The 111,384-nt window shown below is 70.6% G+C and carries 113 protein-coding genes, 2 tRNA genes and 1 other RNA gene (2 of these 116 only partly in view); 56 read left to right on the forward strand and 60 right to left on the reverse strand.

The genetic code is table 11. From position 1 onward, the window contains the following. The 6 genes from HHX35_RS28080 to HHX35_RS28105 all read right to left on the reverse strand — a co-directional run. Positions 1–301, reverse strand: the 5' portion of a protein-coding gene (locus HHX35_RS28080; protein ID WP_182901711.1) for a glycosyl hydrolase 2 galactose-binding domain-containing protein. The gene continues 2,096 nt to the left of window position 1, outside the view; 301 of the gene's 2,397 nt are visible here — the first part of the coding sequence; the start codon lies at positions 299–301; its stop codon lies beyond the left edge, outside the window. Then, positions 298–1,239, reverse strand: a complete 942-nt coding sequence (locus tag HHX35_RS28085; protein WP_182901712.1) for an ABC transporter ATP-binding protein — start codon at positions 1,237–1,239, stop codon at positions 298–300. Before HHX35_RS28085 ends, HHX35_RS28080 begins: the two co-directional genes overlap by 4 nt. Further along, positions 1,240–2,184, reverse strand: a complete 945-nt coding sequence (locus HHX35_RS28090; protein ID WP_182901713.1) for an ABC transporter ATP-binding protein — start codon at positions 2,182–2,184, stop codon at positions 1,240–1,242. A 1-nt stretch (position 2,185) separates the two neighbouring features. After that, positions 2,186–3,046 carry an ABC transporter permease gene (locus HHX35_RS28095; RefSeq protein ID WP_182901714.1) on the reverse strand — a complete coding sequence of 287 codons (861 nt, stop codon included), beginning with the start codon at positions 3,044–3,046 and terminating at the stop codon, positions 2,186–2,188. Continuing rightward, a complete protein-coding gene (locus HHX35_RS28100) occupies positions 3,043–4,035 on the reverse strand; it encodes an ABC transporter permease (protein WP_182901715.1) in 993 nt (330 codons plus the stop codon). The genes HHX35_RS28095 and HHX35_RS28100 overlap by 4 nt, the downstream gene beginning before the upstream one ends. A gap of 68 nt (positions 4,036–4,103) precedes the next feature. Continuing rightward, positions 4,104–5,843 carry an ABC transporter substrate-binding protein gene (locus HHX35_RS28105; RefSeq protein WP_310739352.1) on the reverse strand — a complete coding sequence of 580 codons (1,740 nt, stop codon included), beginning with the start codon at positions 5,841–5,843 and terminating at the stop codon, positions 4,104–4,106. Between the two features lie 253 nt (positions 5,844–6,096). Between HHX35_RS28105 and HHX35_RS28110 the strand changes: the two genes are divergently transcribed. Further along, positions 6,097–7,110, forward strand: a complete 1,014-nt coding sequence (locus HHX35_RS28110) for a LacI family DNA-binding transcriptional regulator (RefSeq protein WP_182901717.1) — start codon at positions 6,097–6,099, stop codon at positions 7,108–7,110. Between the two features lie 4 nt (positions 7,111–7,114). On the opposite strand, the gene HHX35_RS28115 is transcribed toward HHX35_RS28110, so the two are convergent. Further along, complete coding sequence (locus HHX35_RS28115) at positions 7,115–7,615, reverse strand: hypothetical protein (RefSeq protein ID WP_139575543.1); 501 nt, start codon at positions 7,613–7,615, stop codon at positions 7,115–7,117. A 257-nt stretch (positions 7,616–7,872) separates the two neighbouring features. Here HHX35_RS28115 and HHX35_RS28120 point away from each other — a divergent pair, with 257 nt between their 5' ends. Continuing rightward, positions 7,873–9,288 (forward strand): LCP family protein, encoded by a 1,416-nt coding sequence (locus HHX35_RS28120; RefSeq protein WP_182901718.1) that lies wholly within the window; start codon positions 7,873–7,875, stop codon positions 9,286–9,288. 10 nt (positions 9,289–9,298) lie between these two features. Here HHX35_RS28120 and HHX35_RS28125 read toward each other — a convergent pair whose 3' ends face one another. After that, the gene (locus HHX35_RS28125; RefSeq protein WP_182901719.1) at positions 9,299–10,303 is read right to left on the reverse strand and encodes a hypothetical protein; all 1,005 of its coding nucleotides are present in this window, start codon (positions 10,301–10,303) and stop codon (positions 9,299–9,301) included. A gap of 224 nt (positions 10,304–10,527) precedes the next feature. On the opposite strand from HHX35_RS28125, the gene HHX35_RS28130 reads away from it, so the two are divergent. From HHX35_RS28130 to HHX35_RS28165, 8 genes are all read left to right on the forward strand, one after another. Further along, on the forward strand, positions 10,528–11,559 hold the full coding sequence (locus HHX35_RS28130; RefSeq protein ID WP_182901720.1) for a sulfate ABC transporter substrate-binding protein: 1,032 nt from the start codon (positions 10,528–10,530) through the stop codon (positions 11,557–11,559). Next, entirely contained in the window at positions 11,556–12,380 is an 825-nt protein-coding gene (gene cysT, locus HHX35_RS28135; RefSeq protein WP_182901721.1) for a sulfate ABC transporter permease subunit CysT, read from the forward strand. The genes HHX35_RS28130 and cysT overlap by 4 nt, the downstream gene beginning before the upstream one ends. After that, positions 12,373–13,170, forward strand: a complete 798-nt coding sequence (locus HHX35_RS28140) for a sulfate ABC transporter permease (RefSeq protein ID WP_182901722.1) — start codon at positions 12,373–12,375, stop codon at positions 13,168–13,170. Before cysT ends, HHX35_RS28140 begins: the two co-directional genes overlap by 8 nt. After that, on the forward strand, positions 13,160–14,125 hold the full coding sequence (locus HHX35_RS28145) for a sulfate/molybdate ABC transporter ATP-binding protein (RefSeq protein WP_182901723.1): 966 nt from the start codon (positions 13,160–13,162) through the stop codon (positions 14,123–14,125). The genes HHX35_RS28140 and HHX35_RS28145 overlap by 11 nt, the downstream gene beginning before the upstream one ends. Positions 14,126–14,130: 5 nt before the next feature. Further along, the gene (locus HHX35_RS28150; protein ID WP_182901724.1) at positions 14,131–14,523 is read left to right on the forward strand and encodes an Rrf2 family transcriptional regulator; all 393 of its coding nucleotides are present in this window, start codon (positions 14,131–14,133) and stop codon (positions 14,521–14,523) included. Between the two features lie 63 nt (positions 14,524–14,586). Then, positions 14,587–16,107: a serine/threonine-protein kinase gene (locus HHX35_RS28155; RefSeq protein WP_182901725.1), complete on the forward strand. Its 1,521-nt coding sequence runs from the start codon at positions 14,587–14,589 to the stop codon at positions 16,105–16,107. Between the two features lie 84 nt (positions 16,108–16,191). Then, positions 16,192–17,136: an ATP-binding protein gene (locus HHX35_RS28160; RefSeq protein WP_182901726.1), complete on the forward strand. Its 945-nt coding sequence runs from the start codon at positions 16,192–16,194 to the stop codon at positions 17,134–17,136. Between the two features lie 96 nt (positions 17,137–17,232). Next, positions 17,233–17,619, forward strand: a complete 387-nt coding sequence (locus HHX35_RS28165) for an SCO5389 family protein (RefSeq protein ID WP_182901727.1) — start codon at positions 17,233–17,235, stop codon at positions 17,617–17,619. A gap of 76 nt (positions 17,620–17,695) precedes the next feature. On the opposite strand, the gene HHX35_RS28170 is transcribed toward HHX35_RS28165, so the two are convergent. From HHX35_RS28170 to HHX35_RS28185, 4 genes are all read right to left on the reverse strand, one after another. Beyond that, on the reverse strand, positions 17,696–18,694 hold the full coding sequence (locus tag HHX35_RS28170) for an LLM class flavin-dependent oxidoreductase (RefSeq protein ID WP_182901728.1): 999 nt from the start codon (positions 18,692–18,694) through the stop codon (positions 17,696–17,698). 18 nt (positions 18,695–18,712) lie between these two features. Next, positions 18,713–19,471, reverse strand: coding sequence for a glucose 1-dehydrogenase (locus HHX35_RS28175; RefSeq protein ID WP_182901729.1), 759 nt, complete (start codon positions 19,469–19,471; stop codon positions 18,713–18,715). A gap of 93 nt (positions 19,472–19,564) precedes the next feature. Continuing rightward, positions 19,565–21,838 carry a DUF222 domain-containing protein gene (locus HHX35_RS28180; protein ID WP_310739354.1) on the reverse strand — a complete coding sequence of 758 codons (2,274 nt, stop codon included), beginning with the start codon at positions 21,836–21,838 and terminating at the stop codon, positions 19,565–19,567. Positions 21,839–21,949: 111 nt separating this feature from the next. After that, on the reverse strand, positions 21,950–22,588 hold the full coding sequence (locus HHX35_RS28185; protein WP_182901731.1) for a TetR/AcrR family transcriptional regulator: 639 nt from the start codon (positions 22,586–22,588) through the stop codon (positions 21,950–21,952). A gap of 72 nt (positions 22,589–22,660) precedes the next feature. On the opposite strand from HHX35_RS28185, the gene HHX35_RS28190 reads away from it, so the two are divergent. Together HHX35_RS28190 and HHX35_RS28195 are read left to right on the forward strand one after the other, a co-directional pair. Next, entirely contained in the window at positions 22,661–24,226 is a 1,566-nt protein-coding gene (locus HHX35_RS28190) for an FAD-dependent oxidoreductase (protein ID WP_182901732.1), read from the forward strand. Positions 24,227–24,408: 182 nt separating this feature from the next. Then, entirely contained in the window at positions 24,409–25,065 is a 657-nt protein-coding gene (locus HHX35_RS28195; RefSeq protein ID WP_182901733.1) for a GNAT family N-acetyltransferase, read from the forward strand. Between the two features lie 77 nt (positions 25,066–25,142). Here the strand turns inward: HHX35_RS28195 and HHX35_RS28200 are convergent, their stop codons facing one another. Continuing rightward, positions 25,143–25,688: a hypothetical protein gene (locus HHX35_RS28200; RefSeq protein WP_182901734.1), complete on the reverse strand. Its 546-nt coding sequence runs from the start codon at positions 25,686–25,688 to the stop codon at positions 25,143–25,145. A gap of 226 nt (positions 25,689–25,914) precedes the next feature. On the opposite strand from HHX35_RS28200, the gene HHX35_RS28205 reads away from it, so the two are divergent. Then, positions 25,915–28,941: an AfsR/SARP family transcriptional regulator gene (locus HHX35_RS28205; protein WP_182901735.1), complete on the forward strand. Its 3,027-nt coding sequence runs from the start codon at positions 25,915–25,917 to the stop codon at positions 28,939–28,941. A 257-nt stretch (positions 28,942–29,198) separates the two neighbouring features. On the opposite strand, the gene HHX35_RS28210 is transcribed toward HHX35_RS28205, so the two are convergent. The 3 genes from HHX35_RS28210 to HHX35_RS28220 are packed head-to-tail and all read right to left on the reverse strand — an operon-like array spanning position 29,199 to position 31,767. Next, a complete protein-coding gene (locus HHX35_RS28210) occupies positions 29,199–30,677 on the reverse strand; it encodes a methyltransferase (RefSeq protein ID WP_396781040.1) in 1,479 nt (492 codons plus the stop codon). Between the two features lie 11 nt (positions 30,678–30,688). Beyond that, a complete protein-coding gene (locus HHX35_RS28215; protein WP_182901736.1) occupies positions 30,689–31,279 on the reverse strand; it encodes a TetR/AcrR family transcriptional regulator in 591 nt (196 codons plus the stop codon). After that, the gene (locus HHX35_RS28220) at positions 31,276–31,767 is read right to left on the reverse strand and encodes a GNAT family N-acetyltransferase (protein WP_310739356.1); all 492 of its coding nucleotides are present in this window, start codon (positions 31,765–31,767) and stop codon (positions 31,276–31,278) included. The genes HHX35_RS28215 and HHX35_RS28220 overlap by 4 nt, the downstream gene beginning before the upstream one ends. Before the next feature lie 107 nt (positions 31,768–31,874). Here HHX35_RS28220 and HHX35_RS28225 point away from each other — a divergent pair, with 107 nt between their 5' ends. From HHX35_RS28225 to HHX35_RS28235, 3 genes are all read left to right on the forward strand, one after another. Continuing rightward, positions 31,875–32,342 (forward strand): helix-turn-helix domain-containing protein, encoded by a 468-nt coding sequence (locus tag HHX35_RS28225; protein ID WP_220505979.1) that lies wholly within the window; start codon positions 31,875–31,877, stop codon positions 32,340–32,342. A 61-nt stretch (positions 32,343–32,403) separates the two neighbouring features. Further along, on the forward strand, positions 32,404–33,189 hold the full coding sequence (locus HHX35_RS28230; RefSeq protein ID WP_182901738.1) for an SURF1 family protein: 786 nt from the start codon (positions 32,404–32,406) through the stop codon (positions 33,187–33,189). A gap of 69 nt (positions 33,190–33,258) precedes the next feature. Then, positions 33,259–34,455, forward strand: a complete 1,197-nt coding sequence (locus tag HHX35_RS28235) for an amidohydrolase family protein (RefSeq protein ID WP_182901739.1) — start codon at positions 33,259–33,261, stop codon at positions 34,453–34,455. Here the strand turns inward: HHX35_RS28235 and HHX35_RS28240 are convergent. The 3 genes from HHX35_RS28240 to HHX35_RS28250 form a co-directional block, all read right to left on the reverse strand. Next, positions 34,452–34,802: a YkvA family protein gene (locus tag HHX35_RS28240; RefSeq protein ID WP_182901740.1), complete on the reverse strand. Its 351-nt coding sequence runs from the start codon at positions 34,800–34,802 to the stop codon at positions 34,452–34,454. The two genes, HHX35_RS28235 and HHX35_RS28240, sit on opposite strands and share 4 nt — an antisense overlap. Before the next feature lie 74 nt (positions 34,803–34,876). Beyond that, positions 34,877–35,818 (reverse strand): LLM class F420-dependent oxidoreductase, encoded by a 942-nt coding sequence (locus tag HHX35_RS28245; protein WP_220506011.1) that lies wholly within the window; start codon positions 35,816–35,818, stop codon positions 34,877–34,879. A gap of 75 nt (positions 35,819–35,893) precedes the next feature. Then, positions 35,894–36,541: a TetR/AcrR family transcriptional regulator gene (locus HHX35_RS28250; RefSeq protein ID WP_231513926.1), complete on the reverse strand. Its 648-nt coding sequence runs from the start codon at positions 36,539–36,541 to the stop codon at positions 35,894–35,896. A 165-nt stretch (positions 36,542–36,706) separates the two neighbouring features. Between HHX35_RS28250 and HHX35_RS28255 the strand changes: the two genes are divergently transcribed. Continuing rightward, on the forward strand, positions 36,707–37,354 hold the full coding sequence (locus HHX35_RS28255; protein ID WP_182901742.1) for a hypothetical protein: 648 nt from the start codon (positions 36,707–36,709) through the stop codon (positions 37,352–37,354). Positions 37,355–37,357: 3 nt separating this feature from the next. On the opposite strand, the gene HHX35_RS28260 is transcribed toward HHX35_RS28255, so the two are convergent. The 7 genes from HHX35_RS28260 to ffs form a co-directional block, all read right to left on the reverse strand. Further along, complete coding sequence (locus HHX35_RS28260; protein WP_182901743.1) at positions 37,358–38,425, reverse strand: aspartate-semialdehyde dehydrogenase; 1,068 nt, start codon at positions 38,423–38,425, stop codon at positions 37,358–37,360. After that, the gene (locus HHX35_RS28265) at positions 38,422–39,696 is read right to left on the reverse strand and encodes an aspartate kinase (protein ID WP_030508661.1); all 1,275 of its coding nucleotides are present in this window, start codon (positions 39,694–39,696) and stop codon (positions 38,422–38,424) included. Before HHX35_RS28265 ends, HHX35_RS28260 begins: the two co-directional genes overlap by 4 nt. 98 nt (positions 39,697–39,794) lie before the next feature. Further along, positions 39,795–40,325, reverse strand: a complete 531-nt coding sequence (locus HHX35_RS28270; RefSeq protein WP_079320095.1) for a DUF5063 domain-containing protein — start codon at positions 40,323–40,325, stop codon at positions 39,795–39,797. Beyond that, positions 40,318–40,917: a recombination mediator RecR gene (gene recR / locus HHX35_RS28275; RefSeq protein ID WP_142564086.1), complete on the reverse strand. Its 600-nt coding sequence runs from the start codon at positions 40,915–40,917 to the stop codon at positions 40,318–40,320. The genes HHX35_RS28270 and recR overlap by 8 nt, the downstream gene beginning before the upstream one ends. A gap of 3 nt (positions 40,918–40,920) precedes the next feature. Further along, positions 40,921–41,271, reverse strand: a complete 351-nt coding sequence (locus tag HHX35_RS28280; RefSeq protein WP_139575517.1) for a YbaB/EbfC family nucleoid-associated protein — start codon at positions 41,269–41,271, stop codon at positions 40,921–40,923. A 177-nt stretch (positions 41,272–41,448) separates the two neighbouring features. Next, entirely contained in the window at positions 41,449–43,680 is a 2,232-nt protein-coding gene (locus tag HHX35_RS28285; RefSeq protein WP_182901744.1) for a DNA polymerase III subunit gamma and tau, read from the reverse strand. Between the two features lie 42 nt (positions 43,681–43,722). Further along, positions 43,723–43,818: signal recognition particle sRNA small type (ffs, locus tag HHX35_RS28290), an RNA gene on the reverse strand. Positions 43,819–43,904: 86 nt separating this feature from the next. Between ffs and HHX35_RS28295 the strand changes: the two genes are divergently transcribed. Beyond that, a tRNA-Ser gene (locus HHX35_RS28295) sits at positions 43,905–43,990 on the forward strand. 245 nt (positions 43,991–44,235) lie between these two features. On the opposite strand, the gene HHX35_RS28300 is transcribed toward HHX35_RS28295, so the two are convergent. Next, positions 44,236–44,724 carry a MarR family winged helix-turn-helix transcriptional regulator gene (locus HHX35_RS28300; protein ID WP_182901745.1) on the reverse strand — a complete coding sequence of 163 codons (489 nt, stop codon included), beginning with the start codon at positions 44,722–44,724 and terminating at the stop codon, positions 44,236–44,238. A gap of 86 nt (positions 44,725–44,810) precedes the next feature. Here HHX35_RS28300 and HHX35_RS28305 point away from each other — a divergent pair, with 86 nt between their 5' ends. Further along, a complete protein-coding gene (locus HHX35_RS28305) occupies positions 44,811–45,398 on the forward strand; it encodes an NADPH-dependent FMN reductase (protein ID WP_182901746.1) in 588 nt (195 codons plus the stop codon). A gap of 452 nt (positions 45,399–45,850) precedes the next feature. Beyond that, on the forward strand, positions 45,851–46,333 hold the full coding sequence (locus tag HHX35_RS28315) for a nuclear transport factor 2 family protein (RefSeq protein WP_182901894.1): 483 nt from the start codon (positions 45,851–45,853) through the stop codon (positions 46,331–46,333). A gap of 266 nt (positions 46,334–46,599) precedes the next feature. On the opposite strand, the gene HHX35_RS28320 is transcribed toward HHX35_RS28315, so the two are convergent. Beyond that, positions 46,600–47,325, reverse strand: coding sequence for an SDR family oxidoreductase (locus tag HHX35_RS28320; protein ID WP_182901747.1), 726 nt, complete (start codon positions 47,323–47,325; stop codon positions 46,600–46,602). 104 nt (positions 47,326–47,429) lie between these two features. Between HHX35_RS28320 and HHX35_RS28325 the strand changes: the two genes are divergently transcribed. Both HHX35_RS28325 and HHX35_RS28330 read left to right on the forward strand, forming a co-directional pair. Then, positions 47,430–48,278: a LysR family transcriptional regulator gene (locus tag HHX35_RS28325; RefSeq protein ID WP_182901748.1), complete on the forward strand. Its 849-nt coding sequence runs from the start codon at positions 47,430–47,432 to the stop codon at positions 48,276–48,278. A gap of 83 nt (positions 48,279–48,361) precedes the next feature. Then, complete coding sequence (locus HHX35_RS28330; RefSeq protein ID WP_182901749.1) at positions 48,362–49,219, forward strand: MBL fold metallo-hydrolase; 858 nt, start codon at positions 48,362–48,364, stop codon at positions 49,217–49,219. Positions 49,220–49,227: 8 nt separating this feature from the next. On the opposite strand, the gene HHX35_RS28335 is transcribed toward HHX35_RS28330, so the two are convergent. After that, on the reverse strand, positions 49,228–50,766 hold the full coding sequence (locus tag HHX35_RS28335; protein WP_310739357.1) for a phospholipid carrier-dependent glycosyltransferase: 1,539 nt from the start codon (positions 50,764–50,766) through the stop codon (positions 49,228–49,230). Positions 50,767–50,901: 135 nt separating this feature from the next. Between HHX35_RS28335 and HHX35_RS28340 the strand changes: the two genes are divergently transcribed. Then, positions 50,902–51,762 carry a neutral zinc metallopeptidase gene (locus HHX35_RS28340; RefSeq protein ID WP_139575512.1) on the forward strand — a complete coding sequence of 287 codons (861 nt, stop codon included), beginning with the start codon at positions 50,902–50,904 and terminating at the stop codon, positions 51,760–51,762. A 56-nt stretch (positions 51,763–51,818) separates the two neighbouring features. Next, the gene (locus HHX35_RS28345; protein ID WP_079320148.1) at positions 51,819–52,115 is read left to right on the forward strand and encodes a type II toxin-antitoxin system VapB family antitoxin; all 297 of its coding nucleotides are present in this window, start codon (positions 51,819–51,821) and stop codon (positions 52,113–52,115) included. Between the two features lie 194 nt (positions 52,116–52,309). Here HHX35_RS28345 and HHX35_RS28350 read toward each other — a convergent pair. The 4 genes from HHX35_RS28350 to HHX35_RS28365 all read right to left on the reverse strand — a co-directional run bounded on the left by HHX35_RS28350 (position 52,310) and on the right by HHX35_RS28365 (position 53,945). Then, positions 52,310–52,394, reverse strand: a tRNA-Ser gene (locus tag HHX35_RS28350). Between the two features lie 61 nt (positions 52,395–52,455). After that, entirely contained in the window at positions 52,456–52,926 is a 471-nt protein-coding gene (locus tag HHX35_RS28355) for a nucleoside deaminase (RefSeq protein ID WP_182901896.1), read from the reverse strand. A 32-nt stretch (positions 52,927–52,958) separates the two neighbouring features. Next, a complete protein-coding gene (locus tag HHX35_RS28360; protein WP_182901750.1) occupies positions 52,959–53,441 on the reverse strand; it encodes a tRNA adenosine deaminase-associated protein in 483 nt (160 codons plus the stop codon). A 15-nt stretch (positions 53,442–53,456) separates the two neighbouring features. Continuing rightward, positions 53,457–53,945, reverse strand: a complete 489-nt coding sequence (locus HHX35_RS28365) for a tRNA adenosine deaminase-associated protein (protein WP_030508646.1) — start codon at positions 53,943–53,945, stop codon at positions 53,457–53,459. Positions 53,946–54,083: 138 nt separating this feature from the next. Here HHX35_RS28365 and upp point away from each other — a divergent pair, with 138 nt between their 5' ends. The 6 genes from upp (at position 54,084) to HHX35_RS28395 (ending at position 58,156) form a co-directional block, all read left to right on the forward strand. Then, positions 54,084–54,722: a uracil phosphoribosyltransferase gene (upp, locus tag HHX35_RS28370; protein ID WP_182901751.1), complete on the forward strand. Its 639-nt coding sequence runs from the start codon at positions 54,084–54,086 to the stop codon at positions 54,720–54,722. Between the two features lie 189 nt (positions 54,723–54,911). Continuing rightward, the gene (locus HHX35_RS28375) at positions 54,912–55,130 is read left to right on the forward strand and encodes a hypothetical protein (RefSeq protein WP_079314255.1); all 219 of its coding nucleotides are present in this window, start codon (positions 54,912–54,914) and stop codon (positions 55,128–55,130) included. 74 nt (positions 55,131–55,204) lie between these two features. Further along, on the forward strand, positions 55,205–55,381 hold the full coding sequence (locus HHX35_RS28380; RefSeq protein ID WP_161628024.1) for a hypothetical protein: 177 nt from the start codon (positions 55,205–55,207) through the stop codon (positions 55,379–55,381). Then, positions 55,378–55,908 carry a PH domain-containing protein gene (locus tag HHX35_RS28385; RefSeq protein ID WP_139575509.1) on the forward strand — a complete coding sequence of 177 codons (531 nt, stop codon included), beginning with the start codon at positions 55,378–55,380 and terminating at the stop codon, positions 55,906–55,908. Before HHX35_RS28380 ends, HHX35_RS28385 begins: the two co-directional genes overlap by 4 nt. Before the next feature lie 138 nt (positions 55,909–56,046). Next, a complete protein-coding gene (locus HHX35_RS28390; protein ID WP_182901752.1) occupies positions 56,047–57,369 on the forward strand; it encodes a helix-turn-helix transcriptional regulator in 1,323 nt (440 codons plus the stop codon). Between the two features lie 97 nt (positions 57,370–57,466). After that, entirely contained in the window at positions 57,467–58,156 is a 690-nt protein-coding gene (locus tag HHX35_RS28395; RefSeq protein WP_182901753.1) for a FadR/GntR family transcriptional regulator, read from the forward strand. Positions 58,157–58,244: 88 nt separating this feature from the next. Here the strand turns inward: HHX35_RS28395 and dnaN are convergent, their stop codons facing one another. The 3 genes from dnaN to HHX35_RS28410 all read right to left on the reverse strand — a co-directional run bounded on the left by dnaN (position 58,245) and on the right by HHX35_RS28410 (position 61,540). Then, entirely contained in the window at positions 58,245–59,336 is a 1,092-nt protein-coding gene (gene dnaN / locus HHX35_RS28400) for a DNA polymerase III subunit beta (protein WP_182901754.1), read from the reverse strand. A 66-nt stretch (positions 59,337–59,402) separates the two neighbouring features. Continuing rightward, positions 59,403–60,050 (reverse strand): response regulator transcription factor, encoded by a 648-nt coding sequence (locus HHX35_RS28405; protein WP_079314250.1) that lies wholly within the window; start codon positions 60,048–60,050, stop codon positions 59,403–59,405. Then, positions 60,041–61,540 carry a sensor histidine kinase gene (locus tag HHX35_RS28410; RefSeq protein WP_182901755.1) on the reverse strand — a complete coding sequence of 500 codons (1,500 nt, stop codon included), beginning with the start codon at positions 61,538–61,540 and terminating at the stop codon, positions 60,041–60,043. Before HHX35_RS28410 ends, HHX35_RS28405 begins: the two co-directional genes overlap by 10 nt. Before the next feature lie 132 nt (positions 61,541–61,672). On the opposite strand from HHX35_RS28410, the gene HHX35_RS28415 reads away from it, so the two are divergent. The 4 genes from HHX35_RS28415 (at position 61,673) to HHX35_RS28430 (ending at position 64,673) form a co-directional block, all read left to right on the forward strand. Then, the gene (locus tag HHX35_RS28415; protein ID WP_182901756.1) at positions 61,673–62,536 is read left to right on the forward strand and encodes an ABC transporter ATP-binding protein; all 864 of its coding nucleotides are present in this window, start codon (positions 61,673–61,675) and stop codon (positions 62,534–62,536) included. After that, positions 62,533–63,282, forward strand: a complete 750-nt coding sequence (locus HHX35_RS28420) for an ABC transporter permease (RefSeq protein ID WP_182901757.1) — start codon at positions 62,533–62,535, stop codon at positions 63,280–63,282. Before HHX35_RS28415 ends, HHX35_RS28420 begins: the two co-directional genes overlap by 4 nt. Before the next feature lie 78 nt (positions 63,283–63,360). Further along, positions 63,361–64,152, forward strand: a complete 792-nt coding sequence (locus HHX35_RS28425) for a helix-turn-helix domain-containing protein (protein ID WP_240809024.1) — start codon at positions 63,361–63,363, stop codon at positions 64,150–64,152. Positions 64,153–64,220: 68 nt separating this feature from the next. After that, positions 64,221–64,673 (forward strand): SRPBCC family protein, encoded by a 453-nt coding sequence (locus HHX35_RS28430; protein ID WP_182901759.1) that lies wholly within the window; start codon positions 64,221–64,223, stop codon positions 64,671–64,673. Here HHX35_RS28430 and HHX35_RS28435 read toward each other — a convergent pair. Then, entirely contained in the window at positions 64,657–64,914 is a 258-nt protein-coding gene (locus HHX35_RS28435; protein WP_182901760.1) for a hypothetical protein, read from the reverse strand. The two genes, HHX35_RS28430 and HHX35_RS28435, sit on opposite strands and share 17 nt — an antisense overlap. Here HHX35_RS28435 and HHX35_RS28440 point away from each other — a divergent pair. Next, positions 64,897–65,631: a metallophosphoesterase gene (locus HHX35_RS28440; RefSeq protein WP_182901761.1), complete on the forward strand. Its 735-nt coding sequence runs from the start codon at positions 64,897–64,899 to the stop codon at positions 65,629–65,631. The two genes, HHX35_RS28435 and HHX35_RS28440, sit on opposite strands and share 18 nt — an antisense overlap. A 71-nt stretch (positions 65,632–65,702) precedes the next feature. Here HHX35_RS28440 and HHX35_RS28445 read toward each other — a convergent pair whose 3' ends face one another. Then, positions 65,703–66,260: a TetR/AcrR family transcriptional regulator gene (locus HHX35_RS28445; protein ID WP_182901762.1), complete on the reverse strand. Its 558-nt coding sequence runs from the start codon at positions 66,258–66,260 to the stop codon at positions 65,703–65,705. Positions 66,261–66,328: 68 nt separating this feature from the next. On the opposite strand from HHX35_RS28445, the gene HHX35_RS28450 reads away from it, so the two are divergent. Beyond that, the gene (locus HHX35_RS28450; protein WP_182901763.1) at positions 66,329–66,700 is read left to right on the forward strand and encodes a nuclear transport factor 2 family protein; all 372 of its coding nucleotides are present in this window, start codon (positions 66,329–66,331) and stop codon (positions 66,698–66,700) included. An 88-nt stretch (positions 66,701–66,788) separates the two neighbouring features. Here HHX35_RS28450 and HHX35_RS28455 read toward each other — a convergent pair whose 3' ends face one another. Both HHX35_RS28455 and HHX35_RS28460 read right to left on the reverse strand, forming a co-directional pair. Then, complete coding sequence (locus tag HHX35_RS28455) at positions 66,789–68,108, reverse strand: carotenoid oxygenase family protein (protein ID WP_182901764.1); 1,320 nt, start codon at positions 68,106–68,108, stop codon at positions 66,789–66,791. A gap of 14 nt (positions 68,109–68,122) precedes the next feature. Continuing rightward, the gene (locus tag HHX35_RS28460; protein ID WP_182901765.1) at positions 68,123–68,680 is read right to left on the reverse strand and encodes a hypothetical protein; all 558 of its coding nucleotides are present in this window, start codon (positions 68,678–68,680) and stop codon (positions 68,123–68,125) included. Positions 68,681–68,774: 94 nt separating this feature from the next. Between HHX35_RS28460 and HHX35_RS28465 the strand changes: the two genes are divergently transcribed. The 3 genes from HHX35_RS28465 (at position 68,775) to HHX35_RS28475 (ending at position 72,441) form a co-directional block, all read left to right on the forward strand. Further along, positions 68,775–69,323: a PadR family transcriptional regulator gene (locus HHX35_RS28465; RefSeq protein ID WP_182901766.1), complete on the forward strand. Its 549-nt coding sequence runs from the start codon at positions 68,775–68,777 to the stop codon at positions 69,321–69,323. Positions 69,324–69,535: 212 nt separating this feature from the next. Continuing rightward, positions 69,536–70,831, forward strand: coding sequence for a TULIP family P47-like protein (locus tag HHX35_RS28470; protein ID WP_182901767.1), 1,296 nt, complete (start codon positions 69,536–69,538; stop codon positions 70,829–70,831). A gap of 38 nt (positions 70,832–70,869) precedes the next feature. Beyond that, entirely contained in the window at positions 70,870–72,441 is a 1,572-nt protein-coding gene (locus HHX35_RS28475) for a TULIP family P47-like protein (protein WP_182901768.1), read from the forward strand. 29 nt (positions 72,442–72,470) lie between these two features. Here HHX35_RS28475 and HHX35_RS28480 read toward each other — a convergent pair whose 3' ends face one another. After that, positions 72,471–73,100: a TetR/AcrR family transcriptional regulator C-terminal domain-containing protein gene (locus HHX35_RS28480; protein WP_182901769.1), complete on the reverse strand. Its 630-nt coding sequence runs from the start codon at positions 73,098–73,100 to the stop codon at positions 72,471–72,473. Between the two features lie 75 nt (positions 73,101–73,175). Here HHX35_RS28480 and HHX35_RS28485 point away from each other — a divergent pair, with 75 nt between their 5' ends. Further along, entirely contained in the window at positions 73,176–73,601 is a 426-nt protein-coding gene (locus HHX35_RS28485; RefSeq protein WP_182901770.1) for an ester cyclase, read from the forward strand. Positions 73,602–73,613: 12 nt separating this feature from the next. Here the strand turns inward: HHX35_RS28485 and dnaB are convergent, their stop codons facing one another. Continuing rightward, entirely contained in the window at positions 73,614–74,936 is a 1,323-nt protein-coding gene (dnaB, locus tag HHX35_RS28490) for a replicative DNA helicase (protein ID WP_139575704.1), read from the reverse strand. A 336-nt stretch (positions 74,937–75,272) separates the two neighbouring features. Between dnaB and HHX35_RS28495 the strand changes: the two genes are divergently transcribed. Continuing rightward, positions 75,273–76,601: an MATE family efflux transporter gene (locus HHX35_RS28495; protein WP_182901771.1), complete on the forward strand. Its 1,329-nt coding sequence runs from the start codon at positions 75,273–75,275 to the stop codon at positions 76,599–76,601. A gap of 1 nt (position 76,602) precedes the next feature. Here the strand turns inward: HHX35_RS28495 and HHX35_RS28500 are convergent, their stop codons facing one another. From HHX35_RS28500 to rpsF, 7 genes are all read right to left on the reverse strand, one after another. Further along, positions 76,603–77,346 (reverse strand): amino acid ABC transporter ATP-binding protein, encoded by a 744-nt coding sequence (locus tag HHX35_RS28500; RefSeq protein WP_220505983.1) that lies wholly within the window; start codon positions 77,344–77,346, stop codon positions 76,603–76,605. Then, positions 77,343–78,245: an amino acid ABC transporter permease gene (locus tag HHX35_RS28505; RefSeq protein WP_310739359.1), complete on the reverse strand. Its 903-nt coding sequence runs from the start codon at positions 78,243–78,245 to the stop codon at positions 77,343–77,345. The genes HHX35_RS28500 and HHX35_RS28505 overlap by 4 nt, the downstream gene beginning before the upstream one ends. Then, a complete protein-coding gene (locus tag HHX35_RS28510; protein WP_182901772.1) occupies positions 78,242–79,120 on the reverse strand; it encodes an ABC transporter substrate-binding protein in 879 nt (292 codons plus the stop codon). The genes HHX35_RS28505 and HHX35_RS28510 overlap by 4 nt, the downstream gene beginning before the upstream one ends. A 180-nt stretch (positions 79,121–79,300) precedes the next feature. Next, positions 79,301–79,747, reverse strand: coding sequence for a 50S ribosomal protein L9 (gene rplI, locus HHX35_RS28515; protein ID WP_139575488.1), 447 nt, complete (start codon positions 79,745–79,747; stop codon positions 79,301–79,303). 19 nt (positions 79,748–79,766) lie between these two features. After that, on the reverse strand, positions 79,767–80,003 hold the full coding sequence (gene rpsR / locus HHX35_RS28520) for a 30S ribosomal protein S18 (protein WP_030508621.1): 237 nt from the start codon (positions 80,001–80,003) through the stop codon (positions 79,767–79,769). An 86-nt stretch (positions 80,004–80,089) separates the two neighbouring features. After that, the gene (locus tag HHX35_RS28525) at positions 80,090–80,632 is read right to left on the reverse strand and encodes a single-stranded DNA-binding protein (protein ID WP_182901773.1); all 543 of its coding nucleotides are present in this window, start codon (positions 80,630–80,632) and stop codon (positions 80,090–80,092) included. 102 nt (positions 80,633–80,734) lie between these two features. Further along, a complete protein-coding gene (gene rpsF / locus HHX35_RS28530; protein ID WP_030508619.1) occupies positions 80,735–81,025 on the reverse strand; it encodes a 30S ribosomal protein S6 in 291 nt (96 codons plus the stop codon). Between the two features lie 185 nt (positions 81,026–81,210). Between rpsF and HHX35_RS28535 the strand changes: the two genes are divergently transcribed. Further along, complete coding sequence (locus HHX35_RS28535) at positions 81,211–81,543, forward strand: hypothetical protein (protein WP_139575486.1); 333 nt, start codon at positions 81,211–81,213, stop codon at positions 81,541–81,543. A gap of 71 nt (positions 81,544–81,614) precedes the next feature. Here the strand turns inward: HHX35_RS28535 and HHX35_RS28540 are convergent, their stop codons facing one another. After that, on the reverse strand, positions 81,615–81,791 hold the full coding sequence (locus HHX35_RS28540; protein ID WP_167530482.1) for a hypothetical protein: 177 nt from the start codon (positions 81,789–81,791) through the stop codon (positions 81,615–81,617). A gap of 180 nt (positions 81,792–81,971) precedes the next feature. On the opposite strand from HHX35_RS28540, the gene HHX35_RS28545 reads away from it, so the two are divergent. Then, positions 81,972–82,763, forward strand: coding sequence for a deoxyribonuclease IV (locus tag HHX35_RS28545; RefSeq protein WP_182901774.1), 792 nt, complete (start codon positions 81,972–81,974; stop codon positions 82,761–82,763). 43 nt (positions 82,764–82,806) lie between these two features. Here the strand turns inward: HHX35_RS28545 and HHX35_RS28550 are convergent, their stop codons facing one another. From HHX35_RS28550 to HHX35_RS28565, 4 genes are all read right to left on the reverse strand, one after another. Next, entirely contained in the window at positions 82,807–84,042 is a 1,236-nt protein-coding gene (locus HHX35_RS28550) for a glycosyltransferase 87 family protein (protein ID WP_182901775.1), read from the reverse strand. Between the two features lie 114 nt (positions 84,043–84,156). Then, on the reverse strand, positions 84,157–85,524 hold the full coding sequence (locus HHX35_RS28555) for a glycosyltransferase family 87 protein (RefSeq protein ID WP_182901776.1): 1,368 nt from the start codon (positions 85,522–85,524) through the stop codon (positions 84,157–84,159). Between the two features lie 102 nt (positions 85,525–85,626). Then, the gene (locus tag HHX35_RS28560) at positions 85,627–88,125 is read right to left on the reverse strand and encodes a transglycosylase domain-containing protein (RefSeq protein ID WP_182901777.1); all 2,499 of its coding nucleotides are present in this window, start codon (positions 88,123–88,125) and stop codon (positions 85,627–85,629) included. 568 nt (positions 88,126–88,693) lie between these two features. Beyond that, positions 88,694–89,077: a DUF5318 family protein gene (locus HHX35_RS28565; RefSeq protein ID WP_182901778.1), complete on the reverse strand. Its 384-nt coding sequence runs from the start codon at positions 89,075–89,077 to the stop codon at positions 88,694–88,696. 126 nt (positions 89,078–89,203) lie between these two features. Here HHX35_RS28565 and HHX35_RS28570 point away from each other — a divergent pair, with 126 nt between their 5' ends. Both HHX35_RS28570 and HHX35_RS28575 read left to right on the forward strand, forming a co-directional pair. Next, the gene (locus HHX35_RS28570) at positions 89,204–89,842 is read left to right on the forward strand and encodes a helix-turn-helix transcriptional regulator (RefSeq protein WP_182901779.1); all 639 of its coding nucleotides are present in this window, start codon (positions 89,204–89,206) and stop codon (positions 89,840–89,842) included. A 13-nt stretch (positions 89,843–89,855) separates the two neighbouring features. Then, positions 89,856–90,935, forward strand: coding sequence for an inositol-3-phosphate synthase (locus tag HHX35_RS28575; RefSeq protein WP_139575481.1), 1,080 nt, complete (start codon positions 89,856–89,858; stop codon positions 90,933–90,935). A gap of 79 nt (positions 90,936–91,014) precedes the next feature. Here HHX35_RS28575 and idi read toward each other — a convergent pair whose 3' ends face one another. Next, a complete protein-coding gene (idi, locus tag HHX35_RS28580; RefSeq protein WP_182901780.1) occupies positions 91,015–91,614 on the reverse strand; it encodes an isopentenyl-diphosphate Delta-isomerase in 600 nt (199 codons plus the stop codon). Between the two features lie 101 nt (positions 91,615–91,715). On the opposite strand from idi, the gene HHX35_RS28585 reads away from it, so the two are divergent. Further along, complete coding sequence (locus HHX35_RS28585) at positions 91,716–93,014, forward strand: MFS transporter (protein ID WP_182901781.1); 1,299 nt, start codon at positions 91,716–91,718, stop codon at positions 93,012–93,014. A 15-nt stretch (positions 93,015–93,029) separates the two neighbouring features. On the opposite strand, the gene HHX35_RS28590 is transcribed toward HHX35_RS28585, so the two are convergent. Together HHX35_RS28590 and HHX35_RS28595 are read right to left on the reverse strand one after the other, a co-directional pair. Then, the gene (locus HHX35_RS28590; protein ID WP_182901782.1) at positions 93,030–94,313 is read right to left on the reverse strand and encodes an adenosylmethionine--8-amino-7-oxononanoate transaminase; all 1,284 of its coding nucleotides are present in this window, start codon (positions 94,311–94,313) and stop codon (positions 93,030–93,032) included. Continuing rightward, positions 94,314–95,750, reverse strand: a complete 1,437-nt coding sequence (locus HHX35_RS28595) for a CCA tRNA nucleotidyltransferase (protein WP_182901783.1) — start codon at positions 95,748–95,750, stop codon at positions 94,314–94,316. Between the two features lie 142 nt (positions 95,751–95,892). Between HHX35_RS28595 and HHX35_RS28600 the strand changes: the two genes are divergently transcribed. The 8 genes from HHX35_RS28600 to trxA all read left to right on the forward strand — a co-directional run bounded on the left by HHX35_RS28600 (position 95,893) and on the right by trxA (position 105,454). Beyond that, positions 95,893–96,429 (forward strand): aminoacyl-tRNA deacylase, encoded by a 537-nt coding sequence (locus HHX35_RS28600; RefSeq protein WP_182901784.1) that lies wholly within the window; start codon positions 95,893–95,895, stop codon positions 96,427–96,429. Positions 96,430–96,475: 46 nt separating this feature from the next. Continuing rightward, positions 96,476–98,707, forward strand: coding sequence for a hypothetical protein (locus HHX35_RS28605; protein WP_182901785.1), 2,232 nt, complete (start codon positions 96,476–96,478; stop codon positions 98,705–98,707). A 93-nt stretch (positions 98,708–98,800) separates the two neighbouring features. Further along, positions 98,801–100,399 carry a murein biosynthesis integral membrane protein MurJ gene (gene murJ / locus HHX35_RS28610; protein ID WP_182901786.1) on the forward strand — a complete coding sequence of 533 codons (1,599 nt, stop codon included), beginning with the start codon at positions 98,801–98,803 and terminating at the stop codon, positions 100,397–100,399. Between the two features lie 417 nt (positions 100,400–100,816). Next, entirely contained in the window at positions 100,817–102,340 is a 1,524-nt protein-coding gene (locus HHX35_RS28615) for a protein kinase family protein (RefSeq protein WP_182901787.1), read from the forward strand. Between the two features lie 60 nt (positions 102,341–102,400). Beyond that, a complete protein-coding gene (gene sigM / locus HHX35_RS28620; RefSeq protein WP_139575471.1) occupies positions 102,401–102,991 on the forward strand; it encodes an RNA polymerase sigma factor SigM in 591 nt (196 codons plus the stop codon). Further along, a complete protein-coding gene (locus HHX35_RS28625) occupies positions 102,981–103,970 on the forward strand; it encodes an anti-sigma factor (protein WP_182901788.1) in 990 nt (329 codons plus the stop codon). Before sigM ends, HHX35_RS28625 begins: the two co-directional genes overlap by 11 nt. A gap of 152 nt (positions 103,971–104,122) precedes the next feature. Beyond that, on the forward strand, positions 104,123–105,052 hold the full coding sequence (gene trxB, locus HHX35_RS28630; protein WP_139575469.1) for a thioredoxin-disulfide reductase: 930 nt from the start codon (positions 104,123–104,125) through the stop codon (positions 105,050–105,052). A 78-nt stretch (positions 105,053–105,130) separates the two neighbouring features. Beyond that, the gene (gene trxA, locus HHX35_RS28635; RefSeq protein ID WP_030508599.1) at positions 105,131–105,454 is read left to right on the forward strand and encodes a thioredoxin; all 324 of its coding nucleotides are present in this window, start codon (positions 105,131–105,133) and stop codon (positions 105,452–105,454) included. A 97-nt stretch (positions 105,455–105,551) separates the two neighbouring features. Here the strand turns inward: trxA and HHX35_RS28640 are convergent, their stop codons facing one another. Beyond that, positions 105,552–106,172: a GNAT family N-acetyltransferase gene (locus HHX35_RS28640; RefSeq protein WP_139575468.1), complete on the reverse strand. Its 621-nt coding sequence runs from the start codon at positions 106,170–106,172 to the stop codon at positions 105,552–105,554. 352 nt (positions 106,173–106,524) lie between these two features. Here HHX35_RS28640 and HHX35_RS28645 point away from each other — a divergent pair, with 352 nt between their 5' ends. Continuing rightward, positions 106,525–107,757: a PLP-dependent aminotransferase family protein gene (locus HHX35_RS28645; protein WP_182901789.1), complete on the forward strand. Its 1,233-nt coding sequence runs from the start codon at positions 106,525–106,527 to the stop codon at positions 107,755–107,757. A gap of 312 nt (positions 107,758–108,069) precedes the next feature. Then, positions 108,070–109,020, forward strand: coding sequence for a D-alanine--D-alanine ligase (locus HHX35_RS28650; RefSeq protein ID WP_182901790.1), 951 nt, complete (start codon positions 108,070–108,072; stop codon positions 109,018–109,020). 750 nt (positions 109,021–109,770) lie between these two features. On the opposite strand, the gene HHX35_RS28655 is transcribed toward HHX35_RS28650, so the two are convergent. Together HHX35_RS28655 and HHX35_RS28660 are read right to left on the reverse strand one after the other, a co-directional pair. Beyond that, entirely contained in the window at positions 109,771–110,754 is a 984-nt protein-coding gene (locus HHX35_RS28655; RefSeq protein WP_182901791.1) for a ParB/RepB/Spo0J family partition protein, read from the reverse strand. A gap of 470 nt (positions 110,755–111,224) precedes the next feature. Continuing rightward, positions 111,225–111,384: the final stretch of a ParA family protein gene (locus tag HHX35_RS28660; RefSeq protein ID WP_205825859.1), read on the reverse strand. The gene runs 614 nt beyond the window's last position; 160 of the gene's 774 nt are visible here — the last part of the coding sequence; the start codon falls outside the window, past its right edge — the gene reads right to left on this strand; it ends in the stop codon at positions 111,225–111,227.

Raw genomic sequence — 111,384 nt, forward strand, 5'->3', positions numbered from 1 at the left:
CGAGCGTGGCGGCCGTGTCGAGTCCCTCGCAGACCAGGTCTGCCCGGTCGTCGTCGGTGCCGTCCTGCGCGAACTCCCACGTGAAGGTGGTCTCGTACGACCACGCCGTACGCCCGATCCAGGTCAGCCGGTCCTCGTTGTCGTCCAGGTACGGGTCCTCGATCAGCCCGGCGGCGAGGAGGTCGGTGTGGACGCAACCGGGAACGGCCGCGGGTAGTCCCGCGACCACCGGCCGGAGCTGCCCGGTCGACGACACGGCGGTGACGGTCCACCCGTCGTGCAGGGGACGGTGAGAGCTCACGCTTTCTCCTTAATCTTCGATGCCCCGCAGCCGGAGCAGGCCACGAAGTGGTCGCCTTCCACCTCGGCCAGCCCGGGACGGGTCCGGCTCTCCTGCGGCGCCTCGTGGTACGCACACGGCACGTCCTCGGCCATGTCCTCGGGCATGTCCTCGGGCACGGCGTCCGTCCACTTGGCGTGCAGCCGGGGGACCGAGGCCAGCAGCGAGCGCGTGTAGGGATGCGCCGGTTCGCCGAAGACGAGGTCCGTCCGGCCCATCTCCACGATCTTCCCGTGCCGCAGCACCACGGTCCGGTCGCTGACGTAGTTGCCGAGCGACAGGTCGTGTGTGACGAACAGGATGCCGAGGCCGCGCGCCCGCAGGTCGGCGAGCAGGTTGAGCACGTCGATGCGGGTGGACGCGTCGAGCATGCTGATGATCTCGTCGGCGACCAGCAGCCGGATGTCGAGGAGCACGGCCCTGGCGATCAGCATGCGCTGGAGCTGGCCGCCGCTGAGCTGGTGGGGATACTTGCCGAGCACGTTGCCGGGGTCGAGCCGGACGCTCTCCAGCGCGCCCTCCACGCGCTTGCGCCACTCGTCCGCGCCGGCCTGGGGGAAGTACTGCTCCTTGATCATTGCGAAGACGCGGTCGGCCCGGAAGACGGGGTTGTAGCAGCTGAAGGGGTCCTGGAAGACGCCCTGCACCTGCCGGTAGTACTCCTTGCGGTCCTTGAGCGAGGTGATGTCCCTGCCGTCCAGCGTGATCGTGCCGCCGCTGATTGAGGCGAGACGCAGGATCATCCGGCCGAGCGTGCTCTTGCCGCTGCCGCTCTCGCCGATGAGCGAGACCACCTCCCCCTCGCCGACCTCGAAGCTGACGTCGGAGACGGCCTTCAGCTCCCGCCCGCCGAACGCGCCGACGCGGTAGATCTTGGACACACCGTCCAGCTTGAGCATCTATTCGGCCTTCCAGCAGGCGACGAAGTGTCCGGGGGCCACCTCGGCGAACGGCGGCTGCTCGGCGCACTGGTCGAACGCGAGCGGGCAGCGGTCCCTGAACCGGCATCCCCCGGGCGGCTTGAGCAGGGACGGCGGATTGCCGGGTATCCCCGTCAGCCGGCGGTCCTCGTAGCGCACCCCCACCTCGGGCAGCGCGGAGATGAGCTGCTTGGTGTACGGATGCCTCGGGGCGGTGACGAGCACGTCGGCCGGGGCCTTCTCGGCCAGCCGCCCGGCGTACATCACCATGATCGTGTCGGCGATCTGGTAGACGAGCGAGATGTCGTGGGTGACCACCATCATGCTCGTGACCAGGCCGCGGTCGCGGAATCCGAGCAGCGTCGTGGCCACGGCCTTCTGGCTGGACACGTCGAGCGCGGAGGTGACCTCGTCGGCGATCAGCAGCGAGGGGTTCAGCAGCGTGGAGACGACCATGACCACCCGCTGCTTCATGCCGCCGGACAGCTCGATCGGGTAGCGGTCGAGCACGTCCTTCGACAGGCCGACCAGCTCCAGCCGCCGCTCCAGCTCGGCCGTCTCCGGCCGCTCGCCGCGCGATTCCAGCAGCTCGCCGACCATCCTGCCGATCTTCCTGGTCGGGTTGAGCGCACTCATCGAGTACTGCGGGATGAGCGACACCTCGCGGAAGCGGAACCGGTCCATCCCGGTGTCGTCCGACAGGGGCATCGTCTTGCCGTCCAGCTCCACCGTGCCGCCGACGTGCCGCATGCGGCCGTCCAGGCGGATCAGGCTCTTGGCGAGCGTGGACTTGCCCGAGCCGGACTCCCCGGCCAGGCCCATGATCTCGCCGTCCGCGACGGAGAACGTGACGCCGTCGAGCGCCTTCACCTCGCCGCGCAGCGTCCGGTAGTAGACCCGGAGGTCGGTGACATTCAGCGCCACGTCACATCTCCCTCAGCTTCGGGTTGAACACCTCGTCCAGCCCGACGTTCATGACGTAGAGCGCGCCGACGATCGCCGTGATGCCGGCGCCCGGAGGGATGAACCACCACCACAGGCCGAGCTGGAGCGCGCTCCACCGCGCGGCGTTGTTGAGCATCAGGCCGAGGGAGACCCCCTCGGTGGGTCCGAGGCCGATGAAGTCGAGCGAGGCGGCGATCAGGATCGCGCTGCCGAACAGCAGGATGAACGTCAGGAACAGGTACGAGCTCATGTTCGGCGCGATCTCCCGAAGGATGATCTTCGGAGTGCGCACGCCGCTCAGCCGGGCGAGGTCGACGAACTCGCGCGAGCGCAGCGAGAACGTCTGCGCCCTGATCGCCCGCGCCGCCCACGGCCACGAGGTCAGCCCGATGAACAGCGCCTGCACGCCGATGCTGCGCACGCCCAGGTAGGCGTTGATGATCAGCAGCACCACCAGCGCGGGCAGCACGAGCACGATGTTGGTGAGCATGTTGAGCAGTTCGTCGACCCACCCGCCGCGGTAGCCCGCGACGAACCCCACGACCATGCCGACGACCGCCGCCAGCACGCCGCCGAGCACACCCACGAGGAACGTCGAGCGCAGGCCGTACACGAACTGGGCGAAGACGTCCTGGCCGAACGTCGTGGTGCCGAACCAGAACTCCCCTGACGGCGACGCCATGGGCGGCCCGACGTAGTCGTTCGGCCCGTGGTCGAACAGCAGCGGCCCGGCCAGACCGGCCACGAGGAAAACGGCGACGATGACCGTGCCGACGACCAGCTTGCGGTTGCGCAGCGCGAAGTGCAGCGCCTCACGCCGCACGGTGGGCACGGCCGTCATGCCGCTCCTCCCATCCCGGTCCTGGTGCGCGGGTCCACCAGGACGTACGCGATGTCGATGATGAAATTGGCGATCAGCACGCCGATGACGATGAACAGGAAGGTGCCCTGCAGCAGGAAGAAGTCCTGGTTCTGGATGGCCTGGAGGATCAGGTGCCCCAGCCCGGGATAGCTGAAGACGATTTCGGTGACCAGCGCGCCGGCCACGAGCACACCGAGTTGCAGGGCCAGGCCGGTCACCTGGGGCAGGATCGCGTTCCTGAAGGCGTAGCGCCGCACCAGCCGCATGGGCGCGCCGAGCGCCCGCAGGTAGTTGACGTAGTCCGCCTCCAGCTCATAGATGATCATGTTGCGCATGCCGATGGCCCAGCCGCCGAACGCGACCAGGAACAGCGAGGCGAACGGGAGGAACCAGTGCTGGGCGAGGCTGCCGAGGAAATCCCACGACAGGGACGGCTGCATGTCGAAGCCGTAGGCCCCGGCGACCGGGAACACGCCCGCGACGATGCCCAGCGCCCAGGCCAGCAGGATCGCCAGCCACATGTACGGCGTGGCGGTCAGCACGTAGCCGACGGGGAGCACGCTGTTGTCGAGCCACTTGCGCCGCGCGGCGAAGGCGCCGAACCGGTTGCCCGCGAACCAGCTCAGCAGGATGGACGGAATCAGCAGGCCCAGCGTGTACGGGACCGCCCGGATGATCACGTCGGACACCGGCGTGGGGAACAGCCAGATGCTGATGCCGAGGTCGCCCTTCAGCAGCGAGCCCCAGAAGTTGAGGTACTGCTGCCACAGCGGCAGGTCGAAGCCGAACATCGCGGTGTAGTGCGCTCGCATGGCCTCGACGGCCGCCGGCTGTGCGACGTTGGCCCGCGACAGCATGCTCTGCACGGGGTCGCCCGGCATGAACCGCGGAATCATCCAGTTGATGGTCACGGCCACGAAGAACGTCAGGCCGTAGATGAGAAGCTTTCTGCCGAAATAGCGGCGCAATTCGACCTCCCGGTCGCGGAACGGCGCCCCCCTCCCCGTACGCAGGATGGAAGGGGGGCGCGAGAAGATCAGCCTCCGGAGGCCGGCTGGAGTTCGGTGAGCATGAGCGTGCCGCCCATCTCCAGCCAGTTGCGCCACACCGTCGGCGGGTACTTCGGCGTGTTCGGCGCGCTGCTGGGCCAGTTCTTCCAGACCGAGTTGGTGGTCTGGGACCACAGGCCGTTGTACCAGAGCGGGACGACCGGCATGTCCTCGAGCTGGATCTTCTGCAGCTCCGAGGTGACCTTCTTCATGCCCTCCACGTCCTCGGGCTTGACCTGGTCGAGCTGCTGCGTGAGCTCCCAGGCCCGCTTGTTCTCGTACCGGCCGAAGTTCGTCGTGGTCTGCAGCTTCTGCACCGGCAGGCGGAACAGGTAGTCGTAGTACAGCCAGGGGGTGTTCGCGAGCTGCTTGTCGTTGTTGAGGACGATGTCGTACTTGCCCTGGTTACGCACGTCGACGAGCGCGTTGTAGTCGGGGAAGTCGGCCTCGATGTCGATGCCGGCGGCCTTGGCGCTGGAGCTGATGACTCGGGCCGCCTCCATCCAGTCGGTCCACCCGGCGGGCACGATCAGCTTCAGCGAGATCTTGCCGCCGCTCGGCGACTCCACCAGCCCGTCGCCGTTGCGGTCCTTGTAGCCGGCGTCGGCGAGCAGCTGCTTGGCCTTGTCGGGGTTGTAGGAGAAGCCGAGCGTGGAGGTGACGTTCTTGTCGACGTACTTGTCCCACTGCGGCAGCAGGCCGGACGGGTCGGACGCCTTGACCAGGTTGCCGTAGACGCCCTCGACGATCTTCTTGGTGTCGATGGAGTAGGCGACCGCCTTGCGGAACTCCTTGTCGTCCAACGGCTTCTTGGCCGTGTTGAACCACATCCAGGTGGTGTTCGCCGACAGCATGTACGGCGGCTGGTCGTAGTAGGTCTTGATGCCGAAGTTGCCCTTGACCAGGTTGGCGATGCCCGGCAGGAAGTTCACGCTGAGGTCGAGGCCCTTCTGCAGCAGCAGGCCCATCGCGACCTCGTTGCTGGAGTTGACGATGTCGACGATGTACTTGGGCTTGACGTCCTTGTTCAGCGCCTTCGTCGCCCACCAGCCGTCGCGCTTGACCCAGACCATGCGGTCCTGGTCGTGCGACTGGTAGGCGTACGGGCCGGTGCCGACGGGCTTCTCGTTGACCCCGTTCATCACCTCGTCCTCGGACCGCCCCTCCCACAGGTGCTTGGGGACGATGGCCCGGCTGTAGAGGTGGTTGGCCCACTCCTGGTAGTTGGCCGTGGTGAAGGTGAACTTGACCGTGTAGTCGTCGACCTTCTCGGCGCTCTTCATCCAGTCCCACAGCGGGTGGTAGGGGACGGTCTCCATCTTGCCGAGCTCGAAGGTGAAGATCACATCGTCGGCCGTGAACGGCTTGCCGTCCGCCCAGGTGATGCCCTTGCGCAGCTTGAGCGTGTACTCCAGGTCACCGGTCCAGTCGCCGCTCTCGGCCAGCCACGGCGTGAATTTGTCGGTGTTCGGGTCGTACATGAACAGCGTCTCGTAGACCAGGCCCTTGGTCCCGGTGGCGAAGTCCCACTCGCGCAGCGGGTTCCAGTTCGCGGGCGGTCCCCACTGGGTGCCGCTGGTGTAGAGGGTCTCGTTGCGGGGGAACGCCCCGCTGCCACCCGCGGGGGCGGCCGCGCCGCCTCCCTCACCGCCTCCCGCCGGGCCGGTCGGCGTGGACGAACCCCCGCCTCCCGAGCAGGCCGCGCTTAACAGGCCGACTGCCAGCACCGGTATAAGAAACCGCGTTCGGTTTCGCATGGTGACTCTCCTTCCCCCACGCGACACCGCGCGGGGTCCGCACTCCCTGCCAAGCCCCGATGATCAGCGGTCCGCACCGCTCGCCTCGCCGCGCCGTAGGTGCTGAACCGGATAAGTACCGAGACCGTAAAATCCGGATGTCGCCGGTGTCAATAGGGGAAGATGTAGGCAAAGTAACGGTAGTAAGGTGAGGGTCACTGGACCGGTTCAGTCGAGGGGACACGTGAGAAGACCGACCATCGCGGACATCGCACGCCAGGCGGGGGTCTCCAAGGGCGCGGTCTCGTACGCCCTGAACGGCCAGCCGGGGGTGTCCGAAGCCACCAGGGCCCGCATTCTGGCCATCGCGAACGAGATCGGCTGGCGCCCGAACATCGCGGCCAGGGCGCTCAACGGCGCCCGCGCGCACGCCGTGGGCCTCGCCCTGTGCCGGCCCGCCCGGTTCCTCGGCGTCGAGCCGTTCTTCATGGAGCTGATCAGCGGCATCGAGGCGGAGCTTTCCGCCCGCTCCTACGCGCTGCTGCTCCAGGTGGTCGGCGACCACGAGGCCGAAATGGGCGTCTACCGCCGCTGGTGGGGGGAGGGCCGGGTGGACGGCGCGATCCTCGTCGACCTCCACCTCGACGACCCCCGCGTGCCGCAGGTGGAGGAGATGGGCATGCCCGTCGTCGTCCTCGGGCATCCCTCGGCCGCCGGATCGCTCGTGCCGGTCTGGGCCGACGACAGCGCGGCGGTACGCGAGACGGTGGAGTATCTCGTCGCGCTGGGGCACCGGCGGATCGCCCGCGTCGCCGGGCTGCCCCGGCTGTCGCACACCTCGATCCGCGACCGGGCGTTCGGCGACGTCTGCGCGGGCCTCGGGCTGGACGCCTGCCCGATCGTGCACACCGACTACACGGGCGAGGAGGGCGCGCGGGCCACGCGGCGGCTGCTCAGCTCACCCGAGCGGCCCACGGCGATCGTCTTCGACAACGACATCATGGCCGTGGCCGGCCTGTCGGTCGCCCAGGAGATGCGGCTCGACGTGCCGGCCGACCTGTCCGTCGTCGCCTGGGACGACTCCCCGCTCTGCCAGGTCGTCCGCCCGCCGCTGACCGTGCTCACCCGCGACATCCCGGCGTACGGCGCGCACGCGGCGCAGCGGCTGCTCGCGCTGATCGACGGCGTGGAGACCAGGCCGCTGGAGGACGAGGCCCCGCGCCTGACCACCCGCGGCAGCACGGCGCCGCCCGCGTAGCCGCTCAGACCTGCGTGGGGAGCGCGGACCAGTCGATCACCAGGCGCTGCGGGTCCGCGGGGTCGGTCCACACCTGGACCGTCCGGCCCGGCAGGACGGCGCCCATCAGCAGCCGGGGGAGGATCTGCCGGTGCGCGACCACGTACGGCGCACCGGAGGCGGGCTGCACCCGCAGGTCGAAGGCGACGACGAGCTGGTCGTTCACCATCGTGCCCGTGTCCCGCATGCTCGCGACCAGGGCGGTGGCCGGCATGCCGGTGCCGACGAGGTCCTGGTTGCCGGTGCCCAGGAAGCTCTTCATCTGGCCGAAGACGCCGCCGGACGGGCCGCCTCCGCCGACCAGCCTGCCTGCCAGGATGACGACGTCGCCGACCAGCAGGAACATCCCGACGATGAAGGCGGGCAACCCCCACGACATCGTGGAGATCGAGCCCATCCCGTAGATCCCGGCGAACAACAGGACGATGCCGGCGCCGGCGCCGGCGACGAAGACGTTACGTGACATTGGTCTCAACCCTTCCGATTCCTCGTACGTCACAGGGATAGGCGGACGGGCTTGATCGACGCTTGCACTGGGCTTACTTGGGCGTTGGGAACGACACTTACCGGGCGTCGGGAACGACACTTACTCGCACCTCTGGCGCGGTGGTTACCGCGTTTGAAAGGTGACGTTCAGGGGAGATCGCTACACTTGGCCCCGTTTGCCGCTACTGGCTTTCGACCTGGTGAGAAACGCCTGGTCCGACCCTCAGGAGCACGACAGTGGGTCACGTCGACGTCCGTCCCGCGCCCCCGGCGGAGGACCTCCCGGCGCCGCCGCCCCGGACGCCGCCCAAATGGCGGCCATGGCTGTGGGTGACGTTATCGGGCGCGCTGGGCGTGCTCGCCGGTGCCGCCACGTTCGCCGTCGGCGGCTACGTCAAGCTGAGCGGCAACGTCAAGCACGAGGCGGTGACCCAGAAGGATCTCGGCGGCGAGGCACGCCCGCAGAAGATCAGCAAGGCGCTCAACGTGCTGATCGTGGGCTCGGACCAGCGCAACGGCGCCAACGCCAGATACGGCAAGTTCCCCGGCGAGCGCACCGACACGATCATCGTGGCGCACATCTCCCCGAACCGGGACGGCGCGGTGCTCATCAGCTTCCCGCGCGACTCGCTCGTCCGCCTCCCCGCCTGCCCGGCCAAGGGCAACCTGCCGGGCCAGCGGCCGCACGTCGGAATGATCAACGAGTCGTTCAACTCCGGCGGCATCGGCTGCACCTGGAAGACGATCGAGGGCCTCACCGACATCCACATCGACCACTTCGTGAAGGTCGACTTCACCGGCTTCAAGGCGATGGTGAACGCGCTGGGCGGCGTGCAGGTCTGCCTGCCGCAGGCCGTCCACGACAAGAAGGCGCTGCTCAACCTGCCCGCCGGCAAGCAGATCCTCAAGGGCGAGCAGGCACTCGGATACGTCCGCGCCCGCTACTCGCTCGGCGACGGCTCCGACATCGGCCGGATCCAGCGCCAGCAGATGTTCCTCGCCTCGATGGCCAAGAAGGCCATGAGCGGCGAGACGCTGACCAACCCCGCGACGCTGTTCGGGTTCCTCGACGCGGTGACCAAGTCGATCACCACCGACCCCGACCTCACGATCGGCGTGATGAAGGACCTCGCGACGAGCGCGCAGGGCCTGACCGCGGGGCAGATCCGCTTCGTCACCACCCCCTGGCGCTACTCGATCACCAGCCCCGGCCGGGTCGAGTGGGTGCAGCCGCAGGCCCAGCGGTTGTTCAGGATGGTCGCCGCCGACCAGATCGCCAAGAACGTCAAGAGCGGCGAGCAGAAGATCCCCAAGTCGCAGATCCACATCCTGGTGCGCAACGGCAGCGGGCAGCAGGGGCTCGGCACCCAGGTGGCCGCCGAACTGGAGCAGCGCGGCTACCACATCGTCAAGGTCGAGCAGGCGCCCAAGCCGTACGCCAAGACCGTCGTCGCGTACTCGGAGAACGGCGAGAGCCGGGCGTCCCGGCTGTTCCGCGAGCTCAAGAAGTCGCGGTCCCACCTGGTGCACACGGCCACCACGCAGACCCTCGTGCTGGGGATCGGGGCCGACTGGCAGGGGATGAAGCCCCCCAGGACGCTCGACGACGTGGAGGGCTTCGACGCCACCCAGGACAGCTGCACGGCCTCCTAGGAGAAGAGTTCTAGCCGAAGAGCCAGCCGAACAGGCCGCCGCCGTGGCCCGACGATTCCTGGGTGGGGGCGGGCGCGCTGGTCGGCTGCTCGGTGGCCGGCCCGGAGGTGGGGGCCGTGGCCGCCTGCTCCTCGGACGCCGCGGTGTCCGTCCCCGAGGTCTGCCCGTCTGACCGCTCGTCGGCGGACGACCGCTGCTGCGTGTTGACCGACACGCGGGACCGTGCCGGGCGTGGCGTGGCGTCCGGCCGGGAGCCGGGGTCCTGCGCGCGAGACCGGGACGGGTGTGTGGGCGCGGACGACGCGGTCGGCGCCGAGGTCCCGGACGTGCCGGGCCGGGTCCGTGTGGGTTCGGCCGTGGGGGCGTCGCTGGGGGCGTCACTGGGCACCGCGTCGGTGGGCCCGTCGGTAGGCGTCGCGTCGGACTCCCCGGCCGTGGCGTCGCCGTCGGGGGCCGGCGAGACCGGCGCCGTCGCGGCCGTCCCCGCCTTGGCGGCGCAGCCCGCCCCGTCCTCGCACTCCGCTCCGGAGGGCTGCCCGACCCACAGCGCCAGCGCCCAGATGGCGCCCAGGACGCCGACGGCGATCAGACCGGTCCGCAGCAGCATCCCGCCGCGCCGTGAACGCTCGTCGTCGTCCTCGTCCGTGTCGGGGGCGTTGCGCCAGCCCGAGCCGAGGAAACCGCGCGGATCGGTGTCGCCGTCGCTCACCAGGTCCCCGTCGTCCACCAGGTGCTCATCGCTCACCGGATTCTCCGAGCGGAGCCGAGCGGTGCGTCCAGCGGCGTAGTCATCCTGGTCGGCGTGGTCGGCGGGCGTCTGCGCGGGCTGGTCCGGCCGCCAGTCCTCCGACAACACGTCGCCGCGGTCGTCCGGCCCGCCGCCGAGAGCGTGTTCGTCCTGCTCCTCGGACCAGAACCGGTCTCCCTCTCCGCCATGCTGGCCTTCGCCCGTGATGTACGGACGGATTAACGAGCCGTCCTGCTCGTAGGCGTCCTCGGTGACCGGGTCGCGCATGAAGGTCCTTCCTCAGTGAGCTTTTAGGTCGTGTCCCAATAGCGAACGTTCCTAGCACTTGTCGACACGTCCTGTCTGGAAATTTCACAACAATCACTGGAAGCCGGTTTGTCACCGCCATCACAAACCCTGCAAACCAATCGGACTTGACGGGATTCCTGGAACGGTCTTTAATATCGACTAAACCGACTGACTTGGTAGGAATCTCGGAATAGAGGACAGGCATGACAGTGCGCAGGCTCGGGGCCATCGCAGCCGCCGTCATGGCGACGACCACCCTGGTCACCGCCTGCGGGGGAGACGACAACGCCGGCGGGGGCAGCGGCGGCGGAGGCAAGGTCCAGTTGGCGCTGGTCGCCTACTCCACCCCCCAGGCGGCGTTCGAGGACATCATCAAGGCGTTCCAGAAGACGCCCGAGGGCAAGAACATCACCTTCACCCAGTCGTTCGGCGCGTCCGGCGACCAGAGCCGCGCCGTGGCGAACGGGCTCAAGGCGGACATCGTCGAGTTCTCCCTGGAGACCGACATCACCCGGCTCGTGAAGGCCGGCATCGTCGCGCCGGACTGGAACTCCGCTCCCACCGCCGGGCCCAGCAAGGGGATCCTCACCAAGTCCGTCGTCGTCATCGGCACCCGCAAGGGCAACCCGAAGGGCATCAAGACCTGGGACGACCTCGTCAAGCCCGGAGTCGAGGTCATCACGCCGAACCCCTTCACCTCCGGCGGCGCCCGCTGGAACCTGCTCGCGGGCTACGGCGCCAAGTCGAACAAGGGCGCCGACCAGGCCGCCGGGCTCGCCTACCTGGACGCGCTGCTCAAGAACGTGCCGGTCCAGGACGACAGCGGCCGCAAGTCGCTGCAGACCTTCATCGGCGGCAAGGGCGACGCCATCCTCACGTACGAGAACGAGGCGATCTTCGCCCAGCAGAACAACCAGGAGATCGACTACACGGTACCGGACTCGACGCTCCTCATCGAGAACCCGGTGGCCGTGACGAAGAACAGCACCCACCCCAAGGAGGCCGCGGCCTTCCTCAAGTACCTCTACTCGGTCGAGGCCCAGACGATCTTCGCCAAGAACGGCTACCGCCCGGTCGCCGACGGCGTGACCGGCTTCGACTGGCCCGCCCCGCCGCAGCTGTTCACGATCCAGGACCTCGGCGGCTGGGACAAGATCACGACTGACTTCTTCGACTCGAAGACCGGCAAGGTCGCGGAGATCGAACGCAAGCTCGGCGTGGCGACGGAGAAATGACGCGTGCAGTGACCGCGATCACCGTACGCCCTGTCCGACGCCTGGCCGGCGGCACCGCCGCCGGCCTCGGCACCGCGGTGCTGTACCTGAGCCTGATCGTGCTGATCCCGCTGGCCGCCGTCGTCTGGCGCTCGGCCGGCGAGGGGCCCGGGTACTTCTGGCGCTCGGTCACCACCCCCGACGCCTGGGCGGCGCTCACCCTGACCGTCGGCGCCTCGGCGCTCGTCGCCCTGGTCAACCTGGTCGTGGGCACGGTCATCGCCTGGGTGCTGGTCCGCGACCGCTTCCCCGGCAGGGCCGTGCTCGACACGATCATCGACCTGCCGTTCGCGCTGCCGACCATCGTCGCCGGTCTCGTCCTGCTCGCGTTGTACGGCCCGCAGTCCCCACTCGGGGTCAACCTGGCCTACAGCAGGGCCGGAGTCGTGCTGGCGCTGCTGTTCGTCACGCTGCCGTTCGTCGTCCGTACGGTGCAGCCGGTCCTGCTGGAACTCGACACGGAGATGGAGCAGGCGGCGGCCTCCCTCGGCGCGAGCCCGTTCCAGACCTTCCGCCGGGTCATCCTGCCGAACCTGATTCCCGCGATGCTGTCCGGCACCGCCCTCGCCTTCACCCGGGCGATCGCCGAGTTCGGCTCGACCGTGCTCATCTCGGGCAACCTGCCGTTCAAGACGCAGGTCGCGGCGGTGAACATCTTCAGCCAGATCGAGGGCGACAACACCACCGGTGCGGCCGCGATCTCGACGGTCCTGCTCGTGGTGGCCCTGGTCGCGCTGATCACGCTCGACGTCCTGCAGCGCTGGGGGAGCCGCCGTGGCTAAGCACGTCCTGCGCGCGGTCGCCGTCGTCTACGTCGTGTTCCTGCTGGTGCTGCCCGTGGCGCTGATCGTCTGGCGAACCTTCGGAGACGGGCTCGCTCCGTTCGCCGAGGCCCTGACCTCCCCGTCGGCCCTGCACGCCTTCATGGTCACGCTGACGGTCGCCGGCTGGGCGGTCCTGGCCAACACGGTCTTCGGGGTCGGCACCGCGCTCCTGCTCGTCCGCCACGAGTTTCCCGGCAAACGGCTGCTGGGGGCGTTCATCGACCTGCCGATGGCCGTATCTCCGGTCGTCGTCGGGCTCGCGCTCATCCTCGTGTACGGCCGGTTCTCCCCCCTCGGCGGCCTGCTGGAGAGCTGGGGAGTCCAGGTGATCTTCTCCACCCCCGGCATGGTGCTGGCCACGGTGTTCGTGTCCCTGCCGCTCGTCGTGCGGGCCGTCGTGCCGGTCCTGGAGGAGCTCGGCGACGAGCAGGAGCAGGCCGCGCACACGCTGGGCGCGAGCCGCCTCCAGTCGTTCGTCCGCATCACGCTCCCCGGCATCCGCTGGGCCCTCGGCTACGGCGTCGTGCTCTGCCTGGCCCGTTCGCTCGGCGAGTACGGCGCGGTCGCGGTGGTCTCGGGCCGCCTCGTGGACCAGACCCAGACGCTGACGCTGTTCGTGGAGGAGCGGTTCCAGAACTTCGACCAGCCGGCCGCGTTCGCCGCCGCGACGGCCCTCGCCCTGATCGCCGTGGTCACCCTGCTGCTCACCAAGCTCCTGCGCCCGAAGGATCGGTCCGATGGCAATTGAGGTACGCGACGTGAACAAGTCGTTCGGGACGACCCCCGTCCTGCACGACGTGTCGCTGGACGTCGCCGCGGGGTCGCTCACCGCACTGCTCGGCCCGAGCGGCGGGGGGAAGTCGACGCTGCTGCGGGTGATCGCCGGGCTGGAGCGGCCCGACACCGGCACGGTGCGGATCTCCGGCGTCGACGCCACCCGGCTGTCCCCGCAGCGGCGCAACGTCGGCTTCGTGTTCCAGCACTACGCCGCCTTCAAGCACCTCACGGTCTTCCGCAACGTGGCCTTCGGGTTGGAGATCCGCAAGCGGCCCAAGGACGAGATCCGCAAACGCGTCATGGAACTGCTGGAACTGGTCCACCTGGAGAAACTGGCCGACCGCTACCCTTCGCAGCTGTCGGGCGGCCAGCGCCAGCGCATGGCCCTGGCCCGGGCCCTCGCGGTGGAACCCCAGGTGCTGCTGCTGGACGAACCGTTCGGCGCCCTCGACGCGCAGGTGCGCAAGGAGCTGCGCACGTGGCTGCGCCGGCTGCACGACGAGGTCCACGTCACCACCGTGTTCGTCACCCACGACCAGGAGGAGGCCATCGAGGTCGCCGACACGATCGTGGTGCTGGCCGGGGGCGAGGTCGTGCAGGCCGGCAGCCCCGGCGAGGTGTACGACAACCCGGCCAACCCGTTCGTGATGCGCTTCCTGGGCCCGGTCACCGAGATCGGCGGCAGCCTGGTCCGCCCGCACGACATCGAGATCAGCCCAGATCCCGTGGAGGGCGGCTCGCCCGCCGTGGTCTCCCGCGTCGTACGGCTCGGCTTCGAGGTGCGCGTGGAGGTGGAGATCGGCGGGCACGAGGCGTGGGTCCAGGTGACGCGGGAGCAGGCCGACCGGCTCGGTCTCGGGCCGGGCGACACCGTGCACCTCAGGCCCGCGCCCGGCGCCCGGTCGCTGGCCCTCAGCGCCGTTTGACCGAGATGCGGCTCTCCGTCAGGACCCAGTACGCCCTGCGCGCCGCCGCCGAACTGGCCGCGGCCGCGCCGGGGCCGGTCCCGGCCGAGCGGATCGCGGCCGCCCAGCGCATTCCCCGGCGGTTCCTCGACAACATCCTGCTGCAGATGCGGCGGGCCGGCCTCATCCACAGCCAACGCGGGCCTGACGGCGGATACTGGCTCGCCCGGCCCGCCGAGCGGATCACGCTCGCCGACGTCGTCCTCATCATGGAGGGGGCGCCGCAGGACAGCGAGGGGTTCCACGGCGTCGCTGAGCCTCTCGGCGACGTCTGGACGGCGCTGCGCGACCACGAGCAGGCGACGCTCACCGAGGTCACGCTCGCCCACATCGCGACCGGTTCCCTTCCACCCCTCTGATCCCGGTAGTTGTGGAAGACTCCACATTCAAGTGGAACGTGCCGTGGCGTAGAGGCAGGCGGGATGGGTACTGCTGGGCAGCTCATCGTCAGGCGATACCGGCTGGTCCGCGCCCTCGGCCACGGCCGCAGCGGGCTGGTGTGGGAGGGCCGCGACACGCTGCTCGACAGGCCCGTCGCGATCCGCGAGGTCCTGCTGCCCCCGAACCTGAGCGAGACCGCGCGGCTGCGGCTCGTCCAGCGGATCTCCCGCGAGGCCCGCCAGGCCGAGCGGCTGAGCCACCCTCACATCGTCGCCGTCTACGACGTCGCCGAGGAGGGCGACACCCCGTTCGTCGTGACGGAACTGGTCCCCTCTCGCTCGCTCGACGGGGTGGTCTCCGGCGACGGACCGATGCCCCCGGCCGAGGCCGCGCGGATCGCCCGCACCGTGCTGTCCGCGCTCACGCACGCCCACGCCGCCGGCGTACGGCACGGCGACGTCCGGCCCGCCAACGTGCTCCTCGCGCACGACGGCCGGGTGCTGCTCGCCGACTTCGGCGTGACGGTGCCGGCCACCGATCCGGCGTTCACCCGCGATCCTGCACCAGGCAGCCCTCCCGTCGGCCGTGGCACCGAGACGTACCTCGCCCCCGAACGGGCCGCCGGCGGGCCGCGCACGGTAGCCGCCGACCTGTGGTCGCTGGGCGCCACCCTCCATCTGGCCGTCACCGGCAGCCCGCCCACGGGCCAGGGGCCGCTGGAAGAGGTGCCCGGGGAACTGCGCGCGGTGCTCACCGGGCTGCTGGCCCGGGAGCCCAGGCGGCGGATCGACACGGAGACCGCCGACCGCCTGCTCGCCGAGATCGAGCCGCCCGCCCCGCCTCGGCCCGTACGCCGCCGCCCCGGCCGTGCTCGTCGTATCACGGGGATCGCGGCGGCCGTGCTCGTCGCGTGTGTTGTGGGGGGCTGGGCTGTCGGAGGGTGGGCGGTGCTGCGGCCCGGCGGGGAAAGCCGGGCCGGAGAGGTCTCCCCACCGGCGTCCGTGTCCTCCCCCGCGTCCTCCCCTGCGTCGGCTCCCGCGTCGGCCTCGGCGTCGGCGTCCGGGCAGCCCGCGCGGCGGCTGAAGCTGAAGTGGCACACGTCCGACGCCGGCTGGCGGGCCGGTGTGCCCCGCGGCTGGACCCGCGAGGACCGGCCGTACTCGACCTCGTGGCGCTCGCGGGACGGCGGGGCGGCGTTCACGGTCGAGGTGACCGCGCAGCGCGGAACCGACCCCCTGGCGGCGCTCGGCGAGGCGGAGGACATTCTCCGTCCGGACGCCACGGCCTATCACAAGTTGCGGCTCAGGGCCGTGACCGGTGAGCAGGGCCTTTCGGCCGACTGGGAGTTCACCTGGACCCCGCGCAAGGCGTCGGCGCGGGACCATCTGGCCAAGGACGTGGAGTATCACCAGTACCGCCGGGTGATCTCCACGGACACGACGACGAGCGTGCTCACCTGGACCGCCCCCGCCGCCGACTGGGACGCCCTGCGGCCCACGCTCGTCAGGGTGCTCTCGCTCTTCCAGCCGCCGCCGCTCGTTCCGACGCCTTCCGCGGCCTGAAATCCACCCGCGCTCACCTCGCCTGTGTCATGATGGCGCACAAGTGAAACTGACAACGGTTTTCATTTCTGATCGGGGGTCAGGATGCGCGTGGCGTTCGTCGGCAAGGGCGGAAGCGGCAAGACCACGCTGTCGTCGCTGTTCGCGAGGTACGCGACGAGAAGGGGGCCGGTCGTCGCGATCGACGCCGACATCAACCAGCACCTCGGCCTGGCCCTGGGCCTGGCTGTGGACGCGGCCGAGCACCCGCCGCCGCTGGGCGGGATGCTGGCGGAGATCAAGGACTACCTGCGCGGCGACAATCCGCTGATCCGCGACGCGGCGTCCATGGTCAAGACGACCCCGCCCGGGCGCGGCTCGCGGCTGGTCCGGCTGGACGACCCGTTCTTCCCGTCGTGCTCCGTCGAGGGCGTCTCGCTCATGGTCACCGGCCCGTTCGAGGAGGACGACCTCGGCGTCGCCTGCTACCACTCCAAGCTGGGCGCGGTGGAGCTCTATCTCAACCACCTGGTCGACGGCCCCGGCGAGTACGTCGTCGTGGACATGACCGCGGGGGCGGACTCCTTCGCCTCCGGGTTGTTCACCCGCTTCGATCTCACCTTCCTGGTCGCCGAGCCGACCCGTCAGGGCGTGAGCGTTTACCGGCAGTACCGCGACCACGCCGCCGGGTTCGACGTCGAGATCGCCGTCGTGGGCAACAAGGTCCACGCGCCGGAGGACGTCGACTTCCTCCGCGAGCACGTCGGCGACGACCTGCTGACCTGGTTCGGCCACTCCCCCGCCATCCGCGGCATGGAGCAGGGCCGGCCGTTCACGCTCGACGATCTGGAGCCCGCCGGCCACCTGGCCCTCGCCGCCATGCTCGACCGGCTCGACGCGCAGCCCAAGGACTGGCCGAAGTTCGGCAGGCAGGCGGCCGAGTTCCACATCAGGAACGCCCACGCGTGGGCCAACCGGGCGACGGGAGAGGACCTGGTCGCGCAGATCGACCCCGGCTTCGTGTACGGCCCCGCCGTCGCCGCCTCATGAACGTGTCGCCTCCGCGCCAGATGGAGGCCCGCGGCGTTCGATCTACCGTCAACTGCGTCCCCGCTCTGTGAGCAGACGCCGAGAGGAGAACAGCTCATGTCGCTGTCCGTGTCCAACGACCTGCTCGACCAGGCCCGCGCCGGTGAGGTGGACGACGCGGCCTTCGTCGCCTGCGTCCGCGACTCACTGCCGTACGCCTGGGCGACGATCATCGCGCTGGTCGAGCGGCGGGACCGGTCCGGCGCCGACTTCGCCGACAACCAGGTGCCGCCGCCCGACGAGGCCGCTCGCGGTCAGTTGCTGCGCTGCCTGGCCAGCGACGCGATGCGCGGCGCCCTCGAAAGGCATTTCGGCGTACGGCTGGCCTTCCAGAACTGCCACCGTGTCGCGGTGTTCCGCCCGGAGGCCACCGAGGCCTACCGGGAGTTCGTCACCCCCCGCGCGCAGATCCTGAACCAGAGCCCCGAACTGGTCGACTGCTGACCATGCCGGCTTGATCGGGCCAGCCTGATCGGGCCGGCTTGATCGGGCCGGCTTCGGCCGGGGGCGGCGCTCCGGTTCACGCCGCCCCCGGCCCTCGCCGTCTCACGGCCGGAAGCACCTCCGCGCCGAGGCGTGCGATGTTCTCCAGCGTCCGTGCAGGGTCTCCGGCGCCCTCGACCATCAGGATGAGATGCCGCAGCCCGGTCCGCGCCGCCGTGGTGGTGATCTTCTCCACGCAGTGCTCCGCCGAGCCCACCGGATGGATCCGGCACAGCAGGTCCACGTACTCCGGAATGTTCCGTCGTGGCGGCGGCCGGCCGTCCACGGGGACGTACCCGGCCAGTCCCGGCGCGAGCCAGCGCGGCAGCGACTCCCGCATCTCTCGTATGGCCTGCTCGGTGGTGTCCGCCACGTGACCGAGCGCGGCGCCGATGTGCGCCGCCGGGCCTGTCGCGTACGCCTCGTAGGCGGCGACCATCTCCGCCTTCTCCTCGTCGCCGATGTGCATGCCGAGAAGCATGGGCAGTCCCCGTTCGGCGGCGATCCGGACCGTGCCGTCCGACGTGCAGGCGACGACCGGCGACATCCGGGCCTGCGGGACCATCGTGACCTCCCGGAAGCGGAAGAACTCGCCGTCCCCCGCCACCGGACCGCCGTCCAGTGCCGTGCACAGCAGGTCGAGCGATTCGGGGAAGCCCCGCTCGAACCTCGCCGTCCCGGTGCCGAAGACCTCCAGCTCCAGCCACGGACCCCCACGCCCCACGCCGAGCCGGAACCTGCCGTCCGACACGTGGTGGAGGATCGCCGCCTGCTCCGCCAACGCGACCGGATGCTGGGCGGACAGCACGCTGACCGCCGTTCCCACCGTGATCCGCGAGGTCCGGCCCAGCGCCACGGCCGCCAGCGTCACCGCCGACGGGCAGACGCCGTACGACATGAAGTGGTGCTCGGCGATCCAGGCGTCGTCGAACCCGGCCCGTTCGGCGGCCTCGATCGCCTCCACCGTGCTGCGCAGCACGTCCCCGGGCGCCATGCCCGGGAAGCCCGCCGCGACGAGGAAGACGCCGATCCTCATACTCGCGGGCGCGCCCCCCTACCGGGGGCCGCCGTTGACGTAAAGCGTCTGGCCGGTGACATACGACGCGTCGTCGGAGGCGAAGAACGCCACCACTGCCGCGACCTCGGTCGGCTGGCCGACCCGCCGCAACGGCACGGCCTGCGCCATGGTGACCTGGTGCTCCTCCGGCGTCACCCCCAGTCGCACGGCCGTCGCCTCGGTCATCGGCGTCGCGACGTAGCCCGGCGCGACCGCGTTCACCCGGACGCCGAACGGGCCCAGCTCGATCGCCATGGTCGCGGTGAGCCCCTGGATGCCCGCCTTGGCCGCCGCGTAGTTGGCCTGTCCCCGGTTGCCCAGCGCCGACCGGCTCGACAGGTTGACGATCGCTCCCGACCGCTGCTCCACCATGTGCTTCTGGACGGCCCGGCTCATGAGGAAGACGCTCTTGAGGTTCACATCGACGACCTTGTCCCAGTCTTCCTCCGACATACGGAACAGCAGGTTGTCGCGGGTCAGCCCGGCGTTGTTCACCAGCACGTCGATCCGCCCGAACTCGTTCAACACCTCCGGCACGAGCGCCTCGACCTGAGCGCTGTCGGAGACGTCACAGCCGAACGCGACCGCCCTGCCTCCGGTGACGGTGATCTCGTCCACGATCGAGGCGCACCGGTCCGCTGTCAGGTCCACGCAGGCCACCGCCGCACCCTCCGCAGCCAACCGACGCGCGATCGCCGCACCGATCCCCCGCGCCGCGCCGGTGACCACCGCGAACTTCCCGATGAACCGTGACATCGCCAGCCTCCTCACCTCGATTCGATCACAGCAACTTACTCCGAGTCATCCTCCCGGCCGTGTCACAGGACAGCCAGGCGCGGCGATGCTCGCCTAGATCCGTAGCCGCCGGGCTCTGGTGGGGTTGCGGTAGGTGAAGGCCCAGCGGTCGGTGCCGGCTTTGCGGCGGGTGTAGCGGTCGGGGTGCTGGTAGCGGTCGCGGTTGTGGAACTGGCAGGCGGGGCCGAGGAGTTTGAGGTCGGTGTGGCCGCCGTTGCTCCAGTTGTCGGCGTGGTCGATCTGGCACAGGGTGGCGGGGAGTGGGCAGCCGTCGATCCAGCAGGTGGCGTAGCGGGCGAACACGGCCCTGCGTTGGGCGGGGGTGGCCAGGCGGACCTTGCGGCCCATGTCCAGCACCTGCCCCTCGGCGTCCATGACCAGGCGGACCAGGGTGCTGGTGCGGGCAAGGCGGTGCACGCTGGAGACCGGCAGCATCTGCCCGGTCGCCAGCAACACCCCCGGCGCCGCCCCCAGCACCGCCCCCGGCAGCGTCCCTGGGATTGTTCCCGGTGGCCTGCCCGGCTCCGATCCCGGCACGCCCGGCGGCGTCCCTGGCGCTGTTCCCGGCGGTGTTCCCGGCGGTGTTCCCGGCGGTGTTCCCGGTGGCCTCCCTGGCACGCCCCACTCCGATCTCGGTGTCCCCGGCGCACACGAGCACCGTGCCTCGCCGCCGCACCCGCACCCGCCCGCGCCCGGCCGCCGATGGCCGTGGCCGTGCCTCCGATGCTCGTGGCCGTGGCCGTGGCGTTGGCTCTCAGGCGTGCTCTGCCCATGCCGGCAGTCCCCCGCAGGCCGATGCCCGGCGTGGGCGACATGCGCAGCGGCCTCCTCGGGAGGAGGATCCGGCCGCGCTATCTGCGAAGGTGAACCGGCATCTGCGTCCGCATCGCCACCTGCACCGGCTGCTGCCTCGGCCTCGGCAGTGCCGGGGCCAATTGGCTGGCAGGGGCCCTCATCCTGGGCAGGTGCGGCAGCGCCGGTGCTGCCCACGTCGCCGGGGCCGCCCATCTCGCCGGGGGCATTGGTGTTGTCGACGTCGCCGGGTTCGTCAGCGCTTCCGGTGTCGCCGGTGGCGCCGGTGTCCTCGCTATCCCGGCCGCCCTCCGCGCCCTCGGCGCCCTCCGCGTCCTGGGCACGCTCGGCTTCCTGGGCACGCTCGGCATCCTGGGCATCCTGGGCATCCAGGGCGTCTTCGGCGTCGGCGGGGTGGTCGGTGCCGGGGGCGGCGGGTTCGGAGTCGGTGGGGAGGGATTCGGCGGTGACCAGGACCAGGAGCTCGGCGGCGATCTTCTCCTCCAGCAACGCGATGAACGCATCCGCGTTACGCACCCGCAACGGCCGGTCATCACCCTCCGCGCGCGGCTTGGCGTAGGCGTCCAACAGGGCCCGCAGCCGGGCGGCCGCCTCACGGGGCAGGTAGAACTCCCCCTCCACGCCCCCGCCTTTGGTGGGGCGGACCCTCAGGAACCGCCGCCCGAAGTCGGCCCGCTCGTCGCGTTCTTCCCCGTCGGGGTCCAGCACCGCCCGCAGATAGCGCCCGGCTTTGGCCACCTCCGCCGCCCCCGCCCTACCCGCCAACTCCAGCAAAATCGGCTCGGCCAGGCCGGTGTGCTCATCACTCAACTGGGCGGTGGCCATGCAGATCGCCTCCACCACCCCCGCCGCCAACCCACCCGCGGCGAACTTCTCCCGCACCCGAGGCAGACGCGCCAACTCCACCGCCAGCGTGAGCAGACGGCCGGCACCGGGCACGCTCATCCCCCCAGCGGTACGCAACCAGCTGCGGGTGGAGGCATGCCCATGCCGCCTGGCCTGCCCCGCACCATGCACCCGCCCCACCCGATCCGCCAACGCGCACGTGATCCGATCTCGCGCGAACAGCAACTCCTCAGCCTCGGCAAGACAGACATCCACATCGTCCGGCACCGCCGCCAACGCCAACGCCTGCGCCGACTCACGCAGAGAACCCACCAACATCCACGACGACCGGCCCTTGTCCCGACCGGCACCGGCCCCACGACCACCGGCACTATCGGCGCTCGCCTCATCGCCGGCGTCCTCACCGTCTGTGAGCCCGCTGTCGGTGCTGCTGTCGATACTGCTGTCAGCCTTGGTGTGGCTCGCGTGCCGCGGAAGCTCGGAGTCGATGATCGGAAAGTGCTCGCGGGCGAGTGAACCTTCGGACGACCACAGAGGGGAATCGGCGGTCAGCCGATCCCACCAGTCCCCCACGGCATCATTCAAACGACGAGGGTGATCAGAATCCTGATCAAGCAGATCCATCGCACCCCCCTCAGTGAATTCGAAAACCTGTATGAATTCTTTCATCGCTCATCACTCTCAGCAACCGCCGGAAGCGAATAGTTGGAGCAGCAGGTCAACCCGAAAAAGGGGCAATAACACCGAAGGCGCTGCGTAGAAAAACGCCGAAGGCGCTGCTCAGAAAGCGGCGACGGCGCGCTCGACGGCTTGCAGGGCGCGGTCGAGCAGGGTGATGCGGTCGGCGAGCACGTCCTGCATGGGATCACCGGCACGGATCCTGTCGATGCTGGTGACGTACACGGCGCGGTAGGCGGCGACCACCAGGGCGGCCGCGAGCCTCGGGGCCGGGTCGGCAGGGTCGGCCGGGTCGCGTCCGGCCGCCTCGGCGAACAGGTGGGCGAGCACGCCCTCGAACTCCTCGACCAGTTCCCTCGCCCGGGCCCTGAGCGCGGGCGAGTCCTGGACCACCTGCCAGAACACCTCATATCCGGGAGCGATCCCGCCGAGCGGGTGGCCTTCCCTGAGCATGCCGAGGAACAGCCGGCGCAGGGCGGCGAGAGGCGTCTCCCCCTCGGCGCGCTCCCGTACGGCCCGTGTGACCAGCTCCACCGCCTCGGGATAGCGGTCGAGGAACAGGTCCTCCTTGCGGGGGAAGTAGTTGAAGACGGTCTTGGTCGAGACTCCGGCCGCCTCGGCGACCTCGGCGACCGTGACGTTGTCGAACCCGCGCTGCATGAACAGGCCCGAGGCCACGTCCGAGATGAGCTGGCGAGTCTGCCGCTTCTTCCGCTCCCGCAGCCCCAAGGTCTCCGTCACCTGCCTCACTCTAGTTGCTAAAAACTTTTAGTGACAGTAAGTTTATAGCAACGGTAACTACGGGGAGGACGAATGTCATACGACGTCGTTGTGGCCGGCGGAGGGCCGGTCGGCCTGATGCTGGCCTGCGAGCTGCGGCTGGGCGGGGCGTCAGTCGTGGTACTCGAACGGCTGACCGAGATCGATCCGACGCTCAAAGCGGGCTCGCTCAACACGCCCAGCGTGGAGGCGCTCTACAGGCGGGGCCTGCTGCCGGCGCTGAAGGAGGTGCAGGAGCGGGCGATGGAACTCGTGGAGGCCTTCATGCGCAAACAGGCCTCCACGGAAGGGCCGCGCCGGACGCCGCCCAGGTTCGCCGGCCACTTCGCCGGGATGATGCTGAGCGCCGAACGGCTGGACGCCGACGACCCTGAGCTGTCCGGCCGTGGACCGGCCGCCGAGATCGGCCTCGTGCCCCAGCAGCAGCTCGAACAGATCCTCGCCGTACGCGCTGCCGAGCTGGGAGTCGAGGTGCGGCGCGGTGTGGAGGTGACCGGCTTCACCGACGACGGCGAGCAGGTGACGATCACCACGACCGGCGGCCCGGTGCACGGCCGCTGGCTGGTGGGCTGCGACGGCGGCAGGAGCACGGTGCGCAAGCTGGCCGGCTTCGAGTTCCCCGGGACGGACCCGGAGATCACCGCCTACCAGGCGGTCGCGGAGATGGAGGGCACCGAACACCTCGGCGTGGGCTGGCAGGCCACTCCCACCGGGGTCTACTCCCACGGGCCGGTGCCGGGGCGCATCCTCGTCGCGCGCTTCGACGGCGGCGCGCCCGGCAGGGCCGACAAGACCACACCGGTGACGACGGAGGAACTGCAGGAGGCGGTCAGGTACGTCACGGGCTCCGACGTGGTCGTCAAGAAGATCACATCGGTCACCCGGTTCACGGACAACGCGCGGCAGGCGGCGACCTACCGGCTCGGCCGGGTGCTGCTGGCCGGCGACGCCGCGCACGTCCACTCGCCCTTCGGCGGCCAGGGGCTGAACCTGGGGCTGGGCGACGCCGTGAACCTCGGCTGGAAGCTCGCGGCGGTCGTACGCGGACAGGCGCCGGAAGGGCTCCTCGACACCTATACGCGAGAGCGGCATCCGATCGGCGCCTGGGTGCTCGACTGGACGCGTGCCCAGATCGCCGTGATGCGTCCCGACCCCCACGCGCGGGCGGCGCGGGCGGTGGTCGCCGACCTGATCGGGACGGTCACCGGCACCACCTACTTCGTGAAGAAGATCTCCGGCGTCTGGCAGCGGTACGACATGCCCGGCGAAAGCGGGCACCCGTTGGCGGGACGCAGCGTGCCCGACTACGAGTTCGAGGACGGCTCACGGCTCGCCGACCACCTCCACGACGGTCGTGGCCTGCTCGTCCGCCAGAGCGGATCCGGACTCGACGGCACGGCGGTGGACGGTTACGGAGACCGGATCGCCACCGTCACTACGGCGATAGGCGACCCGCACGCTCCCGGCGCGCTGCTCGTCCGCCCGGACGGCGTCGTCGCGTGGGCGGAGGACCCTGACGCCACCGATGCCGAGGGGCTCGCGAACGCGCTGGAGACCTGGTTCGGCACGCCCGCGGACGTCCCCGCCGCCCTCCGCTGAACCGTTCCCCGGACATCGTGGATCTTTGGCCAAATCTTTACCCTGGCCGCCCGCCACACGGGACCCGAATCAAGGCTCTGACCTGCTGTTTCTCGCCCGGGCACACCCCTTAACCAATACCCCGCCAAGATGTCTCGTGTCATTTGGTATCAGCCGTGGTCAGCAGCCCCCATCATGTGCTCATGCCCGCTTTTGTCACCCTGTCCGGGCGCTCCGTGCGCCTGGAACCGCTCAGCCTCGCGGTGCTCGACGACCTCGTCGCCGCGGCGAGTGAAGACCGTTCTACATACGCCTTCACTCGCGTTCCCGCTGGCCGGGATGAGATGGCCTCCTACGTGGAGGCCGCCTTGGCTGAGCAGGCGGAGGGCCGCACGCTGCCCTTCGCCATCCGGTGGCTGCACACCGACCGCGTGGTCGGTGCCACCCGTCTGATGAACCTGGAGTACTGGCAGGGCCCGATGCCCTGGCCGCCGGGGACGAAGGGCGCGGTGGGCGAGGTCCCGTCCGTCGCGGACATCGGGTACACCTGGCTCGCCGCGTCGGCCCAGGGCACCGGTGTCAACCGGGAGAGCAAGTATCTGATGCTCTCCCTGGCCTTCGAGACCTGGCAGGTTCACCGGATCACCCTCAAGGCAGACGTACGCAACACTCGATCCCGGGTCGCCATCGAGGCCCTCGGCGCGCACCTCGACGGTGTGCGACGAGCGGACAGCCGAGGCGCCGACGACACGGTCCGAGATACGGCGTACTACTCGATCCTGAGTCCTGAGTGGCCCGCTGTACGCGATCGTCTCCGCGTACGGCTGGGCCTCCTGGAAACGGCATCGGAAGCAGCGTGATCACCCAATAGAAAGAGCGGCCCGTCCCGGAAGGGACGGGCCGCGTCATGCGGGGGGTGCCGGGAGGCGGACGGCCATCAGGCGTCGTAGCCGAAGTCGTCCTCGTAGGCGTTGTAGATGTCGTGCCAGGAGCCGCAGTTGACGGGGAAGCTGCTGTGCAGACCGATCTGGCAGACCTTCGCCTGGACCTGGGCGACGTCGTAGCGCCAGAAGTTGATCTGCTTGTAGCCGCCGGCGCCGCAGTACTTGTACGACTTGATGCTGGAGGACCAGTCGTCCTCCTCGTCGTCCCAGGACGACACGCGGAACTTGATGTACGCGCACTTGCCGCCCTGGTTGTAGGTGCGGTGGTCGTTGTCGTACAGCTTGCCGGTGACGTGGACCCGGTTCGACTCCTCGTCGTCGTAGTTCACGTCGACGTAGCCCTTGGCCTTGGCGAGGTGGTTGTTCGACCAGTAGGTGCCCCACCAGCCGTCGTAGTCCCAGTCGTCGTGGTGGTGGGACGCGGAGGCGGCGGAGGCGGCGGAGGCGGGGGCGGCGGAGGCGGCGGTCGCGAGGGCCGGCAGCCCGAGGGCGGCGACGGCGGTGGCTGCGGCGAGACCGAGGGTGATGGAGCGTCGCATTTCGGTTCTCCTGTTCGAGGACGATCCCCCGATGCGGGGTGCTGTCGGGGTTGCATCTCAGTGATAGGCCCGCCCGCCTGCAAGCTGCTTTCAGTGCTCTCACCGTGGTTTGCAGGCCGCTTTCAAGCACCTGAACGAACACTGAACCGGCGCGCTCGGTCCTACTGCCGCCGCGCCACACGATCTATCATTTGGTCGGAAATCTTGCCATTGGGAGACAGGTGCCATGCCTGATCACGCCGCCGCGGACGGCCTGCGCTTCGCCGTGCTCGGACCCGTCCTGGCCTGGCGTGACGGCGTCGAGCTCGACCTCGGCACGCCCTTGCAACGCTCCATTCTCGCGATGCTCCTGCTGCGGGAGGGGCACGCGGTCACGCCGGACGAGATGATCGACGGCGTGTGGGGCGGGGACGCGCCGCCGCGCGCGCTCGGCGCGTTGCGCACCTACGTCTCCCGCCTGCGCACCGTCCTGGAACCGGACCGTTCCCCGAGGACCCCGCCGCGGCTGCTGACCTCCGTGGGCCGGGGATACGCGCTGCGGCTCGGCTCCGCTCACTCCGGCCCCGCCCGCTTCGACCTCGCCGTCTTCGAGCGCGAGTGCGCCGCCGCCGAGTCCGACCGCCGTACGGGCCGGGCCGGGGAGGCCGCCCGGCGGCTGCGCGGGGCCCTGCGCCTGTGGGCGGGCGAGCCGCTGGCCGGCGCGGTCGGCCCGTACGCCGAGCACCAGCGCGACCGGCTGGCCGAGCGCCGGATGAGCGCGGTCGAGACGCTCATGGAGCTCGACCTGGAGCTGGGCCGGCACGCGGAGATCGTCTCGGAGCTGGTCGCGCTCGCCGCCGAACACCCGCTGCGCGAGCGGTTACGCGCCCAGCTCATGCTGGCCTACTACCGCTGCGGCAGGCAGGCCGAGGCGCTGTCGGTCTTCACCGAGACCCGGCAGGCGCTCGTGGAGGAGCTCGGCATCGAACCCGGGGCCGAGCTGGCCGACCTGCACCGGCGGATCCTCGCCGCCGACCCCTCCCTCGCCCCCGCACCCCCTCCCGTACGGCTCTCGCCGCAGGATGTCCACGATGACGCCGCGACGGCCGAGACCGGCCCGTCGATCGAGATGCCGAGACCGGCGCAGCTCCCGGCGGCCGTGCCCGACTTCACCGGACGTACCGGCCTGGTGCAGAGGCTGCTCGCGCTGCTCCGCGGGGAAGGGGCGGGAGAGGGCGTGCCGATCGCGGCGATGTCGGGCATCGGCGGCGTGGGCAAGACGACCCTGGCCGTCCATGTGGCCCACCTCGCCGATGACCTGTTCCCCGACGGTCAGCTCTACGCCGACCTGCGCGGATACGGCGCCGAGCCCACCGCGCCCGAGACGGCGCTGGTCGCGTTCCTGCGCGCCCTCGGCATCCCGATGGACGTCATCCCCGACGGCCTGGCCGAGCGCTCCGCGCTGTTCCGTTCGCTGCTCGCCGACCGCAGGATGCTGGTGCTGCTCGACAACGCCCGCGACGCCGAGCAGGTCGAGCACCTGCTGCCCGGTTCGGCCGGCTGTGCCGCGATCATCACCAGCCGGGGCAAACTGGCCGACCTGCCCGCGGCCCGGCTCATCGACCTCGACGTGATGGAGCCCGAGGAGGCGCTGTCTCTGCTCTCGGCGGTCGCGGGACCCGAGAGGGTGGCGGCGGAACGGGCCGCCGCCATGGACGTGGTCGCCGCCTGCGGCTTCCTGCCGCTGGCCGTGCGGATCGTCGCGGCCAGGCTCGCCTCCCGCCCGTCGTGGACGGTGGCCTCGCTCGTCCCCCGGCTCGCCGACGAGCGCCGCCGCCTCGACGAGATGAAGATCGGCAACCTGGCGGTCTCGGCCACGTTCGCGCTCGGGTACGGCCAGCTCGACGCCCGGCAGGCGCGGGCGTTCCGGCTGCTGGCGCTGCCGGCGGGCTCGGGCATCTCGGTCTTCGCGGCGGCGGCCGTGCTCGACCTCACCCCGGCCGAGGCCGAGGACGTGATCGAGTCGCTGGTCGACGCCAGCCTGCTGGAGGCGCCCGCCCCGGGCCGCTACCGCTTCCACGACCTGCTCAAGCTGTTCGCCCGGCGGCAGGCGGAGGACGCCGAGGAGCCCGCGGCCCGCGCCCTCGCCCTGCGGCGGCTGCTGGGCTTCTACCTGGCGTCGGCCGGCGCGGCCCACCGGCTGGCGTACGAGGGCAGCGCGATCGCCGACAACCTCACCGGCCTGGGCGTGCGCGGCCATTCCTTCTCCTCGGCCGACGAGGCCGTGGCCTGGTTGTCGGCGGAGTCCGAGGACATGTTCGGAGCCGTGGCCCAGGCAGCCGTGGCCCAGGCGGCCGTGGTTCAGGACGCGTCGGGCGAGGACCTGCTCGCGGCGGCCGACCTGCTGCTGGCGATGGAGCCGCTGCTGGAGTCGGGCACCAACCAGCGAGACTTCGAGCAGCGCACCTCGGCCCTGCTGACGGCGACCCGCGGGGCCGGCGAGCGGCGCGGCGAGTTGCGCTGCCGCTACGTGCTGGGCCGGGTGCTGTTCGGCGCGAACCGGCTGGCCGAGGCCGAGGCCCATTTCCTCGCCGCGCGGACGCTCGGCGAGGAGACCGGCGACCGGATCGTGCTGGGCGAGACGTGCAACGCGCTGGCGGTCGTCGCCGGCCGGCGGCGGCGCCACACCGAGGCGCTCGAATGGTTCGACCGGGCGACGGCGGTCCACCGGGAGACGGGCAACCCCGCGGGCGAGGCGCTGGCGTCGTGCTACTCCGCCCGCGACCACCTGGGCCTCGGGCGGCCGGACGACGCCATCGCCGCGGCCGAGCGCGGGCTGGCGGTCTTCTCAGAGATCGGCAGCGGCGCGGGAGTGGCCCGCGCCCGCTACCACCTCGGCAACGTGCTGTCCTATGTCGGGCGGCTCAACGAGGCCGTCGTCCACCACGCCGAGTGCCTGGCCTTCTTCCGTGCGAGCAACCAGCGGGTCTGGGAGCAGCGGGTCTGCTACCGGCTCGCCGCCACCTTCATCGCCGCCGGACGGTTCGCCGAGGCCGCCCGGCACGCCGAACAGGCGCTGACCGTGAGCCGCGAGATCACCCACCCGTACGGCGAGGCGCAGTCACTGGCCGCCCTCGGCAAGGCTCTCGCGGGCCTCGGGGAGACCGGCCGGGGCAGGCAGGCCCTGGTCAAGGCCCTCGACATCTTCACCCGGCTCGGCTCGCCCGAGGCCGACGACATCCGCACGCTCCTGCGCGAACAGGTCGAGACCTGAGTCGAGTCGCAGGTCGTCGTCGAGCCGGCTCATCCGGACGTGGTTGATCACATCGACCACCGTTCTTCGCTTGCGGGGGCTGGAACCGCCCGGCCGGCCGCCCGTCGCCACTGGGGCGCGCAGGGGCCCGGATCCTTCCGGTGCGCCCCGTGGCGACTCGCCGCCTCACGTTGACGACCGGCCGGGCTTTCGCGCGGGCCCCGAACCCCCCCGAAGCCCACGCAGGACCACTGTCGCCCGGGCCGTTCAAACTCCGATCAACGGAGGCTTGCAACCGTCAGGAAACCGTCCGCGATCAGGGGGCGCAGCGCAGCGGGAGCGTCGCGGAGCACCGCGGCGGGGTCCTCGTCGGTCAGCTCGGCGATCGCGGCGAGCAGCGGGCGCGTGGGCAGATCACCGTCGCACACCCCCGCCAGGGCCGCCTCCACCGTCCCCACGGCGGCCGTACGGCGCGCGCCCCGGGTCTGCCGCAGGGCGATGCGGGAGGGGTCGTCGGCGCCGGGCGGGCCGACGCGCTCCTCCACGACGCCCTCGGCCACCTTCAGCCGCGCGTCGAGCAGGTCCTCGTCGGACAGCTCGTGGGCCGCGCGCACCGCGCGCAGGACCTCCTCGACCAGCGCGCCGGACGGGGGCTCGACCGGCTGCGTCATCTCCTCCACCCGCACAAGCGGGCTCAGCGAGCCGGAGTCGTGCAGGGCGATCCAGCCGAAGCCGACGCCGGTCACGTCCATCGACTCGAACCAGCCGAGCCACTCGTCGTAACGCTCCCGGTAGGCCGAGGTGCCGTGCTCCGCGGAGTCCCGCAGCCACAGCTCGACGTACTCGGCCGGGTCCTGCACGTCGCGCTGCACGGCCCAGCCGTCGCAGCCGGTCTCGGTGAGCCAGCCGCCCACCCTGTCCTGCCAGTCCTCGCCCTTGACGTGCAGCCAGTTGGCGAGGAAGCGCGCCTGGCCGCCCTGGGCGAGGTGCCGGGGCGTGCGCCGTACGAGGTCGCGGCAGAACTCGTCGCCGCGCCGCCCGGCCTCCCGGTAGGTGTACCTGGCCTCTGGCGCGATGACGAACGGCGGATTGGACACCACGAGGTCGAAGCGCTCGCCGTCCACCGGGTCGTACATCGAGCCCTCGCGCGCCTCGACGCCGGTCATGCCGGACAGACCCCAGCTGAGGCGGGCCAGCCGCAGGGCCCTGCGGTTCACGTCGGTCGCGACGACGTGCTCCGCCCTGGGCGCCAGGTGCAGCACCTGCACGCCGCAGCCGGTGCCGAGGTCGAGCGCCCGGCCGACCGGGGCGGTCCAGCCGAGCTGGGCGAGGTTGGCCGAGGCGCCGCCCGCTCCGACCACGTGGTCGGGCCGCAGGGAGGGGTCGCCGGGGCGCACCTTGCGGTCGGACACCACGTACGCCGGGTCGCCGGTTCCGGTGTCCCAGGGCTGGAGGTGCACGGTGGCCTGCACGGAGTCGCCCAGGCGCACCAGCAGCCCGGCCTCGATGAGGTCCTGCAGCGGGAGGTCGGCGGCGGCCATGCTGGCCGGGGCGCCCAGCCACCACAGTCGGATCAGCGTGGCGAGGGGGTCGGCGTCCCTGGTGGCGCGCAGCGCGGGCACGATCTCCTCACGGGCCAGGGCGGAGGCGGCCATGTCGCCCAGCCGCTCACGCACGCCGTCGATCGTGTAACCGGCCTCCACGAATCTGTCGCGAAGCCGCCGGACCAGGTCAGAAGGGGCGTCCACGCCTCGAATCTATCGCGGGGCTACGGCATCTTGAGGCTGTTCCAGGCGGCCTCGCCCAGCTCGCGGATCTCCTCCTCGGTGGGCTGGTGGGCGCCGCTGAACCACAGCCGGCACATCTCCTGCGCGGGGCCGAGCCACAGCACGTAGCACATGGTGGCGGGGACGGGGCGGAGCACGCCGTCCTTCATGTGCGGCCGCCACCAGTCGGCGACCTGCCGGAAGAACTCGCGCCTCGAGTCGGCGACCTCCGGCCCGCCGGGCTCGTTGCGCCGGGGCGGGCGCTCGCTGATCAGCAGGCGGGCGCGCTCGGGGTGCTCGCCGCACCAGGCCATGTGCATCGCGACGATGGCCTCGATGCCGGCGCGGGCGTCCTCGTGGCGGACGAGCTCGCCGACGAAGGCGTCCTGGTACATGTCCAGGATCTCGGCGTAGAGCACGCCGAAGACGTGTTCCTTGCTCGTGAAGTGGTGATAGAAGCTGCCGACGCTGACGCCGCTCTCCTGCCGGAGGCTGGCCAGGGTGGTGGCCGACACCCCGCTCTGGCTGAACCTGCGCAGGGCGCCCTCGATGATCCTGGCCCTGCCGTCTCGCCCGCTCTTCGCGTTCTTCACATAGTCAATGGTGAACCAACAGAACCTTGTTCTGCAAATGCGAGGTCGGCTTTGATCTCGGCGGATGTGCCCTGTGTGTCGATTGTGGCAGAGGGCCAGGCCCTGCGCACCATGGACAGAACCCGCCGGTTCTCGGTCATGACGTCCATGCCGACGACGGCCGCACCGCGTACGGACGCCCGCCGCAGGAGGGTGCGCACGAGCCGCGAGCCCACACCGAGGCTCTGCCACCGGTCGTCCACCACGACCGCGATCTCCGCCTCACCCTCGGCCAGGTGGCTCATGGCGTGCCCGATCACGGCGTCGCCGTGCAGCGCGAGCAGCGCGTCCCGCCTGTCGTCGCGCGCGACCATCGCGCGGATCAGGCTCGCGCTCGGCCGACCCAGGCCGACGAAGAAGCGGTTCGTCAGCGTGGCCCGCGACAGGCCCTCCACGAAGTGCCGCACCCGCTCCTCGTCGTCGCCAGGACGCGCCGCACGGATGTCCACAAGGGGCCTCGCCTGAGTTCCCAACATGGACTCAGACTCTCCCGGGCACGCTGAGTCTGTCAAGTAGACTTAGATGCGGGGAGGATGTTGTGGTTACGATGCGCGACATGCGGCGTTATCGGGTGGACAACTGCTCCATCGAGCGAACCCTCGCCGTGCTCGGCGAGAAGTGGACGTTCCTGGTCCTGCGGGAGGCGTTCAACGGCGTCCGGCGGTTCGCCGACCTTCAGACGCGCACCGGCGCGCCCCGGCAGGTGCTGAGCGCGCGGCTGTCCCGGCTCGTGGACGAGGGCCTGCTGCGCAAGGTGCCCTACCAGGAGCCCGGCCAGCGCCAGCGCGACGAGTACCGGCTCACCCAGAAGGGCCTCGACCTCTACCCGATCATGATCGCGCTCATGCACTGGGGCGACCGCTATGTGGCCGATCCCGAGGGACCGCCGGTCGTGGTGACCCACCGCGAGTGCGGCGCGCCCGTCGCGCTGCACCTGGTGTGCGAGGACGGCCACGAAATCGGCGGCCCGCGCGAGGTGACCCCCCGCCCCGGCCCCGGCGCCCGCCTCAGCACCCCTGCCTGAGACACGGCCTGAGACACGGCCTGAAATCCATACCACCCCGGTGGCTGCCTAGGCTGGTCACGTGTACCGGTTCCTCCTCTCGCGCCGCTGGGTCGGGCTGCACCTGCTCGTGCTCGTGCTGATCCCTGCCTTCTTCTTCCTGGGAAGGTGGCAGTGGGGGCGGTTCGAGGAGCGGTCGGCCGACAGCGCGCGGATCACCGCCAACCTCGCCGCCGCGCCCGTGCCGCTCGACCGGCTGGACCGGACCGCAGTGCCGGTGCCGGAGAAGGACAGGTATCGCCTCGTCACCGTCACCGGACGGTACGACCCCGCCCACGAGCTCGTGGTGCGCAGGCGCACCCTCAACAGCCGCGTCGGGTTCTACGTGGTCACTCCGCTCGTCACGCCGCAGGGCGCCGTGCTGGTGAACCGGGGCTGGGTCCCGGCCGGAGCGACCGCCGAGACTCCGCCGCAGGTGCCCGCCCCGCCCACGGGAGAGGTGACGGTCACCGGACGGCTCCGCCCGGCGGAGACGCAGGACAACACCGGCATCAGGAACCGGTCCGGCCTGCCGTCCGGCCAGATCCTGCTGATCGACACGCCCCGGATCGCCGAGGGCCTGCCGTACGCGGTCTTCGGCGGGTTCGTGGAGCTCACCGCGCAGCAGCCGCAGGGCGCTCCCGCGCCCGAACTCCTGCCCCCGCCCGACGTCGGCGCCGGAGGCGGGCTCAACCTGGCGTACGCCGTGCAGTGGTGGCTGTTCATCGGGATCGCGGTGGGCGGCTGGGTGCTTCTGGTGCGCCGGGAGGCCCGCGATCTCCGTACGGAGCAGGTGTCACAAACCGTGACCGTACGCGCCGCAAGGTGAGCGAACGGATACCAACCGGAGACCTCGCAGCTTGTACGGTGTTATCCCTTGGCCCTACCGTTTACTACCGTGACTACGCCGCTGCATCCCGACCCAGAGCCGAGGCGGCGGGACTACGTGATCATCTCGGTCGATGATCACTTGATCGAGCCGGCCGACCTCTTCGAGGACCGCCTCCCGGAGAAGTACAAGGACCTGGCGCCCAAGGTCGTGGAGACCGACTCGGGTCACCAGGTGTGGCGGTACAGCGGCGCCACCTATCCCTGCGCGGGGCTGGACGTGGGCGCGGGCCTGCCCAAGGAGCAGTGGACGCTCGATCCCGTCCGCTTCGAGGACATGCGGCCGGGCTGCTACGACATCGAGGCCCGGATCGGCGACATGGACCGGGCCGGGATCTGGGCGGCCCTGTGCTTCCCCGGCATGCTGGCGAGCCAGGCCGGGGTGGCGTTCGGCCGCACCCGCGACCAGGACCTCGGGCTCGCGCTCGTACGCGCCTGGAACGACTGGCACGTCGACGTGTGGGCCGGCACCTACCCCGAGCGCATGATCGCGCTCCAGCTTCCCTGGCTCCCCGACCCCGAGATCGCGGCGAAGGAGATCAGGGCCAACGCGTCACGCGGTTTCAAGGCCGTCGTGTTCCCCGAGTTCCCCACCCGGCTGCGGCTGCCGTCCATCCACAGCCGCCACTGGGACCCGTTCTTCGCCGCCTGCGAGGAGACCGGGACGGTCGTGTGCCTGCACACCGGGGCGTCCTCCTGGGCGCCGGTGCCCTCACCCGACACCCCGGTCGAGGCGATCACCACGCTGATCCCGGCGAGCGCGATGTTCGCCTGCGCCGACTGGCTGTGGTCGGGGGTGGCGCTGCGCTTCCCCAAGCTGCGCGTCCTCATCGTGGAGGGCGGCGTCGGGTGGCTGCCGATGCTCGCCGAGCGGGCCGACTACGCGCTCGATCACCCCGTGGCAGGCGAGCCGAGCTGGGAGGGCGGCCTCAAGCCCAGCGAGGTGCTGCGGCGCAACTTCTTCTTCGGCACGCTCGACGACAGCGCGCTGAGCTCGGTGCGGCTCGCCGTGGGCATGGAGCGCGTGCTGCTTGAGGCCGGTTACCCGCGCGCGGAGTCCACCTGGCCCGACACCCAGCGCGCCGTGGCCCGCAACCTCGGCAGCCTGCCCCCCGCCGACATCGCCAGGGTCTCGTACGGCAACGCCGCCCGCCTGTTCGGCCACCCGCTGCCCTCGCGGGCCTGGCTGCGGCAGGAGCAGCTCTAACGCCGGACCTTGCCGGTCCGGGCGGGCCGGCCGCCGTGCTCCCACTCGACGAACTGGCCGCTCTCGCCGAGCAGCGCGGTCGCCAGCCACAGGAACACGCCGAAGTCGTCGACCACGCCGATACCGAGGAGGAAGTCGGGGACCACGTCGATGGGCGACACGATGTACGCCACGGCCATGCCGAGCATGGCGATCTTGCCCTTGGTCAGGCCGGGGTAGTCGCCCTTCACCGCGGCGCGGAGCATCCGGGGCACGGCCCGCAGCCGGGCCCCGAATCCCGGCGAACCGGGCTTGGAGACCTCGCGGTAGGCACGCCAGGTGGCCGCCGCACGTCCTGCCTTCACCATGAGGACACCTCCAGGGGAACGCCTCTGCCCGCTTTGCCCTCTGGTTAACGTACGGCGGCGCCCCGCCGGTTCCTTCAGGCGCCGGGCGCGAGCGCCCGCACGGTGTCGGCGAGCGGCAGGTCCCCACCCGGCAGCGGGGCCAGCACGGGCGTGTCCAGCCCGGCGGCCACGTACTCCCGCACCCGGGCCCGGCAGGTCGCCGCGTCGCCGTGCACGACGAGGTCGTCCACCACCTCGTCGGGGATCGCCTTCAGCGCGGCCTTGCGGTCCCCGGCCGCCCACGCCTCCCGCATGGGCCGCAGCAGCTCTCCCCGGCCCAGCCACTCGTGGAACGCCGCGTACACCGGCACGGTGAGGTAGGCGGCCAGCAGCCGGCGGCCGATCTCGCGCGCCTTCGCCGCGTCCTCGGTCACCACGACGAAAAGGCGCGCGATCAGCTCGGTCTCCGGCCCCAGCTCGCCCCGCACCTTCCGTACGTCCCCGGGCGACAGCCAGTTGGTGATGGCGCCGTCGGCCTCGCGGGCGGCCAGGCGGAGCATCCCGGGCCGCAGCGCGGCGAGCACGATCTTCGGCGGCGTCGCCGGGGCCTTCTCCAGCCGGAAACCCTTCACGGCGAAGGTCTCGTAGCTCTCGGTGACCTTCTCCCCGGCCAGCGCCGCCCGCAGGAAACGCAGGGTGTCGCGGACCCGCGCGTACGGCTTGTCGAACTCACCGGCGTTCCAGTTGCCCACGATGACCGGGGACGACGCGCCGATGCCCAGCACGAACCTGCCGGGCGCGAGGTCGGCCAGCGTGGCCGCCGACATGGCCAGCAGGGCCGGGCCGCGGGTGTAGACGGGGACGATCGCGGTGCCCAGGCGCAGGGACGGCGCCCACTCGGCCGCCAGGGCCAGCGGGACGAACCCGTCCGTGCCGCCCACCTCGGCCGACCACGCGTCGGTGTAGCCGAGCGCGGGCAGCTCGGTGACGAGCTCCTTCGACTCGACCGGCGTCTGCCCGAAGAACGGAATCGTCATGCCCCAGCGGTCCACGGCCACCCCTTCCAAGGTCTCGGACCCTGACCATACCAACCGGACGGTATGGAGTCGCGGTCACGCCCGAAGTTCGTGGACCACCTCGATGACCTCCCTGGCCACGCCCTTGATGCCGGGCAGATGCGACAGGCCGACCAGCCGGTCGACGAGCGGGACGACCCGGTCGATCAGCCGGTAGGTGCGCGCGCAGCCGGGCGAGCTGTCGTGCACCCAGAACAACACGACCCCCATCCACAGCAGCCACAGCAGCTCGGGAAGCTCCTCGCGCAACTCGTCGTCCATCCGCCCGGCCGATCCCTCGACCACCTCCCGGTAGAGCGCGATGGCCGACTCGCGGGCGGGCGCCGACTCGGCGCTGAACGGGCTCAGGGGGTTGCTGGGCTCCGCCGCGTGCTTGAAGAACTTCACCGCGAACTCGTGGTAGGGCTCGGAGATCCGCACCCATTCCCGCAGCACACCCCCGAGCCGTCCGGCGAACGACCGCTCGGCGGCGAACACCTCATGGCAGGCCGCCTCGTGCGTCTCCTGCGCCCGGTCGTAGTACGCCTGGATCAGCTGTTCTTTGGACCTGAAGTAGTAGTAGGCGTTGCCCACCGACACGCCCGCCTCCGCGGCGATGGCACGCATCGTGGTCGCCTCGTACCCCCGATCCCTGAACAACCGGAGGGCCGTCTCGACGATCTGCTCCCGTGTACTCTCGGCCACGCTCGTCACTGTACGGCTCGGGCCCGCGTCCGGTCATGAACCGACAAGATGATCCACGGGTCGCGGCAAATCGCCTCGTGGCAGCGGGCCGGCCGGCCCCCGCGTGTGGCATTGAAGACCTCAGCCCCCGTCGTCGACCGTGGAAACACCGAGGAAACGAGGCACGTGGACGTCCGCCCGTCATGGCGGGGGCTGGCCGGCATCGGCACCGCCGTACTGATCTCCCTGCCCATGCAGCACGACAGGAACCCCGTCCCACCGCCGTCCCCGCCGCCCGCGGCCGATCCCGGCGTCGGCGTCGAGGTGAGGGGGGAGGTCTCCCTTCCTCCGCTGCTGGCCGGCACGTTCACCGCCACGGTGAAGACCTGGGACACCACGGCGGCGGACGAGCGGATCGGCCACGCGCGGGCGGCCGGCCTGCTGCTCGACGCCGGGGTGCGCTGGAAGTCCACCGGAGCCTGCGCCGACCGCCGCCGTCCGTACTGCACGTCGCTGGAGGCCATCCGGTATGGCACCCTGATGCGCACCGTCGACCTGCGGCGGGACAGCGGCTGCCCGGTGACGGTCACCGGCGGCACCGAGACCGGGCACGCCGACGGCCGCTACAGCCACGGCACCGGCTACAAGGTGGACCTCGCGCACAACCGGTGCCTCGACGAGTACGTCACCCGGACCTACCGCTACTGGCGCACGCGCGGGGACGGAGCCGCCCTGTATCGCCCGCCGACGCCGGACCCGCAGACCAGGTCCGACGTGCCGGGTGACGACGTGTGGGCGGACGAGCCCACCCACTGGGACGTGCTGTTCAGGTGACTCTTACGCGAACTCGGTGGCGACCAGCGCGGCGATCTCTGCGGTGTTGAGCGCGGCGCCCTTGCGCAGGTTGTCGCCGCACACGAACAGGTCGAGCGTGTTCGGGAAGTCGAGCGCCTGGCGGATCCGGCCGACGTAGGTCGGGTCGGTGCCCACGACGTCCGCCGGCGTGGGGAACACGCCGTTCGCGGGGTCGTCGAGCACCACGACGGTCGGCGCGGCGTCCAGGATCGCCCGGGCGCCCTCGACCGTGACCTCCCGCTCGAACGTCGCGTGGACGGCCAGCGAGTGGGTGGTCACCACCGGGACGCGGACGCAGGTCGCCGAGACCTTCAGGTCGGGGATGCCGAGGATCTTGCGCGACTCGTTGCGGACCTTCAGCTCCTCCGACGTCCAGCCGCCGTCCTTGAGCGAGCCCGCCAGCGGCACCACGTTGAGCGCCAGCGGAGCCGGGAACGGCGAGTCGGCCAGGTCGGGCACGGCCTTGCGCACGTCACCCGCCACGGTGCCCATCGTCCGGTCGCCGGCGACGGCCTCGATCTCGGCGTACAGCCGCTCGGGGCCGGCCACCCCGGCGCCGGACACCGCCTGGTAGGAGGAGACGACCAGCTCGCGCAGGCCCCACTCGCGGTGCAGGGCGCCCATCGCGGCCATCATCGACAGCGTGGTGCAGTTGGGGTTCGAGATGATCCCCTTGGGCCGGTTGCGGGCCTGCTCGGGGTTGCACTCGGGCACCACGAGCGGCACGTCCGGGTCCATCCGGAAGGCGCCGGAGTTGTCCACGGCCACCGCGCCGCGCGAGGCGGCGATCGGCGCCCACTCGGCGGAGACCTCGTCCGGCACGTCGAACATCGCGACGTCGACGCCGTCGAACGCCTCCGGCGACAGCGCCTGGACGACGACGTCCTCGCCACGCACGCTCAGCACCTTGCCCGCCGAGCGCGGCGAGGCGATCAGCCGGATCTCGCCGTACGCGTCGGACAGGTCGGTGCGGTTGGTCAGGATCTCGAGCATGACGGTGCCGACGGCACCGGTCGCGCCGACGACGGCGAGGGTGGGCTTGCGGCTCATCGTCCGGTACCTCCGTACACAACGGCCTCGACCTGGTCGGCGTCGAGGTCGAACGCGCGGTGGGCGGCGGCGACCGCGGTGTCCACCTCGTTCTGTCCCACGACGACGGAGATGCGGATCTCCGAGGTCGAGATCATCTCGATGTTCACCCCGGCGTCGGCCAGCGCGCCGAAGAACTTGGCGGTGACGCCCGGGTGCGAGCGCATGCCCGCGCCGATCAGGGAGACCTTGCCGATCTGGTCGTCGTACAGCAGCGACTCGAAGGCGACCTGGTTCTGGATCTTCTTCAGCGCCGTGAGGGCCGTCTGGCTGTCGTTGGCCGGGAGCGTGAAGGAGATGTCGGTGCGACCGGTCGCCGCGGCCGACACGTTCTGCACGATCATGTCGATGTTGATCTCCGCGTCCGCCAGCGTGCGGAAGATGGCGGCGGCCTCGCCGACCTTGTCGGGCACCCCGACCACAGTGATCTTGGCCTCGCTCCGGTCGTGCGCGACCCCGGAGATGATGGGCTGCTCCACTTCGGTTCCTTCGCTGTAGGGGTCGGAGACGACCCAGGTGCCTTCCCTCGTGCTGAACGAGCTTCTGACGTGGATGGGCAGGTCGAACCTGCGGGCGTACTCCACGCAGCGCAGGTGCAGGATCTTCGCCCCGCACGCCGCCATCTCCATGGCCTCGTCGTAGGAGATCCGCGGGATCTGCCGCGCCGTACGGACGATGCGGGGATCGGCGGTGTAGATGCCGTCCACGTCGGTGTAGATCTCGCAGACGTCCGCGCCGAGCGCCGCCGCGAGGGCGACGGCCGTGGTGTCCGAACCACCGCGACCCAGCGTCGTGATGTCCTTGCTGTCCTGGGAGACGCCCTGGAACCCGGCCACGATCGCGATCTGACCGGCGTCGACGGCCTCCTGGATGCGGCTGGGCGTCACGTCGATGATGCGCGCCTTGCCGTGCGTCGAGTCGGTGATGACACCGGCCTGCGAGCCGGTGAAGCTGCGCGCCTCGTGACCGAGGTTGGCGATCGCCATCGCGAGCAGCGCCATCGAGATCCGCTCACCCGAGGTCAGCAGCATGTCGAGCTCACGGCCGGGCGGCAGCGGCGACACCTGCTGGGCCAGGTCGAGCAGCTCGTCGGTGGTGTCGCCCATCGCGGAGACCACCACGACGACGTCGTTGCCCGCTTTTTTCGTCGCGACGATCCGCTGGGCGACCCGCTTGATGCAGGACGCGTCGGCTACGGAGGAACCACCGTACTTCTGCACAACGAGCGCCACTGGAATCTCCAACGAATCAGGACGTGGAGCTCACAGTGTACTTGGACGTCCCAAACCGAGACCGGCACTGACCAGCATGTGGACGCTCAGCCCCCGGATCAGACCGTGGTGCCCTCTTCCACGACGTCCAGCCGGGTGTGCGCGACCAGTGCCTGCAGGGCACGCAACGCCGCGCCCGCGTGGTTGCCCCAGGTGTTGAAGTAGGAGTACTGCCACCACCACAGCGCCTCGAGCGGACGGCCCGCCTGGTAGTGCCGCAGTCCGTGGATGAGGTCGGCCGCCACCGCCGTGAGGTCGTCCGACAGCCGGTAGGGGGTGACCACGGTGTCCTTGTAGGGGTCGAACACCTCGGCGTAGTCGTCCACCGGGCCGAGGCGGGCGGCGAGAGCCGTACGGAGGGGGTCGATGTCGGGGTCCTCGCTCAGCGCGGGCTCGACGTTGCCCTGCAGGATCACGTCCTGGGCGGCCCCGAGCTGGGTGCCCGCGAGGCTGACCTGGGCCACCTCCACCAGGAGAAGCGGCAGCGTCGCGTCGCCGCCCTCACCGCCGGCAAGGCGGGTGAGGCCGTCGATGAAGTTCTGCGCGTGTCCGGCGACGCGTGCGGCCAGGTCGTTCCACTCGTCAGACATCCAGCAGCCTCCGTCCTTCGAAAGCGCGGCCCAAAGTGACCTCGTCGGCGTACTCGAGATCACCGCCCACAGGCAGACCGCTGGCCAGTCGGGTCACTTTCAATCCCAGGGGCTTGACGAGCCTGGCCAGGTAGGTGGCCGTCGCCTCGCCCTCGAGGTTCGGGTCGGTCGCGAGGATCAGCTCCGTCACCTGGCCGTCGGCCAGCCGGGTCATCAGCTCGCGGATCTTCAGGTCGTCCGGGCCGATGCCGTCGATCGGGCTGATCGCCCCGCCGAGCACGTGGTAGCGACCGCGGAACTCACGGGTCCGCTCGATCGCCACCACGTCCTTCGACTCCTCGACCACGCAGATGACGTGCGGATCACGCCGCTGGTCCCGGCAGATCCGGCACTGGTCCTCTTCGGCCACGTTTCCGCAGACGCGGCAGAAGCGCACCTTCTCCTTCACTTCGAGCAGCGCGTGCGCGAGCCGCTTGACGTCGGCCGGGTCGGCCGCGAGGAGGTGGAACGCGATCCGCTGCGCGCTTTTGGGACCGACGCCGGGCAGCAGCCCGAGCTCGTCGATCAGGTTCTGGACGACCCCTTCGTACATGCTCTAGAACCCCGGCAGCTGGCCGCCGAGGCCGCCCCCGAGTCCCTGCGCGAGCGGGCCCAGCTTCTCCTGCTGCAGCTCCCCCGCGGCGCGTACGGCGTCCCGCACGGCGGCGAGCACGAGGTCCGCGATCGTCTGCGCGGTCTCCTCCGGGTCGCTCGCGTCGATGGCCAGCGGGCTGATCTCGAGCTCGAGAAGCTCGCCGCTGCCGTTCACGGTGGCGACGACCAGGCCGCCTCCGGAACTGCCCTCGACCTCGGCGTCGCTGAGCTCCTGCTGCGCGGTGACGAGCTGCTGCTGCATCAGCTGAGCCTGCTCCAGCAACTGCTGGAGGTTGACATCCCCTGGATTCACGATGGTTGCGCTCCTCAGCGTCCAGCGACATGTTCGTCGCGACGAGCCTACGGCGTCCGCCCCGGTTTCCGCACCGGCGCGGCGTGCGTGTTCCGCGCCGGGTCGCGGCCGGACGGACACCGGTTACCCCACCAGTCTCCGTCCATGCGGCGGCCGTCCCTCAGGCGGGGAAGTCGCTCAGGAGTGATCGATTTCCTCGATGATGCGGCCGCCCAGCTCACGCTGGATCAGGGCCATGCCGGACAGCTCGCTGACGTCCGCGTCGTCGTCGTTGAGCGGGTCCACGTCGTCGTCCGGACGGGAGGCCCCGCCCGTACGGCCGGGCACCGTCTCCGGCCAGGCCTGCCGGGGGCCGGTCTGGGCGGCGGCCCTGGCCGCCGAGCGGGCGGCGGCCAGGCCGGGGCTCGGCGTGGATCGCGGGGCCGGGGACGGCGCGTCGTAGTCGTCGGACGGCGCGTCGGGCCACGACTCGTCGGTCGTCCCACCGGACGACACCGCGGGCGACACCGTAGACGACACCGCGGACGACACCGCGGACGACGCCGTGGGCGACGCCGCGGGTGCGGCGGCCTTCCGCTCCGGTGCCGGGGCGGCCTGGGGAGCGGCCGGCGCCGGCGCGGGCGAGGCCCCTGTGGGCGGCATGGCCGCAGGAGCCGGTGTGGCGGGCGCGGCCGGCGGAGCCGGGGGCGCGGGCGGCGGCGTGGGCGTCTGCGGACCGGACGGCCCGCGGGTGGCGGGGCCGGCCGGGCCGGGGCCCGAGCCGCCGACGACGACATCGACGCGCCAGTTGCCGCCGAGCACGTCGCCGAGCGCGGCGGCCACCACCTCGTCGCGTTTGCCCTTGAGGAACCCCTGGACGTCGCCCGGCTTCTCGAAGCCGACGGTCACGACGTTGCCCTCGACGCCGAGCAGCCTGCCCTGGGCGTTGAGGATCATCCAGGCCACCCGCTGGCGGTTCTTGATCGCTTCGAGCACCTGCGGCCAGGCGTGCTGCACCGGCCCCCCGCCCGCGGCGGGCGCCTGGGCCTGCTGCGCCTGCGGAGGCGGCGGCGCCGCCCCGGAGCCGGGCCGCACGGGAGTGGGCCAGTCGTCGGCGCTCCGCTCGGCCGCCGGGGCGGCCTGAACCTGCGGAGCCGGAGCCGGAGCCGGGGCCGAAGCGGCGGGTGCGGGTGCGGAGTGCTGCGCGGGCTGCGGAGCTGCTTGAGCCTGAGGAACAGTGGGAGCCTGAGGCGCGGCGGCGTACGTCCCGGCCGCGACGCCGCGCTCCAGCCGTTCGAGCCGGGTCAGCAGCGCGGCCTCGCCCTGGTCGGCCCCGGGCAGCAGCACGCGGGCGCACATCAGCTCCAGCAGCAGGCGGGGGGAGGTCGCACCGCGCATCTCGGTCAGCCCGGCGTTGAACACCTCGGCCGCCCGGGTCAGCTCGGCGGGGCCCATCGACGCCGCCTGCGCCTGCAGACGCTCCAGTTCGTCGGCCGGCCGGTCGAGCAGGCCGCTGCCCGCGGCCTCGGGAACGTTGGACAGGATCACCAGGTCGCGGAAGCGTTCGAGCAGGTCCGTGGCGAAGCGGCGCGGGTCGTGACCGCCCTCGATCACCCGGTGCACGGCCTGGAACACGGCCGCGCCGTCCCGCTTGGCGAACGCGTCGACCACCTCGTCCAGCAGATCGCCGTCGGTGTAGCCGAGCAGGGACACCGCCCGCTGGTAGGTGATGCCGGACTCGTCGGCGCCCGCCAGGAGCTGGTCGAGGATCGACAGCGTGTCCCGGGCCGATCCCGCGCCCGCCCGTACGACCAGCGGTAACGCCGCCGGTTCGTACGACACGGACTCGGAGTCGAGGATCTCCTCCATGAGCCGGCGCAGGGTCGCGGGCGGCATGAGCCGGAAGGGGTAGTGGTGGGTGCGGGACTTGATCGTCCCGATGACCTTCTCCGGCTCGGTGGTGGCGAAGACGAACTTGAGGTGCGGCGGCGGCTCCTCCACCAGCTTCAGCAGCGCGTTGAAGCCCTCACGGGTGACCATGTGGGCCTCGTCGATGATGTAGATCTTGTAGCGCGCCGAGACGGGGGCGAAGAAGGCCCGCTCACGCAGGTCGCGGGCGTCGTCCACGCCGCCGTGCGACGCCGCGTCGATCTCGATGACGTCGAGGTGCCCCGGGCCGGTGGGGGCCAGCGCGACGCAGGACTCGCACTCCCCGCAGGGGTCGGGCGTCGGGCCCTTCTCGCAGTTGAGGGACCGGGCGAGGATGCGGGCGCTGGAGGTCTTGCCGCAGCCGCGCGGGCCGCTGAAGAGATAGGCGTGGTGGATGCGGCCACTGCGCAACGCCTGGCGCAGCGGGTCGGTGACGTGCTCCTGCCCCTTGACCTCGGCGAATGTCCCGGGCCTGTACTTGCGGTACAGCGCAAGACTCATGCCGCCTCCTTGGAGGGTCGACCCGGCCGGCGTACCCGCTAACTGAGAGACCCCTCGCACACCCGCCAGAGCCCGCTTATCCTTGCTGCCTTCCGGCCCTGGGGAGGTTCACAGGATGACGCCGCGCGAGGGGTCCGTTGGACAGTCTAGCCACTCGACGGGTGTGCGCGGGCCGTCGAGACAACAGTCGAAACCACGCCGGAAAGTGGGCTAAGCTGTCCGACGGAGGATTCGCCTAGTTGGCCTAGGGCGCACGCTTGGAAAGCGTGTTGGGGGCAACCCCTCAGGAGTTCGAATCTCCTATCCTCCGCGCTTGGTTGAGCAGCAAGAACGCGAAAGGCCCGGTCCATCCAACCGGGCCTTTCGCGCGTCCAGGGTCTCAGTTTTGGTCTCAGTTGACCTCTGGAGAGGCTTCCCCGGGGCCGTCCGTGGACTCCCACAGCAGCCCGTCAACCTGCTTCGCCACGATGTGCCGGATGGTGTTGCAGCCCTAGGGCCTGTCTGAGAATGCCGAGGGCCGTATCGGCGGTGTCTGTGAGGGCGGTGGGACGCGGTCTAGGACGCGCCGTCGCTGGCAGCCTCGCTGCGGTGCGGCTCCAGGCGATCGACTGCTTGCTCGCTCCATGCCCGGATGACTGATGCCTGCTCGGGGGTCAGTGAGTCGAGGAAGTGGCGGCGGATGTTGCCGCCGTGCACGAGGATGGCACTTTGGGCGGCGCGGCGCCCCTCGGCGGTCAGCCCGATCCCCGCGCGGCGACCATCGGCCCCGTACTGGCTGCGCTTGACGAAGCCGCGTTTTTCCATGCGCGTCAGCTGATGTGAGACACGGCTCTTGTCCCAGTCGAGCGACTCGGAGAGCTCACCGACACGCATCTCGCGGCCAGCGGCCTGCCACAGCGTCACCAGCACGCTGAACTCGGCCTTCGAGATGTCGCAGTCATGCTGTAGACCACGCTCCAGCTCCCTGGTGAGCAGGCGCTGCGCGCGCATCCAGGTATCCCAGAACTCCCACTCCTCCGGTTCCAGCGATCGAGTCTCCGTCATGTGGCTGAGGATACCGCGACCAGCAGAGTTGTCACTTCAACTCCGCCCAATCTAGAGTTGACGTGACAACTCTCGGAAGGAAGACCATGCCGCTTCGCATCGCAGTCATCCTCGGAAGCACCCGCCCCGGACGCCGCGGCGACAAGATCGCCGCCTGGGCACTGGAGGCCGCCCGTGCCCACGGCGGAGCCGACTACGAACTCGTCGACCTCGCCGACCACGACCTCGGCAACCTCGACGAGCCCGGCAACCCGAACTTCCAGCAGTACCAGCACGACCACACCCGCGCCTGGGGCGCACTCATCGACAGCTTCGACGGCTATGTCTTCCTCGTCCCCGAGTACAACCACTCCTTCCCCGGAGCCCTGAAGAACGCCCTGGACTACGTCTACCGGGAATGGAACGACAAGGCCGCCGGGATTATCAGCTACGGCGGCTGGGTCGCCGGGGCCCGGGCCGCCGAAGCGCTGCGGCTCGTCCTCGCCGAACTCCAGGTGGCCACGGTCCGCGCCCAGCCCACCATCTCGACACACCCCTCGTTCCACACCGGGACCTTCGTCCCCCAGGAGGGCCTCCACACCGCCGTAGGCGACATGCTCGACCAGCTGATCGCCTGGTCCGGCGCCCTACGCGGGGTGCGCCAGGCCAAGACGCAGACGCCCACGGCTGCATGAGGTCCAGTTCGTGACCGATCACGTGACACGACGCGGCGAGCTGACGGACGCAGCATGGGAGGCGCTGAAGCCCCTGCTGCCGGCTACCGATGGACCAGGCCGTCCGTGGCGCGACCACCGGCAGGTAATCAACGGCGTGTTTTTCGGCGCCGGGGCATCCGCGCAGTCATCCCGGAGCGGACCGGCCAAAGGGCCAATCGCCAGCGCCGCGGCAGAGCCGGTGGCAGACCCCCGGCCTTCGACCCCGAGCTCTACAAAGCCCGCAACGTGGTCGAGCGCTGCTTCAACCGCCTCAAGCAATTCCGAGCCATCGCAACGCGCTTCTACAAGCCGGCAGCCCGCTACCGGGCCGGACTCCACATCGCCTCACTCATCCTTTGGCTCCGCAAACCCGCTCACAAACGTCCGATTTCCGCCAGATGCATCCTGTCCGGGGCGGACATGATGAGCGCATGGTGGCAGAAGCAACGACGAATGACGGTCCGGCTTCGGGAGGCGACGAGGGCAGGAGCTCACTGGCGGTGCTGGAGAGGTTCTACCGGGCGGAAGTTGCCTATATCGCCGCAGGGGGCCTCGGCAAGGCCGACTTCGGCGAGCTTGCCGAGTGCCTGGACCCAGAGGTCGTGATGTACCAGGCGGACTCCCTGCCCTACGGGGGCACCTGGCGCGGACCGAGCGGCATCGAGCAGTTCATGGCCGCCATGAGCGAGGCATGGCAGTCCCTGGAGTTCCTGGAGCAGAAGTATGTGGTCGACGGCGGCAGTGTCGTGGTCTGGAACCGCGGCATCCTGCGCGCCCGCGCCACCGGCCGGGCCTTGGAGACCTCGGTGATGCAGCTGATGACGATCAAGAATGATCGCATCACCGAGATACACCCGTTCTACCTGGACACTTCTGCGGTCCTGCACGCCCTACGCCCGGACGACGACGTCTAGCCCGGCTGCGGAGCGAGCAGCACGACCGGTCAGCATGAGAGCCGACGCCATAGCTGGAGACCCCGACGACCTGCGGTGAACGACGGTCCGCAGACTTGGAAAGCGTGTTGGGGGCAACCCCTCAGGAGTTCGAATCTCCTATCCTCCGCGCTTGGTTGAGCAGCGAGAACACGAAAGGCCCGGTCCATCCAGCCGGGCCTTTCGTGTGTCCGGACCTCACGCGTCGCCCTCGTGGAACCCAGGCCGGACGCGTGCGATGCCGTGGGTCACCAGGGCACCGGCCCGGCGTCGTCGAAGAACTGACCGGTCGGGCCGTCGTCGGGCAGGGTCGCGAGCCGGATCGCGATCGCCGCGCCCTGTTCGGGCGTACGGACACCGCGGAAGCCGTTGAGGTCGGTCGCGCAGAAACCGGGGCAGCCGGCGTTGATCAGGATGTTCGTGTCGCGCAACTCCTTGGCGTACTGCACGGTGACGGCGTTGAGGAACGTCTTCGACGGCGCGTACGCGGCGGAGATCGGGCCCGTTTCTGCGCCGGGAGTGGTCTGCCGGGTGAGAGAGCCCACGGTGCTGGACATGTTCACGATCCGCGGCGACGCCGAGCGGCGCAGCAACGGCAGCATCGCGTTGGTGACGCGGATGACGCCGATCACGTTGGTCTCCACGGCCGCCCGCATCGTGGCGGGGTCCACCGTGGTGGGCGTCTGCGGCACGCCGCCGGTTATCCCGGCGTTGTTGACGAGCACGTCGAGGCGGCCCGCGCGCTCCTCGATCAGCTCGGCGGCGGCGGCCACGCTCGCGTCGTCCGTCACGTCGAGCGGCACGCCGAACGCGTCGACGCCCGCCGCGCGCAGCTTCTCCACCGAGCCCTCCCGGCGCCCCTCGTCCCGGACACCGACTCCGACGCTCCAGCCGAGGGCGCCCAGGCCGGCCGCGATCTCATATCCGATGCCCTTGTTCGCGCCGGTGACCAGCGCGATCGTCTCTTCGCTCATGGTCTCATCCTGTCCGCGCCCAGTGCGGAACCTCCAACACCGTTTGGGTGGGCATCGATACCTCCCGGGTATCGATCACTCGCTTCCGGCGATACCGTGGCGACATGGAGACGCGTGAGCTGCGGTACTTCGTCGCCGTCGCCGAAGAGCTGCACTTCGGGCGGGCCGCGCAGCGGCTCGGGATCGCGCAGCCGCCGCTGTCGCGGGCGATCGGGCAGCTCGAACGGCGGCTCGGGGTGACGCTGCTGGACCGCACGAGCCGCACCGTCACGCTGACCGAGGCCGGGTCGGTGCTGCTGCGCGAGGGCCAGGCGGCCCTCGACGCGGTCGAGGCCGCCGAGCGCCGCACCCGCCGCGCCGCCCTCGCCGCGACCGGCCGGCCCGGCCTGGTCCTCGTCACGAAGGCCGGGGCCTCCGGCGAGCTGCTGCCGAAGCTGCTCGAGGCGTACGCCGCCGAGCCCGGCGCGGTCGCGGTCGACGTGCTCCTGTGCGGGATCGGCGAGCAGGAGCGGCTGCTGCGCGACGGCCGGGCCGACGTGGCGCTGCTGCACCTGCCGTTCGACTCGACGGCCGGGTTCGACACCGAGGAGCTGCGCGCGGAGGGGCAGGTCGCGGTCCTGCCCGCCGGGCATCCCCTCACCGGCCGGGCCCACCTGCGGATGGCCGACGTCACCGCGCTGTCCGACCTGCCCACGCCGCGCTGGCCCCGCACCGACGGCACATACCCGGACGGCCCCGGTCCGGAGGCCCGGGACCATGCGCAGCTCTGCCAGCTCATCGCGCTCGGCCGGGCCTCGGCGGTGCTGCCGGAGTCGTGCCGGGCCTATCTGCGCCCCGATCTCGCCGCGGTGCCGGTGCTGGACGCGCCGACGGTGACGACGGTGATCGCATGGCCGCCGCACAGCCGGTCGCACGCCGTCGCCGGGCTGGTCCGGGCCGCGACCCGCCTCTAGCCGTCCTTGCCTCCCGGCTTCCGCGGCGGGCCAGGCCCATATCGGCTGGACATCCGCCGGACGGAGAGAGGAGGGTGGGCCGAATGGAACAGATCGACTTCCCTGCGATTCCGCGAGCGGGGGACCTCGACGTCCGGTGGATTCACGGCTCTGAGTCGGCCAAGCACAACACCGACCCCGACATCCAGGTGCACCGGTACGACGAGCACACGTTCGTCCTGCGCCAGAACATGGCGATCAACTACGAGGCGCCCTTCATGTTCCTGATGTTCGGGAACACCCGGGCCCTGCTGCTCGACACAGGCGCGACGGCATCACCCGCGTACTTCCCGCTGCGCCGGACGGTGGACGAGATCGTGGACCGCTGGCTGGCCGATCACCCCCGCGAGGGCTACGGGCTCCTCGTCGCCCACACGCACGGCCACGGCGACCACATCGCGGGCGACGGTCAGTTCCGCCACCGCCCGGACACGGTCGTCGTCGATCCCGCCGTGGAGCACGTGCGCGAGTTCTTCGGGCTCGGCGACGATCTCGACGTTCCCGGGAGCGTCGACCTGGGCGGCCGCGTTCTGGACGTGCTGGCGAGCCCCGGGCACCACGGGTCGGCGGTGACGTTCTACGACCCACCCACCGGCCTGCTCCTGACCGGTGACACCGTTTACCCCGGGCGGCTGTACGTCGCGGACCGGCCGGCGTTCGAGCAGACCGTCGACCGCCTGGTGAAGTTCGCCGAGGCCCGGCCCGTCACCCACGTTCTCGGCTGCCACATCGAGATGACCAACGTGCCGGGCGAGGACTACCCGATCCGCACCACCTACCAGCCGGACGAGCCGCCGCTCCAGATGACGGTCGAGCACCTGCGCCGGATCCGCGACGCGGTGGCGGAGATCGGGGGCCGGCCCGGCGTCCACGTCTATCCCGAGTTCATCGTCTACAACTAGCGATCGGATCAGATCCAGCTGCGCAGCAGCATGCGGCTCAGCCAGACGTCGTACGGCACCGGCACGGCGGTGAGCACGGGCGACAGCCACCAGAAGTCGACCAGTGCGAGCAGCGTGAACGCGCCCACCACCGTCGCCCCCGTGGAGCGCCGCGCGGCCGGCGCGCCCGGCGGCCCGAGGACGAGCCCGCATGCCAGCACGATCGCGAGGACCATGAACGGCACCGCCGGGATCGCGTAGAACAGGTACATCGTGCGGTCGTCGGCCAGCGCGAAGTAGAACCACGGCAGCCATCCCGCCGCGTAGGCGAGCAGGACGGCGCCCGCCCGCCAGTCGCGGGTCCTCGCGTACCAGCCCACCATCGCGAGCAGCGCGAGCAGCGCGCCGTACCAGATCACCGGAGTGCCGGTCCCGAGGATCGCCTGCGAGCAGGAGGCGGCGCCGCAGGTGCCGTGGGGCGCCTGGTAGAAGAACGCGACCGGCCGCAGCAGCAGCGGCCAGGTCCACGGGTCCGACTGGTAGTCGTGGTGCGCGCTCAGCCCCTGGTGGAAGCCGAACACCTGGCTCTGGTAGTCCACCAGCGAGCGAAGCGAGTCGAAGACGAAGTAGGCCCAGCCGTTCGAGGTCGCGCGGTCCCAGTTGCGGCCCCACCCGCCGGCCGAGGCGAACCATCCGGCGAACGACGCGACGTACACGACGGCCGGTACGGCGCCGAGCCAGGCGAGCCCCAGCGGCCAGTCGAGACGGACCGCCTGCCGGTACGGCCGGCGCAGGCCGACGGCGCGCCTGGCCCCGCAGTCCCAGACGAGCGTCATGATCCCGAACGCCACGACGAACAGCAGGCCGGTCCACTTGGTCGCCGTCGCCGCGCCCAGGCACAGCCCGGCCGCCAGCCGCCAGGGCCGCGGGCCGAGCCGGGGAGCGGGCCCGTGCAGGGCGGAGGTGCGATACCACTCCGTCAGGCGCATGCGGGCCGCGTCGCGGTCGGCGACCAGGCAGGCGAAGCCCGCGAGCACCCAGAACATGAGGAAGACATCGAGCAGCGCGGATCGCGACAGCACGAGGTGCAGGCCATCCAGGGCCAGCAGCAGACCGGCGAGGCAGCCGAGGAGGGTCGAGCGGGTCATCCGGCGGGCGGTCCGCGCCAGGACCAGCACGCTGAGCGTGCCCGCGAGCGCGGCGACGCACCGCCACCCGAAGGGCGTGATGCCGAAGAGCCACTCCCCCGCGCCGATCAGCCATTTGCCGAGCGGGGGATGGGCGACGTAGGCGGCGCACTCCTCGAACGTCCCGCACGCCTTGAACACGTCCGTGCCGCCGCGTACGAACACCTGGTCGGCGCCGTCGGCGAACTGCCGCTCGACGCCGAACGTGATCAGCGAGTAGGCGTCCTTGGCGTAGTAGAGCTCGTCGAAGACGAGCGCGTGCGGGACGTCGAGACGGTAGAACCGGAGGAACCCCCCGAGAGCGGCCACGGCCAGCGGGCCGAGCCACCCCCGCCTGCCCGGCATCGGCGGCACCAGCCGGGGTAAGGCGGTCAGAGGCACGCGGTGATCCTAACCCGGCAAAACGCGAAGATCAGAGCAAGACGGATCCGGCATGGCGGACCGTCAGGCATGATCACCGCCCCCCGGGGCAGTAGCCCCGGCAAGCAACCGGCAACGCCATCGGGAGCGTCGCAGATGGATTTCGATGACCGAGCGCAACTCGACACCTCGCAGGTCGAGGACGTCGGCGGTGGGGGCGGGTTCCGCGGCGGAGGTCTGGCCATCGGCGGCGGAGCCGCCGGCATCATCGCCCTCATCGTGGCCCTGATCTTCGGGGTCAACCCCGGCAACATCACCGGCGGCGGCGACGAGCCCGCCGGCCTGCAGCCGACCAGCGACCTGAGCGCGCAGTGCAAGACCGGCGCCGACGCCGACCAGTCGGAGAAGTGCCGGGTCGTGGGCGTCGTCAACAGCATCCAGAAGTACTGGGGCGAGCAGATCCAGGGGTACACGGGCGCGAAGACCACGCTGTTCTCCGGCGGGGTGCAGACCGGCTGCGGCGCCGCGGACTCCTCCGTCGGTCCCTTCTACTGCCCCAACGACAAGCACGTCTACCTGGACCTGTCGTTCTTCGACGAGCTGCAGTCGCGGTTCGGGGCCAAGGGCGGCCCGTTCGCCCAGGCGTACGTGATCGCCCACGAGTACGGCCACCACGCGCAGGACCTGCTCGGCACCATGAACCGCGTCGGCCAGGACCAGGGCGCGGAGAGCGGCTCGGTGCGGCTCGAACTTCAGGCCGACTGCTACGCGGGCGTGTGGGCCAAGAACGCGGTGGACACCGGCTTCTACGCCAAGCCGTTCACCGACGCCGACATCCAGGAGGCGCTCGACGCCGCCGCCGCGGTCGGCGACGACCACATCCAGGAGCAGGCCCAGGGCAGGGTCAACCCGGACGCGTTCACCCACGGCACCTCCGCCCAGCGGCAGAAGTGGTTCACGAACGGCTACTCGTCGGGCGACCCGGCACGCTGCGACACCTTCTCAGGGAGCGTCTGAGACCCCCGGCGGAGCCTCGGGCGCGAACCTTTGCGTCGTCTCCTAAACTACATACCGTGATCTTTAAGTTGGTCGGTGACGGACGGCCCTATCCCGAGCACGGACTGTCGTCCCGCGAGTGGGCGCAGATCCCGCCCCGGCAGGTCCGGCTCGACACACTGATCACCACGAAGGCGGTGCTGGACCTGCACTCGTTGCTCGCCAAAGACTCGACCTTCTACGGCGACCTGTTCCCGCACGTGGTGCAGTGGAAGGGCGAGCTGTACCTGGAGGACGGCCTGCATCGCGCCCTGCGCGCCGCCCTCCACCAGCGCTCGGTGCTGCACGCCCGCGTGCTGGAGCTGCAGGACTAGACGCTCTCCGGCGATGCTCGCCGCCTATGCCGGGCCGACCGGCATCCGGGTGGCGGCGGGCGGCGGCCGGCCGGCACCCGGGTGGCGAACGCGCTCTGACCGGCCGTGCCGGGCCGATGCCTCCGGACGCTGGACGCTGGACGCGAAAAGAGCCGCCGACCCCTGTGATCAGGATCGGCGGCTCTTGCGTCGAGCGGTGGAGGTGGGATTTGAACCCACGGTAGGTTGCCCTACACACGCTTTCGAGGCGTGCGCCCTCGGCCACTAGGCGACTCCACCGCGCAGCAGCTTACCGGACGAACACCACTGCGCGTGCATCCGTTTTCTTCCGCCCGCCGAGTCAGGCGCGGCGGCCCGAGAAGAACTCGGTCAGCACGGCCGCGCACTCACCGGCCAGCACGCCCATGACCACCTCGGGCCGGTGGTTGAGCCGACGGTCCCGCAGGACGTCCCACAGCGATCCGGCGGCCCCGGCCTTCTCGTCCACCGCGCCGTACACGACGCGGTCCACCCGGGAGAGGACCGCGGCGCCGGCGCACATCGTGCAGGGTTCCAACGTTACGACGAGCGTGCAGCCCGTCAGCCGCCAGTCGCCGATCCGCGCCGCCGCGGCGCGCAGGGCGAGCACCTCGGCGTGGGCCGTGGGGTCGGCGCTCGCCTCACGGTCGTTGCCCGCCGCCGCCAGCACCCTTCCCGGCCCAGGCGAGCCGGGCGGCGACACTCCGGATTCGGGCGGGCCGAGTACGACGGCGCCGACCGGCACCTCGCCGCGTCCGCCCGCCCGGACGGCCTCCGCCAGCGCCAGCCGCATGGCGGCCTCGTACGTGTCCGGCGGCGAGCCGGTCACCGCAGGCGGTCGAGCTCGTCGGCGAAGCCGAGCCGTTCGGCGATGAGGGAGAGGATGTCGGCGGGCAGCACACCCTCCTCCATGCTGAGCTCCACGAGCTCCTCCGCGCTCAGCGAGAAGTCGCCGAGCAGCTCCAGGTCGCCGACCGGACGGATGCCGAGGTCGGGCGCGTCCTTGTCCACGACGACGCCGGCCAGCTCGGCGAAGATCTCGCCCAGGGGGTCGTTCTGCACGGCGTGCGCGTCGGAGATGAACACGCGGGGGTCGAGATCGTCCTCATAGCGGATGATCGCGAACCACTCGTCCTCGACCTCCACGCACAGCAGCGCGAGCTCGTCGCCGCTGAGCCCGAGGGCCTCCTGCAGGGCGTCGCTCAGGTCGTCGGCGATCTCGGCCTCGCCGAGGTCGACCTCGGCGCCGGCCCAGCGGCCGTCGATGCGGGCGAAACCGGCGGAGAAAAGGTTGGATCTGGAGGGCATTGCCGTCTCCCCAGGTCAGCCGATGGCGGCGTCGACGGCGCGTTCGAATGGCTGGGAGAAACCCAGCCGCGCGGCGATGCTGGACAGGACCTCGTCGGGCAGCAGATCGAGGTCGCCGGACAGCGCGCCCAGCTCCATCTCGTCGAGCCCCAGGTCGGCGAAGATGGACAGGTCCCCGGCGGGAAGCACGCTGTCGAGCTCCTCCTCCTCGGGCACCGGCACGTCGAGGTATTCGAGGACCTGCTGCGCCAGCGGCCACTCCCAGGCGGCCGTGATGTCCGAGAGGAAGACGTCCACCTGCTCGCCGAAGACCCGTAACGCCACGAAGAAGTCATCCCCTACGGCGACCATGCCAATCGTGGTTCCCATGCTGGGGGTCTGGCGGAGGGCGTGAATGAGTCCGTCCAGGTCGGAGGTCAGCGCCACCGGGAGCATCTCCGCCTCCCAGCGGTCCTCCTCGCGATAGACGACGATGGCGAAGTCAAGAGTGTCCACGTCTGTCATCGTCTTCCCCACCGCACGGTCTTCACGCAGGCAATGGTCGCAGAATCGGAGTCGTACCGTACGGTGCTCACTCCAAATCGTGATCAAAGACTCAGCCGACGTCGAGGGTTTGCCCAGGAGACGGTAACTTCTCTTCCCATGGAGACCCTCGTCGTCGACCACCCGCTCGTCGCCCACAAGCTCACCACTCTCCGCGACGTGCGGACCGACTCGCCGACGTTCCGCCGCCTGGCCGACGAGCTGGTCACGCTGCTCGCCTACGAGGCCACCAGGGACGTCCGGGTCACCGACGTGACGGTCGACACGCCGCTCGCCCCCGCCCACGGCGTACGGCTGGCGCGCCCCGTGCCGCTCGTGGTGCCGATCCTGCGCGCGGGGCTGGGGATGCTCGACGGGATGACCCGGCTCCTGCCGACCGCCGAGGTGGGATTCCTCGGAATGATCCGCGACGAGTCCACGCTCAAGGCCCAGACCTACGCCACGCGGCTGCCGGAGGACCTGTCCGGCCGCCAGTGCTACGTGCTCGACCCGATGCTCGCCACGGGCGGGACCCTCGCCGCGGCGATCCACTTCCTGTTCGACCGCGGCGCCCGGGACGTCACCGCGATCTGCCTGCTGGCCGCGCCCGAGGGCATCGCGTACCTGGATGAGGCGTTCCGCGGTGGCGACCGGCCGATCCGGGTGGTGACGGCCGCCCTCGACGAACGGCTGAACGAGAACGGCTACATCGTGCCCGGCCTCGGCGACGCCGGCGACCGCCTGTACGGCGTCGTCTGATCTCCCCCGCCGTCCGATTGCCCCGGCTTGATTTCCCGGGGTCTGATTTCCCGGGGGTCTGATTTCCCTTCCTTTCCGCGCGGTCCGTCCGCATCTCGCCTCTGGTTACACTGCGCGCCCAGTAGGGTACGCAGTGTGATGACGACGTCACCTCGCGCTCTCGCGAGCGGCGCGCCACCAGGGAGAGCGATGATCCAGCATCCGGCCGGCGAGCACTACGAACAGCTCGAGGCCCTGCTCAGGGACGAGTTCGCGGGGGTGCATCCTCCCGCGACGGTGACCCGGTGCGTTCAGGCCGCCCACCACGGCGCCATCGAGGTCACCGGACACGCGCACCCCGCACTGGTCGAGCGCATCGCCCGCAAGCATCTGCGGGTCCTGGCGACCGCCGCGGCGGAGCGGGGCTGACCGTCGTCACGATCATGAAACCCGTTGGCGGTTAGCCGCTTTACCAAACGGGGCGTCTGGGTAATGTATTGGTCATGGGAGTGGTGACGGCGTTGCAGGCGAAGAAAGTCATCAAGTGGACGCTCATCGTGTCGGCGGGCTTCTACCTGCTCACGAGACCGACTGACGCGGCCCACACGGTCCACGGGGCCTTTACCGGAATCGTCAGCGCGGCCGACTCGATGGCGCAGTTCTTCGCCACCCTGACATGAGACTTGTGACCCACGGGGACTCGGCCCCGTCGTCGGTCAACCGTTACCTCCTCCCCCACGAACACCAAGTCATCATGGTCCGGCGCCATCCCGCCGTCCTCCTGCGCCCGGTCGCCGAGATCTTCGGTGGGCTCATCCTCGCCGGAATCCTCAGCAAGTTCCTGAGCGACAACGGTGCGAGCCAGGCCCTCGCCCTCGTCTGGTGGGCCTGGCTCCTCCTGCTGGTTCGATTCGTCTGGAAGGTCGCGGAGTGGTCGGTCGACTACTTCGTGGTCACCTCCCAGCGCATGCTCCTCACCACCGGCCTCATCACGCGCAAGGTCGCGATGATGCCCCTGAGCAAGGTCACCGACATGAGCTTCCAACGCTCGCTCCTCGGCCGCATGCTCGGCTATGGCGAGTTCGTGATGGAGTCGGCCGGCCAGGATCAGGCCCTGCGCACCGTCCCCCACATCCCCTATCCGGAGACCTTGTACCTCGAGGTCTGCCAGATGATCTTCCCCAGCAAGGACGGGGACGACGACTGACCGACGGTCACCCGTCCGATATCTCGACACCGTGATCGAACCTTCATCGTCGTGATTCTTGACGGAGGGTTACACGATTCGGTCGCTTCGTGCCATTATGGCGACACTATTGACCCTTCCCCCGCCCTGAGAGACCAGATGCCGAGTCAGGGAACCATCGGCGACCGCGTCCGCGGATTGCGGTTGAGCAGGCGCATGTCACAGGCCCAGTTGGCCGGACCCGACCTGTCCGACAGTTACGTCTCACTCATTGAGTCCGGAAAGCGGACGCCTACACCGGTGGTCGCCCGGCTGCTCGCCGAGCGGCTCGGTTGCACCACCGAGTTCCTGCTCCACGGGATAGAACCCCGGCAGCGCATCGACACCGAGCTCGGCTTGCGACATGCCGAGCTCGAGCTGTATCACGGCGATCCCGCCGTGGCGGCCGACCGCTTCGGCGAGATCGTCAAGGCGGCGGGTGAGGACAACGCGATGCTGGCCGCCCACGCGCGCCTCGGTGTGGCGCGGGCGCTGGAGGCCCAGGGTCGCGTCGGCCGGGCCGTCGAGGCGTACGAGCGGCTGCGCCGCGAGGCCTCCGCGCATCCCGAGCGCCTCGCCGACCTGCCGCTGACGGTCGCGCTGTGCCGCTGCTACCAGCGGGCCGGCGACCGGCTGCGGGCGCGCGACCTCGGCGCCCACGCGCTCGGCCAGATCGACCGGCTCGGCGTGATCGAGGGCCAGCTGGCCGTCGAGCTGGCGCTCGCGCTGGTGGAGGCCGAGACCGGCCTGCCGTACGTCGAGCGGGTGCTGTCGACCGCGGGCCCGGCGCGCGCGAGCGACCGCAGCGCGGAGATCCTCGCGTTGTGGCAGGCCAGCGTCACGGCGGCCGAAGGCGAGGACTCGGCGCTGGCCGTGCAGCTCGCCGAGGACGCCCTCGCGGCCGGCCGTCCGGCCCGGATCGCCGTGCGCCGCGCCCGCATCGCGATGCACTGGGCTCAGATCACCGCGGCGAATCCCGAAGGCGCGGATTTGGACCGAGCCAATGATCTCGCGGAGTCCGCGGCGGACGTCTTCGCGCGGTTCCCGGCCGAGCGGCAGGAGCACGCGCGGAGCCTCGTGGTGCTGAGTTTCGTACGGTTCCGGACCGGAGACGCGGAATCCGCAGCCGAACTCGCCGGTCAGGCACTGGATCTATTGGACAGCGCCAAGGGGACCACCGCGGCGACCGCGAACATGGTCTTGGCCGAGATCGCGTTGGCACGGTCCGAAGATCCGGCTGTCACGCTCGACCGGGCGCACGACCTGCTGGACGGCGAGGCGCCCGACCGGGAGACCGCCCGGGCCTGGCGCATGCTCGGCGACCTGTGGGGCCAGGCCGGTGCCCTCGACCGGCAGTCAGGGGCATATCGTAGAGCCCTGGAAGCGGTCGGAATCCGCGTGAACATACCGGGCTCCATGACCACGACGGTGCTCGCTCGATAGCCTCCTGGGGCTCCGGACTTGTTCTGGAGGCTCTGGAATAATGAGGGTCTACCACTCATTCCATCATCGGATGATTGGCAACCCAAAGGAGGCTGACGTGAGCCTGCGGACGGCGCAGCGGGCGTCTCTCGTGGACCAGGTGATCGACCAGCTCAAGGAGCAGATCACCTCCGGCTCCTGGCAGATGAATGCCAAGATTCCCACCGAGACGGTGCTCGCCGAGCACCTCGGAGTCGGCAGGAACACGGTCCGTGAGGCGGTCCGCGCGCTGACCCACGCCGGGCTGCTGGAGTGTCGCCAGGGCGACGGCACGTACGTGCGGGCCACCAGCGAGCTGTCGGGTGCGATGGCCAGGCGGCTGCGCGCGGCCGAGCAGCTGGAGATCCTGGAGGTCCGGCGCGCCCTGGAGGTCGAGGCGGCCCGCCTCGCGGCGACGCGGCGGACCGACGAGGACGTCGCGTCGGTCGAGGCCGCGCTGGCCGCGCGCGAGAAGGCGTGGTCGGACGGCGACCCCGAGGCGTTCGTCGAGGCCGACCTCGCCTTCCACGTGGCGGTCGTCGAGGCCACGCACAACAGGGTGCTGATCGACCTCTATGTCGACTTCTCCGCGGCGCTGCGGGCGAGCATCGCGGCGGCCGGCGGCTCCCTGGAGCAGAACTACATCCCCCACGACGCGATCGTGCGCGCGATCGCCGCCGGTGACGCCACCGCGGCCGAGCGGGCCGGTCACGCGTGCATGGAGCACATCCTCATCGCCCTCACCGACTCCGCCACCCTCACCTCCTGAGCCCCCGCCCGGCGGGTCCGTACGAACGGCACCCGCGGGGCCCCATCAGGTGAGCATGGTCAGGCGAGGCCGGTCGAACGAGCACGGCTCAGCCGAGCCGCAGGGACATGACGAGGTAGCGGAAGCCGGGGTCCTCGCCCTCGTCGCTGATCAGCGCGGGACGGGTCGGCGAGTCCATGTGGATGCGCGCCCGCCCGGTCTCGACCCCCGCCAGCCCGTCGAGCAGGAAGTGGGGCTGGAAGGCGATCTGGATGTCCGGCCCCTCCAGCTCGGCGTCGACGACCTCCGTGCCCCTGCCGATGTCACCGCCCCCGGCCTGGATCAGCACCTGTCCCTGGGAGAACGACAGCCGGACCGCGGCGTTGCGCTCGGCGACCAGCACGACGCGCTTGACGGCCTCAACGAACGGTCCCACCTCCACGTCCGCGTGGATCGTCCACTGCGCGGTCAGCCGGGACCGGTAGTCGATGAACTGGTCGTCCAGCAGTCGCACGGTCGTCGTGCGCCCCTGACTCTCGAAGCCCGCCACGTTGTCGCCCAGGCCGATCGCCACCTCACCACCGCGCAGCGATCGGGCCACCTCGACCAGCACCCGCGCCGGCACGACCACGCCGTGCCCCACGTCCTGCCGCTCGGGATGCCACAGGAACTCGGCGGCGGCGATGCGGTAGCGGTCGGTGGCGGCCATCGACATCCGCACGCCCTCGATGTCCACGCGGATGCCCGTCAGCATGGGGAGCGTGTCGTCGCGGCTCGCGGCGGCGGCCACCTGCCCGACCGCGGTGGCGAAGGCGCCCCCGCCCACGGCGCCGACCTTCGGCGGCATCTGCGGCATCGCGGGGAAGTCCTCGTCCGGCATCGTGATCAGCCCGAACTCCGTGCTGCCGCAGGTGAGCACCGCCTCCGAGCCGCTTCTGACGATCTCGACGGGCCGGGCCGGCAGGCTCCGGGTGATCTCGGCCAGGACCTTCCCGGGGATCAGCACCCGCCCCGGCTCGGCGACGTCGGCCTCGACGTCGGCGCGGGCCGAGACGTCGTAGTCGAAGGCGGACACCCGCAGGTCGTCTCCCGCCTCCAACAGCAGGCCCGCGAGAACGGGCACGGCGGGCCGGGCGGGCAGCACCCGGGCCGCCCACGCCACCGCGTCGGCCAGAACGTCGCGGTTAACCTGGAATTTCATCCCGACCTCCTGCTGTGCCACGACTCGCTCCAAAGTAGCGCCCGGCACCGACATTCCCGGCCGGCCCTACTTGCTGTTGAGGAAGGCGAGCACGGCGAGGACGCGCCGGTTGTCGTCGTCGGAGGGCGCCAGGCCGAGCTTGGTGAAGATGCTCGCCGTGTGCTTGCCCACTGCGCTGTCGCTGAGGAACAGCCGTTGCCCGATCGCGGCGTTCGACCTGCCCTCGGCCATCAGTTCCAGCACCTCGCGCTCCCGGGGGGTGAGGCGGCCGAGCGGTTCGTTGCGCGCGTTGCTCGCCAGGAGCCGGGCGATCACCTCGGGGTCCATGGCCGTCCCGCCGGCCGCGACCCGGCGTACGGCGTCCACGAACTGCTCGCCGTTGAACACCCGGTCCTTCAGCAGGTAGCCCACGCCGCCGGACCCGTCGGCCAGCAACTCCCTGGCGTACAGCTGCTCGACGTGCTGGGAGAGCACGAGGACCGGCAGGCCGGGCACCTGCCGCCGCGCGGCCAGGGCGGCCTGCAGCCCCTCGTCGGTGAAGGTCGGCGGGAGCCGCACGTCCACGACGGCCACGTCGGGACGCTCGCCGACCAGGGCGGCGAGCAGCTCCGGGCCGGACTCGACCGCCGCGACCACCTCGAAGCCGTGCGCGCGCAGGAGGGCGACCAGGCCCTCCCGCAGCAGGTGCAGGTCCTCCGCCAGCACTACCCGCACGTGCCGCCCTCCGCTTCCCTGGTCCGCACCGTCGTCGCCAGCGCGACGGCCAGCAGACCGCCGCCGAGCAGCATCATGCCCACGATGACCGGCCACTGGAAGGGCCCGGGCACGTACAGGCCGAGGAACCAGGACTTCACCGGCGACCCCACCAGCTTGAGCACCATCGCGACCAGCCCCTGGGGGAACAGCGCGATCGGCCACAGTCCCCAGCAGAGGCGGCCGAAGTAACGCCACGGGGTCATCGGCGCCGGCCGCACCCGGAACGCCCGGGGCAGTTCGATGACGGCCGTGGTCGGGCCGCCCACCGGGCTGTTCACCGCGAGGACGCCGTCGAACGCCCCGAGCCTGCGCTCGATGCCGCGCAGACCGGTGCCCTGCTCGGGGTCCGCGCCGCCGTGACCGTCGTCGGTCACCGTCACGCGCAGCGCCGGCCCCTGCGTGCTCACGTCCACCCACGCCTCGGTCGCGTCGCCGTGCCGGGCGGCGTTGGCCAGCAGCTCGCTGACCGCGAAGTACGCCGCCGACTCCAGAGGGGCGGTGGCGCGCTCGGGCAGGTCGACCGTGACGTGGGTGCGCAGCGGGCTGTCCAGGGCGAGGGCGCGTACGGCGTCGCCGAGGCCGCGCTCGGCCAGCACCGGGGGATGGATGCCGCGCACCAGTCGCCGTATCTCCTGCAACGCGGTCGCCGAGGCCTCCCTCGCCTTGCCGAGCAGCGCCCGGGCGGCCTGCGGGTCGTCTTCCAGCAGTTGCTCGGCCGCGCCGATCGTCATGCCGATCGCCACCAGGCGGGCCTGGGCGCCGTCGTGGAGGTCGCGCTCGATCCGGCGCAGCTCCGCCGCCTGGGAGTCGACGGCCTCGGTGCGGGCGGCGTCCAGGCGGCTGACCCGCCGGGCCAGCCTGGCCTTCTCGGTGGGCCCCAGCAGCGCGGCCGCGACCTGGCCGTGGAGGCGCACGGCCCACGGCGCGTACCAGCGCACGCCGATCACCGCGAGCAGGATCCAGACCGCGCCCATCACCGGGTTGCCTCCGGCCGCCCACGCGACGCCGTACGCGGTCGCGAGCAGCGGCGCGGCGACCACGAGCCCGTTCGTCAGCGGCGCGGCGAGCAGGTAGGCGAGGTCGCGCCAGGTGGCCGGGTCCTTCGTCATCCAGTTCCACCGCTGGTTGAAGGCCGGAATCGTCGGCCGCTTGTACAGCGTGCGGCCGTCGCGGTACCACCCGTCGGACTGGGGCACCGGCGGAGGCGGCGCGGGCCGGTACGGCTCGTCCACGGGTATGCCCGACCATCGGGCGGTCAGCCCGCGTTGCAGCCGGGTCACGGCCCGCGCGAGCCGTACGGCCGAGGGGAAGACCACTACCAGGCCCACCAGGAAGGTGAGCAGCACCGCCGCGAGCACCACCAGGCCGACGGCCAGGCCCAGCAGGGCGAGGCCGGCGAGGGCGGCGCTCCGGGCCAGGGCGGTGAACGTCGGGCGAGCTGAGGTCATGGGTCCAGTCTGGAGGGCGACACCGGGCCGGCACAGTGGCCCGATCCGCCCGATGGGGGTGGAGGAAAGTGCACCCCCATCGGGTCCGCAGCCGCATTCTCCGCGGACCGTCCGATTCCTAGCGTCTTGGCCATGGCAATCATCACCGTGGACCACCTACGCAAGGCGTACGGAACGAAGGTGGCGGTCGAGGACGTGTCGTTCTCCGTGGAGGAGGGCGAGGTCTTCGGCATCGTGGGCCGCAACGGGGCGGGCAAGACGACGACGGTCGAGTGCGTCGCCGGGCTGCGCACGCCCACCGCGGGCACGGTCACCGTGGACGCGGACCTGAAAGAGCAGGTCGGCGTGCAGCTCCAGGAGTGCTCGCTGCCCGACAAGATCCGGGTCGGGGAGGCGCTGGCGCTCTACGCCTCGTTCTACTCCCGTCCGGCCGACTGGCGGGCCCTGGCCGTGGAGGCCGGGCTCGATCTCCGCGCGCCCTTCGGCAAGCTGTCGGGCGGTCAGCGCCAGCGGCTGTCGGTCGCGCTCGCGCTGGTCGGAAGCCCGCGTGTCGCGATACTCGACGAGCTCACCACCGGCCTCGATCCGCAGGCCCGCCGCGACACGTGGGACCTGGTCTCACGGATCAGGGAACGCGGCGTGACCGTGCTGCTGGTGACCCACTTCATGGAGGAGGTGGAGCGCCTGTGCGACCGGGTCGCGGTCATCTCCCGGGGGCGGGTGCGGGCGGTGGACACCCCCGCCGGGCTGGTCGCCCGCGCCGGCGGCGAGCAGCGCCTGATCTTCCACACCGACGATCCCGTCGACGGTCTGCGGGCGCTGCCCGAGGTGGCGTCCGTCACCAGGGACGGCGGGGAAGTCACCGTCACCGGCACCGGCGACCTGCTGAGCGCCGTCGCCGCCGTGCTGCCCCCGTCGCGCACGCGGGGCCTGCGGATGGAGCGGACCACCCTCGACGACGCGTTCCTCGTTCTCACCGGCAAGGAGGAGTCATGACGAAAGCCTTCGGAAAACTCGCGGCCGTGGAGGCCCGGCTCTTCCTCCGCGAGCCGATGGCGGTGTTCTTCGCGATCGTGCTGCCGGTGGGATTGCTGCTGGGGCTCGGCACGACGATCCCCGGCTTCCGCGACGCGGATCCGTCGCTGGGCGGGCAGCGGTTCGTGGACGCGCCCTTCACGGCGATGATGGTGCTGCTGTCGGTCGTGACGCTCGGGCTCAGCGTGCTGCCGGGCAGCCTGGTGATCTACCGGGAACGCGGCGTGCTGCGGCGGCTGTCCACCACGCCGGTGCGGCCGGGCGCGCTGCTGGCGGCCCAACTGGTGATCAACGTGGTCGTGTCCGTGGTCGCCACCACGCTGACGCTGGTGCTGGGTCGCCTGGTCCTCGGGGTGCCGTTCCCCGGCTCGCCCTGGACGTTCGCCGTGGTCTTCGTCCTCGGTTCGCTCACCATGCTCGCCATCGGCCTGTTGCTGGCCGCCGTGGCGCCGAACGCCCGCGTCGTCCAGGGAGTGGGCTCGGCTCTCATGTTCCCCCTGCTGTTCCTCGCCGGGATGTGGCTGCCCCGGCCGCTCATGCCCGAAATCCTGCGCCGGATCAGCGACTTCACGCCCACGGGCGCCTTCGGGCAGGGACTGATGGACGCCCTGGGCGGGCACGCGCCCCAGCCGCTCCACCTCGCCGTGCTGGCGGGCTGGGCGCTGGCCGCCGGTCTCGCCGCGGCCCGGCTGTTCCGCTGGGAGTAGCCGATGCGGCCCTGGCGGCCCGGCGCCTACCTCAGGGGTAATCGCCGGGCCGATCGGCGACCGGATAGCGTCCAGGGCGTGACCGTCGCAACGCTCTATCAGCGGCCGTTCGGGGAGCTCCTGCGCCAGTGGCGCGAGCACCGGCGGATGAGCCAGCTCGAACTGTCCAACCGCGCCGAGATCTCCACCCGGCACATCAGCTTCCTGGAGACCGGCCGGGCCACGCCGAGCCGGGACATGGTGCTCCACCTCTCCGAGCACCTCGACCTGCCCCTCCGCGAGCGCAACCACCTGCTGCTGGCCGCGGGATACGCCCCCGTCTACACCGAGTCGCCGCTCGACTCGCCGGGGATGGCGGCGGTGTGCGAGGCGATCCGGCGGCTGTTGTCGGCCCACGACCCCTACCCGGCCGTGGTGGTGGACCGGGTCTGGAACCTCGTCGACGCCAACGAGGGCATCGCGCTGCTGGCCGAGGGTGTGGACCCCGACCTGCTGAGCAACGTGCTGCGGGCGAGCCTGCACCCTGAAGGGCTCGCTCCGCACATCCTGAACCTGGGCGAGTGGCGGGCGCACCTGCTCGGACGGCTGCGCCGGCAGATCACGCTCACCGCCGACCCGCAGCTCACCGAGCTGTACGCCGAGCTGCGCGACTACCCCTGCGACCAGCCGGAACCCGAGGTGGAGCTGCCCGGCCCCGGGGACATCCTCGTGCCGCTCCGGGTGCGGCGGGCCGGGCGGGAGCTGTCGTTCTTCAGCATCGTGGCGACCTTCGGCACCCCGCTCGACATCACGGTCTCCGAGCTGGCCATCGAGTCGTTCTATCCGGCCGATCCCGCGACGGCCGCCTTCCTGCGCGACACCTCATCGTGATCATCCGGCGTCCGTGCGGCGATCCGGTCCTGCCACAATCCCCTTTAAGCACGATCAGGGGAGGCCGGGTGCCCGCACGGGTGCTGACCAATACGTTCCACGTGGACGCCGCGCCGGAGAAGGTGTTCGAGCACCTCACGACGCCGGAGAGTTACATCGGCCTGTCACCGCTCGTGGTCGCCGTGCGGGACGTCGACCGGTCCGAGCCGGGGGTGGTGCGTTACACCTCCATCGAGCGGTTCCGCTTCCTCGGCCTGAAGTACGACAACCCCATCGCCGTCACGCTGCTGACCGAGGGACTGTCCGTACGGGGACAGGTGCGCAGCCCCGGCGGCGTCCGGATGGGCTACCGCTTCGACCTGTCCCCCGAGGCCGGCGGCACGCGGGTGGACGACCGGCTGGACCTGAGCGCACCGTGGCTCGTGATGGGATTCGCGGCGGGCCAGGCGCGGAAGGTGCAGCTCGCCAGGGCCCGGATCCTCGCCGAACGACTGTCCGGGCGGTCTACGCGCGGTTCGTGAACGACTCCAGCGACTCGGCGTGCGTCGCGGTCGCGAGCGCCGGGTCGAGGGTGGCGAGCTCGCGGGCCGGCGCGGCCTCGGCGGTGACCTCGGCACACCGGATTCGGTCGAGCCGGAAGCCGCGCCCGGCCTCCCGGATCCGGCAGTGGCCGTGTTCGCCGTCCTGACCGCCGCTCGCGCGCGTGAGAAGCTGGAGCTCCCACCATCCGCCCGGAGGTATCACATGCTCGTGCTGGCGCACGTCAGCGACATCCACATCGACGGAAGCGAGCGGAACACCTCGCGCGCCGCCCGCGCGCTCACCTACGCACGGGCGCTGCGGCCCGACGCGATCGTGCTCACCGGCGACCTGGCGGACCACGGCGCGATGGAGGAGTACGAGACCGTCCGCGAGCTGATCGCCGGCGACGACGTGCCACTCGTGCTGTGCCCGGGCAACCACGACGCGCGCGGCAACCTCCGCAAGGTCCTGCTGGAGCAGGACGGCGACCACCCGGTCAACCAGGCGCTCAACCTCGACCACGCGACGATCGCGCTGTGCGACTCCAGCATCCCCGGCCGGTCCGAGGGCGCGCTGGACGACGACACCCTGGCCTGGCTCGACTCCGTGCTCGCCGCCACGCCCGGCGTCCCCGCCTTCGTCGGCATGCACCACCCTCCCGTCGCGCTCGGCATCCCCTACGTGGACGGCATCCGGCTCGGGCGGCCGGAGGGGCTGGCGGAGGTCCTGGGCCGCCACCCGCACGCCATCGCGGTGCTTGCCGGGCACGCCCACACGGGGGCGTCGACGACGTTCGCCGGGCTGCCGCTGCTGGTCGCGCCGGGAGTGGTCAGCACCGCGCTGCTGCCGTCCGAGACCTCGGCGCATCCCCCGGTCGACTACGACCTGCCGCCGGCCATCGCCCTGCACGTGCTCGACGACGGCCGGGTCACCACCCACTACCGCCCCGTGCCCTAGCCAGGTGCCCCCGGCCAGGCACGACGCAAATCCACGGCGCTTCCACCTGCGGCACCAACGCACGTGGCGCGTTACACGGGGTCGGGATCGTCGGCGCCGCACAAGCGCATCACCGAGGCCCGGAAATGCCTGGCCGCCCCCCGTGCGTCCGAGCGGCCGGCGCGGATGTGACGGTCGGCGGCGTGGCCGAGCGCGATCGTCGCCGCGACCAACCAGCCGGTGTCCAGATCGGTCGCGAACTCGCCGCTGTCGCGGCCGCGACGGATCAGGCTCTCCAAGCTCTGCTCGACCAGCAGGTGATGTGACTCGTCTTCCTCCTGGGTGGCATCGCCATGACCGACTGCCGCCTGCTCGGTCAGCAGTGTTCCGGCTGCGGTGAGAAAACGGCCGAGAGCTTCGGTGGCGGTACCCGCCTCGAGATCAGCGGCGTCCAGCACGGCGAACGCACGGCGGCTCAGCTCGTCACGCACCGCCGAGAGGAGCGCCTCGCGGGTCCCGAAGTGCACATACGCGGTCTGCCGCGTCACACCGGCCATCGATGCGATCTCCGCCATGCTCGCCTCCGGGTTCTGGGCGAGAACCCGGATTGCCGCCGACACCAGCGCGTCACGGTTGCGGGCGACCTCCACCCGCTGACGCCGCCGCCTTATATCTGACACGGTTGACAATCATAACGACAATACTAATGCTGACAACCATGTCAGAGATAACTGAGAGGGCGGCACGCCGCCTTCTGATCGACTACACCCGCGACATGGCCCTTTCCGACGAAGACCCCGAGCGGATCGTGGACCGCACCATGACCGCCGACGCGGTCTGGATAACCGACGGCACAACGCTCACCCGCGACCAACTGGTCGGCCATGCGGCCCCGGCACGCAAGAACGTCACCTCCATCGAGATGCGAATCGACGACCTCTTCGTCAGCGGCCACGAGTTCGCCGCACGCTGCCGCCTCACAACGGAGCACCGCAAGCGCGGACACGTGGCTATCGACTGGATCCTGATCGGCGACGTCGCCGACGACGGCCGGGTGCGACGCGTCCACCAGCTCGGTCGCACCGCCTAGTGCTCCGTCGAGCCGGGAGCGCGGCTCGTCCTGCTGTGCGACGCCGTCCGGGTCCCCGGGGTCTGACCCCGGTGCGCGTCCGTACGGCTCACGCGCGGAGGATGTCGCCGGGAATCTCGTCGGGGATCCACGAGCCGTGGAATCCGGCCGGCACCCGGCGCGGCAGCCGTACGGACGCCACCTGGGCCAGGTCCGACGCGTCGAGCACGAGCAGCTCGGCGCCGTGCTCGGTGCCCGCGATCGACAGCAGCCAGCCCTCGTCCTCGGCCTTGGCGCCCGAGGCGGGGACGAACACGGCCTCGCCCGGCGAGCGTTCGCCCGTCGGGTGCGCCCGGCTCGTGCCGTTCGCGGTGTCGTACTTCACGATCGCGCCCTTGCTGACCGCGTAGATGTAACGGCTGGTCAGGCCGGTGCGCGTCTCGTTGATCGTGGGGAACTCGACGTCCAGGTCGTCGAGCGGCTCGTCCTTGGCGACGCCGGTGGCGGGGTCGAGCGTCCAGCGGTGCAGGGCCGCGCCCCCGGTGTGGGCGGCCGGGTTGACCGCACCGCCGATGGTCGGCCAGAAGCCGCAGAACGCCCCCGGAGAGTAGCGCACCGCGTCGACGACGAGGCGCCCGTGCTCGTCCTCGCTCGCGTTGCCCACGTGGAAGACGTAGCAGGGGTCGATCTCGAACCACCGCACGTCGCCGGTCCCGCGGCTCATCACGCCCAGCCGCGCGCCGTACGCGTCGTCCCACCGGTACGGCATGCCGCGGCCCACCAGGTCGAAGTCGAAGACGACCGGCAGGTCGAGCCACACCACGTGGTGCTTCGTGATCGCGAAGTCGTGGGCCATGGTGGGCTCGGGCACGTCCACCGGCCTGCTCTCCACCAGCTCGCCGGCCGCGGACAGGCGGTGGTAGGTGAGGTAGGGCTTGGCCCAGCCGTACCCGAAGAAGTGCAGCTCCCCGGTGATCGGGTCCTCCTTCGGGTGCGCGGTCATCGCCGTGGCCAGCCGCCCGCCGAAGTCGCAGGGGCCGACCGTGTCGAGCTCCGGCGTCATCTCGTACGGCAGGCCGTTCTCCACGAGCGCGAGGATCTTGTCGGCGTGCCGGATCACGTGGGTGTTGGCGGGGACGGCCGCGAGGTCGACGCCGCGCTCGTGCACGTACGGCGCGCCGGCGAAGCGGGTGGTGCGGACCCAGCGGTTGCGGTACCACTCGGCCCGTCCGTCGCGCAGCCGGACGCCGTGGAGCATCCCGTGACCGACGAACCAGTGCCCGGGGTCCTCCCCGGGGCGGGGGTTGGGCCCGTTGCGGAAGTAGCGGCCGGTGAGCTCGGGCGGGAGCGTGCCCTCGATCGGCAGGTCGATCGCGTCGATCTCGTCGGGCACGGGGGCGAGGCGGCCGCTCAGGTAGGAGGCGGTCATGGCGGTGATTCCCTTCAGGCGGCGTAGCGGGCGCGGACGATCTGGGGGTAGCGGATGGTGAACAGGGCCGGGAGTGCGAAGCCGCAGACCTTCACCGCGATGATCGCGGCGGTGGCGTGCGGGGCGAAGGCGAGCAGCAGGGCGAGTCCGACGGCGTTGAGGGTGAAGCCCACCGCCCACACGGCGGTGATGACGGCGTTGACGCGGTAGAACAGCGGGGTCGCGTGCACCTCGGGAGCGGTCGTCCGGCGGGCGATGCCCAGCGTGAACGGCTTGCGGACGGCCAGCGACCCCCAGGCGGTGAGCGCCAGCCAGCCCACCGAGACGGCCGGGCCGTACTCGCCGAAGGGCGCCGGCGTGACCGTGAACGCGGCGAGCGTCAGACCGGCGAAGAACACCCCCGAGCTGAGCTCGATGACCATCTCGTCCCAGCCACGACCCGCCCTGCGGTCGACGGCGAGCAGCACGATCGAGACGAGGAGCGCGGCCGCGGCTCCGAATCTGGCCTCACCGTTCGTGCTGAGAACGGCGAAGGCGATCCAGGGGAGGAAGGTGAGGACGTAACGGAGCACGGGGGGTTCCTTAGGTTCAACATTCCATTAGTGACATGTCGAAAGTAGAACCTCCGCTATCGACATGTCAACACAGGAATGTACGATCGGACCCATGAGCCTTCGTCATGCCATGCTCGGCCTTCTGTCGGCCGGGCCAGCCAGCGGCTACGACCTGCTGAAAACCTTCGAGCTGTCGCTGGAGAACGTCTGGCCCGCGACCCAGAGCCAGCTCTACGCCGAGCTCGGCCGGCTGGCCAAGGAAGGGCTGGTGCGGGTCGCGGCGGAGGGCCCGCGCGGGCGGAAGGAATACGAGATCACCGAGGAGGGCCGGGCCGAGCTGCGCCACTGGCTGGTCGAGGTGCCGCCCACCATGACCCGGCGCAGCGACATGCTGCTGCGGGTCTTCTTCCTCGACCAGGTCGGCACCGGCGCCGCCCGCGGCTACCTGGAGCGGCTCGCCGAGCGTGCCGTCCACGAGCACGACCAGCTCCTCGGCATCCGCGAGTTCGTCATCGGCCAGGGCGACGACGCGCTGCGGCTGTACGGCGACATCGCGCTGGAGTGGGGCCTGCGCCTGACCGCCGCGCAGCGCGACTGGGCCGAGTGGGCCGCCGGGCGGGTGGCGGCGCTGGAACAGCAGGACCCCTGCCCACGCTCCTGACGAGCACGACAACTCGGCATACATCGGATGGCGATCCGGCCGGGTCATGCTCCTGCCATACCGCGATCGGGGCGCGGTGCGGGGGAAGCGGGGCACAGCTCCGAGGGGCGCCGGCGGGGGCCGGTGCGGAGCCCGTGACCCGGCCGCGGCGTCCCGCAGCACGCGGGACGCCGCAAGTGGCACGGGGATGACATGGCGGACGGGGACGACCCATGGATCTGCACGGCTGGGACACGGTGACCACGCTGTCGGTGGAGTCCGTGAACCGGATGCTCGCCATCCGGCCGCGGACACCGGCCGACGAATTCTCCTTCGGGGGAGAGAACTTCGGCACGCCGTACAAGGGCTCTGCGCGTCTGGGGGCATGGCGCGTCCTGCCCGGCGACCCGGGAGACCTGCTGCGGCTGGCCCTGCCGATCGTCTCGGGAGGCGTCGCGGGGGGATCCGGCGACGTGATCGACCTCACCGGCGCCACCGCGGTGGTGACGGTCTCCCTCCAGCTCCTGCCGGGTGACGTGGGACGGCCCAGGGACCTCGTGTTCGACCTGACCAGGGCCGGCCGGCCGGGCGACGTGCCCGTGCCCGGCGTGGTCACCCCTGTGGCGCTCACCGGCCCGGCGAAGGTCCTCGACCGGCTCGGGAAGACCGGGCGGGACATCGTCGTGGGCGCCATCGCCGAGCACCTGGTCGAGCACGCCACCGCGCTGTCGTACGCGCTCGCCCAGGTCAACCTGGTCGCACCGGGCCAGGGCGGCCGGCTGGACCCGGTCCGGTCGGCGTTCTGCTACTCGCGTAGCCTCGCGCCCGACGACCCCGGGCACGTCGCGGTGCTGAGCGTCACCGACGGACGTGACGTCTCCCGGCTGCCCAGGGTCGTCGACCCGGAGCTGACCACCGGCGGCGGGGAGGTGACGTTCGCCGTGTCCCCGGAGCTGTTCCTGACCGAGATGGTCCGGCCCGGCCTGCCCGGGGTGTTCGGCGGCGACGCCTCCGTCGCGGACCTCGCGTACGATCCCGCCCTCCGGGCCGTACGCAACACGTCCACCTTCTCCACCAGGTCCCTGCATGAAGGGGCGATCTGGTACACACCGCGCGTGACGTCGCTGACGGTCGGGGTCGTCGGGGGCGAGCTGGCCATCCGGGTCGAGGGCGACTGCGATCTCAAGGCCGGCATCTCGATGACCTACTGGGTGACGAGCCAGTCCCGCATGGTCTTCGACCCCGCCTCCGCCCGTATCTCGTTCGTCTCCGACCACGAGCCGCGCAGCGGCTACCAGGCAGACGTTCCCTTCTGGTACATCCTCGGCGGGCCGGTGGTCGAGGGCGTCACCCAGCTGGTCGTCACGATCATCAGCAAGGACCTGGCCGGACGGCTCGGCTCCCAGGAGGGACCGGCCGGGCTGGACCGGTGGACCAGCAGCTCCGTGCAGTGGCGCGGAGCCCGCACCGTCGCCGTCGAGCGCGCGGCGCTCGACGGCTGTTTTCTCCTCAGCGGCCGCCTGGCCTGACGGCCGGCCCGCGATCATCGAGCATCCAGGGAGATGCCATGACACTGCCGATACCCCTCGACTCCCTCAGCTCCCTCGACTTAGACAAGAGCAGCCTGCTCCACCTCCAGCTGACCGACGCCGAGCTCAGCAAGGCACGCGAGGAGCAGGGACAGGCCCGGCTCGCATCGGCCGTCCCTGCCACCTCGGGGGCGACGTTCAGCACGGGCGGCTGGGACACGGTCTTCGCCATCCGGATCAGCGACGTCAACCGCGCCATCGCGGCGAACGCGGTCTCACCCACCACCTGGCGGGCGCGGGTCGAGGCCTCGGACTTCGGCCCCCAGATCGACGCGACCGGCACTTTCGGCACCTGGTCCGTAGCCGTCGGCGGCGGATCAGGAACGGACCTGCGCATGCACCTGCCGTTCACCGCCACGGTGACCGTGAACGGTAAGGACCACGTGGTCAAGGGCGGTGTCGCCTACGTGCTCGTCCATCTGATCTACCTGCCCGATCCCGGTACGCGGGGTCCCGGCTCCAAGGACCTCGTCGTCCGCACGACCGACCAGGGCCCGGACAGCCCCGTCGTCGAGGTGTCCTCGGTGACCTACTCCTCCCCGGCACCCGACGAGAACCTGGACCGCGCGCTCAAGGACGTCCTCGCGGTCTGGTGCAAGGACAACATCGCGGAGTTCAAGCACGTGTTCGCCACCGTCGACATCGGCAAGGTCGAGGGCGAGGGCGACTTCTCATGGCTGACCCCCACCTACACCGGGTACGCGTACGCCGCCGGCCCCACCCCTGACGACGCGCTGCTGGGCGTGCTCTGCATGACGGACGGCCGCGACGTCGCCGGGAAGGTCGAGGGTCTCGAGTCCGGTGCGCTTCCCGAGGGCGCGCGGGCCGGCCTCAGCATCTCGGCGGAGCGCTTCCTGGAGAAGATGGTCCTTCCCGGGGTTCAGTCCCACTTCCCCAAGGCCTCGCCGACGACGTTCCAGGTGACCAACCACAACACCCAGATCGAGGCCGTCGAGACCGTCAAGCTGGACCCGGTGCGGGTCGGGCTCGTCGACTATCACCCGGAGATGACGACCTTCCAGGTCACGGTGTCCGGAACCGAGATCGAGATCTACGCGTACGTGCACACGAACATCTCCCCAGGCATCGACGCCTACGCCGAGATCACCCACTACGCGACGCTGAAGCTGGGCACGAAGGCGGACGGCACCCAGTCCCTCACGTTCGTGGAGACGCGGGAGCCGAAGAAGAACGGCTGGTCCACCGTGGCGCCCTGGGTGCAGGGAACGGAGATCGCCGCCGACGTGATCCTCGCCGTCGTGAGCGCCGTCGTCTCCAACGTGGCGACCGCCGGCCGACGGATCGTGATCCGGGTGGTCATCGCGATCGTCGCGGCGGGGCTCATCGGGACCATCGCCGGAGTCCTGGAGAAGATCCCGGAGTGGATCGCCGGTGACGTGCCGGACGCGCTGCCCCCCATCGACCCGCTGGTGGAGAGCGCCACCCGCCCGTTCCGCTGGCCCAACGCGAAGAAGGAGTTCGCGCTCACCGCCGTCGGCCTCAACGGTGCGCTGCAGCTGAGCATCAACCCCGGGTTCCCCGACGCCTGACCACGGCCGGGACGAAGCGGGCGCCCCGCCTAGCTCTTTCCGCGGGGCGCCAGGCCGTGGAGCAGGGCGTCGAGCGCGCGGTCGAAGCGCTCCTGATGGTCCTCGGGGGTGCCGAGCCCGGCGCGCAGCGCCTCGACCAGGACGGGGTGCTCCCCCGGGTCCAGGCTCTCCATCACGCCGGTTACGTCCGGCTCGTCATGCCCGGGCGTACGTCCGGCCTCGGCCAGCGTGTGCCCCACGACGAACGTGGCCACCGCGTTGACGAGCTGAAGCCCCTCCAGCGCGCCGAACCCCTCGGCCCGCAGGGCGGCCGCCATCCGCTCCACGGTCGCCAGGCCGCCGGGCGCGAGCACCGGCCGGGTGGCGACCAGAGGCAGCAGGGCGGGGTGCGCGAGCAGCTCCCGCCGGATCGCGACCGCGAAGGCGCGCAGCCACTCCTGCCACGGGCCCACCGGCTCCACCGTGACCCGCGAGACCGCCATGTCGATCAGCCCGTCCAGGACGGCGTCCTTGTTCGGCACGTAGTAGTAGAGCGTCATCGCCTCCACGCCAAGCTCGGCGCCGAGCTTGCGCATCGACAGCGCCGCGATGCCCTCCCTGTCGACCAGGGCCAGCGCGGCGGCGAGCACCTTCTCCCTGGACAGTCCCACTCTCGGCATCGGTCCTCCCTTGACGCCTCTTACGCCGTAAGAATATCGTCGTCTTACACCGTAAGAAACGAAGGGGACACAATCATGAGCACCGCCGAGAAGACCGTCGTCCAAGGGCTGTTCGACGCCGTCAACGACCGGAGGCTGGGCGACCTGCGCCGCTATATGACCGACGACGTGATCGACCACAACAAGGTGATCCACGGGGAGCCCGACGAGCCGGGCGCGGCGTTCGACGCCATCGCCCAGCAGCTCGACGCGTTCGACCCGTTTCACCTGAAGGTCGAGGAGATGATCGGCGAGGGCGACCGGGTGGCCGTGCGGCTGACGATGTCGGGAGTGAACTCCGGCTCTCATCCCCGGATGCCGGAGCCCACCCACCGCTCGTTCACCGTCGAGGCGATCTTCATCCTCACCCTGCGGGAGGGGAAGATCTCCGAGATGCGCGCGGTGAGCGACCGCCTGGGCCTGTTCCTCCAGCTCGGCTGGGACTGGCCCGAGATCGACTGACCCGTGAAGCCGTCAGTGAGTGGCCATGTCCACGAAGCGGCTGTAGTGGCCCTGGAAGGCCACCGTGACCGTGGCCGTGGGACCGTTTCTGTGCTTGGCCACGATCAGGTCCGCCTCGCCCGCGCGCGGCGACTCCCGCTCGTACGCGTCCTCCCGGTGCAGCAGGATGACCATGTCGGCGTCCTGCTCGATGGAGCCCGATTCACGTAGGTCTGACACTTGTGGACGCTTGTCCGTACGCTGCTCGGGACCACGGTTGAGCTGAGAGATCGCGATGACCGGCACCTCGAGCTCCTTGGCCAGCAGCTTCAGGGCCCGGGACAGCTCCGAGACCTCCTGCTGGCGGCTCTCGGTCTTCTTGGGCGAGCTCATGAGCTGGAGATAGTCGACGATCACGAAGCGCAGGTCGTGACGCTGCTTGAGGCGGCGGCACTTGGCCCGGATCTCCATCATCGACATGTTCGGAGAGTCGTCGATGAACAGCGGCGCCTCGGCGACCTCGCCCATCCGGCGGGCCATCCGCGTCCAGTCGTCGTCGCTCATCATGCCCGAGCGCATCGTGTGCAGCGCCACCCGCGCCTCCGCCGAGAGCAGACGCATGGTGATCTCGTTGCGCGACATTTCCAGCGAGAAGACGACCGTGGTCATCCCATGCTTGATCGCCGCGGATCGGGCGAAATCCAGACCTAGGGTGCTTTTTCCGATCGCGGGGCGGGCGGCGACGACGATCATCTGGCCGGGGTGGAGGCCGTTGGTCAGGGCGTCGAGGTCCTGGAAGCCGGTCGGGACGCCGACCATCTGGCCGCCGCGGCTGCCGATGGCCTCGATCTCGTCCAGCGCCGACGGCATGATCTCCGACAGCGGGAGGTAGTCCTCGGACGTGCGGCGCTCGGTGACCTTGTAGATCTCGGCCTGCGCGCGGTCGACCAGGTCGTCGACCTCCTCGCCCTGGCCGCCGTACCCGTAGGAGACGATGCGGGTGCCAGCCTCGATGAGGCGGCGCAGGACGGCCTGCTCGCGGACGATCTTCGCGTAGTAGCCGGCGTTAGCGGCGGTGGGCACGATCGCGGTCAGCGTGTGCAGGTAGGCGCCGCCACCGACGCGCGCGACCTCGCCGCGCTTTTGCAGCTCGTCGAATACGGTCACCGAGTCGGCGGGCTCGCCCCGGCCGTACAGGTCGGTGATCACCTCGAAGACGATCTGGTGGGCCGGGCGGTAGAAGTCGTCGGCGCGCAGCACCTCGATGACGTCGGCGATGGCATCCTTGGACAGCAGCATGCCGCCCAGCACCGACTGCTCGGCCTCGATGTTGTGCGGCGGCGTCCGCTCGAACATCGAATCGGAGCCTCCCGGTCCCCCCGGGAAGTCGAGCACGCTCACCCTCACACCCCCTGCCCAGCGGTCACAGCATCCCCAACCCGGTGCGCAAGTCTCCCGAACCCCAGGGCCGGGCGGCAACTCGACCAGTGGACAACCCTGTGGACAACGTGTGCAGTCCGCTCCCCTGACATGTGAAAACCCTGGGGACGACCCTGTGGACAGCGATGTGACCACATCGGCGAAGGCCGCCCCCACCTGGGATTTCGATATCCACGGCCTGTGGAGGAAAGAAAGTCACCGGAGATTCGCGATACCGATCGAGCATGGCTCCGTAAGCCGCAAAATAGGCTTATGCCACTTACCTCCGGAACGGGACACGGCCGTGCCCACGACAGGGAGATCCTCAGACTCGCGATCCCGGCGTTCGGGGCACTGGTGGCCGAGCCGCTCTTCCTGCTCACCGACTCCGTCATCGTCGGCCACCTCCCCGATCCTGCGCTCGGCGCTCTCGGCGTGGCCAGCGCGGCCCTGTCGGCCCTCGTCGGGCTGTGCGTGTTCCTCGCGTACGCCACCACGGCCGCGGTCGCGCGGAGGCTGGGGGCGGGGGACGTCAGGCAGGCGATGCGCCAGGGGATGGACGGCCTGTGGCTGGCCGCGATCATCGGCCTGGCCGTCAGCGTGGCGTGCTGGCCTCTTGCGCCTTTTATCGTACACCTGTTCGGAGCGTCGGGCCAGCTCGCCGCGCAGGCCGTCACCTACCTGCGCATCAGCCTCCTGGGCACCCCCGGCATGCTGCTTGTCCTCGCCGGCACCGGCGTCCTGCGCGGGCTGCAGGACACCCGCACGCCGCTGGCCGTGTCGGTCGCGTCGTTCGCGCTGAACGCGCTGCTCAACATCTGGTTCGTGCTCGGCCTCGGCTGGGGGATCGCCGGATCGGCCTGGGGCACGGTCGCCGCGCAGTCCCTGGCCGCCGCGGTCTACCTCGCGCTGGTCGTGCGGACCGCCCGCGCGCACGGCGCCTCGCTGCTGCCCGACCTCGCCGGGGTGCGGGCCGCCGGCACCGCAGGGTTCGCCCTGGTCGTCCGTACGGCATGCCTGCAGGCCGTGCTCCTCGTCGCCACCTCGATCGCCACGCGGATGGGCGACGACCAGATCGGCGCGCACACGATCGCCGCCCGGATCTGGACGTTCCTCGCCTTCGCCCTCGACGCCATCGCGATCGCGGGGCAGGCCATCACGGGCCGCGCGCTGGGCGCGGGCGACACCGCGGGCACCCGGGCGGCCACCAGGCGCATGGTGATGTGGGGCGTCGGGTGCGGCGTCGTGTTCTGCGCGGCCGTCCTGCTGGCGCGCCCGCTCGTGCCTGCCCTGTTCGACGCGCGGGGCGCGGTGGCCGCCGAACTGCTCGCCGTGCTGTGGCCGGTCGCGCTCCTGCAGCCGGTCGCGGGCGTCGTGTTCGTGCTCGACGGGGTGCTCATCGGGGCCGGCGACCAGCGCTACCTCGCCTGGGCGGGCCTGTGGACGACGCTGGCCTACCTGCCGTTCGCCGCCGTCGCGGGCACCCTGGTCGCCCTGTGGCTCGCGCTCGGCGTCTGGATGGCCGCCCGGCTCGTCACGCTCGCCCTCCGCGCGTACGGCACCGCCTGGATGGTCACCGGCGCCTCGGGGACGGCTACCTGACTCACATGCGGCGGGCCTCCAGCACGCGCTGGAGGAACGCCCGGGTGCGGGGATGCTCGGGCGCGCTGAAGATCTGCTCGGGCGGGCCGCTCTCCAGCAGCACGCCGCCCTCCAGGAAACACACGGTGTCGGCGATGTCGCGGGCGAAGCCCATCTCGTGAGTGGCCAGGATCATCGTCATCCCGGTCTCCTTGAGCTCGCGGATCACGCCGAGCACCTCGGTGACCAGCGTGGGGTCGAGCGCGGAGGTGACCTCGTCGAGCAGGAGCAGGCGGGGGTTGGTCGCGACCGCGCGGATGACGGCGACCCGCTGCTGCTGGCCGCCGGACAGCCGGTCGGGGTACTCCCCCGCCTTGTCGGCCAGCCCGAACCGGTCGAGCAACTCCCTGGCCTGTTTCTCTGCCTCCTCCGCCCGCACGCCGTGCACCTTGCACGGCGCGAGCGTGATGTTCTCGAGCACGGTCATGTGCGGGAACAGGTTGTAGGCCTGGAACACCATGCCGATGCGGCGGCGCACGTCGTCGGCGTCGGCCCGCACGTCGGTGATCTCGGCGCCGTCCAGGTGGATCGCGCCGTCGTCGATCGTCTCCAGCAGGTTGACGCAGCGCAGCAGCGTCGACTTGCCCGAACCGGACGCGCCGATCAGGCAGACCACCTCGTGCGGGGCGACCTCCAGGTCGATCCCGCGCAGCACACTCAGCCCGTGGTAGTGCTTCCAGACGCCCTCGACCTTGAGCAGGCTCATGCCGTGCCGCCTCCCGTACGGCGCCGGGCGGCCCGCGCGGCGAGATGGTCGGTGAACCGCGCCATCGGCACGGTCAGCGCGATGAACAGCAGCGCGGCGGCCACATAGGGCGTGTAGTTGAAGTCGTATTGAGCATGGATCGAGGCTTGCCGCAGCGCCTCCAGCGGACCGAGCACGGTGACCAGCGCGGTGTCCTTCTGCAGCGAGGTGAAATCGTTGAGCAGCGGCGGGACCACTCGCCGGACGGCCTGCGGCAGCACCACATAACGCATGGTCTGACCCTGGCTCAGGGCCAGCGACCGCGCCGCCGCCCGCTGGCTCGGGTGCACCGACTCGATCCCCGCCCGGAACACCTCGGCGACGTACGCCCCGTAGGACAGCACGAGCGCGATGATGCCGAGCGTCACCGGGTCGCTCGGCGCGCCCTGCAACTGGAGCGCGGGAATGCCGAACCCGACCAGGTAGATGAGCAGGATGGTCGGGATGCCGCGGAAGACGTCGGTGTAGAGCACGGCCAGCGCGCGCAGCGGGAAGAACACCGGTGAGCGCAGGCCGCGCACCAGCGCGACGAGGAGCCCCAGCACCAGGATGAACACCTCGGCGATGAGGAAGATCTGGATGTTGAGCAGGAACCCGCGCAGCACGTCGGGGATCGCCTTGACGAACGCCTCGGGGCTGAAGAAGGTCTCCTGCACCCGCGGCCAGCCGGGCGACGTGGTGATCACGACGACCAGCGCGACCACCACGACGATCGTGGACGCGGTGGCGACCGACGTCGACCGCCGCGCCCGGCCACGCAGCTCCGCCTCCCGGCGGAGCTGCCGCTCGCTCTTCACCCAGACGGGCGATCCCGCGTCCTCCGGCATCCCCGGCGGCGCGGCGGCCTCTCCTTCGGTCACTTCAGCTCCGGGGCGCCCGCGGCGGCCGTCAACCACTGGCTCTCGATCTGGGCCAGCTCGCCGGACGACTTGACCTCGCCGAGCGCCTTGTCGACGCAGCTCACCAGCGGGCTGCCCTTCTGGAACAGCAGGCCGAACTCCTCGGGCTCGCCGCTGTTCGCGGCGAACTGGCCGACGATCTTCGAGCCCTTCACCTGGGCGGCGGTCACGTAGAAGGCCGTCGGCAGGTCGACGACGATGGCGTCGATCTGCTTGTTCTTCATCGCGTTGATCGCGTCGACCTGCTGGTTGAACACGCTCGGGTCGTGTGTGGGCTGGATGACCGACTGCACCGCCTGCAACGCGGTGGTGCCGGCCTGTACGCCGATCTTGGCGTCCTTCAGCTCGGCGAGGGTCGTGGCGGAGGCGAACTTCGTGCCGTCCAGCGCCACCACACCCTGCTTGACCGTGTAGTAGCCCTTGCTGAAGTCGACGGCCTTGGCCCGTCCCGGCGTGATGGAGATCTGGTTGATGTCGAAGTCGAACTGCTTCGGCCCGGGCGCGTACGACGAGTCGAACGGCACGACCGACCAGGCGACCTCGTCCTTGGTGAAGCCCATCTTCTGCGCCACCGCGTAGGCGACCGCGCTCTCGAAGCCCTGCCCGTTGGAGGGGTCGTCATCCTTGAACCACGGCTCGTACGCCGGCTTGTCGGTGCCGATCGTGAGCTTCCCGGGGGTGGTGAGCTTCAGGCTCTCCTTCGCGCACGCGTTCGCGGCGGCGGAGCCGGCCGGGCTCGCGGCGCTCGCGGTGGTGGAGGTGTCGTCCGCCGGAGCGCAGGCGGCGGCCGCCAGCACAAGGGCGCCGGACGCCAGCAGGAGTGAGGGACGGCGCATCACAGCCTCCATCAGAGGGTCTTTCCACGAAATCCGCTAAATCGGACGGCAAGATACTAGCGTTCCGTATAACCCGCGTTTACCTGAGGGGAATCGCCTCGTCGCCGGGCGCCCCGGAGAACCGCGAAGGGCCCCTCTCCGGCGGACGGAGAAGGGCCCTCGACGGAACTGCGGCGGGTGTCAGCCCGCTACCACCTCGACATCGAGGGTGGCGGCGACCTCCGGGTGCAGCCGGACGCTCACCTTGTGAGTGCCGACGCTCTTGATCGCGTTGCCGATCTCGATGCGGCGGCGGTCGAGCTGCGGACCGCCGGCGGCCTTGACAGCGTCGGCGATGTCGCCGGTCGTGACCGAGCCGAACAGCCGGCCCGAGTCGCCCGCGCGGGTCTTGAGCCGCACCTTGAGGGCGCCGAGCTGGCCGGCGACCTCCTTGGCGGAGCCCAGGTCGCGGATCTCGCGGGCGGCACGCGCCTTCTTCAGCGAGGCGATCTGCGACTCGGCGCCGCGGGTCCAGCGGATGGCGAAGCCACGCGGAATGAGGTAGTTGCGGCCATAGCCGTCCTTGACCTCGACGATGTCGCCGGGAGCGCCGAGGCCGGAGACCTCAGTGGTGAGGATGAGCTTCATTTGTCCTGAGTCTCCTTTCTCAGCGCGCGGTGCTCGTGTACGGCAGCAGGGCCATCTCACGGGCGTTCTTGATAGCGGTCGCCACGTCGCGCTGGTGCTGGGTGCAGTTGCCCGTCACCCGGCGGGCACGGATCTTGCCGCGGTCGGAGATGAACTTCCGCAGCAGCCCCGTGTCCTTGTAGTCGACGTAGGAGATCTTGTCGTGGCAGAAAAGGCAAACCTTCTTTTTAGGCTTGCGGATTGCCGGCTTCGCCATCGTGGTGCTCCTCTCAGAGCCCCGCATGTCGCGGGAATGGTCGCTCGGTTGTGTTTACGGTGGTGGGACCGGAAGGACCCGGTGACCTAGAAGGGCGGTTCGTCGCTGAAGTCGCCGCCGAAGCCGCCGCCGCCCTGCGGGCCGCCGAAGCCGCCGCCACCGCCGCCGGAGCCGTAGCCCCCCTGCGGGGCGGGCGCCGCGGTCGCCCACGGGTCGTTGGCCGGGCCGCCTCCGAAGCCGCCGCCACCGCCACCGCCCTGGCGGGAGGTCTTGTTGACCTTCGCCGTGGCGTTGCGCAGCGAGGGGCCGACCTCGTCGACCTCGACCTCGTAGACCGTGCGCTTCTCGCCTTCCTTGGTCTCGTACGACCGTTGGCGCAGCCGTCCCTGCACGATGACCCGCATGCCGCGCTGGAGGCTCTCGGCGACGTTCTCCGCCGCCTGCCGCCAGACGTTGCAGGTGAGGAACAGGCCCTCGCCGTCCTTCCACTCGTTGGTCTGCTTGTCGAGGAACCGCGGAGTGGACGCGATGCGGAACCGGGCCACGGCCTGCCCCGTCGGGGTGAAGCGCAGCTCCGGGTCGTCGACAAGATTGCCGACGATCGTGATCTGTGTGTCGCCTGCTGCCATCGGTCGCTTTCGCCTTCCTATCCCGTCAGCTGAGCCGTCAAGGGCTCAGAGTACGGCCCGGCCCCGACAAACCGCCGGGGCTTCGGGTTCTGCCTGTGGAGCTCAGTGGAGCTCGGGGCGGATGACCTTGGTGCGGAGGATGCCCTCGTTCAGGTTGAGCTGACGGTCCAGCTCCTTCACGGTGGCGGGCTCGGCGGTCAGGTCGACCACGGCGTAGATGCCCTCGGACTTCTTCGCGATGTCGTAGGACAGGCGGCGACGGCCCCAAACGTCGACCTTCTCCACGGTGCCGCCATCGTTGCGGACGACGGTGAGGAACTGGTCGAGCGACGGCTGCACGGTGCGCTCGTCGAGGGACGGGTCGAGAATGACCATCATCTCGTAGCGACGCATGTGTGATCCAACCTCCTCTGGACTCTTGCGGTCACGACGCCTTGCCGTGACAGGAGGACCCTGCGCTTCGCGCCGGGCGGCCATGCCCCCCGGCCTTTATCAGACGCAGTCGAATAAGGCTACCAGCCACTTGGCCATACCCGGCCCGGAGAGTGAAACTGGAGGTCGGAGAGGGGGTAGGCGCGATGCGACTCGCCATCGGCCGCAAGAGAAGGCACCCCGTTCACCTCACGCTGAACACGGACGGCAGGCCGCACCCGCGGGAGAACGCGATGACGATCGCGACGCTGGTGTGCGGCCTGGTGGCGTTCGTCACGGGCTTCATCGTGATGGCCCACATGATCGCGTCATGGGTGGGCGCGATCGGGTTCTGGGGCGGCCTGTACGCCCAGTTCGTCTCATCGACCACCAGACAGCGGGCACTGATCATCGTGGGGATCGTGGGGTCGTTCGTCGGCGCCGCGCTGGGCATCGCGCACGGGGGCTTCTTCCCCCGCGGATTCACCCTGCGCAACTGAAGCCCACGCGACCGGAACCCACGCGACCCAAGCCCACGCGACCGGAGCCCGGGCGGTCGAGGCGTCGCCGATCAGCCGCCGATGTGCAGATCGACGCCGAGCAGCACGAGGAACCACAGGAAGACCGCGATCAGAGCCTGGGCGACCTGCTTGAGGAGGGTGGGGGTGATGTAGTGGTGGAGCCAGGCCACGTAGAGACCGACGAGGATGTAGATGAGAAGGATGAAGCTGCCTAAGCGATATCTCATGCTCGTCTCCTTGACGACGAAGTAGTATCGCGCGCGGGTCATGGGGGCGCGCGACACGCGACTGCCCTGGTTCGCACTTTTGAAACAGCGTGTCCTCTTGAAACGCTCTTGGAGAGCGCATAGGGTTCGCCCTCCGCGTCCGGCAGCCCCTTGACACGCAAGCAACGGTGGAGGAACGGCATGGACAGCCACAGCGGCTCCCGCCCGCGGATCGGAGCCCACGTCGACCAGGACGACCCGCTGGCGCACGCGGCGGCCCGCGACGCCGACGTGGTGCAGTTCTTCCTCGGCGACCCCCAGGGCTGGAAGGGCCCGGCGACACCCGCCACCGCCGACGCCCTGCGCGCCTCGGACGTGGACGTCTACGTGCACGCGCCGTACGTCATCAACGTGGCCACCGCGAACAACCGCATCCGCATCCCGAGCCGCAAGCTGCTCGACTCGCACCTCAAGGCGGCGGCGGCCATCGGCGCCAAGGGCCTGATCGTCCACGGCGGGCACGTCAACGCCGGCGACGACCCGCAGACCGGCTTCGACAACTGGCGCAAGGTCTTCGAGCGCACCGACTGCCCGATCCCCGTGCTGATCGAGAACACGGCCGGCGGCGGCAACGCGATGGCGCGCAAACTGGAGCGCATCGCCCGGCTGTGGGACGCGGTGACGGCGGGGGCGCCGGATCCCTCGGTCGTCGGCTTCTGCCTGGACACCTGTCACTTCCACGCGGGCGGCGAGGAGCTCGCCGGGCTCGTGGAGCGGGTGAAGGCGATCACGGGCCGCATCGACCTCGTGCACTGCAACGACTCGAGGGACGCGTTCGACTCCGGGGCCGACCGCCACGCCAACCTCGGCAGCGGGCAGATCGACCCCGAGTCGATCCTGGAGGTCTGCCGCGCGGCGGGGGCGCCGATCGTGGTCGAGACGCCGTTCGAGGGCCAGGCCGACGACATCGCGTTCCTGCGCAAGCACCTGTAGACGCTCGTCCACACCCTGTGGATAACTCTGCGGATTGAAACCCTCAGGAAGCGGGTACGGCCGCCTGCACGTCTTGCTCCTCCCTCACCCGCCTGGGCCTGCGCGTGGCACGCCACAACTGCACGTACGACGTGACGGCGGCGGCCAGGAAGACGAGGTTGCGCAGGACCAGAACGATCGTCCCCGGCAGGGCGCCCGTCCAGCTGTAGTCCTGCTCCACCCAGGGATACATGATCCCCGTCAGCAGGGCGGCCACCATGACGAGCAGGGCGGCCGGCCGCTGCGTCGGGCCCGGCCGGTCGCGCCGCACCGACAGGATGACGGCGGCGATGCCGATCACCCACACGAGGTACTGCGGTGACAGCACCCGGCTGGTGGCGACCAGGAAGAGCACGGTGGTGAGGGCGGCGTCGTAGTACGACCGCGGGCTGGGGGCCGCGCGCAGCCACCACAGGCCGACCAGCGCCAGCGCCACGGGCGTGGCGGCCAGGCTCAGCATCGTCGCGACGCCCACGCCGCCGCCGACGGCCTCCATCGCGCCGTGCTGGTAGGTGGTGTAGCCGCCCCACCAGCCGAGGGCCCGGGCGAGCGCGAACGGCGTGGCGGCCAGCGACTCGATCTGCAGCCCCCGCTCCTCCTGCGCGGTCAGGAAGTCCAGCGCGTGCGGCAGGGTCAGGGCGGCCGCGCCGCACCCCGCCACCGCGACGACGAGTGTGAGCCCCGACGCGGTCAGCAGTTCGCGCCACCGCCGCAGGCCGGCCAGCAGCGCGATCGGCCACACCTTCACGAGGAGCCCGACGCCGATGAGCGACCCGCGCACCGCCGGGTTGGCCGACGCCGTCAGCGCGAGCACCGCCACGAGCGTGACCATGACGTCATACCGGGAGACGAGCACCGGGCCGAGCAGCGCCGCGCCCACGGTCCACGCCCACGGGCCCGTACGGCCGCCGCCGCGGCGGGAGGCCGAGAACCGCCACAGCAGGAGCAGGATCGCGAGGTCGCACAGCACCGCCAGCAGGTAGAAGGCGACGTGGTAGCCCAGCGGCAGCAGGCGCGGGGCGAGCAGCGGCAGCGCCGCGAACGGCGGATACTGCCACTTCTCGTCACCCGCGGGGAACTCCCCCTCCATCAGGACGCCGGACCAGTAGCGGTAGAGGGTGACGTCGTTCCTGAACGACTCGCCGTGCCCGGTCGGGATCGTCTGGGTCGCGACGAGGAGGAGGATTCCCCTGGTCGCGGCCCACACCAGCAGCAGGAGCCATGGTGGCCTCCGGCGCATCGCGTATCCCCCGTTCGTCGCGCACACTCTCACGCGACGCTACGCGATGCCTCCGCTGGGACGGCTCCTGACCACGCCGCGACGGGCGCGAAATCCGATGTAACTTTCAGGCGCTCACGCCGTCTCCGGCTGCTGCCGCGCGCCCCGAGCGAGGAGCGAGCGGCGCAGCACGAGACGGTCCTCGGCGTGGTCGAACACCCCGCCCGACGGGTCGTCGGCCTCCCCCTGGCGTACGACGTCGTGCTCGGGCCGCAGGATGTCGCGGACGACGAGCGCCATGAGGACGACGATGGTCAGCGCCCGGGCCCAGACCGACAGGAAGTAGGGGTCGTCGCCGATGCCCTCCCCGGCGTGGTCGGGATACTGGCTGACCAGGTAGAGCCAGATCGAGAAGAAGTACCAGCACTCGGCGACCTGCCAGGCGGCCAGCGCGCCCCACCTCGGCCTGGCCAGCACCGCGAACGGCACCAGCCACAGGACATACTGCGGCGACCACACCTTGTTGGTGATCATGAAGGCGGCCAGGGCCAGGAAGCACAGCTGCATCAGGCGTGGCCGGCGCGGCGCGGCGAGCGCCAGCACGGCGACGCCCAGCAGCAGCACCGCCAGCGCGGCCATGGCCATGGTGTTCAGCTTCTCGGAGTCGCCGAGAAAGGCCAGGAAACCGGGCCTTTCCATGCCGAACCACTGGGTCTTCTGGAAGAAGAACCACAGCCCGCCCCAGTCGGCGCCGCGCTCGCTGCTGAACGCGTAGAACTTCTTCCAGCCCTCGAAGTTGACCATCATGATCGGCACGTTCACCAGCAGCCACGCGGCCGCGGCCGCGGCGACGGTCTTGAGGAACGGCACCCACTTCGCCGTACGCACCGTGAGCAGGAACAACGCGCCGAAGAACATCAGCGGATAGAACTTGGTGGCCACGGCCAGCGACAGCAGCACGCCCGCGAGCCACGGCCGGTGACGGGCCCAGGCCAGCAGGCCGCCGAGCGCGAGGGCCCCCGCGGCCAGGTCCCAGTTGATGTACGCGCAGAGGATGACGGCCGGGCCGATCGCGTACCAGAGGGCGTCCCAGCGGCGGGCCGGGCCGGCCAGCGCCGCCGTCAGCAGCACGCCCGCGACCAGCGCGATCCCCATCAGGACCACGGTGACGTCGTAGAACACGACCCCGTCACCGTGCGCGAGCCTGCGGGCGAACTCCATGATCCCGCCGATGCCCACCGGGTATTCGACCGGATAGTCGACGTACGGGATCTTGCCCTCGTTGAGCTTCTCGGTCCAGAACAGCGGATAGATGTCGGTGTAGCAGAAGTTCGTGAACTGCCCGACACCGCCGTTCCAGGCTCCGCCGAACCGGCAGGGATACTTCCACAGATACGCGAGAACGGCGCCGAGCCCCGCGAGAAGCCCGAGAGGCAGGTACGGCACCGCCCGCGCGGCGACCCCGGGCAGCGGGGCGGAGTCGTTCGTGGTCCGGGTCGTCATGCTCGGTATTGCACCATTCAACGCCTCGGCTTGGCGACTCCGCGCACCGAAAGGGCCCGCGGCGGGAGTCGCCGCGGGCCCTTCAGGACACCGGATCGCGGATCAGGCGCCGCTGCCGCCCTTGCCGTTGCCGGCCCCCGACGGCATGGCGGCCGGAGCTCCGGCGGGGTCCTGGTTGATGTTCAACGGGACGTCGCCGCCCCCGGGGCCGCCGTCCTGGCCGCCCTGGCCCGGGTCGTCGCCGAAGCCCCTGCCGTTTCCGCCGCCGTTGTCGCATCCCGGGCCGCCGTCGTAGCAGCCGCCGTCGTCGGGGAAGTCGGTCGGGAAGTCGGTCGGGAATCCGCCGTCGTCCGGTTCCGGACTGGGCGACGGCGTCGGGCTCGGCACGAGGTTCTCCGGGGTGCCCAGCCCGGCCTTCGGCGGGAACTGCTCGACGGGCTTGCCCGCGAGCGCCTCCGTCATGAACGTCCGCCAGATCGTGGTCGGCGGGCCGGCGCCCTCGAAGCCCAGCGACACCTCGCTCACGTGGGTGTACGGGTTGTTGGGGCCGTACTTCTTGCTCTCCTTGCCACCGGGAGTGACCGGGCAGTTGGAGTACAGCGGCTGGACGATCTTGCCGCCCTTGGTCACGCACTGCTCGCGGTACATGCCGACCGCGACCGACAACTGCGGGGTGAAGCCGACGAACCAGGCTTCCTTCTCGTTGTTGTTCGTGCCGGTCTTGCCCGCGGCCGGGCGGCCGATGCCCTTGCCCGCCGCCGTACCCGACTTGAGGACTTCCTCCATGGCCGCCACGGAGTCGGCCGCCGCCTCCGGCGTGATCACCTGCTTGACGTCGCGTCGCTCGGCGAAGACGACCTCCTTGTCCTTCCGGACCTCCTTGATCACGTGGTAATCGATGTGCTTGCCCTCGTTGGCGAAGATCGAGTATCCCGCGGCCTGCTCGACCGGGGTGACCCCCGCGCTGCCGATGGAGAACTGGTACTTGTGGTCCTCGACGTCCTTGTCGAGGCTCTCCTTGCTGAGCCCCGCCTCCTCGGCGATCTGCTTCACCGCGCTGAGCTGCCCGACCGTGCCGTTCGCCTCATCCAGCTTGTACGCCATCGAGGCGAACGCCGTGTTGATCGAGTGTGCGGTCGCGTAGATCGCGTTGATGGAGTTCGGGACCGAGTGACCGTTGGTGATGCCCTTCTCGAAGCCCGGAAGCTCCTTGGGCACGGTCTGGTTGCCGGGCAGGTAGCTGTTCAAGCTGTATCCGGCGTCCAGCCAGGCGGCCAGCACGTACGGCTTGAACGCCGAGGCGGCCTGCTTCCTGGACTGGAACGGCTCGTTCCAGGGATCCTTGAGATAGTCGTTGCCGCCGTAGAAGGCGACCACCCGCCCCGTCTTGGGGTCGACCGCGGCGAGGCCCGCGTGGAACTCCTTCGACATGCTGGAGGTGGTGGCGAGGACCGCCTTCTTGGCGGCCTGCATCAGCTTCTTGTCGAAGGTCGAGACGATCTTGTAGCCGCCGCTCCTGACCTGGTCGGCGGACAGGTGCATGCGCGACTCGAGCTCGTTCATGACCTGGGTGACCATGTAGCCCTTGAGGCCGCCGAGGTCGTTGCTGTTGCGCGCGGGGACGGTCTTGGGGAACTTGGCAGTGTTCGGCAGATTGCCGTACTTGGCGGGATCGAGCCGCGCCATGGCGTTGACGACGTCCTTGAACCGGCCCTGCAACCGCGGAGAGTCGGCGTCCAGGGCCGGCGTCTGGATGCGCGCGGCGAGATAGGCGCCCTGCTCCGGCGTGAGCTGTTCGACGTGCTTCTTGAAGTACGCCTGCGCGGCGGCCTCGATGCCCCAGGCCCGGCCGAAGGGCACGGTGTTGAGGTACTGCAGCAGGATCTGATCCTTGGGCATCTGCTTGTCGAGCTTGACCGCGACGAAGATCTCCTTGATCTTGCGCTTGATCGACACTTCCTGGCTGAGGCCGTCGTAGTAGTTGCGGGCCATCTGCTGGGTGATGGTCGACGCGCCCTGGAGCTGCTGACCGGTCGCGGTCATATAGACCGACCGCACCATGCCGGAAATCGAGATGCCGCTGTCCGACCAGAAGGTGTCGTTCTCGATCGCGATGACGGCGTCCTGGACGTGCTTCGGCACCTTGTTGATGTCGGTCAGGATGACGCGCGGAGTGCCCACCTTGGCGATCAGCGTCTTGCCGTCGTTGTAGTAGATGGCGCTGCCCTGGGCCACGGCCTCCGCCTGCGTCGCCGCAGGCAGCGGGGTGTTGGCGTAGGCCACCGCGATCATGCCGAAGGTGCCGGCGGCCAGCACGGTGAAGGCCGCCACGAGGATCTTCCAACTCGGGAGGAAGCGCTTCCAGCCCGTACGGCGGCGCGGCTTCTCGTCGTCCTCGTCGAAGTCGCGTGGATCCCGGGGGCCGCGCCCGCCGGGACCTTCCGGACCACCCGGGCCGCCGGGACCACCGGGGCCTCCGGGACCGCGGCCACCCCGGCCCGGGGACCTGCGGCGGCGGCCGCCGGCCTGGATCGCCTCGGTGCTCTGTCCCTCCGCGTCCCCGCGGGCGTCGCGGCGCGAACCGCCCGTCGGCATGCTCATCGCTTGGGTGCGCTCGTCCCCGCCGGGAACGCCGGGCCGGCCGGGAACGCCGGGAGCGCCTTGACCGGCCGGGCCACCGGAACCGGCGGCGTAGCGCGGGTCACGGCCCGCCGGCGGACGTCCGCCGCCCGCCGGTCCCCGGGATCCCTGCTGCGGTCCCTGTGCCGGTCCCTGTGCCGGTCGCTGCGACGGGCTCTGCGGCGCACCAGGGGGCGTATTCGGGGGCAGCGCGTTCATGGCCGCCGTGTCCTCGAAGGCGGCCGCCTCTCTGCGGCGCTGCTCGGGTCCTCCCTGCCGGGCGGCCCGGGGCGGCTGTGGGGCCGGCCCCCTGCCGGGCTGTCGCGGCGGAGCGGGCTCGCCATACTCGCCGTACTCGTCGGATTCCCGGTGCGAGCGACGGCGGCGCCCAGGGCGGGCTGATCCACCGGAGCCCGAGGCGTCCTCGGGACGGCCGGTCGGCTCCGGTCCGTAGCTGCTGTAAGTCACGCGTCCTCGTCAGGTGGTTCGGGGAATTTATCGACGTCGGCCGGCAGGCCGGCGGGCTGGCCTCCTGGAGGTGGAGGTCGCCCTACAGAGAAGGGCCCGGGGGATCGGCTGTTCCGAGGACGAACGACACCGCCAGGTGGTTCCAGGAACAACCTTGGCAGACCTCCACCACGTAGACCCGGAATTCGCGGTATTCACGGGCCATCGCGGTGAGCTCGGCCACTCCTTTTGCCTGGCCGGCCACTCGTCCTAGTTCATCCCCATATACGTATGTGACGTTGGTCACGTTCCTTCGTTCGCATATGGGGCATGTGCGACTCGTCGGCTCTCCGTGGAACCGAGCCGCGCGCAGCAGGTATGGGTGGGCGTCACACACGTCCCGCGCCCGCATGCGGCCGGAGCGGACGGACTGTACGGCCGCCCGCTTAGCGAGGCCGTAGTCCACGACCGACCGCTGTGACCACATACGGGCCAGATTACGACCCTTTGCCAAATCTTGCCCAACCGTTGACCCGTTGCCATATATGACACCCCGACGTATCCTGCGGATGTATCGAGTCGATACATCGGTCGGACACAGGGGGTGGTTCCAGTGACGGGCTCTCGTGGAGGTGTGCTGGAGCTCGCCGTCCTGGGATCGCTGCACGAAACGCCCTTGCACGGATACGAGCTGCGCAAACGGCTCAACACGCTGCTCGGCATGTTCCGTGCGTTCTCCTACGGCTCGCTGTATCCCTGCCTCAGGGGCCTGCTCAACGAGGGCCTCATCGCCGAGGAAGAGCCCCCCGCGGACACGGTTCTCGGCCGCAGATCGAAGATCGTCTACAAGATCACGGCGGAGGGTAAGGAGCGGTTGCAGGAGCTGCTCAGTCAGTCGGGCCCGTCCTCCTGGGAGGACGAAAGCTTCGGCATCCACTTCGCCTTCTTCCGCCACACGGAGGCGGAGGTGCGGCTCCGGATCCTGGAGGGCCGCCGCAGCCGCCTGGAAGAACGCCTCGACCGCGTCCGTGAGGCTCTCGCCCGTACGAGAGAGCGGCTGGACAGCTACACGCTTGAGCTCCAGCGCCACGGGCTGGAGTCGGTCGAGCGCGAGGTCCGCTGGCTGAACGAGCTGATCGACTCGGAACGGCGGAGCCGTTCGGCTCCCGGCGAGGGGGATCACCCCCCGGATCCCGCGCAAGCCGTACAGGAAGAGACCCAGAGGGCGGACACGCCCGAGGCAGATAGGTAAAGGAGCGAGTGCTATGGGTTCGGTGCGCGTAGCCATCGTCGGTGTGGGCAACTGCGCCTCATCGCTGGTGCAGGGCGTCCACTACTACAAGGACGCGGATCCGGGCACCCGTGTGCCGGGCCTCATGCACGTGCGGTTCGGCGACTACCACGTCGGTGACGTGGAGTTCGTCGCGGCATTCGACGTGGACGCCAAGAAGGTCGGCCGCGACCTGTCGGAGGCCATCGTCGCCTCCGAGAACAACACGATCAAGATCTGCGACGTGCCGCCGCTCGGCGTCACCGTGCAGCGCGGCCCGACCTTCGACGGGCTGGGCACGTACTACCGCGAGATCATCGAGGAGTCGGACGAGCAGCCGGTCGACGTCGTCCAGGCGCTGAAGGACGCCCGGGTCGACGTCCTGGTGTCCTACCTCCCGGTGGGCTCGGAGGAGGCCGACCGCTTCTACGCGCAGTGCGCGATCGACGCGAAGGTGGCCTTCGTCAACGCGCTGCCGGTCTTCATCGCCTCCGACCCCGAGTGGGCCGCGAAGTTCACCGAGGCCGGCGTCCCGATCGTGGGCGACGACATCAAGTCGCAGGTCGGCGCCACGATCACGCACCGGGTGCTGGCCAAGCTGTTCGAGGACCGCGGGGTCGAGCTGCTGCGCACCTACCAGCTCAACTTCGGCGGCAACATGGACTTCATGAACATGCTGGAGCGCACCCGCCTCCAGTCCAAGAAGATCTCCAAGACCCAGTCGGTCACGTCGCAGATCCCGCACGAGATGGCCAAGGCCGACGTCCACATCGGCCCGTCCGACCACGTGCCGTGGCTGGACGACCGCAAGTGGGCCTACGTCCGCCTCGAGGGCAGGTCGTTCGGCGACACCCCGCTCAACCTGGAGTACAAGCTCGAGGTCTGGGACTCGCCCAACTCGGCCGGCATCATCATCGACGCGGTCCGCGCGGCCAAGATCGCTCTCGACCGGGGCATCGGCGGCCCGCTGCTGTCGCCCTCGTCCTACTTCATGAAGTCGCCGCCGGAGCAGTACTCCGACGACGACGCCCGCGAGGCCGTCGCGAAGTTCATCCGCGGCGAGGTCGAGCGCTGACGTCCGCCGTCCATCGCGTGTCCCGCCCCGGCTCCGCTCGATCGGACCGGGGCGGTCCCATGTCCCGGCCCGGTATACCTCAGTTGTTCGAGGCGAGCGGGCGCGCGGCCGGCGGCAGGGCGGCGGCGTCGGCCACCGGCCAGGCCAGCGGGTCCGGCCCAAGCGCGACGAGCTGGGGCACCTGCTTCCGGGCCCAGGGCGAGATGTCCAGCTCCCCGCTCATCACCTCGGCCGCGAAGGACGTCCAGGGCTCCCACCGGACCTCGCCCACCTCCTCGGCGTTGGGCGCGGCCTCTTCGGTCACCACGGCCCGGTAGACCGGGCACAGCTCGTTCTCCACCGTGCCGTTGTCCATCACGGCCCGGTAGGAGAAGCCCGGCAGGATCAGGTCGACGGACTCGACGGCCAGGCCCAGCTCGAACCCGAGGCGGCGGATCACCGCCGACGACAGCGACTCGCCCGGCAGCGGGTGCCCGCAGCAGCTGTTGGTCCACGCGTCGGGCCAGGTCAGCTTCGAGCCCGCGCGCCGCGACAGCAGCACACGCCCCCGGTGGTCGAAGACGTAGCTGGAGAACGCCAGATGCAGTGGCGTGTCGGCGCCGTGGACGGTGGACTTGGGAGCGGTGCCGATCGAGTTGCCCTCGCCGTCGAGCAGCACGACATGTTCCTGTGAAGTCACTCTGCGAGAGTACGTGATCACCTTGATGCGAGGGAGACGTAGGGGGCTTTATCAGGGTTGATCCTGATGCTCGCACGTGATCGTCCGCGTAGGCTGTCGCCGTGTCCTACGTCTCCGATCTGCGAGTGGTCCTGCGGGGCCGAAACTTCCGGCGGCTTTTCGCCACGCGGCTCGTCTCGCAGTTCTCGGACGGGATCTTCCAGCTCGCCGTCGGCGGCTACGCGTTCTTCAGCCCGGAACGGCAGGCCAGCGCGACCGCCATCGCGGCGGGCCTCGCGGTGCTGCTCCTGCCCTACAGCGTCCTCGGACCCTTCGTCGGGGTGTTCATCGACCGGTGGTCGAGGCGGCAGATCCTCGTCATCGCGCCGGTCGTGCGAGGGGTGCTGCTGGTGCTGGCCGCCTGCCTCGTCGCGGCGGGAGCCTCCGACGCCGTCTTCTACGCGGCGGCGCTCGGCGTCCTCGCGGTCAACCGCTTCTTCCTGTCGGCACTCAGCGCGGCGCTGCCGCACGTCGTGCCGTCCGAGCACCTCATGATGGCCAACGCGGTCACGCCCACCTCGGGCACGGTGATGACGTTCGTCGGGGCGGGCGCCGGCGTCGCGCTCCGCGTGATCGCCGGATCGGACGACAAGGGCGTGGCCGTGCTGCTGGTCTGCTCCGGCCTCGTCTTCGGCCTGAGCGCGCTGATCGCGCGGACGATGGAGCGCTCCCTGCTCGGCCCCGCGTACGACCCGGACCGCCCGCAGGCCCGCGAGGCCGTACGGCACGTGCTCGCCGGGCTGGTGGACGGCGCGCGGCACATCGCGCACCGGCGCTCGGCCTCGGCGGCCCTCGGCGGCATCGCGACGCACCGCCTGATGTTCGGCATCTCGACGGCGGCCGTGGTGATGCTCTACCGCTACCACTTCACCACCGACGCCGACGACGCGCTGAAGGGCATCGCGCTCGTGCTGGGCGCCGTCGGCGTGGGGAGCTTCGCCGCGGTGGTGGTCACCCCGTGGGCCACCGAGCGGATCCGCATCGAGGTCTGGGTCCCGATGATGCTCGTGACCTGCGGAGTCCTGGAGTTCGCGCTGTGCGCGACGTTCCAGGAGTGGGCGTTCTTCGCCGCCGGGCTGGTGATCGGCGTCGCGGGACAGAGCGTGAAGATCTGCGCGGACACCGTCGTGCAGCGCGACGTCGAGGACGCCTATCTCGGCCGCGCCTTCTCCGTGTACGACATGCTCTTCAACGGCATGACGGTCCTCGGCGCGGTGCTGGCGGCGGCGCTGCTGCCGGCCGACGGCAAGTCCTATCTCGCGCTCGCCGTGATCGGCGTCGGCTACCTGCTCGGCGCGGTGGTGTACCGGCTGATCCTGCCCTCCGCCGTACGCAGGCCGCCGGTCCCCGCCGCCGACTGACGTCCGCCGGCTGAGTCAGAGGGCCGCCGTAGCGGCGACCATGGCACCGGTGATGCGGGCGACGTCCTCGGGCGTGCAGGCGTACGGCGGCATCGTGTAGATCAGACGGCCGAAGGGCCGCAACCACACGCCATGCTCCATCACGATGTCCTGAATTTTCGCGACATCGACGGGCTGGTCGGTCTCGATCACTCCGATCGCACCCAGCACCCGTACGTCCCGTACGCCGGGGGCGCCCGCGGCCGGGGCGAGGCCGTCGAGCAGGGCGGCCTCGATGCGCGCGACCTCCTCCCGCCAGGGCCGCTCGGCGAGCAGGTCGAGCGAGGCGCCGGCCACGGCGCAGGCGAGCGGGTTGCCCATGTAGGTCGGGCCGTGCATCAGCACGCCGATGCGGTCGGCCACCCTCGCGGTGCACAGCGTGGCGGCCAGCGTCATGTAACCGCCGGTGAGCGCCTTGCCCACGCACATGATGTCCGGCCTGATCCCGGCGTGGTCGCAGCCGAACATCTCCCCCGTACGGCCGAACCCGGTGGCGATCTCGTCGGCGATCAGCAGGACGCCGTGCTCGTCGGCCAGGTCGCGCAGCCGCCGCAGGTAGGCCGGGTGGAAGAACCGCATGCCGCCGGCGCCCTGCACGACGGGCTCCACGATGATCGCGGCGAGCCGGTCCGCGTGAGCCTCGACGGCCGCGGTCAGCTCCGCCAGATACGCCTCGTCGGGACCGGCCTGCGTCATCGAGACCGGGACCGGGGCCGGGACCGGGCGGCGGCCGTAGTCGTGCGGCGGCGTCGGCGCGAAGACGTGCCGCGGGAGCATCCCGGTGAACAGGTGGTGCATGCCGCTGACCGGGTCGCAGACCGACATCGCGGCGAACGTGTCGCCGTGGTAGCCGCCCCGCACGGTCAGCAGGGTCGAGCGCCCGCTGTACTGGACCGCCATCTTGATCGCGACCTCGACCGCCACCGAGCCCGAGTCGGCGAGGAAGACGCGGTCGAGCCCGGTCATCCCGGCCAGCCGGTGCGCGAGCCGTACGGCGGGCTCGTGGGTCAGGCCGCCGAACATGACGTGCGCCATGTCGTCGATCTGGTCGCGCGCGGCCTGGTTGAGCCGCGGGTGGTTGTGGCCGTGGATGGCCGCCCACCAGGAGGCCATGCCGTCGATCAGCTCACGGCCGTCGCCGAGCGTGATCCGCACACCGCCCGCCCGGCGGACGACGTGCACGGGCACCCCCGACGGCACGGCCGTGTACGGGTGCCAGACGTGCTCCCGGTCGAGCCGGAGGACCTCCCCGGCGTCCACCTACGCCAGGATCCCGTTGTCGTGAGCCCAGGCGAGCAGGGCCTGCCGCGCGGCGTCCTTGCCGATCATGCCCTGGTCCATGCGGATCTCCAGCATGTGCTTGTAGGCCCTGCCGACGACCGGCCCCGGTGGCACGCCGAGGATCTCCTGGATCTCGTTGCCGTCCAGCTCGGGCCGGATCTTGGCCAGCTCCTCCTCGTCGGCCAGCCGGGCGATGCGCTCCTCCAGCTGGTCGTAGGTGCGCGACAGGGCCTGCGCCTTGCGCTTGTTGCGGGTGGTGCAGTCGGCCCTGGTCAGCTTGTGCAGACGTTCGAGGAGGTGTCCCCCGTCGCGGACGTAGCGGCGCACGGCGCTGTCGGTCCACTCCCCCGTCCCGTAGCCGTGGAAGCGCAGATGCAGCTCCACGAGCTTGGACACGTCCGACACCACGTCCTTGGGGAACTTGAGCTCGGTGAGCCGCTTCTTGGCCATCTGCGCCCCGACGATCTCGTGGTGGTGGAACGAGACCCGGCCGCCGGGCTCGTTGCGCCGCGTCTTCGGCTTGCCGATGTCGTGCAGCAGGGCCGCCCACCGCAGCACCCGGTCGGGGCCGGCCGTCTCCAGCCCGATGGCCTGCTCGAGCACGATCAGCGTGTGCTCGTAGACGTCCTTGTGCCGGTGGTGCTCGTCGATCTCCAGCCGCAGCTTGGGCAGCTCGGGCAGGACGTGGGCGGCGAGCCCGGTCTCCACCAGCAGCGCCAGCCCGGCCCTCGGGTGCGCGCCGAGGATCAGCTTGTCGAGCTCTTCGCGGATGCGCTCGGCCGAGACGATCTCGATGCGGCCGGACATCGCGGTCATGGCCTCGACGACCTCGGGGGCCACGGTGAACCCGAGCTGGCCCGCGAACCTGGCCGCCCGCAACATCCGCAGCGGGTCGTCGTCGAACGACTGCTCGGGCCTGCCCGGCGTCCGCAGCGTCTTGGCGGCGAGATCCGGCAGCCCGCCGTACGGGTCGACGAACTCGTGGCCGGGCAGGCGGACGGCCATGGCGTTGACCGCGAAGTCGCGCCGGGCGAGGTCGCCGTCGAGCGAGTCGCCGTACATCACCTCGGGCTTGCGCGACGCGGGGTCGTACGACTCGCTGCGGTAGGTGGTGATCTCCAGCAACCAGCCGCCCTTGCGCACGCCGACCGTGCCGAAGTCGATCCCGATCGTCCAGACGGCGTCCGCCCAGTCCTTGACGATCTCCAGCACCCGCTCGGGGCGGGCGTCCGTGGTCAGGTCGATGTCCTTGCTCGCCCGGCCGAGGAGGACGTCGCGGACGGAACCGCCGACCAGGGCCAGCTCGTGCCCCCGGGCCGAGAACAGCTCACCGAGCTCGTCGGCGACAGGGGCGATCCGGCGGAACAGTTCGTTCACGGCGCGCTGCTGGCTGTCGCTCAGATTTGAAACGGACAAGGCTGGGTAGGTCCTTCGGTCACGGAACAGAAACTCTCCCCCGATGGCCCAGGTGGTCAGGTGTCACCCAGGGGAGACACGCCTAGCGATCACCAGGCCACGGACGGTTCGGGGGCGCTGGACGACGCAAGGAGCACACGAGATGAAAGACGCTCTCGCGATTCACCGCTGGCTCCTCGCCCACCAGATCCACCATGAGATCGTACGTCTTCCGCGCCCGTTGACATGCTCGGACGAGCTTCCCGAGGTGCTGGGGGTCACTCCCGAGACGTGCCTGTGCGTGTCGCTGTTCGAGGTGTCGGCGCGCGGGCGGACACACGAGGTGGCCGTGGTGAGCGCGGTGAACTCCTGTCCCGTGCCGGCGGCGGTGGGCGCCGTCCTGCGCGCCCACAGGGTAACCCCCGCGTCCGCCTTCACCGTGAACTCCGCGACCGATTACGCGCACGGCCTGGTCTGCCCGCTGCTGCTGCCCGACGATCTGACCGTCCTGGTGGACCAGCGCCTGATGGAGCGCATCGATCCCGACGAGGTCGTCCACACCGCGACCGGCGAGCGCCGCACCGCGTTGCGAGTGCGTGCCATCCACCTGTTCGACCTGGTGGCGGCCAAGCCCGTCGATCTGACCACCACCCACAGGAGGGGTCTCGCGAGCCTCGTGAGTCCTATGCGGACCGCGTAGCCAATAGCATTCTGGACGTGCGCCGTACCTCACCGCCGGCCGGCACATGATCCGTAAGGCCGCGCTGCTGACATTGCTGACCGCCCTGCTCGCCTCCCCCGCGGGCATGGCCGGTTCGGCTGCCGCAGCGCCTCCTCCGGGTCGTGTCGCGGCCGCGGCTCCGGCCGATCCGCTCCTCGTCAGCGAGATCACGCCGGAGGTCGTGCGCGTCGCCACCGCCCCCATCACGGTCTCGGGGACCGTCTCCGGCACGGCGGGGGCATCCGTCCGGGTCGCGGTCCGTTACTCCCGGGACAGGCCGTTCGCCTCCCGCGCCGAGATGGCGGCCTACCTGTCGGAGCAGGGGTACGCCACCACCAACTGGAACACCAGGGTCCAGGCCACGGCGCTCGACCAGTCGGGAAAGCTGCCCTTCCGGTTCACCGTGACCCCCGGGGAGCTGGGCATGCCCCGGCCCGGGGTCTATCCCTTCGAGATCGAGGTGACCGACGCCGCGACCGGGCAGCGGCTCGGGATCGAGCGGACCTTCCTGACGTACGCCCCCAAGGGCGAGCAGATCCCCAAGGTCAAGCTGGCCGTCGCGCTGCCGATCGTGGACCGGCCCCACCGCGCCGACGACGCGACGTTCATGGACGACGACCTGTCCGCCTCGCTCACCTCCGGTCGCCTGGCGTCGCTGCTCCAGACGGCACAGGACACCGGCGACGGGGTGACCTGGTTCGTGGACCCCGCCCTGCTGGACGACGTCCGCGTCCTGTCCTCCGGCACCAGGAGCGTGCGCGGCACGCGCAAGAACGCCGACCCGGCCGCGGGCCAGTGGCTGAACGGCCTGCGCAGCGCGCTGACGGACAAGACCGTCGTCGCCACGGCGTACGCCGACCCGGACGTGGCCGCGCTGGTCCACCACGGCCTCGACAAGCAGGCCGCGGCGTCCATCCAGCGCGGGGCGACGCTCGCGACCGAACTGCTCGGCCGGGAGATCCACGGCACCACCGCGTGGCCGGCCGGCGGCAAGATCGACCGCGACGCGGTGGACGAACTGGCGATGTCGGGCGTGACGTCCGTGCTGTTGTCGGGAGACGCGCTGCCGCCGGCCGCGGGGCAGGACGCGACGCAGAACGGGCAGGTCGTTCCCCCGTCCACGCAGACCACTCCCGACGCGGCGGCCAGGCTCGACACCATCGCGGACAAACCGCTCACCGCGCTGCTGGCCGACCCCACGCTCAGCGAGGTCCTCGGCGGGAACGTGTCCGGCCCCGGCGCCGCGATGATCGCGCGGCAGCGGTTCCTCGCCGAGACCGCGATGATCGCCTTCGAGCAGCAGACCCAGCAGAACGGCCAGTTCGGACAGACGGGCCGGACCGGACAGGGCACGCCGGCGAAGACGGCCTCGCGCACGGTGATCGCGGCCCCCGAGTCGCACCTGTGGACCCCCGACCCGGCGTTCGTCTCCAGCCTCCTGCAGGCCGCCTCCAGCGCTCCCTGGCTGCGCATGACCTCGCTCGACTCGATCAAGCCCGGCAGGGCCAGAGTGCCGCGCGCCGACCTCACGTACTCCGAGCACGACCGCCAGGCCGAACTGAGCCGCTCCTACCTCGCGACCGTACGCAAGCTGGAGCGCAAGGCCGACGCCGTGGCCACCGTCACCGAGGAGCACACGGACGTCTTCCACACGGCCATACTCCGGCTCGCCTCCGCCTCCTGGCGAGGCGACGGCAAGCGGGCGCTGTCCTTCGCCGGGCAGGTGCAGAAGGCGATCGACGAGCGCATCGACGACGTGTCCGTGCTCGACACCCCGCGCGCGGTCGCGGGAAGCAACGGCCAGGTCCCGGTCAGCGTGGCCAACAACCTGGACAAGGACATCGAGATCAAGATCCGGGTCACCTCGGGCAACAAGGCCCGGCTGGCCATCGACTGGGACACGGGCGTCTACACGACCCCCACCACCAAGATCCTCGCGGGGCGCAGCCAGCTCGTGAACGTGCCGGTGATCGTACGCAACGAGGGCGGCGACGCGAGCATCTTGGTGCAGCTGCTGACCGACGGTGACGAGAAGTACGGCAGCGCGGTGCGCGTCGTGGTGCGCGCGACGGGCTACACCGGGATCGCCCTCGTCATCGTGGGGGCGGCCGTGGTCATCATGCTGGCCGCCGTGGTGATGCGCATCCTGCGCCGCAGGTCGCGCAAGGCGTTCCCGTTCGACGGGCCGAACGACGGGGAGGGCCCGCCCGGCGACCGGCAGGGAGCCGTCCCGGCCGAGCGCACCCAGTCGCCTTAGTCTGGGTCGCCGTAGTCTGGACCACCCTGAAGTCTGGGACCACTGGAGGAAGGCGGCCACCCGATTCTGGCCGCCGTGAACCGAAGGACAACCATGAGCAGGATGCTGCGGGCCAGCGCGATCATGGCGGCCGGGACGATGGTCTCGCGGCTCACCGGCTTCGTCCGCACGGCGATGCTCGCCGCGGCCATCGGCACCGTCGCCCTCGGTGACGCCTACAACGCGGCCTACCAGATCCCCTACATCCTGCTCGACCTGCTGCTCCAGGGCGTCCTCAGCGCCGTGGTCGTGCCGGTGATCGTGCGGGCGCAGAAACGGGACCCCGACGGAGGCCAGGCGTTCGAGCAGCGGCTGATGACGCTGGCCGTGGTGGTCCTGACGGCCGTCGCGGTGATCGGCGTGCTGCTGGCCCGGCCGATCATGGAGCTCTACACCGCCTCGAACTGGTCCGACGACAAGGTGGCGGTGGCCACCACACTGGCCAGGTTTCTGCTCCCGCAGATCGCGTTCTTCGGGATCGGATCACTGGCCGGGGCGATCCTGAACACACGGGACAGGTTCGCCGCACCCATGTGGGCGCCGGTGCTCAACAACATCGTGGTCATGGGGGTCCTGGCCGCCTACTACGCCGTCGGGACGTCCGACATCGCCAAGGTGAGCGAGCGCGACCTCATGCTGCTCGGGCTCGGCACCACCGCCGGCATCGTGGCCCAGGCGCTGGTCCTGATCGTCGCGCTGCACCGGGTCGGGTTCCGGTTCCGCCCGCGGTTCGGGGTGCGCAACACCGGACTCGGGGAGGCGGCCAGGACCGCCGTGTGGACGTTCGCCTTCGTCGGCATCAACCAGATCGGTTTCTGGGTCACCACCAAGCTCGCCACCGGCGCGGGCGACCGGGCGCCGGGCGCCGGCAACAGCGCGTGGGCGTACGCGTTCCAGCTCTTCCAGCTCCCGTACGGGATCATAGCGGTGTCGGTGATCACGGCGATGCTGCCCAGGATGAGCAGACTCGTGGCGGACGGGGACTTCGCCACGGCCCGCGGGGAGTTCTCCTCCGGGGTGCGGCTGGTCTCCTCCGTCATCGTCCCGGCGGGGCTGCTGCTGATGGTGCTCGGCCCGGCGGTCACCACGCTGATCTTCTCGTGGGGCCACATGACGACGGCCAACGCGATCTACATCGGCCATGTCCTGCAGGTGTTCGGCGTCGCACTCGTACCGTTCTCGATCTTCCAGCTCCTGCTGCGGATCTTCTACAGCTTCGGCGACACCCGCACTCCCGCGATCATGGCCGCGGTGAACGTGGTCATCAACGCGTCGCTCAGCCTGATCGCCTACTTCACGCTCCCCGACCGGTACATCGTCGTCGGACTGGCGTTCGCCTACCTGATCACGTACGTCGCGCTGACCGGGGTCGCGTGGGTGCTGGCGAGCCGGAAGATCGGCGGGCTCGGCGGCCGGGAGATCACCGCCGGCCTGGGCCGGATGTACGCGGCGGCGATCCCCGCCGCCGCGCTGGCGCTGGCGGTCCTGTGGCTGGCCAGGGAGGTCACCTCGATCACCCCGGTCACCTCGGCCGTGGTGCTCGTGGTGGGCGGCGGCGCCGGGCTGCTGTTGTACATGCTGGCCGCGCACCGGCTGCGGGTGCCCGAGGTCCGTTCCATCATTGGACTTGTCGCAAGCCGGGTAGGACGGTAAGAGTCCTCAAGAACGACCGGCAACTGGAAGGTAACCCGAAAGTCCGATTCGGACGTCTTCGATCGGGAAGGCGGGCACAAGCGGCACGGCACTAGCATGGTGCGCCAGGGAGTGTTGAGACACACCCAGGGAACGTCCCGCAGAACTTGCCCTACCGATGGATTCGGCCGGGCGGGCGACCGCGAGGCGGAGGAGGACCTGCGGCGGCGGCGCCGTGCGGGCCTGTTCCGGCCCCGCGGATGCTCGTCTCCGGGGTCTCGCCGACCCGGCGGTGCTCCGCTCGGCGACCACGGCAGGCAGGAGGTCTTAGGGGCGGGATCTGGAGTTTCGGACCGGCGAGCGGAAGCGGGAAGGCGTGGGCGGAACCACCCGGCATCGGCTGATGCATGCCGACGGGCCGCGGAGCGGGGCGGCCGCATGAGCATGTCCACGGTCGAACCGGGGACCCGGCTGGCGGATCGGTTCCGCCTGGAGGACAGGGTCCACGAATCCGGCGGCGCGACCCTGTGGAAGGCTCTGGACGAGATCCTCGCCCGCCCGGTCGCGGTCCACACGTTCGCGCCCGACTTTCCCCGGGTCGAGGAGGTGGTCACCGCCGCCCGCCAGGCGAGCCGCCTGACCGACCCCCGCCTCACCCAGGTCTTCGACGCGGCCGACGAGGACGGCACGGCGTACGTCGTGAGCGAGTGGGTCAGCGGAGACTCGCTCCTCGACCTGCTGGAGAGCGGGCCCGTCGAGCCCGAGCGGGGCGCGGCCCTGGTCGCCGAGGCCGCCGAGGCCCTGGCGCACGCGCACGCGGCGGGGCTCACCCACCTGCACCTGACCCCCGGCCGCCTGGTCTGGACGAGCGGCGGCACGGTCAAGCTCCTCGGCCTCGCCGTCGACGCCGCGATCCTCGACCTGAGCAGCGAGGAGCCCGCCCGGGAGGACGCCGAGGGGCTGGGCCGCCTGCTCTACGCGGCGCTGACCGGCCACTGGCCCGGCGACTCCGACTGCGGGCTGCCCGCCGCGCCCCTGGACGACGGCAAGATCTGCACGCCCCGGCAGGTCACCGCCGGAGTCCCCGGCTACCTGGACGCCATCACCTGCCGCGCGCTGCTGCAGGAGTCGCGACGGGGGCAGCCGCCGCTGGCCACGCCGGCCGACGTGGCCGAGGCGCTCGCCGAGGTGCCCCGCCCCGCGCCGGCGCCGGTCACCACCGCGCCGCCCGCTCTGAACCTGCGCAGCGAGGCGCCGGACGGACTCGGCAGGTCCACCATGCCGCCCCGCATGCCGTCTCATCTGGCGCACCAGATGACGATGGTCCCTCCTCCGCCGCCGCCGCGCCCGCAGACCGGCGCCGCGAGCAAGGTCCTGCTGACCGTCATCGTCCTGCTCGTGATGGCGGCCGTCGGCGTGGGCGCCTGGACCGTGGGCAAGAACCTCGGCAACACCCCGAGGGGCGTGGCCCAGTCGGATTCCGCCGCGACTCCCTCTCCCTCCCGCAAGCCGGTCACCGTCAAGCCGGTGAGCGCGACCGGGTTCGATCCCCTCGGCACCGACCGCGCGGAGAAGCCGGAGATCGCCCCGCTCGCCATCGACGGCAAGCCGTCCACCGACTGGCACACCGACAGCTACAGCACCGCCGACCTGGGACGGCTCAAGGACGGCGTCGGGCTCCTCCTCGACATGGGCAAGCCGGTCCCCGTCGCCGACGTGGTCGTCTCCCTGGGCAACGCGGGCGGCGCGACCGTGCAGCTCAAGGTGGGCGACGCGGCGGAGCTGTCCTCGCTCAAGACGGTGGCGGAAAAGAAGGGCGCGTCGGGTTCTGTGACGCTCACCCCGGAAAAGGCCACTACGGGTCAGTTCGTTTTGATCTGGTTCACCAGGCTTCCCCCCTACAACGGGCAGTATCGTGGCACTATCTACGACGTAACGGTGCATTCCCCAGGATCGGCATAGCAGGGACTTGTGAATTCCCCACCAGACAATCCCCCGACGGCTGAGCACGCGCGACGCGCGATGTCCGATGCCGATCTGCTGGCCCGCCACCTCGGCGGTGACCCTCACGCGTTCAGCGAGATCGTCAGGAGGCACCGCGACCGGATGTGGGCGGTCGCCCTGCGTACGCTCGGCGATCCCGACGAGGCCGCCGACGCGGTCCAGGACGCGTTCGTCTCGGCGTACCGCAAGGCGGGCAGCTTTCGCGGCGAGGCGGCGGTCACGACGTGGCTCCACCGCATCGTGGTCAACGCCTGCCTCGACCGCATGCGCCGCAAATCGGTGCGCCCGGTGGCCGACGACGAGCTCATCGAGGCCGTGGAGCGCGAGGTCCCGGCCACCGACCAGGCGGGCGAGCGCGAGGTCTCCCTGGAGGTCACGGCGGCGCTCAAGCTGCTGCCGCCCGACCAGAGGGCGGCCCTCGTGCTGGTCGACATGATGGGGTACGCGGTGGACGACGCGGCGGCGGTGCTGGGCGTCCCGCCGGGCACCGTGAAGAGCCGCTGTGCACGGGGCCGCGCCAAGCTCGCCCCGATTCTTTCGCATTTGCGGAACCGATCTGACCTCACCCGCGTCTCATCCGGGAAGGGAGCAGAACTTCGTGACGGGTGACACGCACTACGACCTGGAGGTTCTCGCCGAGCTGGCGGAGGGTCTCCTCGACGACACGACGGCCCGGCGGGTCCGCGAGCATCTCGCGGTCTGCGACCCCTGCGGGGAGAGCCTCGCCGACCTGGCCGCGGTTCGCGAGGTCCTGGCGGCGATGCCGGTTCCGGCGATGCCTCTGGGCGTCGCCAGGCGCATCGACCAGGCGCTGGCCGCCGAGGCTCCGGACTGGGACCGCGTCCTACGGGACGCACCATGGGACAGCGCCCCACAGGAGATCGCCCCGTGGGACGACGCTCCATGGGACAACGTTCCGTGGGAGACGGTCGAGCCTTCGGTCGCGACCCCGGTGGGAACCACCGCGGAAACCGCTGCGGAGACGCACGCGGAGCCGGAGCGCGAGCCGGCGCCGGTGGCCGCGACGGCGGCTCCACTGGGCGTCGTCGCCGACGACGGGACGATCGTGCCGGCCAGGCGCCGATCCGGAACGCGTACGGCGGGCCGCAAGGCGTCCAGGCGGCGCACGTGGGCGCTGCCGGCCGCGGTCGCCGCGGCGGCGGCCGTCGTGATCGGGAGCGGCGGTGTCGCCACCGGCCTGCTCTCGTTCGGCGACTCGCCGTCCCAGCAGGTGGTGAGCCAGGGCGATCCCGGCCGGAGCCCGGCCAAGGTCCAGACGCAGACCTACTCGACGTACGCCAGCGGCTACAACTACACCAGCCGGGAGCTGCGCGGGCCGCTGCTGGGTTACTTCGGCGTGGCGCCCGGCTCGGGCACCAACGACGACGAGGATCTCGACACCTGCGTCAAGCGGTTCTCGAACCAGCTCGACCGCACGCCGATCGGCGTCGACAAGGCCCTCTACAACGGCAACGAGGCCACGATCATGGCGTTCTGGGAGGACAAGAGCAGCAACGCCGTCCGGGTGGTCGTGGTGGACTCGGAGTGCCACAAGCTGCGGCCCGAGGTTCTGGCCTCCTGGAAGTGACCACGCGGCGCGAGCCGTACCATCAGCAGTGACGAAGCCCCCCGCGACCTCCGGGGGGCTTCGCCGTATCGCGGGACCGGTACGGGAATGACCGGGGCCTAGGATCTGTTGACGGCACTGCACATCAACCGGGAGCGAAGAAGGCGGGTCCGTTGAGCGACGTTCGTAACGTGATCATCATCGGGTCGGGGCCGGCCGGCTACACGGCCGCCGTCTACACCGCGCGCGCGGACCTCAAGCCGCTCGTCTTCGAGGGGTCGGTCACCGCCGGCGGGGCGTTGATGAACACGACCGATGTGGAGAACTTCCCCGGGTTCCCCGACGGCATCATGGGCCCGGACCTCATGGACAACTTCCGCAAGCAGGCCGAGCGGTTCGGCGCCGAACTGGTGGCCGACGACGTGGTCGAGGTGGACCTCGAGGCGAACCCGAAGGTCGTCAAGACCTACACCGACACCTACTACGCCAAGGCCGTGATCCTGGCCACCGGGTCGCGCTACCGCGAGCTCGGGCTGGAGAACGAGAAGCGGCTGTCGGGGCGGGGCGTGTCGTGGTGCGCCACCTGTGACGGGTTCTTCTTCCGCGACCAGGACATCGTGGTGGTCGGCGGCGGCGACACGGCGATGGAGGAGGCGATCTTCCTGACCCGCTTCGCGAAGACGGTGACGGTGATCCACCGCCGCGACTCGCTGCGCGCCAGCAAGATCATGCAGGACCGGGCGTTCGCGAACGAGAAGATCCGCTTCGTCTGGGACAGCGAGATCGCCGACGTGCTCGGCGAGGAGCGGATCTCCGGCGTGCGGGTGCGCAACGTCAAGACCGGCGAGGAGTCCGACCTGCCGGTGGGCGGCCTGTTCATCGCGATCGGGCACGAGCCGCGCACCGACCTGCTCAAGGGCCAGGTCGACCTGGACGACCAGGGGTACATCGAGGTCGATGCGCCGTCGACGCGGACGAACATCGACGGGGTGTTCGCGGCCGGGGACGTCGTCGACCACACCTATCGTCAGGCGATCACGGCCGCCGGAACCGGATGTGCGGCGGCGCTGGACGCCGAGCGCTGGCTGACGCTGAACGCCTGAGTCCCGACATCGGGAATGCGGGGGCTGCCCCCGCGGTTGTCTGCACCGCCACACCACTCATGCAAGGGGAGAGATACCGTGGGCGCGATCAAGAGCGTGACGGACGCGAGCTTCGAGGCCGAGGTCCTCAAGAGCGACAAGCCGGTTCTGGTCGACTTCTGGGCCGAGTGGTGCGGTCCGTGCCGTCAGGTCGGGCCGATCCTCGAGGAGATCGCCGCCGAGAACGCCGACAAGCTGACCATCGTCAAGCTGAACATCGACGAGAACCCGGTCACGCCGCGGGACTACGGTGTGCTCCAGATTCCGACGATGAACGTCTACAAGGGTGGCGAGGTCGTCAAGCAGATCATCGGCGCCAAGCCGAAGGCCATGCTGCTGCGCGAGCTCGACGGCGTCATCTGACGCCGTTTCCGCCGGCACCACCCGAAGAGCCCCCCGTGCGTGCGGCGCGGGGGGCTCCTGCGTTCTCCGATGCCGTGTGGGACGGCTGGAAGCCCCCTCAGACGGGCCGCAGGGCACGCTCGGGGGACATCGACCCCAGCAGGCGCTCCAGCGCCACCTCGACGTCCTCACGCCACGACACGGCCGTCTTGAGCTCCAGCCGGAGGCGGGGGAAGCGCAGATGCGGGCGCACGGTCTTGAACCCGACCGACAGCAGATAGTCCGCGGGCAGCACGCAGCCGCCCGGCTGCTCCCACTTCAGGTCGCCGAACGCCTCGATCGCCCGTACGCCGCGGCGGGTCAGGTCCTTGGCGACGCCCTGCACGAGCATCCGGCCCAGCCCGCCGCCGGTGAACTCCGGCACGATGTGCGCGGTCATCAGCAGCACGGCGTCCGAACTGACCGGGGAGGTCGGGAACGCCACCGAGCGCGGGACGTACAACGGCGGGGCGTAGAGCACGAACCCGGCCGCCACGCCGTCGACGTAGGCGATCTTCCCGCAGCTCCCCCATTCGAGGAGGGTCGCGGAGATCCACGCCTCCTTCTCCAGGGCCGGGTCGCCCGCCTCCACGGCGCGCTCGCCGCTGACGGGGTCGAGCTCCCAGAACACGCACCGGCGGCACCGCCGCGGCAGGTCATCGAGATTGTCGAGGGTGACATTGACCAGCCGACGCGACACGTGATGCCCCAATCCCCGTCAGGAGTCCTGCCAGAAAAGCGCGCGAATACGGCGTCTCCAGCTCGCATCGTAACTCAGCGGAAGGGCGGGAGCGGGAGCGCCACAACGACCGCCGACGACCATTAAAGGGGTTGGCCGGACCGAAACCAGTGGTGCGGGAATGCAAGAAAAGGGGCCCTTGATGGTCAATACCCTGTTGTGATCGGAGTGGCGCGTTACCGTACTCTGGATTTCTCGGCTACGTGATCGGAGGTGGACCGTGGCACAAGAGCTAGATCACGGTCGGACGCACGCGACCCATGGGTCGCGAATTGACGCCTACGTCGACAGGTACGCCGCCCGCGCTGCCGGGATGGTCGCCTCCGAGATCCGAGCTCTCTTCGCCGTCGCGTCGAGGCCCGAGGTGGTCTCGCTCGCCGGCGGCATGCCGTACGTCAACGCGCTCCCCCTCGACCTCGTCAGCGAGCTCGTCGCCGACCTGGTCACCTCGCGCGGCTCCGTCGCCCTGCAGTACGGCTCCGGGCAGGGCGACCCCGCCCTGCGCGAGCAGATCTGCGAGGTCATGCGCATGGAGGGCATCGAGGCGAACGCCGACGACGTGGTCGTCACGGTGGGCTCGCAGCAGGCGCTCGACCTGATCACCCGGATCTTCATCGACCCCGGCGACGTCGTGCTCGCCGAGGGACCCTCGTACGTCGGGGCGCTCGGAACGTTCAGCGCCTACCAGGCCAAGGTCGTCCACATCGCCATGGACGACCAGGGCCTCATCCCCGAGTCCCTCGCGCAGACCATCTACGCGCTCCAGGCGGCCGGCAACCGGATCAAGTTCCTCTACACGATCCCCAACTTCCAGAACCCGGCCGGCGTGACGTTGAACGAGGTGCGCCGCCGCCAGGTGCTGGAGATCTGCCGCCGCGCCGGCGTCCTCGTGGTGGAGGACAACCCGTACGGCCTGCTCGGGTTCGACGGGGAACCGATGCGGGCCCTGCGGGCCGACGACCCCGAGGGCGTCGTCTACCTCGGCTCGTTCTCCAAGACCCTCGCCCCCGGCTTCCGCGTCGGCTGGGCCCTCGCCCCACACGCCGTACGCGACAAGCTGGTCCTGGCGATGGAGTCGGCGGTGCTGTCGCACTCGTCCTTCACCCAGCTCGCCGTCGGCCAGTACCTCGCCACCCAGCCGTGGCGCGAGCAGATCAAGTCGTTCCGTGAGCTGTACCGCGAGCGGCGTGACGCGCTCCTGGGCGCGCTCGATGTGCTCATGCCGCCCGGCTGCACGTGGACCCGCCCCGCAGGCGGGTTCTTCGTCTGGATGACGCTTCCCGAGGGGCTCAACTCCAAGGCGATCCTCCCCCGTGCGGTCGCCGAGCGGGTCGCGTTCGTGCCGGGCACCGGCTTCTACTCCGACGGCGGCGGCGCGCGCAACATGCGTCTGTCGTTCTGCTACCCGGAGCCGGACCGCATCAAGGAGGGCGTGCGCCGCCTGGCCGGTGTGATCGAGCAGGAGCTCAGGCTGCGGGACACGTTCGGCACGGGATCCACGCCGGGGCGCGCCGGCGTCGACACTCCCGGCCCGGATCTCGCCTAGACACGGAACGGCCGCTTCCCCCAGCGACGAAGGAGCCGCCCATGGCACCGCTCATGGGCGGCTCCGGCACAAGTACGACCTTGTCTGAGACGCGACGCGACGACGCGGCGGCGCGGGCGGGGCACTAGCCTGTTCAGGCTGGCCGTACTGACTTCTCGAGGCGAGAAAGGCCCTCTTCGTGAGCGAGCGAACGATGACCCAAGGATCGCCCCCTGCGCGTCCGTGGAGGGGGACGCGACCCGGGCCAGGCGAGACAGATCACCGCTGGACCGCAGCCGGCGCCGTGGTGGAGCACATCGGCGGTGAGGCGCCATGAGCGATCTGGGCCACGTGCTCATCCTCGCGGGAGGGCTCTCCTACGAGCGTGAGGTCTCCATCCGCTCGGGACGCCGCGTCGCGGAGGTGCTGCGGGCGGCCGGTGTGGATGTGGAGACGCGCGACGCCGACTCCACCCTCGTGCCCGCCGTGCTGGCGGACCCGCCGGACGCGGTCTTCGTCACCCTGCACGGCGGCGCCGGAGAGGACGGCGCCATCCGCTCGGTGCTTGAACTTCTCGACGTGCCCTACGTCGGGGCGACGCCGGACGCCTGCCGGGTCGCCTTCGACAAGCCCACGGCGAAGGCGGTCGTCCGCTCCTGGGGACTGAACACGCCCGACTCGGTGGCGCTGCCCAAGGAGACGTTCCACGATCTCGGTGCCACGGCCGTGCTCGCCCGCATCATCGATCGGCTCGGCCTGCCGCTCTTCGTCAAGCCCTCGCGTGGCGGCTCCGCGCTGGGCGCCTCCATGGTGCGCACGGCGGAGGAGTTGCCGGCAGCGATGGTCGGATGCTTCGCCTACGGCGACACCGCGCTCATCGAGCGGTACGTCCAGGGCGTCGAGGTCGCGGTCTCCGTGGTGGATCTCGGCGACGGGCCGGTCGCCCTGCCGCCGGTGGAGATCGTGCCCGACCGAGGCGTGTACGACTACGCGGCCCGCTACACGGCCGGGCAGACGGAGTTCTTCGCACCGGCCCGGCTCTCCCCCGAGGCCACCGAGGCGTGTGCGGGCATGGCGGTCGCCGCCCACACCGCGCTCGGCCTGCGAGACATCTCCCGTACCGACCTCATCGTCGACGCCGACGGCAAGCCGTACTTCCTCGAAGTGAACGTGGCACCCGGCATGACGGAGACCTCTCTGCTGCCCATGGCGGCGGAGGCGGCGGGCCGCGATCTCGGCACGCTGTGCAAGGGACTCCTGGAGCTCGCCGCAATCCGAGGCTGATCCCGTCCCGGTTTCACGTGAAACACTCCCCTCCAGGCTTCCAGAGGGCCCTGCCGTTGCCCGCCTGGAGGGGGCTCACTTCAACCTCCCGAGACCTGTGCTTCCAGGAGTTCGGGGGGTGTCGCGAACCTTGGCCGGTGTGTCAGTGCGCCGGAGGGAACCTCCGATCCCCGCGAAGCCCGCCCCGCTTCGCCCGCGAAAGTTCCTCACAGGTTCGGAATCTCCACGGGCCCGGTCTGGGCCTTCCGCCGTGATCCTCGCCCTTCCGCTCCGCTCGATCCGGCGCTCGTCGATTCCCGGCGCACCAGGGACGCCTGACGAGCGACACGTCCCGCCACCGCAGCGGTTACAGGCGGAAGGATCTCCCTCAGAGCGCCCGCGCGTCCGCGTGGCTTTCGGGAGAGGCGACTGAGTGCCAGGTATGACGGAGGCGAGTCCGACCACCGTGGCTGCGCCGTGGCGGCTCACCGGCAGAACCAGCAGGACCCCGGCCCGGCCCGGCCGTCATCGACCCCCTTCCCTGGCGACCGCGTGAGCGCCAGGGACCTCGACCTCGGGCGGGCGGAACCGACGAACGCGTAGGCCGGGGTATCGACCTGGTCGCATCCGACCCCCTCCAGCCGCCAGTGACGTTCATGCAGCTGCCATCGAGCGAATCGGAGGCGAACTAGGCCGCAGCGGGGAGGTCGTGGGTGCGATGTTTCACGTGAAACCTGTGGCAGATCGCGGGTGCCGCCACGGTCTCTGCGGTTACTCCGCCGTGATGCCCCTGCTTCGCATCGCGTCGGCGGCATCCGGCGCCATCGTGTCGATGATGCGCTCCAGGTCGTCGATCGTGGAGAACTCGACCACGATGCGCCCCTTCCGGCTGCCGAGATCGACCTTCACCTTCGTCTCGAAGTGGTCCGAGAGCCGATCCGCCAGGTCGCGCAGCGCCGGGGCTGTCGGCTTCTTCGCCCGGGGCTTGCGCGGAGCCGGCCCCGCGGTCGCCTCACCCAGAGCCACGATCTCCTCTACGGTCCGGACCGACAGCCCTTCGGCCACGATCCGGGTCGCCAGCCGCTCCTGGGCCGCGGGGTCGTTCAAGGTCAGCAGCGCCCGCGCGTGCCCGGCGCTGATGACCCCGGCCGCCACCCGGCGCTGCACCTCGGGAGGGAGGTTCAACAATCGCAGGGTGTTGCTGATGTGCGAGCGCGACCGTCCGACCTTCCTGGCGAGCACCTCGTGGGTGGCCCCGAAGTCGTCCAGAAGCTGCTGGTAGGCCGCCGCCTCCTCCAGCGCGTTCAGCTGCTCCCGCTGGAGGTTCTCGATGAGCGCCTCACGGAGCATCTCGTCGTCCTGGGTGCTCCGGACGATCGCGGGGATGCGGTCCAGCCCGGCGATCTGCGAGGCGCGCCACCTCCGCTCCCCCATGATGAGCTCGAAGCGGCCGTCCTCCACGGCGCGGACGACGACCGGCTGCAGCAGGCCGACCTCCTTGATGGACGCCGCGAGCTCGTCGAGCCGGTCCTCGTCGAACACCTCCCGCGGCTGCCGCGGGTTCCGGGAGATGGAGTCGACCTCGATCTCCTGGAAGTAGGCGCCCTCCACCGGACGCAGACCCGTCCCGTCCGTCCCTGGCGCGGCCGACGGCGGACCTGCCGGAGCGCTCGCCACGGACGCCGGATCGACGATCGGTCCCGTGGGGATCAGAGCCCCAAGACCCTTGCCCAGTCCCCGACGCTGCTGGCTCACCGCTGCTCCTTCATACCCGCACAGAAGGCGGGTGCCCAGCGACTCGGGGTCACTGGGCACCGGCACGCACACACCAGGAGAGAGTACCGCTGCGAAGCCCTGCCATGAGTCTCCGCGCATCCAGCCGTGCACAATCCCACCGCCAGACCCCCGGCGCGTGGCCGGGCGTAAGGAGCGGAGCGGGCGGGAGCGAGGACCGCAGCGAAGGCCCAGCGGAGCGGGCTTCGCGAGGACCGGAGCTTCTGCCCGGCGCAGTGACGTCCCCAAAAAGCCGTTAAGACCAACGGTCCCCAGCCGAACGTCCAAGGCCATGGCGTCCCTGAAGGTGTGACGCCCCGGCGCCGTCACCTGCGCCGGGTGCCGGTGACGCCTTCCGGCACGTCCTCGTCCGGACGCCGTCTCTGACGCCGTCCGCACGGCAGCACGACGCACGGCAGCACGGCGCACGTCCGGAGCGCCGCCCCGCTCTGTCAGGCGCCGGCGAGGGCCGCCGCCCGATAGGCGATCTCGCGAGCAGCACCCATGTATGCCAGTGCCCCGCTCGATCCCGGGTCGTACGTCATGACCGACTGGCCGTAGCTGGGCGCCTCGGAGACGCGGACGCTCCTGGGGATGACGGCGTCGAGCACG

The sequence above is a fragment of the Microbispora sp. H10830 genome (genome assembly GCF_014161375.1).
Classification (GTDB): Bacteria; Actinomycetota; Actinomycetes; order Streptosporangiales; family Streptosporangiaceae; genus Microbispora; species Microbispora catharanthi.

What these genes read in the sequence shown, in the direction of transcription:
- HHX35_RS28085 (WP_182901712.1), bottom strand. Translation starts at nt 1,239, where the DNA reads ATGCTCAAGCTGGACGGTGTGTCCAAGATCTACCGCGTCGGCGCGTTC.
- HHX35_RS28095 (WP_182901714.1), bottom strand. Translation starts at nt 3,046, where the DNA reads ATGACGGCCGTGCCCACCGTGCGGCGTGAGGCGCTGCACTTCGCGCTG.
- HHX35_RS28115 (WP_139575543.1), bottom strand. Translation starts at nt 7,615, where the DNA reads ATGTCACGTAACGTCTTCGTCGCCGGCGCCGGCGCCGGCATCGTCCTG.
- HHX35_RS28125 (WP_182901719.1), bottom strand. Translation starts at nt 10,303, where the DNA reads ATGCGCGACCCGGTCACCGAGGACGCCTACGAGCAGGACGGCTCGTTA.
- HHX35_RS28130 (WP_182901720.1), top strand. Translation starts at nt 10,528, where the DNA reads ATGACAGTGCGCAGGCTCGGGGCCATCGCAGCCGCCGTCATGGCGACG.
- cysT (WP_182901721.1), top strand. Translation starts at nt 11,556, where the DNA reads ATGACGCGTGCAGTGACCGCGATCACCGTACGCCCTGTCCGACGCCTG.
- HHX35_RS28145 (WP_182901723.1), top strand. Translation starts at nt 13,160, where the DNA reads ATGGCAATTGAGGTACGCGACGTGAACAAGTCGTTCGGGACGACCCCC.
- HHX35_RS28150 (WP_182901724.1), top strand. Translation starts at nt 14,131, where the DNA reads ATGCGGCTCTCCGTCAGGACCCAGTACGCCCTGCGCGCCGCCGCCGAA.
- HHX35_RS28155 (WP_182901725.1), top strand. Translation starts at nt 14,587, where the DNA reads ATGGGTACTGCTGGGCAGCTCATCGTCAGGCGATACCGGCTGGTCCGC.
- HHX35_RS28160 (WP_182901726.1), top strand. Translation starts at nt 16,192, where the DNA reads ATGCGCGTGGCGTTCGTCGGCAAGGGCGGAAGCGGCAAGACCACGCTG.
- HHX35_RS28165 (WP_182901727.1), top strand. Translation starts at nt 17,233, where the DNA reads ATGTCGCTGTCCGTGTCCAACGACCTGCTCGACCAGGCCCGCGCCGGT.
- HHX35_RS28170 (WP_182901728.1), bottom strand. Translation starts at nt 18,694, where the DNA reads ATGAGGATCGGCGTCTTCCTCGTCGCGGCGGGCTTCCCGGGCATGGCG.
- HHX35_RS28175 (WP_182901729.1), bottom strand. Translation starts at nt 19,471, where the DNA reads ATGTCACGGTTCATCGGGAAGTTCGCGGTGGTCACCGGCGCGGCGCGG.
- HHX35_RS28180 (WP_310739354.1), bottom strand. Translation starts at nt 21,838, where the DNA reads ATGAAAGAATTCATACAGGTTTTCGAATTCACTGAGGGGGGTGCGATG.
- HHX35_RS28190 (WP_182901732.1), top strand. Translation starts at nt 22,661, where the DNA reads ATGTCATACGACGTCGTTGTGGCCGGCGGAGGGCCGGTCGGCCTGATG.
- HHX35_RS28195 (WP_182901733.1), top strand. Translation starts at nt 24,409, where the DNA reads ATGCCCGCTTTTGTCACCCTGTCCGGGCGCTCCGTGCGCCTGGAACCG.
- HHX35_RS28200 (WP_182901734.1), bottom strand. Translation starts at nt 25,688, where the DNA reads ATGCGACGCTCCATCACCCTCGGTCTCGCCGCAGCCACCGCCGTCGCC.
- HHX35_RS28205 (WP_182901735.1), top strand. Translation starts at nt 25,915, where the DNA reads ATGCCTGATCACGCCGCCGCGGACGGCCTGCGCTTCGCCGTGCTCGGA.
- HHX35_RS28225 (WP_220505979.1), top strand. Translation starts at nt 31,875, where the DNA reads ATGCGGCGTTATCGGGTGGACAACTGCTCCATCGAGCGAACCCTCGCC.
- HHX35_RS28240 (WP_182901740.1), bottom strand. Translation starts at nt 34,802, where the DNA reads ATGGTGAAGGCAGGACGTGCGGCGGCCACCTGGCGTGCCTACCGCGAG.
- HHX35_RS28245 (WP_220506011.1), bottom strand. Translation starts at nt 35,818, where the DNA reads ATGACGATTCCGTTCTTCGGGCAGACGCCGGTCGAGTCGAAGGAGCTC.
- HHX35_RS28260 (WP_182901743.1), bottom strand. Translation starts at nt 38,425, where the DNA reads ATGAGCCGCAAGCCCACCCTCGCCGTCGTCGGCGCGACCGGTGCCGTC.
- HHX35_RS28270 (WP_079320095.1), bottom strand. Translation starts at nt 40,325, where the DNA reads ATGTCTGACGAGTGGAACGACCTGGCCGCACGCGTCGCCGGACACGCG.
- recR (WP_142564086.1), bottom strand. Translation starts at nt 40,917, where the DNA reads ATGTACGAAGGGGTCGTCCAGAACCTGATCGACGAGCTCGGGCTGCTG.
- HHX35_RS28285 (WP_182901744.1), bottom strand. Translation starts at nt 43,680, where the DNA reads ATGAGTCTTGCGCTGTACCGCAAGTACAGGCCCGGGACATTCGCCGAG.
- HHX35_RS28300 (WP_182901745.1), bottom strand. Translation starts at nt 44,724, where the DNA reads ATGACGGAGACTCGATCGCTGGAACCGGAGGAGTGGGAGTTCTGGGAT.
- HHX35_RS28305 (WP_182901746.1), top strand. Translation starts at nt 44,811, where the DNA reads ATGCCGCTTCGCATCGCAGTCATCCTCGGAAGCACCCGCCCCGGACGC.
- HHX35_RS28315 (WP_182901894.1), top strand. Translation starts at nt 45,851, where the DNA reads ATGGTGGCAGAAGCAACGACGAATGACGGTCCGGCTTCGGGAGGCGAC.
- HHX35_RS28320 (WP_182901747.1), bottom strand. Translation starts at nt 47,325, where the DNA reads ATGAGCGAAGAGACGATCGCGCTGGTCACCGGCGCGAACAAGGGCATC.
- HHX35_RS28325 (WP_182901748.1), top strand. Translation starts at nt 47,430, where the DNA reads ATGGAGACGCGTGAGCTGCGGTACTTCGTCGCCGTCGCCGAAGAGCTG.
- HHX35_RS28330 (WP_182901749.1), top strand. Translation starts at nt 48,362, where the DNA reads ATGGAACAGATCGACTTCCCTGCGATTCCGCGAGCGGGGGACCTCGAC.
- HHX35_RS28340 (WP_139575512.1), top strand. Translation starts at nt 50,902, where the DNA reads ATGGATTTCGATGACCGAGCGCAACTCGACACCTCGCAGGTCGAGGAC.
- HHX35_RS28355 (WP_182901896.1), bottom strand. Translation starts at nt 52,926, where the DNA reads ATGCGGCTGGCGCTGGCGGAGGCCGTCCGGGCGGGCGGACGCGGCGAG.
- HHX35_RS28360 (WP_182901750.1), bottom strand. Translation starts at nt 53,441, where the DNA reads ATGCCCTCCAGATCCAACCTTTTCTCCGCCGGTTTCGCCCGCATCGAC.
- HHX35_RS28365 (WP_030508646.1), bottom strand. Translation starts at nt 53,945, where the DNA reads ATGACAGACGTGGACACTCTTGACTTCGCCATCGTCGTCTATCGCGAG.
- upp (WP_182901751.1), top strand. Translation starts at nt 54,084, where the DNA reads ATGGAGACCCTCGTCGTCGACCACCCGCTCGTCGCCCACAAGCTCACC.
- HHX35_RS28375 (WP_079314255.1), top strand. Translation starts at nt 54,912, where the DNA reads ATGATCCAGCATCCGGCCGGCGAGCACTACGAACAGCTCGAGGCCCTG.
- HHX35_RS28380 (WP_161628024.1), top strand. Translation starts at nt 55,205, where the DNA reads ATGGGAGTGGTGACGGCGTTGCAGGCGAAGAAAGTCATCAAGTGGACG.
- HHX35_RS28385 (WP_139575509.1), top strand. Translation starts at nt 55,378, where the DNA reads ATGAGACTTGTGACCCACGGGGACTCGGCCCCGTCGTCGGTCAACCGT.
- HHX35_RS28390 (WP_182901752.1), top strand. Translation starts at nt 56,047, where the DNA reads ATGCCGAGTCAGGGAACCATCGGCGACCGCGTCCGCGGATTGCGGTTG.
- dnaN (WP_182901754.1), bottom strand. Translation starts at nt 59,336, where the DNA reads ATGAAATTCCAGGTTAACCGCGACGTTCTGGCCGACGCGGTGGCGTGG.
- HHX35_RS28410 (WP_182901755.1), bottom strand. Translation starts at nt 61,540, where the DNA reads ATGACCTCAGCTCGCCCGACGTTCACCGCCCTGGCCCGGAGCGCCGCC.
- HHX35_RS28415 (WP_182901756.1), top strand. Translation starts at nt 61,673, where the DNA reads ATGGCAATCATCACCGTGGACCACCTACGCAAGGCGTACGGAACGAAG.
- HHX35_RS28420 (WP_182901757.1), top strand. Translation starts at nt 62,533, where the DNA reads ATGACGAAAGCCTTCGGAAAACTCGCGGCCGTGGAGGCCCGGCTCTTC.
- HHX35_RS28440 (WP_182901761.1), top strand. Translation starts at nt 64,897, where the DNA reads ATGCTCGTGCTGGCGCACGTCAGCGACATCCACATCGACGGAAGCGAG.
- HHX35_RS28450 (WP_182901763.1), top strand. Translation starts at nt 66,329, where the DNA reads ATGTCAGAGATAACTGAGAGGGCGGCACGCCGCCTTCTGATCGACTAC.
- HHX35_RS28455 (WP_182901764.1), bottom strand. Translation starts at nt 68,108, where the DNA reads ATGACCGCCTCCTACCTGAGCGGCCGCCTCGCCCCCGTGCCCGACGAG.
- HHX35_RS28465 (WP_182901766.1), top strand. Translation starts at nt 68,775, where the DNA reads ATGAGCCTTCGTCATGCCATGCTCGGCCTTCTGTCGGCCGGGCCAGCC.
- HHX35_RS28470 (WP_182901767.1), top strand. Translation starts at nt 69,536, where the DNA reads ATGGATCTGCACGGCTGGGACACGGTGACCACGCTGTCGGTGGAGTCC.
- HHX35_RS28475 (WP_182901768.1), top strand. Translation starts at nt 70,870, where the DNA reads ATGACACTGCCGATACCCCTCGACTCCCTCAGCTCCCTCGACTTAGAC.
- HHX35_RS28480 (WP_182901769.1), bottom strand. Translation starts at nt 73,100, where the DNA reads ATGCCGAGAGTGGGACTGTCCAGGGAGAAGGTGCTCGCCGCCGCGCTG.
- HHX35_RS28485 (WP_182901770.1), top strand. Translation starts at nt 73,176, where the DNA reads ATGAGCACCGCCGAGAAGACCGTCGTCCAAGGGCTGTTCGACGCCGTC.
- dnaB (WP_139575704.1), bottom strand. Translation starts at nt 74,936, where the DNA reads ATGTTCGAGCGGACGCCGCCGCACAACATCGAGGCCGAGCAGTCGGTG.
- HHX35_RS28495 (WP_182901771.1), top strand. Translation starts at nt 75,273, where the DNA reads ATGCCACTTACCTCCGGAACGGGACACGGCCGTGCCCACGACAGGGAG.
- HHX35_RS28500 (WP_220505983.1), bottom strand. Translation starts at nt 77,346, where the DNA reads ATGAGCCTGCTCAAGGTCGAGGGCGTCTGGAAGCACTACCACGGGCTG.
- HHX35_RS28510 (WP_182901772.1), bottom strand. Translation starts at nt 79,120, where the DNA reads ATGCGCCGTCCCTCACTCCTGCTGGCGTCCGGCGCCCTTGTGCTGGCG.
- rplI (WP_139575488.1), bottom strand. Translation starts at nt 79,747, where the DNA reads ATGAAGCTCATCCTCACCACTGAGGTCTCCGGCCTCGGCGCTCCCGGC.
- rpsR (WP_030508621.1), bottom strand. Translation starts at nt 80,003, where the DNA reads ATGGCGAAGCCGGCAATCCGCAAGCCTAAAAAGAAGGTTTGCCTTTTC.
- HHX35_RS28525 (WP_182901773.1), bottom strand. Translation starts at nt 80,632, where the DNA reads ATGGCAGCAGGCGACACACAGATCACGATCGTCGGCAATCTTGTCGAC.
- rpsF (WP_030508619.1), bottom strand. Translation starts at nt 81,025, where the DNA reads ATGCGTCGCTACGAGATGATGGTCATTCTCGACCCGTCCCTCGACGAG.
- HHX35_RS28535 (WP_139575486.1), top strand. Translation starts at nt 81,211, where the DNA reads ATGCGACTCGCCATCGGCCGCAAGAGAAGGCACCCCGTTCACCTCACG.
- HHX35_RS28540 (WP_167530482.1), bottom strand. Translation starts at nt 81,791, where the DNA reads ATGAGATATCGCTTAGGCAGCTTCATCCTTCTCATCTACATCCTCGTC.
- HHX35_RS28545 (WP_182901774.1), top strand. Translation starts at nt 81,972, where the DNA reads ATGGACAGCCACAGCGGCTCCCGCCCGCGGATCGGAGCCCACGTCGAC.
- HHX35_RS28550 (WP_182901775.1), bottom strand. Translation starts at nt 84,042, where the DNA reads ATGCGCCGGAGGCCACCATGGCTCCTGCTGCTGGTGTGGGCCGCGACC.
- HHX35_RS28555 (WP_182901776.1), bottom strand. Translation starts at nt 85,524, where the DNA reads ATGACGACCCGGACCACGAACGACTCCGCCCCGCTGCCCGGGGTCGCC.
- HHX35_RS28560 (WP_182901777.1), bottom strand. Translation starts at nt 88,125, where the DNA reads ATGAGCATGCCGACGGGCGGTTCGCGCCGCGACGCCCGCGGGGACGCG.
- HHX35_RS28565 (WP_182901778.1), bottom strand. Translation starts at nt 89,077, where the DNA reads ATGTGGTCACAGCGGTCGGTCGTGGACTACGGCCTCGCTAAGCGGGCG.
- HHX35_RS28575 (WP_139575481.1), top strand. Translation starts at nt 89,856, where the DNA reads ATGGGTTCGGTGCGCGTAGCCATCGTCGGTGTGGGCAACTGCGCCTCA.
- HHX35_RS28600 (WP_182901784.1), top strand. Translation starts at nt 95,893, where the DNA reads ATGAAAGACGCTCTCGCGATTCACCGCTGGCTCCTCGCCCACCAGATC.
- HHX35_RS28605 (WP_182901785.1), top strand. Translation starts at nt 96,476, where the DNA reads ATGATCCGTAAGGCCGCGCTGCTGACATTGCTGACCGCCCTGCTCGCC.
- murJ (WP_182901786.1), top strand. Translation starts at nt 98,801, where the DNA reads ATGAGCAGGATGCTGCGGGCCAGCGCGATCATGGCGGCCGGGACGATG.
- HHX35_RS28615 (WP_182901787.1), top strand. Translation starts at nt 100,817, where the DNA reads ATGAGCATGTCCACGGTCGAACCGGGGACCCGGCTGGCGGATCGGTTC.
- sigM (WP_139575471.1), top strand. Translation starts at nt 102,401, where the DNA reads ATGTCCGATGCCGATCTGCTGGCCCGCCACCTCGGCGGTGACCCTCAC.
- HHX35_RS28645 (WP_182901789.1), top strand. Translation starts at nt 106,525, where the DNA reads ATGGTCGCCTCCGAGATCCGAGCTCTCTTCGCCGTCGCGTCGAGGCCC.
- HHX35_RS28650 (WP_182901790.1), top strand. Translation starts at nt 108,070, where the DNA reads ATGAGCGATCTGGGCCACGTGCTCATCCTCGCGGGAGGGCTCTCCTAC.